Source organism: Staphylococcus sp. GDY8P196P, assembly GCF_017891705.1.
Classification (GTDB): Bacteria; Bacillota; Bacilli; order Staphylococcales; family Staphylococcaceae; genus Staphylococcus; species Staphylococcus ureilyticus.
Genome location: NZ_JAESJS010000008.1, coordinates 173,015 through 288,357, shown reverse-complemented (window position 1 = coordinate 288,357; position 115,343 = coordinate 173,015). Strand labels below are relative to the sequence as shown.

The following is a 115,343-nucleotide window of genomic DNA, read 5'->3' as shown; positions in this document are numbered from 1 at the left end:
AGTATTTGATGGTGCGAGTGATGAAGATGTATGGTCAACGATTGAAGAAGCTGGTATGGCACGTGACGGTAAGACAGTATTATACGATGGACGTACGGGTGAACCATTCGATAACAGAATCTCAGTCGGCGTTATGTATATGTTGAAACTTGCACACATGGTTGACGATAAATTACACGCACGTTCAACTGGACCATACTCACTTGTTACGCAACAACCATTAGGTGGTAAAGCACAATTCGGTGGACAACGTTTCGGTGAGATGGAAGTATGGGCACTTGAAGCTTACGGTGCTGCATACACACTTCAAGAAATCTTAACTTATAAATCTGATGATACAGTAGGTCGTGTAAAAACTTATGAATCTATTGTTAAAGGTGAAAACATTACTAAACCTGGTGTTCCTGAATCATTCAGAGTATTGATGAAAGAACTTCAAAGTTTAGGATTAGATGTTAAGATTATGGATGAGCATGACAATGAAATCGACATGCAAGATAACGAAGATGAAGATGCAGTAGAACGTAAAGTGGACCTTCAACAAAAAGAAGCGCCACAATCACAAAAAGAAATTACTGACTAATACAGATCGCATTTAAGTTTATAAAAAGATATACCATTTTGGGGTAAAGTCATCGTACTTGCCTCATTATGGCCTTATCTATTATTGATAAAGAGCAATCAATCAATTTGCACAGCTAATCTAAATTGAAGGAGGTAGGCTCCTTGATTGATGTAAATAATTTCCATTATATGAAAATAGGACTTGCTTCACCTGAAAAAATCCGTTCATGGTCTTTTGGTGAGGTTAAAAAGCCAGAAACAATTAACTATCGTACTTTAAAACCAGAAAAAGATGGTCTATTCTGTGAGAGAATTTTCGGACCTACAAAAGACTGGGAATGTAGTTGTGGTAAATACAAACGTGTACGCTATAAAGGTATGGTTTGTGATAGATGTGGAGTAGAAGTAACTAAATCTAAAGTGCGCCGTGAAAGAATGGGACACATTGAATTAGCTGCGCCAGTTTCACATATTTGGTACTTCAAAGGTATTCCAAGCCGCATGGGACTATTATTAGATATGTCACCAAGAGCATTAGAAGAAGTCATTTATTTTGCTTCTTATGTTGTTGTAAATCCTGGCCCAACTGGATTAGAGAAAAAGACATTACTATCTGAAGCAGAATTCAGAGAGTACTATGATAAATTCCCTGGTCAATTTACAGCTAAAATGGGTGCTGAAGGTATCAAAGAATTATTAGATGAAATTGATTTGGATACAGAATTAAAAGAATTGCGTGATGAGTTAGAGTCTGCAACAGGACAAAGACTTACACGTGCGATTAAACGATTAGAAGTAGTTGAATCATTCAGACATTCTGGTAATAATCCAGCTTGGATGGTATTGGATGTACTTCCAATAATTCCACCAGAAATCAGACCAATGGTTCAATTAGACGGTGGACGTTTTGCAACAAGTGATTTAAATGATTTATATCGCCGTGTCATCAACCGTAACAACCGTTTAAAACGTTTATTAGATTTAGGTGCTCCTGGCATCATCGTACAAAACGAAAAACGTATGTTACAAGAAGCAGTTGATGCACTTATCGATAATGGTCGCCGTGGTCGTCCAGTAACTGGACCAGGTAACCGTCCATTAAAATCATTGTCACATATGCTTAAAGGTAAACAAGGTCGTTTCCGTCAAAACTTATTAGGTAAACGTGTTGACTATTCAGGCCGTTCCGTTATCGCTGTTGGACCAAGCTTGAAGATGTATCAATGTGGCTTACCTAAAGAAATGGCTTTAGAGTTGTTTAAACCTTTCATCATGAAAGAATTAGTTCAACGTGAAATTGCGACAAACATTAAAAATGCGAAAAGCAAGATTGAACGTATGGATGATGAAGTATGGGATGTACTAGAAGACGTCATTAAAGAACATCCAGTTCTTTTAAACCGTGCACCAACGCTGCATAGATTAGGTATCCAAGCATTTGAACCTACACTTGTAGAAGGTCGTGCGATTCGTCTACATCCACTTGCAACTACAGCTTATAACGCTGACTTTGATGGTGACCAAATGGCTGTTCACGTACCATTATCTAAAGAAGCACAAGCAGAAGCACGTATGCTTATGCTTGCAGCACAAAACATCTTAAACCCTAAAGATGGTAAACCTGTTGTTACACCATCACAAGATATGGTATTAGGTAACTATTACCTTACTTTAGAACGTAAAGATGCAGTAAATACTGGTACAATTTATAATGATACAAACGAAGTGTTGAAAGCTTATGCGAATGGTTATGTACATTTACACACACGTATAGGTGTGCATGCAAGTTCATTTAATAACCCAACATTTACAGAAGCGCAAAATCATAAAATTTTAACAACATCTGTTGGTAAAGTAATCTTTAATGAAATCATTCCTGATTCATTTGCATATATTAACGAACCAACAAAATATAACCTTGAAAACAGTACGCCAGACAAATACTTTGTTTCTGCGACAGAATTAGGTGAGGGTGGATTAAAAGCATATTTTGATGAACAACCACTCATCGAACCATTCAACAAGAATTTCTTAGGAAATATCATTGCAGAAGTCTTTAATCGATTCAGCATCACAGATACATCTATGATGTTAGATAGAATGAAAGACTTAGGATTCAAATTCTCTTCTAAAGCTGGTATCACTGTCGGTGTATCTGACATTGTGGTTTTACCAGATAAGCAACAAATTTTAGATGAACATGAAAAACTAGTTGAAAAAGTACAAAAACAATTCAACCGTGGTTTAATTACTGAATTTGAACGTTACAATGCAGTTGTTGAAATTTGGACTGATGCCAAAGACCAAATTCAAAACGAATTAATGGGATCACTTGAAAAAACAAACCCAATCTTTATGATGAGTGACTCTGGTGCCCGTGGTAACGCATCTAACTTTACACAGTTAGCAGGTATGCGTGGACTTATGGCTGCACCATCCGGTAAGATTATTGAATTACCAATCACTTCATCATTCCGTGAAGGTTTAACAGTGTTAGAATACTTTATCTCTACACATGGTGCACGTAAAGGTCTTGCCGATACAGCACTTAAAACAGCGGACTCTGGTTATCTTACTCGTCGTCTTGTTGATGTGGCACAAGATGTTATCGTTCGTGAAGAAGACTGTGGTACGGACCGTGGTTTACTTGTATCTGATATTAAAGAAGGTACTGAAATGATTGAACCATTCAGCGAACGTATTGAAGGTCGTTATTCTAAAGAAACGATTCGCCATCCAGAAACAGATGAAGTCATCGTTCGTCCAGATGAGTTAGTAACAGCAGAAATTGCTAAGAAAATCACAGACGCTGGTATAGAAGAAATGTATATCCGTTCAGCATTCACATGTAATACACGTCATGGTGTATGTGAAAAATGTTATGGTAAAAACCTTGCTACTGGTGAAAAAGTTGAAGTTGGTGAAGCAGTTGGTACAATTGCTGCCCAATCCATCGGTGAACCAGGTACACAGCTTACAATGCGTACATTCCACACAGGTGGTGTAGCAGGTAGTGATATCACGCAAGGTCTTCCTCGTATCCAAGAGATTTTCGAGGCGCGTAACCCTAAAGGTCAAGCAGTCGTGACTGAAATTGAAGGTGTCGTAGATGACATTAGCGTTGCCAAAGATCGTCAACAAGAAATCGTCATCAAAGGCGCAAATGAAACGAAATCTTACCTAGCTTCAGGTACTTCAAGATTAAAAGTTGAAGTTGGCCAAAGTGTTGAACGTGGTGAAGCACTCACAGAAGGTTCAATTGAACCTAAGAACTTCTTATCTATATCTGGCTTGAATGCAACAGAAAGTTATTTATTAAAAGAAGTTCAAAAAGTTTACCGTATGCAAGGTGTTGAAATTGATGATAAACACGTTGAAGTTATGGTAAGACAAATGTTACGTAAAGTACGTATCATTGAAGCTGGAGATACGAAATTACTTCCAGGTGCACTTGTAGATATTCATAACTTTACAGATGCGAACCGCGAAGCATTCAAAGAACGTAAACGTCCAGCAACATCTAAACCTGTATTATTAGGTATAACAAAAGCTTCTCTTGAAACTGAAAGCTTCTTATCAGCAGCTTCATTCCAAGAAACAACACGTGTACTTACAGATGCTGCTATCAAAGGTAAACGTGATAACTTACTTGGACTTAAAGAGAACGTTATTATTGGTAAGCTCATCCCAGCTGGTACAGGTATGAGACGTTACAGTGATGTACAGTATGATAAAGCGACACCAGAAGAAGTTGTTGAAGAGATTCAACCAACTGAAATCTAGTATTGCTTTTAAAATATGAAATGGTTTAGCATTCATTTGAGCTTGTATAAACATATAGACATGTGTTGAAGTTGTAGGATTGCAACACGTGTCTATGTCTTAAGTGACTGACCATTTTACTTTGGGCGAAATAAAAGATGAGATGGTAACATTTGATCTTTATTTCGCTCTTTTATTTTTTTATATATTTTCTGCAAAAAATGCTAATTAAAGTTGACTACGCAGTAATTTTGATGTTATTATTATTAAGGTTGATGCAAGCAGAACTTTGGAGGATATTTAGATGTCTAATGAAAAAGTTGCACGCTTTAACAAACAACACTATGTTATTGGTCTTAAACAGACGCTAAAAGCTTTGAATAAAGATCAAGTGACATCATTGATTATCGCTGAAGACGTTGAAGTTCATCTAATGACTCGCGTGTTAAGTCAAATCAATCAAAAAAACATATCTATCTCATTTTTCGAGAGCAAACGAGCTTTAGGAAAGTATGTAGGTATAAACGTTAATGCGACTGTTGTTGCATTATTGAAATGAGATTAGTAAGATTTTTCTTACTAAATTTTATTTACCTTTAAAATGAACCACCTGGATGTGTGGGATTATAAAAGAAGAGAGGAGGACATATTTCATGCCAACTATTAACCAATTAGTACGTAAACCAAGACAAAGCAAATCAAAAAACTATGATTCACCAGCATTGAACAGAAACTACAACAGTAAAAAGAAAAAGTACACTAGCTTAAACTCACCGCAAAAACGTGGTGTTTGTACACGTGTAGGTACTATGACACCTAAAAAACCTAACTCTGCGTTACGTAAATATGCTCGTGTGCGTTTGTCTAACAACATCGAAATTAACGCGTATATCCCTGGTATCGGACACAACTTACAAGAACACAGTGTTGTACTTGTACGTGGTGGACGTGTAAAAGACTTACCTGGTGTACGTTACCACATCGTACGTGGTGCACTTGATACTTCAGGTGTTGACGGTCGTAGACAAGGTCGTTCATTATACGGAACTAAAAAACCTAAAAAATAAGTTTAAGATTGCGTAAATTTTCGTTATAAAGAATGAAAATATATTATAATTAGGAAGGGAGGATTTATATTATGCCTCGTAAAGGATCAGTACCAAAAAGAGACGTATTACCAGATCCAATTCATAACTCAAAATTAGTTACTAAATTAATTAACAAAATTATGTTAGATGGTAAACGTGGAACAGCTCAAAAAATTCTTTATTCTGCATTTGAATTAGTTCAAGAACGCAGTGGTCGTGAAGCTATCGAAGTTTTCGAAGAAGCTATCGACAACATTATGCCAGTATTAGAAGTTAAAGCACGTCGTGTAGGTGGCTCTAACTATCAAGTACCTGTAGAAGTTCGTCCAGAACGTCGTACTACTTTAGGCCTTCGTTGGTTAGTTAACTATTCACGTCTTCGTGGTGAAAAAACGATGGAAGAACGTTTAGCTAACGAAATTTTAGACGCTGCAAACAACACTGGTGGTGCAGTTAAGAAACGTGAAGACGTTCATAAAATGGCTGAAGCTAACAAAGCCTTCGCTCACTATCGTTGGTAGGATAGTAGGTTTTCCCTGAGCATGTTCCACATTGATAGTTTACTATCTAGGTGCATGCTTAGGGCATCGCCATATTTATAGTATTTATTCGCAGTTATACTGGAAGGAGAAAAATACATGGCTAGAGATTTTAGTTTAGAAAGAACTCGTAATATCGGTATCATGGCTCACATCGATGCTGGTAAAACAACTACGACTGAACGTATTCTTTACTATACTGGACGTATCCATAAAATTGGTGAAACTCATGAAGGAGCTTCACAAATGGACTGGATGGAACAGGAGCAAGACCGCGGTATTACAATCACATCAGCTGCAACAACAGCTTCATGGGATGATCACCGTGTAAACATCATCGATACACCTGGACACGTAGACTTCACTGTTGAAGTTGAACGTTCATTACGTGTACTTGATGGTGCGGTTACAGTACTTGATGCGCAATCAGGTGTTGAACCTCAAACTGAAACAGTTTGGCGTCAAGCAACAACTTACGGCGTTCCTCGTATTGTATTCGTAAACAAAATGGATAAACTAGGTGCGAACTTTGAATATGCTGTAAGCACAATTCATGATCGCCTACAAGCGAATGCACAACCAATCCAATTACCAATTGGTGCGGAAGATGAATTTGAAGCAATCATCGACTTAGTTGAAATGAAATGTTTCAAATACAACAATGACTTAGGAACTGAAATTGAAGAAATTGAAATTCCTGAAGATCAAAAAGAAAGAGCTGAAGAAGCTCGTGCAACACTTATTGAAGCAGTAGCTGAAACAAGTGATGAATTAATGGAAAAATATCTTGGTGACGAAGAAATTACTGTAGCTGAATTAAAAGACGCTATTCGTCAAGCAACTAATAATATTGAATTCTACCCAGTTCTTGTTGGTACTGCCTTCAAAAACAAAGGTGTTCAATTAATGCTTAACGCAGTAATTGACTATTTACCTTCACCATTAGATGTTAAACCAATTATCGGTCACCGTGCTGATGATCCAGAAGAAGAAGTTATCGCAAAAGCGGATGACAATGCTGAGTTCGCTGCACTAGCGTTCAAAGTAATGACTGACCCTTATGTTGGTAAGTTAACATTCTTCCGTGTGTACTCAGGTACATTAACTTCTGGTTCTTATGTTAAAAACTCTACGAAGAATAAACGTGAACGTGTAGGTCGTTTACTACAAATGCACGCTAACTCTCGTCAAGAGCTTAACACAGTTTACTCAGGAGATATCGCTGCTGCGGTAGGTCTAAAAGAAACTGGTACTGGTGATACTTTATGTGGTGAGAAAAATGACATTATCTTGGAATCAATGGACTTCCCAGAACCTGTTATTCACTTATCAGTTGAACCAAAATCTAAAGCTGACCAAGACAAAATGACTACAGCTTTAGTTAAATTACAAGAAGAAGACCCAACATTCCATGCACACACTGACGAAGAAACTGGACAAGTTATCATCGGTGGTATGGGTGAGCTTCACTTAGACATCTTAGTTGACCGTATGAAAAAAGAATTTAACGTTGAATGTAATGTTGGTGCGCCAATGGTTTCATACCGTGAAACATTTAAGCAATCAGCACAAGTTCAAGGTAAATTCGCGCGTCAATCTGGTGGTCGTGGACAATACGGTGACGTTAAAATTGAATTTGAACCGAACGAAACAGGCGGCGGTTTCGAATTCGAAAACGCTATCGTTGGTGGTGTAGTTCCTCGTGAATACATTCCATCAGTTGAAGCAGGACTTAAAGATGCTATGGAAAACGGTGTATTAGCTGGTTATCCATTAATTGATGTTAAAGCAAAATTATTTGATGGTTCATATCATGATGTCGATTCATCAGAAATGGCCTTCAAAATCGCTGCATCATTAGCGCTTAAAGAAGCAGCTAAAAAATGTGAACCAGTTATCTTAGAACCAATGATGAAAGTTACAATTGAAATGCCTGAAGAATACATGGGTGACATCATGGGTGATGTAACATCTCGTCGTGGACGTGTTGATGGTATGGAACCTCGTGGTAATGCACAAGTTGTAAATGCCTTTGTACCACTTTCAGAAATGTTCGGTTATGCAACTTCATTACGTTCTAATACACAAGGTCGTGGAACATACACAATGTACTTCGATCACTATGCAGAAGTTCCAAAATCAATTTCTGAAGATATAATTAAGAAAAACAGTGGTAATAAAACAGCTGAATAATTAGACTTGTATTGTGCAGTGACAGTCTGTACAATACATGTAAAGCATAATTATATGGCTTACAGTTTTATTAATTGATTTTTTAGGGAAAATGCATTATAAAGGTACTGTATGGTCCTTTTAAACTAAATTAATCATCTTCTCATGATGGTGAGAAACTGTCATGAGAGATAAATTTAACAATTATTTTTCTAACGAATAGGAGAGATTTTATAATGGCTAAAGAAAAATTCGATCGCTCAAAAGAACATGCCAATATTGGTACAATCGGACACGTTGACCATGGTAAAACTACTTTAACAGCTGCTATCGCAACTGTTTTAGCAAAAAATGGTGACACTGTTGCACAATCATACGACATGATTGACAACGCTCCAGAAGAAAAAGAACGTGGTATTACAATTAATACTGCACACATCGAGTATACTACTGACAAACGTCACTATGCTCACGTTGACTGCCCAGGACACGCTGACTATGTTAAAAACATGATCACTGGTGCTGCACAAATGGACGGAGCTATCTTAGTAGTATCTGCTGCAGATGGTCCAATGCCACAAACTCGTGAACACATCCTTTTATCACGTAACGTTGGTGTTCCAGCATTAGTTGTATTCTTAAACAAAGTTGACATGGTTGACGATGAAGAATTATTAGAATTAGTAGAAATGGAAGTTCGTGACTTATTAAGCGAATATGACTTCCCAGGTGACGATGTACCTGTAATCTCTGGTTCAGCATTAAAAGCACTTGAAGGCGACGCTGACTATGAGCAAAAAATCTTAGACTTAATGCAAGCTGTTGACGAATTCATTCCAACACCAGAACGTGATTCTGACAAACCATTCATGATGCCAGTTGAGGACGTATTCTCAATCACTGGTCGTGGTACTGTTGCTACAGGCCGTGTTGAACGTGGTCAAATCAAAGTCGGTGAAGAAGTTGAAATCATCGGTATGCAAGAAGAATCAAGCAAAACAACTGTTACTGGTGTAGAAATGTTCCGTAAATTATTAGACTATGCTGAAGCTGGTGACAACATTGGTGCGTTATTACGTGGTGTTGCACGTGAAGACATCCAACGTGGTCAAGTTTTAGCTGCTCCTGGTTCAATTACACCACATACAAAGTTTAAAGCGGAAGTTTACGTTTTATCTAAAGATGAAGGTGGACGTCATACTCCATTCTTCAGTAACTACCGCCCACAATTCTATTTCCGTACTACTGACGTAACAGGCGTTGTTACTTTACCAGAAGGTACTGAAATGGTTATGCCTGGCGACAATGTTGAAATGGAAGTTGAACTAATTTCTCCAATCGCTATCGAAGACGGTACACGTTTCTCTATCCGTGAAGGTGGACGTACTGTTGGATCAGGCGTTGTAACTGAAATCTACAAATAAGATATCTTATCTTTAATATAGATTTGAAGAGTCTCCATGTTGGAGGCTCTTTTTTTATTTTTGATGTAATATTTATTTTTCAACTGAATAATATTATGATTAAGGTTGAAATTTAAAGTGTAAGATATTTGGAAATAAAAAGACCCTAGGCTATTCAGGCCTAGGGCTTAATTACATTTTCCAACTCTAATATTTTTAAAAACTGGCTGGCACTATATTTTAATGCCTTTTCATCTAGATTGAAATATGGGCTATGGTGTGGATGTGTGGTATCTTTTTCAGGGTTACCACAACCTGTTAAAAAGAATGCACCTGGACGTACTTTTTGATAATGTGAAAAGTCCTCGCCAATCATCATTAATTCAGATTCGTTAAATCTTAAATTCATCTCATTTGAAGCTTGTTTAACGATGTCAAAGCATTTAGGATTATTGTGGACAGGCAAATAACCTTTAATATAATCAAAATCATAAGTAATATCATTCGCAACAGCCAACCCTTGCAATAGCTTATCCATCTTGTGCATCACATGTGCTTGTACTTCTGTATCAAAAGTACGCACCGTTCCTTTACAAAATGCAGTATCTGGAATGACATTATCTGCCGAACCAGATTGTACCATACCGAAGCTAATAACAGCTTGTTTTACTGGATCAATCGTTCTAGAAACAATTTTTTGCGCACTAATGATAAATTCAGCCATAATGACAACAGGATCGATGGTTTCGTGTGGCTTCGCACCGTGTCCACCTTGACCATGAATCGTTACGTTGAATTCATCTGGAGAGGCCATCATCGCACCAGGACGAGAATAAATTGTGCCGGTAGGATAGCCACTCCACAGATGGTTTCCATATATTCTATCTACGTTTTGTAAGCAGCCATCATCAATCATTTCTTGTGAGCCACCTGGCATAATTTCTTCACCATATTGGAAAATTAGCACGACATCACCATTTAATTTGCTTTTATGTGCGTCGATGATTTCAGCAACGGCTAGTAGTATTGCAGTATGACCATCGTGCCCACATGCATGCATTGCACCAGGATTTTTAGACTTGTAATCTACTTCAGTGAGTTCATTGATAGGTAAAGCATCAAAATCAGCACGTAATGCAATCGTTGGACCGTCTCCTTGTGCACTAAATGTTGCGACAATACCATTTCTTCCAACGGGCGACCGTACCTCGCATGATAGTTGGCTGAGTTGATTTAGGATGTAGTCACGTGTATGATACTCCTCAAATGATAATTCAGGATATTGATGCAAATAGCGACGTATTTGTATCATTCTGTTTTCCTTTTCTCTTGCTAGTTGAAACCAATCAAACAACTTCAACCCTTCTTCCTTAAAATGATTATTCTATTATATCATTTTAAATGACTTTACTGTAGAGACAATTATTGTGACTTTAATTAGATTGTAGAAAACGCTTTAATAAATCGTGTGATTCTACTTTCCTGATACAAGAAAATGGGTTATGATAGGATTAAATAGTAGATAACTCAAAGGGGGATTTCCAGTGGTACAGTCACTACATGGCTTTTTAGATGAAAATATTCAATATTTAAAAGATAATGGACTTTATAATGAAATTGATACAATTGAAGGTGCAAATGGACCAGAGATTAAAATAAACGGGAAAAACTATGTTAATTTGTCTTCAAATAACTATTTAGGACTTGCAACAGATGAAGATTTAAAACAAGCTGCCAAAGATGCCATAGACACTCATGGCGTAGGTGCAGGTGCAGTAAGATCTATTAACGGTACATTAGACCTTCATGACGAATTGGAAGAAACACTTGCGAAGTTTAAAGGTACAGAGGCAGCGATTGCATACCAATCAGGTTTTAATTGTAACATGGCAGCCATTTCAGCTGTGATGAATAAAAATGATGCTATCCTATCAGATGAATTAAACCACGCATCAATTATTGATGGATGTCGTTTATCTAAAGCGAAAATTATACGCGTCAACCATTCAGATATGGACGATTTACGCGCTAAAGCGAAAGAAGCTGTTGAATCTGGACAATACAATAAAGTAATGTATATTACTGACGGTGTATTTAGTATGGATGGCGATGTTGCTAAATTACCAGAAATCGTAGAAATTGCAGAAGAATTCGGTTTAATCACATATGTTGATGACGCACATGGCTCTGGTGTCATGGGCAATGGTGCAGGTACAGTGAAACATTTTGGCCTTCAAGATAAAATTGACTTCCAAATTGGTACATTATCTAAAGCGATTGGTGTTGTCGGTGGTTATGTAGCTGGTACACAATCATTGATCGATTGGTTGAAAGCACAATCAAGACCATTCTTATTCTCAACATCATTAGCGCCCGGTGATACAAAAGCCATCACTGAAGCTGTTAAGAAATTAATGGCATCAACAGAATTACACGATAAACTTTGGGAAAATGGTAATTACTTAAAAGACGGATTGAAAAAATTAGGTTTTGACATTGGTAATTCTGAATCACCAATTACACCAGTAATCATAGGTGACGAAAAAGAAACACAAGCATTTAGTAGCCGCTTAAAAGATGAAGGTATCTATGTGAAATCCATCGTCTTTCCAACAGTGCCTAAAGGTACGGGCCGTGTTCGTAATATGCCTACAGCTGCACATACAAAAGAAATGCTTGATCAAGCATTAGCGGCATATGAAAAAGTAGGTAAAGAACTAGGTACAATTTAACGCTAACTCCAATTTATAAAACGAATGAATATAAAAAATAAATGAAGCAACAAAATGCTAGACTGCTTATATCCTATTTGTATGGATATAAAGGGTCTAGCTTTTTTGATTTTAATCACTTTGATAGGGTATAAGTTTAACACTTATGAAAGTATATACATAAATCACAATTTATCTAGAGGATAGGGCGATACAATGACAAAACTAATATTATTAAGAGGTAACTCTGGTAGTGGCAAAACGACTATTGCCCGTAACTTACAAAGCATGTTGGGTAATGGTGTCATGCGCGTGGGTCAAGATGAAATAAGACGCCATATGTTAAACGTCTCAGATAGACCAGGCAATTTATCAATTGAGCTAATAAAATACATTACACTATTTGGCATAGCACATTGTAAATATGTTATTGTAGAGGGTATTTTCAATAAAGAAAAATATGGTAATATGTTACAGAGCATTATTTCAAGTACGCATATTAAAAGCTATATTTATTATTTCGACTTACCTTATGCAGAAACCGTGAGAAGACATCACTCAAAAGCATATACCGATTTTAGTGTACAAAAACTTGCAAGTTGGTTTGTTGAAAAAGATACATTAAATGTAAAAATGAGAAATTGAGTACTGAAATGATGACACAAAATGATATACTCACGATGATCATGAATGATCTTCATGACGAGTGAAATCGTCCTTAGAAGCAGTTCATATTTTTAATAAATTAAAAGGTTGATTTTATGCCAAATGATGTTATAGTTTTGGTTGCTGACGCCTTATGTTAAGGGGTTTTTCAATGAAAAATAATTTAGGGTTGCATTTCACTACACAACGGCTTATCATTAGACCGTTAGAAGAAAATGATTATGAGTCATGGTTGTCAGGATTTGTAAATCGTTATCCTGCGCAATACAAGCATGATAAAGGCCAAGTAGACATGTCAGATGCCACGGAACCATGGTTTGCGGCAATGGTTTTAAAGCATCAACAAGCGATTAAAGATGATGATTTGTATATATTTGGCATCTTTGATAAAACGGGACGTCATCTTGGTATGCTTAACATTAAAAATTTAAGCCGCGATCAATTTCAATGGGCAGAAATCGGTTATTTTATCCATAATCAATACTGGCATCAAGGGTATGCTTATGAAGCTTTATCAGAACTTGTGAAACAAACGAAAGAGACTTTAAAGTTTCATAGAATAGAAGCACACATCAATTTGGATAATCAACCTTCTATTCAGTTAATTGAAAAATTAGGCTTTGCATTTGAATGTATTCGAAAAGGATTTATTTTCGAACATGGACAATGGACTGACAACTACGTGTATTATCTCAATACACATGACGAACCAATGGGATAGCAACTAAAAGGAAGGAGTGTCAACATGGTTGAATTTAGAGAGTTAACAATGGCTGACGAAACATTATATTGTGATTATATGAAAGAATGGATAGATCACGATGAAAAGGTAGTGCCTGAGATTACGAATATTACCAAATACAATAATTTTGAAGAAATTGTACATGAATTAGCAGATAACAAATCTAATGATGAGACAGTAGATAATACGACATTGTTTTTAATTGATGATGATAAGATTATTGGCGCTGCCAATATTCGCCATCATTTGAATGAAAAATTAAAAATTATTGGCGGCCATGTTGGCTACGGTGTTCGTAAGAGCTACCGAGGCAAGGGCTTTGGGAATAAAATTTTGAAAAAGTCATTAGACTACTTATCACGTATTGGCGTACAAGAAGCGCTGATTACTTGTGAAAAAGATAATGAAGCCTCTGCAGCTGTCATCTTACACAATGGTGGGGAAGAAATAGAATCTTCAACTTTAGATGATGGCACAGTCGTTCGTCGTTTCCAGATAGAAATCGCATAAAATAGCATAATTATTAAAAGTTGCCATGTAAGAAAATGGCAACTTTTTTTATGTTTAAAATATTTAAAAATTGAAAATTTAATTCAAAAATGTAATATAACATAGATATAAATAAAATAATAATGTATAATTAGCAGAGTTTAGTTTATTTCGAAAATAACTTTTATTGAATTTAGGGAATTTTTAAAAGTAAAAAGATTAGGGAACGAAAGGTGAGAAAATGAATATTAATATATTGGGATACAATATCTTTGCCAAAGGAGGCACATCAAGAAGTAACATAAATTTAATAAAATCATTTTTGAAGAATGGTAATAATGTTAATTACTTTAATATATTAGATTTTGAAAGTGACGATATAACGCGCTTAATTATACATGAAGGTATAAATAATAATAATGTTCAGTTTTATAAATTTGATGATTTTATTAAAATCGCAGCAGGAGATTTACTAATTATCACAAGAGAAGAACTATTTATTTATGCTAAAGAGGTTAAACAAAAAAACAAAAAGATTAAAATAATTGGTGAAATTCATGGCCCATTAGAATATATAGATGACTCACTGGATTTAGGTTTAGAATACATTGATAGTATAAGAGTAAGTACAGATACTATAAAAGAAAAATTTATAGAGAAATACAAATATAACTCAGTGTTTTCCCAGTATGTAAATGCTGAACATATTGATCTCAAGAGAAAGCCTATAAATACGAAAAGAAATCTTTTAATAAAAGCAAGGTTCGAAGATAATATTAAAGATATTTCCTACGTAATAAAATTAATAAACTATATAGTAAAAAACACAGATAGAAATGATATTCAACTATATATTATAGGTTATGGTCCATCAGAATTATTGTATAAAAATTTAGTGAAATATTATAATTTACAAAATAATGTTCATATTAATGAAAAAGAACCGCTTAATTATATATATATTTCATCTTCACCATATGAAACGTTAGGTTATTCAATATTAGAAACATTAGCTAGAGGGAATAGAGCACTTATTTATCCTGGTGACGATAATGTTTTAGAAGAGGTCTATTCACAGTATAATGGTATTAAATTCCTAGAAAAAAATATTAGAAAAGATAGTGTATTAATCACTTCTATATTAGATAGTAAATATACAAAAACAGATCGTGAAGAAGATGTTAATAAATTAAATGACACATTTTTAAATTCAAATTATAGTAATGAATATGTTAATAATCTAAAAAATATAATTAACAATAGTAATATGTCAAAAGAATTTTTCTTTAAAAATAAATATGGGAAAAAATTTGTACTTAAATCAAGAGAAAAGAATGAATTAAAAAACTTGAATAAGAAAAAAGAACAATTTAAAAAAATGAAATCTTTACCGATTTTAAATAAAATTTTTTCCAATAAGTTTTTAAATAATAAGTTAAAAGAGCATTATAAACAAAAAGAAACAAACTTGTATAAGCAAAAGCTAAATGAAATCATTCCACAAGAAAATAAAGTATTCATTGAATCTTTCCATGGGAATAATTTCAGTGGTGATCCAAAGTATATAGCATTAGGCATTAAAAATTTCTTTGAAGATAAAGAAATTTTTGTAAGTTCAATTAATTCACTTGTAGATATAGAAATTAGAAACCATGGGTTTAAGCCTGTTAGATTTGGAAGTAAAGATTATATTGAAAAATTTAGAATGTCTAAATATATATTTATAAATGGTAATTCTTGGGATAAAGTATATAAACATAAAGATCAAGTGTTTATTCAAACATGGCATGGTTTTCCTCTAAAAAAAATGGTTAGTGATTTGAGCGATGAAAAAGAAAAAAATTATCAATTATCACAATTTAAACCAAGAATGTATAAATGGGATTATCTAATTACATCTTCAAATGTAAATAGTATGCTGTTAAGTTCTGCATTTCAATTACACGATAATAAAGAATTGAAAATATTGGAATATGGAGCTCCTAAAAATGAATATTTACTAAAGTTCCAAACTGATGAAGAATGGAGAAGGTTACAAAGAAAATACCTTTTCATGCAAAATACAAATAAAAAATATATATTATACTGTCCTACTTGGCGAAAACAAAAACGTAATCAAGTGACTAGTATTGATTTAAAGGAATTATTAGCCTATTTACCAAATGAATATGAGATTATAGTTAAGTTACATCCAAATGAAAGTTCATTAAGGCCTCAATATAATAACTTAGATCATAGAATTCATTGTTTTTATAATGAATTTGTAGATATACAAGAACTATACATTCTTTCAGATATTATGATTACTGATTATTCATCAACAATTTTTGATTTTGCACATTTAAATAAACCAATATTTTTAATGCAAGAAGACATGAAGGACTATAACAGTAGTGTTGGGTTTTATTTTAATATATTTGAATTAGGTAATTTCCCTATAGCATCATTAAATGAGTATAAATTAGCTTTACAAATAAAAAATATAAAACAAATAAACTATTCAGGATTAATCAGTAGATTAATGTGTCATGATAATGAAAATAGTACGAAAAAAATATTGAATGAAATATTTTAAGTGGATAATACTTAAAAAAATAAAGTTTGAAATTAAGGAGGATATATGATTAAAATTGCAACGATTGGTTCATGTGTTACAAGAGATAATTTTAACACTAAATTCAATCCAAATTATAAAGCCTATTTCCAGATTATTGGGCATCAAAACCAAACAACTATACCTAGTTTGATGTCCGAACCGAATAAATTGGAAGTAACGAAAGAATTTATAGATAAAACTTTATATGTGCAAGATATATTAAATAAAGAATTTAACAAAAATTTTTTAGAAAAGTTAAAAGTTGAAAAGCCAGATTATTTACTTATTGATCTAGATCCAGATGTGAAATTTGGAGTGTTAAAGCTAGAAGATGATCAATATATAACAAATAACCCGAATTATATAAACATTCCTCAATTAAAAAACTTAGAACCTGTTAATATAGCTGAAAATTTCAATGAATATTTTAGAATTTGGAAAAATTCTTTAGAAAAATTCTTTGATTTTATACAGACATATTTACCTGAGTGTAAAATAGTTTTAGTCAAAGCCAGGTTTACAGATTTGTTTAAAGATGGCAGTACTTTAACTGATTGGAGAATAGCTAAAAATATACCTCTACAAGAATTTAAAGAAATGAATAAAGTTTGGGATAAATTTGATAGTTATATTGTGAATAACTATTCGGTTTCTATTTTGGATATGACATCAACACAATATTATTTAGATGAAAATCATTTATGGGGAAAATATTATTTACATTTTAGAAAAGAGTTTTATAACGATTTTTTAAATAAATTATTGAACATCATTATAAAGGAGAAGGGGAGAGGTGTAGTTCTAAAAGATGAAGTCAAAACAGTACAAAGAATTTATGTAGATTATGATTTTGAAATTTTGGGTACAAAAGCTATTGAAGTTGTTCTAAATAGTGATAAAAACATTATAGAATTATCTAGGAATAACAAAAAAATATACAATTTATACAAAAGATTACTGAAAAATGATTATATATTATATTTCCACAAAGATGGTATTTCTAAATTATATAAAAGGAAATTCATTAAAGAACTATGGAAACGAAAGGATTTGTATCAAGAGAATAGTGTTTTTTACACTTTAGATGAACCTGATGAAAAAAAAATGAATGAAAAATTAGATTCTTTTACATTATTAATTATTTTTACATGTATGCCTCCTGGTGATGTTTATGATAGCTACTTAATGTCTGATAGAATGTTCCCTAAATTCTTTAATAATATTGAGAGAAGTTTAGTTAAAAATGTGTATACTATGCGGATAATGGATTTAAATTGTTCACACGGCTCACATTATATAAATACAATAAATAATCCGAATATGGAAGAAGACATTATTAAAGCGATTGAAAATGTTAAAAATAATCTTGATATTAAAAATATTGTTCTCTATGGTGCATCAAAAGGTGGAACTGGAGCTTTATATTATTCATCTATATTAGATTTGAAATGTCTGGCAGTTGATCCTATTTTAAGTCTTGGTGAATATAATATTAAAGATGAACATTTTTTAAAGGGGTTAAGAAAAGAAGATATAAGCGGAGACATTAATAATTATTTGTCTAAGAAAAGTAATAATGAAAAGTATATTATAGGATCTGAAAACGTCGCTTTTAATTATTCGATGATTTCAAAAATCAAAGGAGAAAAAGTTAAAGTAATTAATAAGATAGATAACCATATTGTTAATCATCCTGATGTTTCTAGAAATAGTGTTCCTGAACAGTTGATGTTACTAAATAAAATGTTATTAAATAAAAAATTCGATTAACTAAAAAGCAAGTTTCATATTTGAAACTTGCTTTTTTATAATTTTATTGAAACTAATTTTAAAAGTAAAATAAAAATTTATATTTATTTATGAAAACGGCAACATGAAATAAAAGACTTCGCAAAAAATTTCAAGTATAATTGTTTTTAATACTAGGTATTAATTTTAAAAAAGAAGTGAGGTTATAACATGTCTAAAGTCATTCAAGACATACATACAGCATTTGAGCATTTAGAAAATGGCATGACAGTACTTGCCGGTGGTTTTGGGCTATGCGGGATACCAGAGCATGCCATTGAAGCGATTCGTACAAAAGGTACAAAAGGATTGACCGTAGTAAGTAATAACTGTGGTGTAGATGATTTTGGATTGGGCCGTTTACTTGAGAAAAAACAAATAGATAAAATGGTTAGCTCGTATGTGGGTGAAAATAAAATATTTGAGCAACAGCTGATCAATGGTGAGTTAGATGTAACACTAACACCTCAAGGTACGTTGGCTGAAAAACTACGTGCAGGCGGTGCAGGTATTCCAGCATTTTACACAAAAACAGGTGTGGGTACTTTGATCGCTGAAGGTAAAGAATCACGAGAATTTGACGGTGAAACGTACATTATGGAACGTGCCATTACAGGCGATTTTGGTATTGTGAAGGCTCAAAAGGCGGATACATTTGGTAATTTAGTATTTGAAAAAACAGCGCGTAATTTTAATCCTTTATGTGCTATGGCCGCCAAGACTACTGTCGTTGAAGTAGAAGAAATTGTTGAATTAGGTGAAATTGACCCAGATGATGTACATCTGTCAGGTGTATATGTGGATTATATCTATCTAGGCAAACATTTTGAAAAACGCATAGAAAAACGTACAGTGAAGGAGGTATAACATGGATAAACAAACACAACGTAAGAAGATTATTCAGCGTGCAGCACAAGAAATTCATAGTGATATGGTAATAAATTTAGGTATTGGTATGCCAACACTTGTAGCAAATGAGATGAATGATCATGTGGAAAATGTCTTTTTCCAATCTGAAAATGGTTTGCTTGGTATTGGCCCATATCCTACTGAAGATGAAGTGGATCCAGATTTGATTAATGCAGGTAAAGAAACGGTTACTGCTGCTAAAGGGGCTTCCTATTTCGATAATGCAGAATCATTTGCGATGATACGCGGCGGGCATATTGATTTAGCAATTCTTGGTGGTATGGAAGTTTCGGAAACAGGTGATTTAGCAAACTACATGATTCCTGGCAAGCTCGTAAAAGGTATGGGCGGTGCGATGGATTTGGTGGTTGGAGCTCAAAAAGTGGTCGTTATCATGGACCATATGAATAAACATGGTGAATCTAAGATAAAATCAAAATGTGAGTTGCCTTTAACAGGCGCAGGTGTTGTTAATACGTTAATCACAGATTTAGCTGTTTTTAAATTTGAAGATAAAGTTATGAAATTGGTTGAACTTCAAGAAGGTGCCACACTTGAGCAAGTACAAAAGTATACAGATGCTTATTTTGTAAATTGCTTGAATCGTTAGATGTTTTTCCACATATTGTACGATGTATTCATAGGTAGATCATTATCTATTTTTAAAAAGTTAGCTCTTAGCCAAACTTAAAATTCCGCGTAATTATGTTATTGTAACAATAGAGATTGAATTAATGACAAAGGTGCGGGGATTGATATGAAGAAAAATGCAGAACTGAAAAGTTTTGTTATCGCTATTATATTTGCAGCGGCTGCAGATGTGGTTCCTAACGGAATATTTCATAAAATCTTGTTGGTAATCGGTATTTTAGCATTTATTTATATGTTGATTACACATTTAAAGTTTACGATATATCATATTAAAATAGAGGATAATCAGCAACAAACATGGTTTAGTGTGAAAACGGATTATTGGTTGCTGTTTATTAAAAATATGTTGGCCATAACGCTATTATTAGCGATATATTGTGTGTCTGTGTATGTCGATAATCATATGGCTTGGATTATCATTCCTTTACTTGTCGTTGGATTTATAGGAATAATCTTATTTGAAAATAAATTTGAAAAGAAGAGCAACATTTTAGAGTCAGAAAATGTAAAAGAATAGAGGTGGCTTATGAAATTTATTGATGCACATGAACAAGCTGAATTATTAAACATGGAAGAAGTCGTTGAAGCGGTAGCCGAATCTTTACAGGCCTATTCTGAAGGGAAGACGGATACCCCTTTACGTTATGTACTTCCTTTTAATGAAGACAATCGTTATCTAGTTATGCCGGCTTTATCTGATGAATTGAAAGTTGTGGGGCTTAAAACAGTAACAATGGCCCCTAATAATACAAAGATAGGTAAAAATACCATTGTTGGTTCTGTCATATTATCAGATTATGAAACTGGTGAAACATTAGCTGTATTAGAAGGATCTTACTTAACCAAAATTCGTACAGGCGCAATTTCTGGCGTAGCTACAAAATACCTTGCTCGTGAAAATGCAGAAACATTATGTGTCATAGGGACAGGCGATCAAGCACAAGGATTAATTGAAGCTGTACTAGCTGTTAGAGATATCAAGCGTATTCAACTATATAACAGAACATATCGTAAAGCTGTGACATTTGCAGAAACAGTACAACAGCAATATCAATACGTAGATGTGACAGTGATGGAAAATGTTGATGATGCTATAGCTAATGCTGATGTTATTGTCACTGCAACCAACGCCACGCAACCTGTTTTTAATAAATCATTAGAAGCTGGAGTGCATGTGAATGCTGTAGGTTCTTTTAAATCAGATATGCAAGAGTTGCCTTCACACGCTATAGCCAATGCAGATAAAGTAATTGTAGAAGCATCGGAAGCGGCATTAGAAGAAACAGGAGATTTAATTACCCCAATAAAAGAAGGTCTGTTTGGAGAAAAAGATTTATATGGCGAACTAGGTGAAATTGTCAGTTCTCATTTAGCTGGACGCGAAAGTGATGATGAAATTACCGTATTTAAATCTGTAGGTGTAGCCATTGTAGATATTATTGTGGCTAACTATTTTTATCAAAAAGCACAGAAAAATAATGACGTGCAGTAATTTATATATAAGGTTGATAAAGTAAAATTTTGATAGGCTATAGTAAAATTATTAAGCGTTTCGCTGTATTGCTTTATAGTATAATGTAGGTATTATTTTATACTTTAAAGGATACTTATGGCGGAACGCTTTTTATAATGATTTTTAAAATCAAAATTTTCAAACTATACTTAGACCAAAAATAAAACATATTATAAATAACTTTATTTAAATAAGGATCAAAAGATTTTTTGTAAAGTTCTTGGTAGCATTATTCAATTATTATTACAATTTCACCTCGATTTCTTTTGATTTGTTCGTCAAAATTGTTAAACTCATACTAATATATAGAAGACGTAAATTAACTAAATTTATAATTTTATTTGTAATACTATTTTATTTTTATAATAAAAATAAGGTGTTCAACGTATTATATTAATAAAATTGACGATAAGTATATTATGACTTGAGTATATAGGAGGATGAAAAATGAAACTACTAATTACAGGCGGTGCTGGATTTATTGGATCGCACTTAGCAGAACACTTTAACAAAGCTAATGAGGTGTTTATATTAGATAATTTAAGCACAGGACATCGTTCGAATGTCGAATTTATAGATGATGCGCATTTCATTGAAAATGATGTGCTTAATACATCATTTGTGACATCCTTAGTAGAGAAAGAACAATTTGATATCGTCATTCATTTAGCAGCCGTAGTTAGTGTTGTAGAAACAATAAATGACCCTATAAAGTCTCAGTCTGTCAATATAAATGGCACATTAAATCTCTTAGAAGCCAATCGTCAATATAATCATAATTTGAAGAAATTTATTTTTGCATCATCAGCGGCCGTTTATGGTAATACCGAAGGATTGCCAAAACAAGTCGAAACGTTCATTGATCCTGAATCACCTTACGCTGTGGAAAAATATGCTGGGGAACAATATACAAAAATTTACAATACACTATATCAACTGCCAACAACTGCTTTAAGATTCTTTAATATATATGGACCGAGACAAGATCCTCATTCACCATACTCTGGTGTATTATCTATTATAGATAATAAATTTAAAAATAACGAAACATTCACATTTTTTGGGGATGGAGAGCAAACGAGAGATTTTGTATACGTAAAAGATTTGGTGCGAGCAGTTTCAATAGTGTTAGATAATGAAGTAACGAATGGCAAAATTTACAACTTAGCTACTGGTAAACAAATATCATTATTAGAAATTTTCGATAAGTTCAAAATGGTTTATAATAAAACTATAAATTATCAGTTTGCTGAATCAAGAAGCGGGGACATTAAACATTCTTGTGCTGATATCAAAGGTTTGGAAGCGCTAGGATTTAATCCACAATATGATATTATGTCAGGTTTAACTGAATATATTAATTACTCGAATACAGATAAGATAAATTAAGAGGTGGAAGAATGATTGGTAAAACGAAAAAGTTTGTATTAAATCAAACAAAAAGAAAATTAAAATTCATTTCGGAACCATTGAAATTACAACTTAGAAGTAAATACACAAGAAATATTATGCATTATGCAAATCTATATAAAACGATTGAAGTAGATGACAAGCATATTTTGTATCAAGTTAGAGATGGACAAAGTATGACAGATAGTCCTTATGCAATATTTAAATATTTAATGAACAATCCTGATTATCAAAAATATATACATATTTGGGTCGTAGCATCTCAAAAAATGCAAAAAGCATTTTCTAAAAAATATAGTAAATATAAAAATGTAAAATTTATAGTTAAAGAAAGTGAAGACTATTTACATTATTTAACAAAGTGTAAATATCTCATCAATAATGCGACGTTTCCAACGTATTTTACGAAAAAGCCAAATCAAATATATGTTAATACTTGGCATGGTACACCTTTAAAAGCAATGGGGTTAGATATCAAACATAATTTATTAGAATCACAAAATACAATTCGTAACTTTTTAAGTTCTGACTATATTATTTCACCTAACCAACATACGACAGATATTTTTAAAAAAGCATTTAAATTAGACGGTTTAAATGATGAAGCAATTTTAGAAATTGGTTATCCTAGAATAGATGCAACGCTAAATGCACGGTCAAAAGAAGTTATGCAGAAATTAAAGCAACAAGGCATTAAATTAACAGATGCGCCGATTTTACTCTTTTCACCGACATGGCGTGGCCAAACGGTCAGTACACCAGAAGATAATATTGAAGAAATTGAAGCGCTGATTGAGTCATTAAATAAACAAACACATTATCAAGTGTTATTAAAAGTTCATCCGTTTATTTATAAAAAAGCAGTAGGTAATAAAAAATTAAAAAAATACTTAGTGGAAGATACATTTGATACGAATGAATTACTCAGTATTGTTGATTTGCTTGTAACTGATTACTCAAGTATCTTTTTTGATTATTTAGTTACAGATAAACCTATTATTTTTTATACACCCGATTATAAAGCCTATGAAGAAGACAGAGGATTTTATCTTCCTGTGGATAGTCTTCCAGGTCCAAGTGTGCACTCAATTGAAGCATTGGTAGCTACTGTCCAAGAATCACAGCGCATGCTAGCACAATATAAGGGGAACTATCAAAAATATAAACAAAAATTTGTGAATTACGATGATGGACAAGTAACGGAAAGAGTTGTCAATCAAGTGTTTCATCATGATGCACCCAAAAATGGCGTTCAAAACAACAGAAAAGAGCGTATTTTAATATATCCAGGTGGTATGAAACCTAATGGCATAACAACATCGATCCTGAATTTATTAGAAAATGTTGATTATGATAGATATGATATTACGGTTTATCTTGGATTCAATAGAAATAAAGATGTGATAGATAATCTATATAGCTTAAATGACAATGTGAGGGTTATTTTAAGAAAAGGACCATTGTTGGCAAACACTTCAGAATACTATCGTAACCTATTGGTACGCAATAGAGGCATCAAGTCGAAAATTGAAGAAAAAATTTATCCGGATGCTTTGTATCAACGCGAATTTAGAAAAGTGTTTGGTAACTCAGCGTTTGATGTCGTTATGGATTTCAGTGGCTATGCGATGTTTTGGTCTGAAATCTTGTTAGCGAGCAAAGCTAAAAGAAAATTAATCTACTTGCACAGTGATATGAAAATGGATATGGAGCGTAAAGTGAACGGTGTGAGACCGCATTACGCTAATCTAAAAGGTGTGATGTCCTTATATCCTTATTATGATAAGCTCGTAAGTGTGTCTGAAGTGACTAAGCAGGAAAATGTTAAAAAAATAGCGAATAGAAAAACAAAAGATAAATTTAAATCATCGATGAATACCATTAACTTAGATAGAATTTATAATTTGGTGGATGAAGATAATGATATCTTTATGAAAAATGGGGAACGTGTCATTGTAAGAGAACAGGATAAGCAAATTACAAGCGTACCGTTCCATCAATCCGATTATAAAGTGATGACAATGGGAAGATTATCTCCTGAAAAAGGATTTGATAATTTGATTCAAGCGTTTAGCGGCGTGGTGGAAGCAAATCCTAACGCGAAATTATACATTTTAGGTGATGGCCCACTCAAAAATCAACTAAATAAACTAATTACGTCATTAGATTTATCAGAGCATGTATTTTTAATGGGACAAAAAAGAAATCCATTTAATATTATGAGAGATTGTGATCTGTTTGTTTTACCGTCTTATTACGAAGGGCAATCAATGGTCTTATTAGAGGCGTTGACTGTTGGTATAGATATTCTGGCATCAGATATACCAGCCAATCAATATGTACTTGATTATGGCAAGTATGGAATGTTGAGTTTTAATGATGCTGAATCATTACAAACAAGCATACAACAGTTTATTAATAAGGAAACACCTGTTTATGCCAAATTTGATCCAGAATTATATAATAAAGAAGCGATTGAACAATTTTATCATTTATTAGATGACTAAAGTATCATATAACTGAGGGATGAGAAATAATGCTCAAGCCCAAAATAAAGGACGCATCCATATGAAATGGATGCGTCCTTTTTATATTTAAAAGCCTTCAATTTATAATGTGCTTGTTTATTTGAAATGCCATGTTTATATAGTAACTTTTACACTTTAACTATGATGTTTATAATTATTGATAACCATAGGCTGTAGTGTATTTCTTCCTACAACAATTCTTATATATGGAATAAAAGATAGTATTATCGCTAATCCAATACAAAATCCAAGTGTGAAAATAGAACTTAAGATTAAAAATAGTGGTGGGAATGTAACAAATGATGCTAGCGATCTAGAAATAAAATCTACAATGATTTGGTGTGCTAAGTATATGAAAAATGATATTTCGCTTATTAAAAACACAAATACTAAATTAAACCGAGTTAAAAATTTAGATAAATAGACGATAAATACAAAACTGATTGCAGAAAATAAGACTAAATCAAATCGATTAGACTCATTTAGATGTACGTCTAAATAAGAAAAATTAAATGCCATATAGGATAAAGCCAATAGCCAAATCAATAGAAGCCAAACTAAATGACGCTTTAAAAAATGAATAACAGTATCATAATATTTACCGAAGTAGAAACCAACAACAAAGTAAAATAGCCAATATAAAATAATGGTTCTACTGAACAAAGGATAAAAATCCCAGAATTCAAGATAAGCAGTACTGTAATACATTAAATAAGAATGTCCAAAACTAATGATAAAGGTAACAACAAGTACAAAAATAGGATTGACTTTACTCAATAATTTATAAAATAAGCGATGTAATATATAAAACTGAAAAATAACAAGTACAAACCATCCGAAAAATTTACCTTCCACTACGATATTTAAAAAGATTTCCCAAAATGATTTATCTGAATTATCACCAAGAAATAGTCTAAAAGTGATAAATAAACCAAATATAGCATAAGGAATTAAAATAAATTTCAAACGCTTAAGTAAAAAGTTTTGCGGAATTTTAGTTGAATATCGCATACCTAATAATGTTTCGGACAAAATAATAAAGCAAGGTGTTGCAAATAATAAAATAACTTGTAAAAAACTATAAAATGATTTTTCAAATTGTGAAATGTGATAATCGTTTACTAAACCGGTTAAACAATGGACGATGACTATTGCGATACAAAATATCGCTCTAGCATAGGTGAGTTCCATTTTCCTCTCCAAAATAAAAACTCCTCTCAAAATCCATTCCATAATATGATAATTAGTATTAAAAGTAAAGTTTATATGAATTTATTTTTATAATAATTATATATAAAGCCTAGCACTTTCTAATATGAAATTTGGGTAAGTTTAAGAAAAAAATGATATGCTTACATATATTTAAAATAGTCACTGAAAAATAGCTACTAGCAGTTAATTAAAAAACTAAAAAATTGAAAGGAACAACGTTATGAAATCAATCTTACTAATTGGTCAATCAAATATGGCAGGAAGAGGATTTTTAGATAGTGTAAATCCCATCATTGATGAACGTATTTTTATGCTTAGAAATGGTAGATGGCAAATGATGGAAGAACCGATACATAGCGATCGTTCTGTCGCTGGAATTGGACCAGCTGCATCGTTTGCAAAGCAATGGCTCGATGATCATCCAAATGAAACAATAGGGTTCATTCCATGTGCTGATGGAGGTACTTCTATTGAAGAATGGTCAGATGAAAGTATGCTGACGCGGCATGCTGTAAGTGAAGCGAGATTTGCTATGGAAACGTCTGAATTGATTGGTGTTTTATGGCATCAAGGTGAAAGTGATAGTCAAAATAATAAATTTCAAACATATGAAACAAAATTATCACACCTCATTGATTATTTTAGAGAAGCACTTGAATTGCCTAAACTTACTTTTGTCATTGGATTGTTAGGAACGTTTTTAGGAAAAGAAGGGTTTGGCGCTAGTGCTACAGAGTATCAAGAAATTAATAACAGTATCAAGAACGTCGCGCAGAAACAACATGATTGTTACTTTGTTACAGCAGAAGGCTTAACGGCAAATCCAGATGGTATTCATATAGATGGATTCTCACAACGCTTGTTTGGGATTAGGTATTATGATGCATTTTCAAAATCAAAGGACGTCGTCAATCCTTTAGATAATGAGAGCGAAAGAGAACAAGATTTATATAAAACTGAATTTACTAAAAATGAACAAATGTATATGCTTGTGGCTAGGTTATCTAAAAATGAAATCACGTATCAAGATTTTATCAATGAAATGTCACAAATGAATAAATAATAATCTGGAAAATTATCATTTTTAAAAATATTTATTTTTTTCGTTCAATCTATGTCTAAAAAGCCTTTCAAAACACACGAGATGTGTGTACATTTGAAAGGCTTGTTGTATTTTATCATCCCAATACGGTTATGTTAATCGTCCATGTGTGATTTTAGTAAGTGCGTCATTTGTAGCAAATATTTTAGCATTTACAGTTGGGACACCCATGGATTGTAGGCGCTCACTATGCATGTTTAAATAGTTTTTAGCATTTTTGTAACTATCAAATGCATAAATGCCACCCGCTTCTTTTTCATCAGCATTTTCTGTCCAAATTTTCCATAAAAAACCTGGTTCTCCATTTATAGATTTCGCTAAATCAGCGAATTGTCTGGACATCTCTTGTCCAAAAGGACCATCGATTGGAAAATCAACTTGTAAAATATAGATCATGATAAACCATCCTTTTTAAATTATTTATTATGTTTACTATACCAATTAAAAATACATTGCAGTATGGTTTTAGCTCAAGCACTTTTCTAATATAAACAATAAAATGTTTAACATAACATCAAAGCTACATCAATAAAGTATTTTCATATTTAATTTGTACTAATATTCATAAAAAGTGTAATTTTACTTGAAAATAAAATGGAGAGGTGTATGATGAAAGTGAACAATTACACTTTGCATATGTAAGACTACAAATAAGGAGTGATTTATTATGCGGAAAGTTGGAAAGTTAATTTCAGCAACTGTCGTTGTATCTACACTGGTTGTCGGTTCTTCAGCAGCATATATCTCAACGAGTAGTCCAACAGCGCAAGCAGCAGAGCAAGTCCAAAAGTGGGGACACGGTGAAGGTGGCGCAAGCGGTGCAAATAGTGAAAATGGTGTTCGTTCACAAGCACAAACAACACCTTGGTATAATTACGAAGGTTATACAACATATGATCCATCTTTTACTCAAGATTATAACTTCGTACGTGCTTTAAAATATGACAATGTTACGATTGATGGTTATAAAGTTGACACTAATGCCAAGAAAGAATTTGATCATTCTAAGAAAATTTATGATACAAGCGTAGAATTTAATAGTGACAATGAAGTGGTGCAACTTACTTTCTTCACAAAACCTGATTCAGTATCTAAGTCAACATTTAAGAAGGCTCATACTTCAAATGAAATCATAGGAGAAGGTAAATTAGGCAATAAAGATGGCACTTATGTGAAATATGAAACAAATAATGGCTTTTATACTGCTTTCTTTGATCAAAATGATAATTTGGTGGAAATAACAATTGGTCAGTAGTTTAAATAGTATTAATAAAGTTAAGATTCAACTCAGAGATGATTTGAAATCGCACGTTTTTGAGATTATAGCAACAGTTACTTTAATTGAAATTGTATGCTTTGGCTGGGGCAAATTAAATGTCTCAGCCTATTCTGTTGTATAGTCAATAAAATAAAGTATTTATTAAGAGTGAATGTAGCAGATTTTGTTGATGAAAAGCTTAATTGCAGTATTTTTAAATTTTAAAGTTACTGAAGTATATATTTAGTCCCAATTATTTCTACTCGTTAATGGTTAGGCGTAATAAAGATAATTGTGTTTTGTTATATTTATGATTATAGTTAAACGTAAGTATAGCGTATTGCTTTCAAATGTGAATAGGGGGATTGAAAACTTGAAAAAATTCTATTTAAGTGTTTTGTTTGGGCTTTTTTTACTCACAGTGACAGGAAAGGTCGCTGATGCAAAAAGTTTTGATCAAATAGAACAAGATAATGATACAATTGTAGGGGTTTATGGTGTCAATACAGCTAATGGCAAAGTGGTACAGCACAAATCAGGTGAACGGTTTGCATTTGCATCTACATATAAAGCAATTTCAAGTGGTATATTATTACAAAACAGGCCAACGTCAGAACTAAATAAAAAAATAGCGATATCCAAAGATGACATTGTCGCTTATTCACCCGTCACTGAAAAATATATCGGCAAGCAAATGACGTTAAAAGCATTAATAAAAGCTTCTATGTTGCAGAGTGATAATACAGCTAATAATAAAGTCATCGAAGAAATAGGTGGAATTAAAGAATTTCAACAAGCACTCATACATCGTGGAGACCATATATCTAATCCACAAAGACCCGAACCAGATTTAAATTTATATGATCCACAAAGTACAGATGATACAACCACACCTAAAAGAGCTGCAACAACGTTCAATCATCTTCTACATAGTGAAAATATGAGCAAAGCCAACCTTGAATTACTAAAGCATACAATGATTCATAATGAAACTGGAGATACGTTAATAAAAGCAGCTGTATCTAAGGATGATGTTGTAGGAGATAAAAGTGGTCAAGGTTTAACCTATGGTAGTCGAAACGATTTAGCTTTTATATATCCAAAAAAGCAAAATAAGCCAATTATTCTTGCTATTTACACGAAAAAATCAGATAAAGATGCGAAACCTGATGATAAAGTTATTCAAACAGCGGCAGAAACAGCTATTAAGTCATTAAAATAAATTCAAGTAAGCGAAACTTAGATTGGTGCAGAGGGGTTAAACATGGAAATAAAGCAAATGAAATATTTTGTAGAAGTTGTGAAAAATGGGGGGATGACACAAGCATCCGAGCATTTATATATTGCGCAATCTACAATAAGTAAAAATATTAAAAGTATTGAAGACGAATTTAATATCACTTTATTTGATAGAAGAAAAAAGCATATTATTTTAACGGATATCGGCCAGATTTTTTATGATAAATGCGTGGAAGCTTTAGCGGTGCTAGATGATTTATCATTAGAAATGGGAGATGTAACAAATTTAGAAAAAGGCCATATTAGAGTTGGTATATCAGCAATTATGAACGTGAGACTTTTTACAGAAAGTTTAAATCATTTTCATAGTAAATATCCAAAAGTGACATACGAAGTTATTGAAGGTGGAGGCAAAGCTGTAGAGTCTTATTTAAATAATGATGAAATTGATGTAGGCATTACTACGTTACCTGTAGATAATGATATCTACCATGCTATCCCACTATATAATGAAAAGTTATTGCTAGTCGTAAACAAAGATGCGATGCTTGCGAAACAAGGACCAGTCTATCTAGGTGATTTGAAAAATGAACGTTTTATTATGTTTCATGATGATTACTATTTAAAAGATCAAATTATTGAAAGTTGTAGAAAAGTTGGTTTTCATCCAAAAACGGTTGCTAAAATGTCTCAAATTACTTTTATTGAAAATATGATTCGAGATGGCATCGGTGTGAGTATATTACCAGAAAGTATCGTAAATATTTTAAATGAAGACCTTGTGGGTATAGAAATTTCAGGTGCAGATGTGTCATGGAATTTGGGAGTTATTTGGAAAAAAGATAGCTATATGAATTATGTAACTCACGAATGGATTAAATTTTTAAAAGATACTAGATAATGATGCTTAACAAAGCGACTATAGTTTATGAAACATGTATTCCATAACAGAATGTTATATATTCCAACTATGTATTTTAATCATATTTCAGTGCGTAATATAATAGACATATAGAGGTAGTAAGTACTGATGCTTAATAGAAGAATAAAAGTTAAAACATTTATGATAATCCCTAGCGCCAAAATATTAACTATATAAGCGTTTCATAATTTAAAGCTCATAACAAATTTATATAGAATTTAACTAATATAATAACTCTCCCCATTCATTCACTAAAATAAGGACACCCTATTCTTATTCATTATTATATTATTGAGCAATGATATTTAAAAACTAAGCTTATCTTCTAAATCAGTACAGTTTAATAAACGACCCTCTTGTCAAACATCAAACAAACATATAAACATGCCCAAACCTTAGCAATAGGTTTGGGCATGTTTATTTTAAATGTTTTTTTGTATTTTAGGGTGAAGATGATAGGCCGACTCAGTTGCTTCATCTTTAATAACTTTATCTAAAGTTGCTACAATCGTTTGAGCAATTTCAGCGGTTGGAACGCCAATCGCGTTGACTGGGTAATCTAATTTTTTAATTTGAGGGATATTGTCATATGAATACAAGATGGGGTGATCTTGTGGTCCTAGTGCATTTATTGTACCGACTGTTATATCATAGCTGCCACAAATCACGCCTGGTGCAAGTGCGTGTGTTTGTAAAAATTGTTTAACGGCAGATTCCGTTTCAATTGCATTCAAACTTGTAGAATCAATGATACGATAATTTATCTTGTGTTTGTCACAATATTGAGCAATCGCTTCTTTTTTTGCGATTTGACGTGTATCATTTGTATGTACATCACCAATATAATCAATGTGATCAATGTCCTGATCAATCAATGCTTCAATTGCCATGATCATCGCTTCTGAATGGTTTACGTTTATAATCGGATAAGGGATGTCACGATCGACACCATAGGCAACGACTGGGACATTGTTATAAATTTCTGGAGATAAGTTTGTTGCGTCACCTTCATCAAAAATAACGATACCATCACAACCGAATTCAACAAATTTTTTCGAAGCGGCAGCGACATCGTCTATCGACACAAACATGACATAACCTAAATCTTTGATAGCGTGATTGATTTCTGAAATAAGGTGTGTAACCGCTACACGATCTACAGAAGGCCAGATTAATCCAATTGTGCCACTTTTCTTTGAAACAAGTGCTCTAGCAGAATGATTAGGTATATAATTCATTTCTAAAGCTTTTTGTTGAATTAAATTTTTGGTTTTTGGTTTTACGAGATGAGAATTTTTAAGTGCTTTACTAACTGTGGAATAGCTGACACCACAGGCTTCAGCAACATCTTTTAAAGTTACAGCCATAAAATTTCTCCTTGAAATTGATTGATTTAAATGCAAATTAATTATACCATAGAGATAAGCATTACAATATTTTTTTGTACAAAAATAACAACGTTGTTATTTTGAAGGGTATTGTAATTGATATCATTTTTGAGGGGTTGAAGACATGGATTCAATGAATACAATGAAAGAGATTCAACAAGGCAAACACATTGCTGTCATGCGAACTGAAGATGCAAAATCTTTTTTAGATATTGCACATACCATTATTGATAAAGGCCTACACACAATTGAGGTTACTTTAACAACGCCGAACGCTATAGAAATTATAGCTGAATTATCAAAAAGAGACGACGCATTGATTGGTGCAGGAACAGTGTTAGACAGTATTTCTGCACGTACTGCCATTTTAAATGGTGCGAAATTTATCGTTAGCCCATCTTTTGATAAAGAAACAGCGAAAATCGCTAACTTATATGATGTGCCATATATTCCGGGCTGTATGACTGTTAAAGAAATGGTTGAATCATTACGTTATGGTTGCAAAGTCCTTAAATTATTCCCAGCGACGCAATTCACACCTAAGTCAATTAAAGATTTCAAAGGGCCATTACCACAAATTGAAATTGTGCCTACAGGTGGCGTTGGTAAAGAAAACCATAAAGCATGGTTAGATGCTGGAAGTTTTGCAGTTGGCATTGGAAGCGAAATAACAAAAATTTATCAACAAGAAGGAAAAGATGCTTTAGAAAGATATATTTCAGAAATAAAAAGTGAGGTATAACAATGACGGTCTATGGTTTTGGTGAAGTATTATTACGTTACACGCCACCAAATTATGAACAGTTGAAAGATGCCAATACGTTTAAAGTAAATGTTGGTGGTGCAGAATTGAACGCACTTGTGACACTAGCACAATTTGGACATACGACTGAAATGTTAACGGTATTACCCAATCACGCGCTAGGACATTTAGCATTACAAAAAATGTTTCAAACACGTGTAGGTACTGCTTCAGTGAAATATAATAATGGCCGAATTGGTACATATTATATGGAAGAGAGTTTCGGCTTTCGTAGTGGCAAAGTGATTTATGATCGCGAACATTCAACATTTGCGAATCATGGTGAAGATGTAATGGAAGAAATCAATGCTCAAAGTGGAGATTTCTTTGTATTTACAGGTATTACGTTAGCTGTAAATAAAATGATTCGTCATCAAATTGTCGATGTATTAAAGCAACTAAAGCAACAAGGCGTTAACATAGTGTTCGATATTAATTTTAGAAGTAACTTATGGTCAAAAGAAACAGCAGTACCAATAATAAAGTCAATTTTACCATTTGTCGATGTTCTATTTTTTGGAAAAAAAGATGCTACACATTTGCTTGAAACTAATGATTTAGATGATGATATACAGACATGTGCAAAAACAATTCAATCCGAATACGACATTGATTTGATGGCTTCAAGTAATAGAAATATAGAACAAAGTACATTACAAGGTATTATGCTGACAAAAGAAAAATATATTGAAGGCCAAGCATATACTTACACTGTTTTAAACAGAATCGGTGCTGGTGATGCATTTATGGCAGGTGTATTACATGGATTGAATAAAGCATGGCAACCAGAAGATACAGTAGATTTTGCAACGAAATGTTCTGTTCTACAACATACGACAAATGAAGATGCACTAAGTGTACAAGAAAGTGATGTATTTAATTTATCAACGCATTTTGGAGAACTGAAACGATAAAAATTGCAATATAAGGGGTATAATCTTTATGAAGAAATTTACACTCCTTCTTGTAAGCGCATTCTTTACGATGGGGATGGTATCGATGTTGCTTACAAATAAGGAGACGATTGCTAAAACAAAGACAAAAGAGATCATGTTAGCGCATAATCAGCCAACGGAACATCCTGTCCATAAATCATTAAAAATTTTTAAAGATAGATTAGAAAAAGAATCACATGGTCAAATAAAAGTGAATATTTATCCGAATGGTCAGCTCGGTAGTGAGCGTGAAGCAATAGAAATGACACAGACGAATGCAATTCAAATGACTAAAGTTTCGGCTGGGGCATTGGAAAGTTTTTCGCCAACGTATTCATTATTTAATATGCCGTATTTATTTGAGTCAGAAGAAAATTATCGACACGTAATGAAACGTAAAAACGTACAAGACGCTTTCTTTAAATCGACAGGGGACCAAGGATTTTTAGGTATTACTTATTATGATGCAGGTATGCGTAATATCTATACGAAAGACAAAGAAATCAAAGACAACAAAGATTTGAAAGGCTTGAAGATTCGTGTTCAGCCAGGCAAAACAAGTGTAGATTTAATTAAATCGTTAGGTGGCACGCCAACACCGATGGATTATGGTGAAGTGTATACTGCAATGCAATCAGGTGTTATTGATGCAGCAGAAAATAATGAAACATCTTTAACAACGAATAACCATGGTGAAGTTGCAAAAAATTATTACTACACAGAACATGCAACCGTACCTGATATTTTAATCATGAACAAAGAGACCTATGACAGCTTGACGAAACAACAACAAAAATGGTTAGAAGATGCAGCAGATTATTCCACAAAAAAACATGAAGTAATTTGGGATAAAGCAGTGAGCGATGCTAAAAAAACAGCGACAGAAAAAATGGACGTGAAGTTTCACGATGTAGACAAATCTACATTTAAAGCGACTTCAAAACCTCTTCAAGATGAATTTAAAAATAATCCGGATACGAAAGCGGATTATAAACTAATCGAGAAGGAGGAACAGCGCTATGAAAAAAGCAAAGCAAATCATTGATAAATTGTTGTTAACGCTAGCTGGTATAACGCTTTTTGTTATGGTTATTTTATCGGTTTATCAAGTTGCAACACGCTTTATTTTTAACACACCGAGTACGACGAGTGAAGAAATTGTTAGATTCTTGTTGATATGGTTTGGGTTATTGAGTGCAAGCTATGTCTTTGGAATCAAACAGCATATTGCCATTGTATTTATCAGAGAAAAATTGCCTGAGAAAGTACAGTTATACTTGGAAAAGATTTCGGACATTATATTAATTATCGTGGCACTCGTGCTCATGATTTGGGGCGGTTTTGAAGTTGTGAAGTTAACTTGGTCTCAAATCGCGCCGTCAACAGGTTTATCAATGGCTGCAATGTATAGTGCATTGCCAGTTTCAGGAATATTTATTATTTTCTATGCATTTTATAATTTATTTAGTAAAGAGACAATGACTACAATTCAAGCGCGTGATGAGCTTGAAGGCGGTGATGGCTTATGACAATGATTGCGGGATTAGTATTATTCATCACATTCTTCATCTTTCTTATCATTGGCTTACCGATTGCATTAGCGATTATTTTAAGTTCTATTATTACGCTATTATTGATCTTACCATTCGATGTCACTATCGTAACTGCAGCACAGCGTATGGTTACGGGCATTGATGATTTTACGATGTTAGCGATTCCGTTATTTGTGCTAGCAGGTATCATCATGAATAACGGCGGCATTGCATTTAGATTAGTTAACTTTGCGAAGGTACTCGTTGGCAGATTGCCAGGATCATTAGCGCATACCAACATTGTTGGGAATATGCTTTTTGGTTCCATTTCTGGTTCTAGTGTTGCAGCAGCTGCTGCCATGGGTCGTATCATGGGACCAATGGAAAAAGCGCAAGGTTATAAAAAAGAATATTCAGCAGCAGCAAATATCGCTTCAGCACCTTCAGGTTTACTTATCCCACCAAGTTCACTATTGATTGTTTATTCATTAGTCAGCGGCGGGACATCCATTGCAGCGTTATTTATCGCGGGTTATATTCCAGGAATTCTATGGGGTATTGCTTGTATGATTGTTGCTTATGTCATGGCGAAAAAACAAGGTTATAAAGTATCAGAGAAAATTAGTTGGAAAGATAGATTATTCTTAACATTAGATGCATTACCGAGTTTATTTTTAATAGTAGTAGTGATTGGTGGTATTGTCGGAGGAATCTTTACAGCAACAGAAGGTGCAGCGGTCGCAGTTTTATATTCTGTAGTACTTTCGCTAATTTATAAAAGCTTAAAAATCAAACAATTATCCAACGTTATCAAAGAAACAGCTGAAATTAGCGGTATGATTTTATTTCTAATCACCGCTTCGGCGTTATTTTCACTTGTGATGAGTTATACCGGCTTACCGGAAGCAATATCCAATGGCATTATCTCAATGACTGACAATCCAATTGCACTGTTATTATTAATCAACGTTATTTTATTAGTCATTGGTACTTTTATGGATATTACACCAGCAGTACTTATATTTACACCAATCTTTTTACCGATTTCAGAAGTATTAGGTCTTGATCCCATTCATTTTGGTATCATTATCGCTTTTAACTTATGTATTGGTAATATCACACCACCAGTTGGTAGTGCGTTGTTTGTAGGAGCAAGTGTAGGCGGTGTACGTGTTGAATCAGTATTTAAATATTTAATTCCATATTTTGTAGCTTTAATTATTTTAATGCTAATCATTACTTTTATACCACAATTATCATTATTCCTTCCAAAATTATTAGGATTATAGAAAAGGAGCAATTATATGACTTTAATTAATGACAATTTTTTATTAAATAGTAAAACAGCAGTAAAACTATACCAGAAAGTTAAAGATTTACCGATTTATGATTTTCATTGTCACTTAGATCCAAAAGAAATTTACGAAAATAAAAATTATGACAATATTACACAGTTATGGCTAGGTGGAGATCATTATAAATGGCGTTTAATGAGAGCTTATGGCATTGAGGAAGCATTTATTACAGGCAGTGTTGATGATTTTGATAAATTCCAAGCATTTATGCATATGTTACCGTATGCGATTGTAAATCCGATGTATCATTGGTGTGCATTAGAATTAAAACGCTATTTTAATGAGGATACAGATTTAGATAAAGTGAATATCAGTAAATTATATAAATCATTAAATAAAAAGTTAGCAAAACCTTCACATACACCACAAAATCTAATTAAGCAAAGTAATGTTAAGGTGGTATGTACGACAGATGATCCATGTGATGACTTAAAGTATCATAAGTTATTAAACGAAGATAGCAACGTTACATTTAAAGTTATACCTACATTTAGACCGGATAGTTACGTTTTCTTAAATCATGAATCTATCAATACAAAAATTGACCAATTGAATCAAGCGACTGATTGCGACATCCAAGATTTAAATACTTATATTGATGCATTAAAAGCACGTGTACATTATTTTGATAGACAAGGTGCGCGCAGTTCAGACCAAAGTTTTGAAAAGACACCTTTAGTAACAGCAACGGTTGACACAGCAACTGAAATTTATAATGCGCTCAAACGTGGCGAACAAGTAACAGAAACTGAACAATATGAATTAGCAGGTTATATATTAACTGAAATTAGTAAAGTTTATGAAGAATTAGGTTGGGTTGTACAATTCCACCTTGGACCAACAAGAAATAATAACTCAAACATGTTTAAAATTACAGGAGCAGACAGTGGTTTTGATAGTGTAGGTGAACAGTTGAGTGCTAAAAAATTAAATGCATTACTAGATCATCTTGAGCAAAATCATGCGTTATCAGATACCATCATTTACCCCAATAATGGCAATGATCATTTAATGGTACAAGCAACTGCAGGGAACTTTACAAATAGTCATCACAAAGTCCAACTCGGTGCTGCATGGTGGTTTAACGATACAAAAGAAGGTATGGAACAACATTTAGTAGAGTATGCTAATGTCGGTTTATTATCTAAATTTGTAGGCATGCTCACAGATTCACGTAGTATGATTTCGTATACACGTCATGAGTACTTTAGAAGAATATTATGTAATTTCTTAGGAGATAGAATTGAAAAAGGTGAGATTCAATTATCAGAAGAAACTATCACTCAAATAGTGAAAGATATTTGTTATAACAATGCAGTAAAATTATTCAAAATAGAAGGCGTTGAGGAGGTATAAGCATGGAATTATCATTTCGTTGGTATGGGGAAGATGACCCAGTAACATTAAATAATATTAGACAAATTCCAGATATGAAACAAATTGTTACAGCAATTTATGACATTCCAGTTGGAGAAGTTTGGACTAAAGAAAGAATTGCAGCATTAAAACAGTCAATTGAAGATGCGGGTTTGAAATTTGAAGTTGTAGAAAGTTTACCTGTCAGTGAGGAAATAAAGCTTGGTACAGAGAAACGCGATCAACTCATTGAAAACTATAAAACTTCATTGATTAATCTCGCAGAAAATGGTGTTAAAACAGTAACTTATAACTTTATGCCGGTATTTGATTGGACACGTTCACAATTAGACTATGACTTGTCAGATGGTTCCAATACACTGATTTATAACCATGATCAAATTAAAGATATTGATCCACTAACGACGAATTTAAATCTACCAGGTTGGGATGAAAGTTACTCGCGTGAAGAGATGAATCAACTGATTACATCCTATCGTGAAACCTCAGATGAACAATTATGGGACAATCTGAAGTACTTCTTAGATGCTGTGTTACCCACTGCTATCGAACATGATGTGGATCTGGCGATACATCCGGACGATCCACCTTGGCCGATATTTGGCATACCACGTATCATTAAAAACAAAGAAAGCTACGAACGCTTATTAGCTATTAGTAATGATACACATAATGGTATTTGTTTCTGTACTGGTTCATTAGGTTCATTAGCAGAAAACGATTTACCGAATATGATTCGTACATTTGGTGATCACATTCATTTTGTACACATGCGCAATGTTAAACGTATTGGTGATAATTCATTTATAGAAACAGGCCACTTATCTAAAGATGGCTCAGTAGATATGAAAGCTGTTACTGAAGCACTGAGAGATATTGATTACAAAGGGACTATCAGACCTGACCATGGACGTATGATCTGGGGAGAAACAGGTAAAGCTGGTTATGGCTTGTTTGATAGAGCTTTAGGTGCAACTTATATTAATGGCTTAATAGAAGGAGTGAGTAAATAATGGCAACACAATTCAAAGATGTTAATGTCGTTATTACAGGTGCGACAGGTGTGATTGGTTCTACTTTTGTCAAAGCGCTTGTAGAAAAAGGTGCTAATGTGGGTATATTAGGTCGTTCAGAAGACAAAATTATAGAATTACAAGATGAAATTGATAAAAATAGACAACAAACTGTAGCGCTCGTTGCAGATGTGCTAGATAAATCAGCTTTAGAGCAAGCGAAACAAACATTCAATGATAAATTTGGTGCAATTACAATACTTATCAATGGCGCCGGTGGTAATCATCCTGATGCGACAACGAATGATGAAATGTACGATAAAGCAGGCGACAAAACGTTCTTTGATCTCACAGAAGAAGGTGTAGATAATGTATTTAAATTAAACTATACTGGAACATTTTTACCATCACAAGTATTCGGCAAAGATGTTGTGGCATCTGAAACAGGAACAATTATCAATATTTCATCTATGAACGCCTTTACGCCGTTGACAAAAATTCCAGCCTACAGCGGTGCAAAAGCTTCAGTAAGTAACTTTACTCAATGGTTGAGCACTTATTTTGCAGGGCAAATTCGTGTTAATGCAATTGCACCAGGATTTTTCGAAACAAATCAAAATAAGGCATTGCTAAGAAATGAAGACGGTTCTTATTCAGAACGTGCTCAAAAAATTCTTTCACAAACGCCAATGGATCGTTTTGGTGTACCTGAAGATATTTTAGGTACATTGTATTGGTTAATGGACCATGATATGAGCGGTTTTGTAACAGGTATTGTGGTTCCAGTAGATGGTGGCTTCTCATCATATTCTGGCGTATAAATTAAATAAAGTAAATCAAATAAAAATCAACACTTTCATTGTTATAAGGATGAAAGTGTTGATTTTTTTGTTTGATTGTCTGGTTAACATTGTTGTTATTTTATGTGTCATGGTAAGTAATATTATTGCGATATAATACATCTTCTAATTTTTCTAAATTGGATAATGCATTAGCTGAAGTACGTCTGCCGAGTTCTAATACTAATGCATCAATCAGCGCAATAATTGGAATGATTGAAAAATGATCCTTTCTAACGGAAAGCTTTAAAGTAATAGTTGCATGTTCTAAAACTGGTGAAGAGTCATAATCTGTGATTAAAATAATATAGTTGCCTTGACGTTTTGTTTCTTTGACAGCTTGAATCACTGAATTTGTGTAGGGTTCAAAAGCAAAAACAATTAATATATCATTTTTAGTCATTTTAGTAATTTTATCAAAAATAGCATCAGTATCATTACTAAGCTGATGAATATTTAAATAAAATTCGTTTAGTAAATGCTCAAAATATAAAGCGGTCGCCCTATAAGGACGGGTGCCAAGGATACATACACTCGTTGCATTTTCTATATATTCAACAGCAGTAACAAAATTTTCAATCAAATCAGGTTTTAATGACTGATTTAATAAATCAACGCTTTTATCCCAAACATCAGTCAACGCATAACCTTGTTCACGATTGATGTCTCCAAAAGCATTTTTAAGAGAAAACTTAGTTTCATTTGGTAAGGCTTCACTGTAAATATCTTTACGAAAATCATTGAAATTTTCATAGTCTAAAGCGTGCATGGTACGCATAACTGTAGAAACGCCTACTTCAGCCTGTTGAGACAATTCTTTAATTGTTATTAAGCCTAAGTCTTCAAAATGTTTAAGTATAAAGTCGCAGAGTTTTTGCTGTTTTTTAGGTAAACTTTTTTTAACTTTTACAATTTTTGATTTTAAATCTGGATTTTGATTCATAAAAACTAAGCGCCTCGTTTCTGTTGATTCAAATAACTTTATCTATATCATAACAAAGGTTTATTGCAAATAAAAATTCTGAAAAAGAACAGAAACGCTCCCTTTATTAATGTAAGGGTTTACATTTATTCATATAAATGATAATATTCTATTTAATAAAAACAAGGGGGTATAATATTGTTAAATTATAAATTTGAAAATTTAAAACCAAAAGTGCAATCTTTTTTGAAAGAAGATATTCAACTTTATATTAATGGCGCTTATTGTAATGCAAAAAAAGGCAAGCTGTTTGAAGTTTTGGATCCTTCTACTGAAAAAGTAATAACTAAAGTTCATGAAGCAGATGAAGTAGATATTGATTATGCAGTTGATTCAGCTAGAGCAACTTTTGATACTGGTGAATGGACAAAAATGGAAGCGCATACAAGGAGTAATATTATTTATGCTTTTGCACAGTTGTTAAAAGCGCATCGAGAAGAACTGGCTCAACTTGAGTCTATTGATAGTGGTAAGCCATATGATGTTGCATTAGCTGATGATATTGATGGAACAATTCAACAATTTGAATATTATGCTGGATTTGCAACAAAAATTAGTGGTAAAACCACTCAAATTTCAAATGATTTAGTCAGTTATACGGTTCATGAACCTATTGGGGTTGTGGGACAAATTATTCCTTGGAATTTCCCGTTATTAATGGCTTCCTGGAAATTAGGTGCCGCGTTAGCTGTGGGTTGTACGATTGTTATTAAACCAGCGACTGAAACACCATTATCGTTATTGTATGCAGCTCAGTTATTTAAACAGGCAGGATTTCCTGATGGGGTTGTTAATATTGTGCCTGGACCTGGTAACACAGCAGGTGAGGCTATCGTTAATCATTCTAAAATAGATAAAATTGCTTTTACTGGTTCTACAAATGTAGGCAAGAATGTCATGAAGGGTGCAGCAGATGAAATAAAAAATGTCACATTAGAATTAGGTGGTAAATCGCCAGCTATTTTATTGAAAGATGCTGACTTAGATGAAGCGATCGAAGGTGCATTTGCTGGCACAATGTATAACCAAGGACAGAATTGTAGTGCTTGTACACGTGTTTATGTTCATAGAGATATATATGAAACTGTTTTAGAGGGATTAAAGAAAAAAGCAGCGTCAATAAAACTAGGTCCAAGCATGGATGATAATTATAATATGGGACCATTGATTTCTAAAAGACAACAAGACAAGGTAATAGATTATATAGAAAAAGGAAAAAAAGAAGGTGCCAGATTAATATTTGGTGGTCAGCAAACATATGAACATGGCTATTATGTTGAACCTACTATTTTTGCAGATGTAGAAGATGATATGACCATTGCGAGAGAAGAAATATTTGGTCCAGTAATGTCTGTCTTTGTGTTTGATGATATTGATGAAGTCATTAATAGAGCTAATGATAGTCAGTATGGTTTAGCCTCTAGTGTTTGGACACAAAATATTAAAAACGGTCATTATATATCTAAAAAGCTAGAAGCGGGAACAGTGTGGATTAACACGGTCGGTCTTGAAATAGAAACGATGCCATTCGGCGGTTATAAACAATCTGGTATTGGTAGAGAGATGGGCGGAGAGTATGGTTTACAAAGCTATACATCAGTTAAAAGTGTCATGATTAATATAGATTAAAATATAAAGAGATTAGGAGAATATATTATGTATAAACCTTATGGAATGATTGCAGCATTACCTACTCCAATGTTAGAAAACGGAGACATTGATTTTGAATCATTTGAAAAATTAATAGAACATGTGATTGCAGGTGGAATTCATGGTGTACTTGTCGGCGGTAGTACTGGAGAATATTCATTGATGACTTTCGAGGAACGGAAAAAAATCATAGCATTTGTAACATCCCAAGTGAATCAAAGAGTTCAAGTTATGGCTGGAACGGGGTGTCATAGGACACTTGATACAATCGAATTGACGAAATTTGCAGAACATGTTGGTGCAGACTCGGCATTAGTTATCAATCCGTATTATATGGTTACAAGTGACGATGGAATATTAGATCATTATAAAGCTGTAGCAAAAAACACTGACATTGGTATCGTTATTTATCATTATCCAGACGCAACAGGCGTAGAACTTTCACCTGAATTAATACATGAAATTAGTAAAATTGAAGGTGTGATTGGTATTAAAAATACAGCAGATGGTATTCATACATCTAAATTACTTAACCTAGTGAAAGATAATACAGATTTTGCGTTGTTAAATGGTTTTGAAGATTTATTTTTACCTTCATTATCAATAGGAGCAAATGGTGCAATAGGGCTAGTACATAATTTAGTTCCGGATAAAATTGCAAAATTGTATGAGCTAATCCAAGAAAATAATGTAAAAGAAGCTGCTGAATTAAATAAAAAATTACTGCCTTTATTTAATTTATTAGAAGAAGAAACTGTACCTGGAACAGTTAAAGCTGGTTTGAAAGCGTTAGGAATTTCAGACACTACATGTCGATTACCATTACAACCAGCATCTAAATCATTTGAGAAAAAAATGACACAATTATTGAATGAAATAAATAACTAAGTGCAAGAAAATTAGAATAAGAAGGTGCTAATATGAAAGATGTCATTATTATCGGTGGTGGATTGGCAGGATTATCAGCAGCATGGAGATTAAGTAACCACGATATACTATTATTAGAATCAGAAAATCGTGTTGGTGGACGTGTAATGTCTGAAAGACGTGGTAATTATTGGATGAATTGGGGTGGACACGTTTATGCTGGTGAAGGATCAGCAACTGACGATTTATTAAAATCGGTAGGTGTTAAATCATTACCAGTGCCTGGAAAACTTTCTGCTATGCATTTAAATGGAAAACTTTTATTAGATGGTCGAGTAGAATTATATCCATTTAGAGTACCTATGTCATGGAAATCGAGATTAGCAATGTTAACTGCAGGTGCAAAAGTAAGAGCTGCAGTGATGAAATATGCAAAAGTTGCTCAAAAGAAAGAAGTTGAAGATTATTGTGTCCAACAACAACGTATTTTAGATTTTATGAATAATAAAACATTTTCAGAATTCACAGGAAAATTACCGATTGATGCAGATGCTATTTTTAGACCAACCGTAAGTAGATCAACAGGTGAACCTGAACAAATTTCGGCTGGAGCAGGCATCGGTTACTTTCATATGATTTGGAATAAAAAAGGCGGGCTATCTCAAAATATAATGGGTGGGCCATCTACATTAACAAACACAATAGCCAACCATTTAAAAAATAAAGTTGAAATCAATGCACACGTACAAGAAATCATTCATAACCAAGACTTTGTAACAGTAAAGTATCAACAAAATGGAACTGAGTTTGTGGAAACTGCAAAGTACGCCATCATAACTACGCCGGCACCCATCACACGTAAAATCACAAAAAATTTAAGTGCAAAGCTAGATTATGCACTTAGCCAAATTAAATATGGACCGCATGTAAGTGCGTCATTTTTAACGAATGAACAAGGTAAACAAATTTGGGATGATGTATACGCATTTGCTACGCCGAAGCGGTCATTTGATATATTAATACACAATTCTAATGTCATTCATGCCCAACAGAAAAATCGTGAACAGGGTAGTAGTTTTATGACATTTTCACCTGCGAATAGAGGTAAAGCATTGATTGACAAATCTGAAGATGAAATATTAGAAATATACCTGAATGATTTAGAAGAGATTCTTCCTGGTTTTAGAGATTATGTTATAGAAGCTAAGGTGAATAAATTTCCTTATGGATCGGTGTATGTGTATCCTGGACGCGCTGATATACAATCAACATTAATAGAACCAGAAGGACGTTTATTTTTAGCAGGTGATTATTTAGGTACGTTTTATACTGAAACAGCCATTCAAACTGGGTATACCGCTGCGCAAAATATTAATAGTCTATTAGGTTTTACCAAAAATGAAGATTTACGAGAAGTTTTGTAAGCGTTTACAAAAATGATGTGGAGGCTTTTTTATGACAAATAAATCTATGGAGGATATGCCCTTTTGCAAATTTCACATGAAAATCTTTTCTTATGCGAGTGGCAGTTCTTTTGTTGATGGCTATAGTTTAGGAATTATAGCCATCGCACTTTCAGTAATGCAAAATGATTTTGAAATGTCTGTGACGATGGTTGGCTTACTAGGTATGGGGACATTAGCTGGGATGATCATTGGAGGTTTAGTTGGTGGTTATTTTACAGACATATTAGGACGTAAGAAAATGTTTATTATTGATATGTTGTTATTAGGTGTTTTTACCACTGCGCAATTTTTTGTTACAGATCCAATGCAGTTAGTAGTGTTGAGACTGTTGATTGGTATTGCTCTAGGTACAGATTATCCTATAGCTGGTTCATTAATGAGCGAATTTGCGCCTAAAAAGCATAGAGGAGCATTGTTAGGCGGCATTAATGCGTTTTGGTTTATTGGCTATGCCATTTCATATCTTGTTGGTTATTTTATGCTTCCATTAGGTGCAGATAGTTGGAGATGGATGTTATTAAGCGGGGCTTTACCGATTATCTTTTTATTATTAGCTCGACTTAATATGCCAGAATCTCCACATTGGTTAACAAAACAAGGTAAAAGTGTAGAAGCAGCCCAGATTGTTAAAAAAATATTTGGTGACGACGTGATTGTTTCAAATACAAACCATGAACATAAAAAAACAAGTTTGGCAGATATTTTTAAAAATGGTTATGGCAGACGTACATTTTTTGTTTCCATGTTTTGGTCATTACAAGTGATGACTACATTTGCTATTGGAACGTATATCCCTGAGATTCTTTCACAATTTGGATTCCATGAAGGTTCACAAAAATATTTAGGATCTGCTGTTATTAATATGTTTTATTTAATAGGTATTTTTCCAGCATTATACTTAGTTGAAAAATATGGAAGAAGACCTACTTTGATATGGCCCTTCTTGATTACTGCGCTAGCTTTGTTATCATTAGGTATAGTATCTGGTGGCAACGCTCCATTTTTAATGATACTTGTACTATTTATTATTTACGGTATTTTCAATACAGCTATGGGCAGTCATCAATGGATTTATCCATATGAACTATTCCCTACATATGTACGTGGTACAGGTGGAGGTTTTACTACTACTGTGAGTCGATCAGCATCTGCTTTAAGTACATTTTTCTTTCCGATGATTTTAGAAAATTATGGATTAAGTGTAACAATGTATATTTCATCGGCACTATTATTTATTGGTTTTATACTGTCGATTTATATGGCACCGGAAACAAAAGGGAAAAATTTAGAAGAGGCAGGAGCTATTTAGGTTGAAATTTAAAGTGTTGTTGTGTTTTTTAAGCATCGCTAAATGGCCTTGATTTGATTGAATATGATTGTTATATGTTGAATGAAGTGAAAAGTTGACTAGATGAACTGTACTTTCATCCTAGTTACTTTTGTTGGGCGGGACAAAGGAATCTACTAGAAAAGTATGATGTTTGTCTCGCTCTTATTTGCTTCGACATATGTATTTTTAATCTTTTAGCACAATGATTGTTTGTTTTGAAAACCTGATAAATAGTACATAGTAACTAACTTCGAAGGGGATGTATGATCAATGAGTAAAGATAATAAGGCAGCAGTTAAGACTGCGCTCGCTTATCTTAGTTTTATAGTTGGCGCAGGATTTACAACTGGCCAAGAACTTTTACAATTCTTTGTTAACCATGGAAATTATGCATATATTGCAGTGATTCTTACAGGTATTATTGTAACGTTTGCGACTAGGCAAATTTCAAAAATTGGTTATCGCTTGGATGCGAATACATATGAAATTTCATTGAACCATATTTTCGGAAAGTATGTAGGTAAGATTATTGATTATTTAACTATTTTCTTTTTATTTGGCTTAACTGTTGTTATGATTGCAGGCGGCGGCTCTGCACTTTATCAAGGATTTGGGCTTCCAATGTGGACAGGTTCATTAGCAATTGTAATTTTGCTTTTTATTGTGCTACAACTTAGATTTAATAAAATCATGACAATACTAAGTGTAGTGACACCATTTTTAGTCATCGCAGTTTTAGTGATTGCGGGCTATAATATTATCAATCCTACAATTCCATTTTCAGAGGTAGAACATTACACAAAACCATCTAAAACATCTAGTTCCATATGGTGGTGGGATGCGATTGTTTATGGAGGATTAATCATTGGCAATAGCTTTAGTTTCTTAACCATCGTTGGTAGTGATGCTATGAGTCATAAAACAGCACGCAGGGGAGCATTTTATGGTGGCCTATCTTTTAGTATATTGTTATTAATTATGACGTGTGGATTAATGGCTAATATCCAAAACGCTAATAGTGTAGACATTCCTACATTATTATTGGCAAATGATATACACCCTTATATAGGTATATTTATGTCAGCGGTGATGATAGGTGTTATTTTCAATAGCTGTATCGGTATGTTGTATCCATTTTTAAGTAGATTTACACGACCAAGTAGTAAAGGTTATGTTGCACTATTAACAATTTCTTTAATTGTGGCGTTTATCTTAAGTTTTATTGGCTTTGTCGATCTAGTGAATTTCGTGTTTAAAACATTCGGTTATATCGGCCTGTTTATCAGTGCTGCGCTATTAGTTAGATGGGTTTATAATAAATTTAGTGAAAAACGTTTAATGTAATCACTAAAAACATAAATAAAAGACGTATAGTAACCAATTTTGTATATAATTGGACTATACGTCTTTTTTATTTAAGATAGAAAGCTAGTAATTGCGTCGACTAGACTATAAAGACCTAAGAAAGTAACGATTAAAACGACAACAAAACCGATAATATTAAGCCAAATGTTATTGACAAAACGGCCCATTAGATTTTTCTTGTTGATGATAATAAAAATTAATATAGCAACGATGGGTAAAATAATACCATTTAAGGCTTGTGCCACTAATAATACTTCTAATGGTTCAAATCCGAGTGAGGATGTTGTAATACCAATAAGGATAATGACTGCAAAGACAATCTTGTATTTTTTGCTTTCCATGCCACCTTTCCACCCTAATAAGCTGCTTATTGTAGCTGCCGCTCCAGTAGGGGAAGCAATAGCAGATGAAAGCCCTGCTGCAAACAAACCGATGCTAATTGCAAAGGGAGCGGCATCGCCTAAAACAGGTTTGAGTGGACCAGAAAGTTGAATAATACTTTTGACTTCATCACCACGAATTAATGTGGCAGCAGCAATAAGAATAGCTGCTGAAATGATACCACCAACAGTAATCGAAATAATAGTATCCCAACGCGCAAACTTGAGTTCTTTTATACCATTAAAACGTTCGTGTACCGCTGTGGAATGGATGAAGAAATTATAAGGAACTACAGTCGTTCCGATTAATGCTATGACAGTTATTATAGAACCGTTCGGAATTGTAGGTACAAATACACCTTTTAAAATACCAAAAATATCAGGCTTAATGACGATCATAGTTGTAATAAAGATAATGCCCATGATGACCATCAAGAAAATCATTATTTTTTCTAAAAATTTATAATTACCAAATAACCCGATGAGTAAAATAATAAAACCGATAATAGGTGCTACTAGGTTTTCTGGTAAATTTAATAGATATGCTGCACCAAGTGAAGTTCCAATTAAATCGCCACTGATGTAAGCAGCACAACCAATGGTTACAGCTATTAATGTAAACCATACAATAATTAGTTTTCCTACTTTATGGGCAAATAATTCTTGTATCGCTTCGCCTAAACCTTCTCTTGTTACGAGTGATAGTCGAATAATCATTTCTTGGAGCACGATGGTTGCAACAATTGAGAAAACAACAGCCCATAACAGGCTATAACCAAACCCCGCACCACCTTGTGTCATCGTTGTAACGGTTCCGGGACCTATAAATGAAGCGGTGATAATCATACCAGGACCGAGAGATTTAATAATCTTCCTTACATTTTTGACCAATGTCATCACCCCTCATTTATTTTGTGTTATTTAAATAATTCACATGGCCCGCAAGTACATATAATACAGCTGTTGAAACGAAATGGGCAGAGTTTTGGTTAGCGTCTTGCATTGGGTAAACTTCAACATAATCCATACCGCATAAGCCTAATGCACCAAATTCATATATCATTGTTAATAGCTCATAAGAACTTAGTCCATTGCCATCTACTGGCCCGCCTGGATTAAAGGCAAAGTCTAGTACATCACTACATATTGTTAAATACACGACATCTACATCTTTACTCGCCTGTGCATAAATATCTCTAGCATATTGTTTTAAATCCTTAGCAGCTCTAATATCATTGATCGTAAGTGTTACTGCACCAGCTTCTTGAGCGTAACGGCCTGTTTCTGGTTTGTTTCTAGGACCATGAATACCTGTATGAATGATACTTTCATTACGTATACCATCTGTTTCATATAGTCTCATGAATGGAGTGTTACGTGCGTAGGGTTCTCCTTCATAATCGGGCATGTTATCATAATGCGCATCCAAATGTATAATGCCCACTTTTTTACCCGTTTCCGCCAGTGACTTCAGAATAGGGTAAGTGACACCATGTTCACCACCAAAACCAACTAAAAATTTCTCGCTTTCCCATAGCTTTTTAGTGAATTTTTCAATATTTTCGTAGCTTTGTTGATTATTGTGCGCAACAAAAGGCACATCACCTACATCGCCCATTGTTAAATGTTCACTAATATCAATATGGTTTAATTCTGGTAAATATTGACTGTAACGTGCTGAGCAAACTCTAATTTGCTTTGGACCTAATTCAACGCCAGTATAGTCACCCCAAGTGCTTTCACCTTCAAAAGGCGCACCATAAATTATGACATCTGTATCTAAATTATCTGTAGATGTGAGATTTTTACTATTTAAAAAGCATGGTACATTACCATAAATATTGTTTTTCATATTGTATAACCTCCCCTTTGTTGTAAATAAGTATATATTGGATAATTTTTTATTTCAAATAAATTCAGAAAATTCTATTTTTAAACCTTTTGAAAATGTAAATATTTTAATAGGAAAGTATTTTTATATAGAAATTTAGTCTGAGTGTGAAAATTAATGTATAAAAAAATAAGCTGATTCAAATTTGAATCAGCTTTTTGCAACGTGGAATAGGGAATAAAGTATTATGCCCAACCACGGAAACGCGTTGCTTCAGCCGTACGTTTTAGACCTACAACATAAGCTGCTAAACGCATATCCATTTTTCTATTTTCTGCTAAATCATAAATTTTATTAAATGCTTCAACCATTTTTTCTTCAAGTTTCGTGATAATTTCTTCTTCAGACCAATAATAGCCTTGATTATTTTGCACCCATTCGAAGTAAGATACTGTAACACCACCTGCACTAGCAAGTACATCTGGTATGATTAAAACGTCGCGTTGGGTTAATATTTTAGTCGCTTCTTGTGTCGTAGGACCATTAGCTGCTTCTGCTACAATTTTAGCTTGAATTAAATGGGCGTTTGTTTCTGTAATTTGATTAGATAATGCAGCAGGAATCAAAATGTCGCAGTCGAGTTCAAATAATTTTTCATTAGGAATGACGTCTTCAAATAATGGTGTTACACGACCATGTTGTTCTTTTAACGCTAGAAGATGTTCAATATCGAGACCATCAGGATTATATAAAGCGCCTCGACTTTCTGATATCGCGACAATTTTAGCCCCTTTATCATGCAAAATTTTAGCAATAAAACTTCCGGCATTGCCAAAACCTTGAATCGCTACACGAGAACCTTCGATATTAATATTTCGATGTTTCGCAGCTTCTTCAATTGTGATTACAGCACCTAGCGCTGTGGCTCGATTACGTCCTTGTGAACCACCTAATGAAAGCGGTTTGCCTGTAATAAATGCAAATGCATTTGAGCGGTTGATTTTACTGTATTCGTCCATCATCCAAGACATGATTTGTGGGTTTGTATAAACATCTGGTGCTGGAATATCACTGGCAGGTCCTACAAATTGTGAAATAGCTTTAACATAACCACGTGATAAACGTTCTAGTTCTAAATTACTCATTTCTCTTGGATCACATATGACGCCACCTTTACCACCACCAAAAGGTAAGTTTGTGATGCCGCACTTCATTGTCATCCACATGGATAATGCTTTCACTTCCTCAACATTCACATCAGGATGGAAGCGGATACCACCTTTGGTAGGTCCTACGGCTTGATTGTGTTGTGCACGATAGCCTTTAAAAGTTTTAACAGTGCCATCATCCATACGCACAGGAATTCGTATTTCTAAAAATCTTAAAGGTTCTTTGACAAGTTCATACATACCATCGTCAAACCCTAATTTATGTAAGGCTTCTTTCATAATTTCTTGAGTCGAAGTTACTAAGTTATTGTTTTCTGTCATGTTTATCTCCTCTATCATTACTTCAATACTTATAAGTTACTTATATATAAATGTTATCGATAATAAGATATAAAATCAATACATAATGACTGAATTTTTATAAAAGTTTGAAAATTCAATTAATAAAAAATATATGATTTTTTGGAGAGAAATTGTCTAGTTTTATGCTTGGATAGGGGGTGATTATAGCCGAGAACTTTAAGTGATTGCTTATAGTGTTGAAAAACAGCGTCGTATAATTGATTAATTATACTGAAAAATTAATAGATATAGAAAAGTATATGATGCTGTAGATAGTAAAATTTAATGTTACTTAAATATGAGTAATCGTTTATAGTTACAATCGACTTATAGGGGATGAGAAAATGGATAGTAATGATTAAATGCATGTATATTTATTAGAAAGGCTATATTTTTTGTTCCACATTGTACTGTGACTTGTCTATCTGAGTTAAGAACTATGCCATAATGTAACTACTTTATTATAGCTGTGAAGCATTAAGAGACATACTTTTTTAACATGAATTATTTACAATTACCATAGACTTTAACACACAACGAAGATATAGCACGCAAATATCATGATGTACAATGAAAGTAAAAATAAATAAAATAGTAATTCACTAATAAACTTTATAGTATAAATGAAACAATAGTGTAATAACACATTTTTATTTAAAATAATTTTGAAGAATAGTTGTAATTTTCAGAAAAAAATAATATTATACAATCAAACATTTTTGATTTATAGTATTTTGCAATTTGAAATTAAGGGGTATGATTTTAAGTTCTATATGTTGATTATGTTTTAAAACAAAGGAATTGGAGCAAATTTATGACAAATAAATTAAACAGAGAGTTAAGCAATAGACACATTCAACTTATTGCTATTGGTGGCGCCATTGGTACTGGCCTATTTTTAGGGGCGGGTCAGTCTATCAGTTTGACTGGACCATCGATATTACTCACTTACATAATTGTAGGTTTTGTTTTATTTTTATTTATGCGCGCAATGGGGGAAATGTTACTTGCTAATACGAAATACAAAACATTTGCAGATATAGCTCATGATCAAATTGGAGCTTTTGCTGGTTTTGTAACAGGATGGACGTACTGGTTAACATGGATAACTTCAGGTATGGCAGAAATTACAGCTGTTGCTAAATATGTAGAATATTGGGTTCCAGATTTACCAAATTGGATTACATCATTAGCTTGTATCTTGATACTCATGACTTTCAACTTAACGAGTACGAAAATGTTTGGTGAGTTAGAATTTTGGTTTGCCATTATTAAAGTTGTGACTATACTAGCACTCATAGTTGTAGGTGTAGTGATGATTATATTTGCGATTCAAACGCCATTTGGAAAAACGAGTATATCTAATATTTATAGTAATGGTGGATTATTTACACATGGTGCTTCAGGTTTCTTTATGTCATTTCAAATGGTTGTTTTTTCATTTACAGGTATAGAAATTCTAGGTATTACAGCAGGTGAAACGAGAAATCCACATAAGACGATACCTAAAGCAATCAATAGTGTGCCTATACGTATCTTATTGTTTTATGTAGGGGCCTTAGCAGTTATGATGTCAATTATTCCTTGGCAAGATATAGATCCGAACAACAGTCCATTTGTCAGCTTATTCGCATTAATAGGCGTACCATTTGCAGCTGGTTTAATCAATTTTGTAGTACTTACTGCAGCATCATCAGCTTGTAATAGTGGTATTTTTGCGAATAGTAGAATACTATTTGGACTATCAGAAAAAGGTCAAACACACCATTTGCTAATGAAGACGAATCATAGAGGTGTCCCTTTTGTTGCAATACTTGTCACTTGTGCATTACTGTCTATAACTGTACTGTTAAATTATTTTATTCCAAATGCGACTCAAGTATTTTTCTATGTAACGGCAATTTCAACTATTTTGTTAGTTGTTGTATGGATGTTCATCATGCATGCGTATGCAAAATATGCGAAATCAAATCCTAACCATCACAAAGAAAGTCAGTTTAAGTTACCAGGTGGTATTCACACTGCAAGATTTGTACAATTATTCTTTGTCTTTGTGTTGTTGATATTATTTATTGTACCTGACACAAGAATGGGTGTTGTATTATCACCAATATGGTTTATCTTACTGGGGCTTATCTATTTTAATTACACGAAAAAAGAAAGAGCGATTCAATCACAAGTTAAAGAAAAAGTATAATAAAAATAATTTTAGGGAATATAACCAAAGTAATGATTACTGATAGGTTATATTCCTATTTTTAGGAGGGAAAAAATGGCAATACAGTATGCTAAAGATAAATCAGGCGTTTATCAAACAATAAATTTGAAAATTAAGAGTGACGTGCATCGTATTTTTGATTATTTAAGTACTACAGAAGGGATACAGCAATGGTTTCCGCAGTTGTCATTTCAAGAACGAATAGAAGGCGGGAAAATGTTGTTTCACTTAGACGATAGTGAAGATTTAGAAATGCGTATTACACATTTCGAACCAAATAAAACGATTGGTTTTACATGGGATATTGGAAAAGTGAAATTTGAATTATTTGAACATCAATCATATGTAGAACTCATTTTTTATGAATATTTACCTTTTGAATTTCCACATATTACATTAGATTTTGCTGGTTGGCAATTTCAAACCGAAAGTATCAAAAGTATTGCCGAAACAGGCAAGCCATTATCACAACAGGATTGTGATTTTGATGCGAAAAAAACTGAAATTGAAGCCAGCTTAGCTGTGATTTAAAGTGAAAGGCATTAAAAATGCTTCCAAAACATAAGGCAAGCAAACGACAGTTCGTTTTCGTTTGCTTGCCTTATTAATGTGATATAAGTATATGGTAGATGACAAATTTTGTTACATCCACATTTAGATGATTAGATTAGATTATAAATGATTATATTAATAATTGTTGTTTTTAGCTGCTTTTTTTCCATGTAATAGGAAATAAAGTACAATTGATAAAATAACGAGCGCAGCCATGGTGATATATAGGTTACGATAACCCATAATTGGAATAATCACACCTAAAATAAATGGTCCTATACCAGCGCCGAAATCTGCAAACATATAGAATGTAGAAGTCGCGAGTCCAATTTTTTTAACTGGAGACTGTTGTATAGCAATAGCTTGTGCGCTTGGAATGATAGTACCATATCCAACGCCAATGAAAATTGCTGAAATAAGCAATAATAAACTTGTGTGTGTTGCGCTTAAAAGTATAAGTCCAAGCATGAAACTAATTAATACTGGATACATCACTTTATTTTCACCGTAATGATCATAAATTTTTCCAGTAAACGGACGTGTAACAAATGTACTCACTGCATATACAATAAAGAAGAAACTAGATGCCGTAGCAAGATTGATTTGTTCTGTATAAACAGTTAAAAATGATAGTACACTAGAATAAGCGATACCAACGAATATGATTACAACAGATATTGGTAATGCTTCTTTTTGGATATAAGCACTAAGTCCTTTTTCCTTGGAATTATTGTCTGTTGTTGACGGTTCTGCTTTTGGTAACCCTTTGATAAACAATGAGATAACAAAAGCGAAAATAATGACTGCCAAGCTAACGATAAAAATAGATTCAAAACCAAATCTTTGATTTAATATGATACCAGTGAATGGTCCGATTGCTGAAGCGGTCGTTACGCTTAATGCATAATAACCGATACCTTCACCTTTTCGTTTATCTGGAATAATTCTAGATGAAATGGTTCCAGTTGCAGTTGACGATAAACCAAAAGCAATACCATGCAGTAATCTTACGATCATTAATATAAGAAGACTGTTGATTGCAAAATATAAGCCAACTGTAATAATTGAGAAAATAATACCATATATTAATACTTTTTTAGGCTGCAGATTATCGATAATTCTGCCAGAAACTAAGCGTCCAAATAACATACCGATGATAAATATACCAGCTGCTAAACCACCCATACTTTCTGAAGCGTGGTATTTATCAATTGTAAATATAGTGACAGTGACGATTAATGTATAATGGATTAAATACATTAAAAAGTTTGTCATTGTAATGAAGATAAAATCTTTTGACCAGAGTTTATCGTACATATTTAATACCGTCCTTTAATATAAATTTTTTCAACCATCATTTATTATAATAGATAATGTATACTAATGTATAATTAGAATTTTTTAAGTTTACATAAGCTTTACTGATATAAGGAGGATACAATGAATTTTGAACAATTATCGTATGTTAAAAAGATTTATGAGTTAGAATCTATTGTTCACGCTTCGGAAGCAATGCATATTAGCCAATCAGCGATGAGTCAGTCTATTGCTAATTTAGAGTCAGAGTTAGGGTATAAAATTTTTAATCGTTCACGTAAAGGGACATTGCCAACGGAAGTTGGAAAGCGACTTATACCTTTAATTATAGATATTTTAGAAGCTCAGACGAGTTTATTATCGGAAGTAGAGGCATTGCATAGTAATATCAAAGGTTCATTAAAAATAGCGACGATACCAACCTTATTTAATAAAATTGTACCAAAAGCTTTATCAAATTTTAAAAAAGACTATGCGCATATTGACGTAGAAGTATTTGAAAGTGATAGACAAGAAATTATAAAAATGATTGAAAATAATGAGATTGATATCGGACTTATAGGAAAAACTGAAAATGAAACTTTTAGTCATCACATCGTCCCACACTCATTGAATTTATCTACTGACTTTAAATTAATTGTACCTAAAAAATCTAAACTATCATTAAAAAGCATGGTTGAAATGGAATCAATTAAACAATTTCCTTTTGTCTTGTATGATCGCAATTTTTATCATAATAATTTTAAAGCATTTGAAGATGAAAATGGTCCATTAAAAATTGTGTTTAGAACGAATAATCCAAGTGTATTGATTAAAACAGTTTCCGAGGGGTTGGGTGTAAGTATTGTATCGAGTTTGATGCTAGAAGATGATCCGTTCATACTTAATGGTTTGATTGAGATGCTCCCCATTGGCTCACCATTTGATTATTATATTTATTTTACAGCTTTAACAAATGTTGATCGCGTGAACGAACAAACCATTCGTACTTTTATTGAGTATTTGAAAAATTAAAGTCCCACTTCCCAACTTGTTGGGTTAGTGGGACTTATGCATGAGCGGAAGCTCAAGTAAACCTTTAAAGCACTTCCCAACTTGTTGGGTTAGTGGGAGTTATGCATGAGCGGAAGCTCAGGTAAACCTTTGAAACACTTCCCAACTAGTTGGGTTAGTGGGAGTTATGCATGAGCGAAAGCTCAAGTAATTCTTTGTATTTTGAAGTTAAAGTACTAACATAATGATCATACTAGCGGAACTATAAAACTTATGAGTGGATTTTATCGACGAATTGATAAAATTGTGTAATATCCGACAATTGTTGATTACATTTGATACTGTCAAAACAAATATAGTCACCTTTTTTGGTATATTGTCCATCACCAGAAGTACGTGTTTTACGCATAAATAGAGCGACATTAGATTCTTTATTACAAATTGCGCAATAGCCCTTAACGGTTTGGTTAGCAATGTCGCCATAAAAACCTGTTAAAGTTCCTTGCTCGTTATAATAGATGATAAATTTTCTGTTTGAAGCGATATCGTTCCATCCGATATAAGTACTTTCCAAAAGAATTTCATCACTAATAAGCGGTGATTTAAGCTTTTTAATTTTACGAAAAGTTTTTTCGACTTGTTTTTTTGAAGGGTGTTCAAAGGGTATAACGTATGTCTGTAAAGTTTCTAATATTTTATCTACTTGTACTTTAGTAATACGTATGTTCATTAATTTTTCAATCGCTTCAGTCAACGTATCATCTGTTTGATGAAACTGCTGATAAATGTCTATTTTAGTTGTTTCTTTTATAGAAGCAATTGTATTTAAGTCATTTACTGATTTATAAGCATTAAGTAAATGTGCGATTCGTTCTTTAATATAGTTAAATTGATATGGATAAATTTGTTTTTCCAATTTTTTTAAATTCCTTTCACATTATAATTCTTAAAAGCAAAAGATGCTTTGTGAAAAGAAATTTTAAACAAAGCATCATACTATAGACAGTAATTGCTTTGTATTAATAATGAAGCATTGTTATGCAACATATCATCATCTCCACATATTGTATTTGTTTGTTTTATATCAAATTACCAAGGAAATGTCAAAATCTATATATTATAAAATTTTCCTATATAGCGAGAAGTCAAAAGCTTAACAATCATCAGCTTACAACGACTATATCGTAAAATATAATTAGTTGATTCATGTACACGCGTAGTATACAAAAAAGCGCTTTTATAGTACAATGTTTGTAAATGATAGATGTTTGTCCACTACGAAAATACATTACGATTTCTGTAATAAACAAGGGAGTTTTTGATTATGAAAAAGATAATGATTACAGGTGCTTTAGGTCAAATTGGTACTGAGCTCGTAGTAAAATGTAGAGCGTTATATGGCAATGATAATGTACTTGCCACAGATATTAGAGAACCAGAAACAGGTTCGGCGATTGCTAATGGACCATTTGAAATTTTAGATGTTACAGATAAAAACAGAATGACGGAAATTGTTGAGTCTTTTAAACCAGATACATTTATGCATATGGCGGCATTATTATCTGCAACAGCTGAAAAAAATCCACAATTTGCATGGGATTTAAATATGGGTGGTCTTTTAAATGCTTTAGAAGTAGCTCGAGAATATGACTTACAGTTCTTTACACCAAGTTCAATTGGAGCTTTTGGACCTTCAACACCGAAAGTGAACACACCACAGGTTACGATTCAACGACCAACTTCTATGTATGGCGTTAACAAAGTTGCTGGTGAGCTATTATGCCAATATTACTTTGATAAATTTGGTGTAGATACAAGAAGTGTTAGATTCCCTGGATTAATATCACATATTAAAGAGCCTGGTGGCGGTACAACAGATTATGCAGTAGATATTTATTTTAAAGCAATTCGTGAAGGTCAGTATACAAGCTATATTGCTAAAGATACATTTATGGATATGATGTATATGGAAGATGCAATTGACGCTATTATCAAGTTAATGGAAGCAGACGGCGTAAAATTAATTAATCGTAACGCCTATAATTTGAGTGCGATGAGCATTGAACCAGAAATGGTCAAAGCGGCAATTCAAGAGCATTACCCAGATTTTAAATTAAATTACGAAGTTGACCCAGACAGACAAGGTATTGCTGACAGTTGGCCAAATAGTATTGATACAAGTTGTGCTAGAGCAGAGTGGGGCTTTAATCCTAAATATGATTTGACTAAAATGACAGAAGTTATGCTTAAAGAAATCTCAAATAAAGATAAAGTAAGATAATTACTTTTGAAATAATCGATGACAAAGCGATTAAGGTATAAACTTTTAAAAAGTAAGAGCGCTAATTCACTTTGGATTAGTGCTTTTTATATTTGAAGTTATATCATCATGTACGTGAATGCTTCTTGTCTGATATATGGTTTAGCCATATAATCTTGCAGTTATGACGTTCCTTGAGTGTTAGTGTTGTACAATACCTATGTACAGCTTTTAATACTCAAAAAAGCCTTTTTCCTATCGTTCACTACACAATATCAATGAAAATTTTGAACTTAGTTACTAATATTAATAGATTGTGATATATCAATATCGATTTCCGTAGTATCTCAAAAGATGTGAACGTTCATGCTTTAATCAGTGACATCTATGTATTATCTTCTATATGATGTTACACTTGAATCAATTAATTTCATTAGTTTAACCAAAGATGTTGTTATTTTTTAAATTTTTTGAAAATTATTGAATGAAACTATTCTGATTGGTATAATTTAATGTATTAGTTATTAATAGAACATTGGAGGAAACAGTCATGTCAGAAAAAATAAAATTGATACAGCGTGAAAGCCTTAAAGAAAAACCAGATCCAAGTAATTTAGGATTTGGGGAATATTTCACAGATTATATGCTAAGTTTCGATTACGATACTGATCAAGGATGGCATGATTTGAAAATTGTGCCTTATGGACCGATTGAACTTTCTCCAGCGGCCCAAGTATTACATTATGGACAAGCAGTATTCGAAGGATTGAAAGCTTATAAACATGACGGCGAAGTAGATTTATTCCGTCCATCTGAAAATTTTAAACGTATTAACAATTCTTTAGCACGTCTAGATATGCCTCAAGTTGATGAAGATACGTTATTAGAAGGTTTAAAACAATTAGTAGATATCGAACGTGATTGGGTACCAGAAGGAGAAGGCCAATCATTATACATACGACCATATGTATTTGCTACAGAGGGTATTTTAGGTGTACGACCTTCATATTCATATAAATTATTAATTATTTTATCACCTTCAGGTTCTTATTACGGTGGTGACTCTTTAAATCCGACAAAAATTTATGTAGAAGATGAATATGTACGTGCAGTCCGTGGTGGTGTTGGTCATGCAAAAGTAGCTGGTAACTATGCGGCTAGCCTTTTAGCACAAACAAATGCATCAGCACAAGGCTATGACCAAGTACTATGGTTAGATGGTGTAGAGCAGAAATATGTGGAAGAAGTCGGCAGTATGAATATCTTCTTTGTAGAAAATGGAAAAGTGGTAACACCTGCATTAAATGGTAGTATTTTACCAGGTATCACACGAAAAACAGTTATTGAATTAGCGCAAAACTTAGGTTATGAGGTAGAAGAACGTCGTGTATCTATCGATGAATTGATTGAAGCGCATCATAATGGTGAATTGACTGAGGTGTTCGGTACTGGAACAGCAGCGGTGATTTCACCAGTTGGTCAATTAAAATACGGCGATACTGAAATCGTTATTAATAATAATGAAACAGGAGAAGTAACTCAAAATTTATATGATCATTATGTTGGTATTCAAAGTGGTAAGCTTGAGGATCCGAATGGTTGGAGAGTAGTCGTACCAAGATATTAAATTTCTCCCCAAAAGATAACAATAAACAGCACAATAAAAGGAGCAAGTCAGAAATCTCACGTTTCTAAAGATTTCAGCGTCTTGCTCCTTCTTTTTTGTTGAAAACTATTAACAGACAGTCTGCGATGGTTTAACTTAATGCCAATATTTAAATAGCGGGCCATCCTTGCCATATATTGGATCTGTGTCAGGTAAACTTGCATTTTTGATGTTCTCTATATTTTGTGGCCATTCGTCAGGGTTTCCAGTACAAAAATCATAATCTTGACCATTTGGATAGGCACCTATTACTGCAAAATTATGGTAACTGTGAACTCGTTTATGACCATAACCAGCTGGTATGATAATGACATCGCCTTGCTGAATATCTACATGAGGACCAAATTCACCACCTAGTTGTACGATGGCATTTCCTGAAACGACAATTAGGACTTCATGTGTATTGCTATGATAATGATGTACTGGAAATATGCCGCTACGCCAAGCGTTTGACCAATTGTTTTTATTTAAAATATCTAGAGGACTTTCTTCTTGTTTGATTACATTTTTATATAGCAGTACGGCATATTTAGGGTTGTTTGGAATTGAATCATCACTGTCGCAAGAAATGGTTTCGATTTGAACATTAGGGTTAGGTACCAAACTATTCACCTCTTTTATGGTATTACTATAACTCATAACCTAAATATTAGGATTTTAAACGGTGTTCACAGTCAGTATGTTAGTTGAGTTATTTGTTTTAGGAACGATTTTTATATTAAAATTAAGTAGTAAGTTGAGGGATACATATTGTTAAACATAGGAGCTGTTTAAAACATGGAATGGATATTATTTGATAAAGATGGCACAATCATATATTTTGATCGCAGTTGGATGAAAATTGGATTGCAACTCGTTGATGATTTTATGGCAACATATAAGGATGCAATTGACGATATAGATGAAGGTTACGCGTATTTAGGTGTTATAGATGGTGAAATTCAACCAGGTACGATTATGGCTTCAGGCGCATTAGATGAAATGATTGAGGCATTTTGTAAAATTGCAAATCAAGATGTAACAAGTTGGGCTCAACAAAGAAGTCAAGTGCTCGTCGATAATAGGGTGCCAGAAAATGTTTTAGTTGAAGGCATCAGTGAAACATTAGATACGTTAAAGCAAAGAGGTTACAAACTAGGTATTGTGACAAGTGATTCTAAAAGAGGGGTAGAACAATTCTTGGAATACACGCAATTCGACCATTACTTCGATATTGTGATTTCTACTGAAGCGGATGCCGTTGAAAAACCAAATCCTGAAGTGCTAAATCCACTTTTTTATAGATATGATGTAGAACCTGAAAATGTAGCCATTATCGGTGATACTGCGAATGATATCCAAACTGGCATCAATGCTAAATTAGGGTTGAAAGTTGCAGTTTTAACAGGTGTTGGTTTAAAAGAATCATTTACTAAAGCGGATTATATTTTTGAAACTGCAAATAGTGTAGTGGACATATTATAATAATAGGACTAATCCACAAAATATAGGAGCGGGACAGAAATCTAATTTTATTAAATAGATTTCGTCGTTCCACCTTGGCAAGTATGGCTAGAATTGAAAAAACTTGATTTAAAGCGCATTTTCAGTTCAATCACCTACTGTCAATATGGGATTGGGCTGGCACGAATCCATTATGTCTTAGTCTCTATTTGTAAAAAAACGTAAACGAGGTGGTTGAATGATTGATGGAAGATATGCAAATTATCGCGGTGAAACATATAAAGTTGTAGAAATTGTAAGTAATGAAGTATTGTTAGTCACTGAGGATGAACGAGCTACGGAACATGGTTTTGAAGCACAAACGCATCGTCACGCTGCACATACATTATATTATAAACATGTAGCGAGAGATGATGTTGATGAACTTTATGAACTATATCAAGAAGCGAGATATAGTGGTGCTATCTTTGATTTATATCAAGACTTAGAGGGGCAATTATATATAGGTACTGAAGACGAAGATAAAGCAAGTACATTTGGTCTCGACCAAACTGATGAATATTATTATAGTAAGTATGTAGATGAAGACGAGATAGAAAAGATTATTTATCGTAAACATATTGAATAAAGTCCCACTTCCCAACTTGTTGGGTTAGTGGGACTTATGCATGAGCGAAAGCTCAAGTAACCCTTTAAAGCACTTCCCAACTTGTTGGGTTAGTGGGACTTATGCATGAGCAGAAGCTCAGGTAACCCTTTAAACCACTTCCCAACTTGTTGGGTTAGTGGGACTTATGCATGAGCAGAAGCTCAGGTAAACCTTTAAACCACTTCCCAACTTGCTGGGTTAGTGGGACTTATGCATGAGCAGAAGCTCAGGTAAACCTTTAAAGCACTTCCCAACTTGTTGGGTTAGTGGGACTTATGCATGAGCAATGGCTCAGGTAAACCTTTAAAACACTTCCCAACTTGTTGGGTTAGTGGGACTTATGCATGAGCAGAAGCTCAGGTAACCCTTTAAAGCACTTCCCAACTTGTTGGGTTAGTGGGACTTATGCATGAGCAATGGCTCAGGTAATGGGTTAACTTGATGGTGCGTGCAGGAAAGAATTGATTTCTTTCAAAAGATATTGTTGTCCTGCGTTTTGTTCTACATTACAAAATCTGTTTTATATGGTACTATTCTTGATTTTGCAAATGTTTTAAGCAACAAACGTATTATCGTTGATCTACATTTCTATAAGTTTCAATAATGTGACGGATTTTATCAATAACAGGATTTAGTGATTCTGGATCTGCATGTAAATCATATTCATTGATGTTCACTCTTACAACTGGACACGCATTGAATTCACTAATCCAATCTTCATATCGTTTGAATAATTTTTTCCAATATTCTGGATCTGTTTCAATTTCCATTTGTCGACCACGTTGTTTGATGCGATCAATCACTTCATCATAATCACATTCTAAATAGATAAGTACATCTGGTTTTGGGAAGTATGGTGTCATGACCATAGCATTAAATAGTTCGGAATATGTGTTGAAGTCTTCTGAACTCATTGTCCCTTGTTCTTCATGCATCTTAGCAAAAATATCAACATCTTCGTATATAGAGCGATCTTGGATAAAGCCGCCGCCATATTCAAACATACGTTTTTGTTCTTTGAAGCGCTCTGCTAAAAAATAAATTTGTAGATGAAAGCTCCAACGTTCAAAATCATGATAAAACTTATCTAGATAAGGGTTATGATCTACATTTTCAAACGATGTTTTAAAATTTAATCTTTGTGCCAATGCTTTCGTTAATGTTGATTTTCCAACGCCGACTGTACCAGCGATTGTTATCACAGCATCTTGAGGGATACCGTATTTATTCATCATCTTTTCCTCCAATCAATGGTTGCACTAAATCTAAAATATAATTATAATCATTTTCTTGCTTCATAAAATCTAAATCAGTCGTATCTATTCGAATGACACTTTCACCATCTGCTTTTAACGAACGATAATAGGCATTGTAATCACGTTTTAAATTAAGTAAGTAGTCGTCTTCAATCTGATGTTCGAAGCTACGATTACGTAACGCGATACGCTTTTTCAATATTTCTAAATCTGCATCTAGAAAGATAATCACATTTGGCATTTCTAAATCTTCAGTTAAAATATCATAAATTCTAGAAAATTTATTGAATTCAGAAGGTGTTAAAGTATTATTTGCAAATATTTTATTTTTATAAATATGGTAATCACTTACAATACCTGTAGAAATTGCTTCAAGATCTTGAAATTGTTTGTAACGATTACATAAAAAGAACATTTCTGTTTGAAAACTCCATTTGGAAATATCTTCATAAAAATCGGATAGAAAGGGATTTTCATTTACGATTTCTTTTTCTTCATAATAATTAAAAGTCTGGCTAAGTTTATGTGCTAATGAAGATTTACCGACGCCAATCGGCCCTTCAACAGCAATAAATTGTTTTTTCATGTTTTTACCGCTCCAATGTTAAAATAGACAATAAATATTGTACCATATGTGAGGTGATAGACACATGTATACTGACCAATTTTATATGAAAATTGCGCTAGAAGAAGCGCGGAAAGCTGGTGCTATTGGAGAAGTACCAATTGGAGCTATTGTCGTGAAAGATAATGAAGTTATTTCACGAGCGCACAATTTACGAGAATCCACTCAAGATCCTACTGCACATGCTGAACATATTGCGATTCAAAAAGCTGCAAAACAGCTTAATAGTTGGAGGTTAGCGTCCTGTAAACTTTATGTTACTTTGGAACCTTGTGTAATGTGTTCAGGTGCAATCGTCATGAGTCGTATTCCCGAAGTAATCTATGGTGCACAAGACTTAAAAGGTGGTTGTGCAGGTAGTTTGATGGATCTGTTGCAAGAATCGCGATTTAACCATCGGGCCAAAGTTACTACAGGTGTATTAGCAGAGGAATGTAGCCATTTATTGAAGACATTTTTTAAAGATATTAGACAAAAAAAGAAAATCATACGAACAGAGGATAATACAAATAGTGAAACATTTGGTAAAATATGAAATGTGTTACAAAATTATGGCAATTTGTAAATGAGTATTCAATCGGTGTTTTGAGATAAAGTAGAAACGAGGTAAATCAATGATAAATTTAATTGCAACAGATATGGATGGTACGTTATTGAACGCTGCACATGAAATATCAGAAGAAAATATCCAAGCTATCAAATATGCACAATCACAAGGCATAACTGTAGTCATTGCTACTGGTCGGGCATTTTATGAAGCAAATGCACCAATCAATCAAACAGACTTAAAAGTGCCATATATTTGTTTGAACGGTGCAGAAGTCAGAGATGAATCATTTAATATTATGAGCACTTCAAATTTAAATAGAGAACTCATAAATCGCATTACGGTAGAATTAAATAAAGAAAACATTTTCTATCAAGTGTATACCAACTTAGGCATCTATACTGAGAATCCATTACGAGACTTAGAGATTTATATTGATATTGCACAACGTGCTGGTCAAGAAGCAGATGTAGAAAAAATTAAAAGTGGCATTCAAAAACGTATAGATAACGGTACATTAAAAGTAGTTGAGAATTATGACAAAATTCAAGATACACCTGGTGAAATTGTGATGAAAATATTAGCTTTTGATAGTGATTTAGAAAAAATTGATCGAGTAAGTGAAACATTAGCAAAATCAGAAAGTTTGGCAATTTCTTCTTCATCACGCGGAAATATAGAAATTACGCATTCAGATGCACAAAAAGGTATTGCTTTAAACACGATTGCAGAGCGTCTAAATATTGATATGGAAAATGTTATGGCAATCGGTGATAATATGAATGATGTTTCAATGTTGGAACGCGTCGGTTATTCAGTTGCAATGGAGAATGCAGCTCCAGAAGTTAAAGCAATCGCAAAATATGAAACTGACTCTAATGAACAAAGTGGTGTTGGTAAAGCGATAATGAAACTACTTAGAGAAAATAACAAATCATAGCATGAGGTGAAAGGATAAATGAAAGGATTAATCATAATAGGGAGTGCTAAAATGGGCTCGCATACAAATGCTTTAGCTCATTATTTAAAAGGTCATTTTGAAGACCAATATTTTGAGGTTGAGATCTTTGATCTAGCGGAACACCCAATTCATCAACTGGATGTCTCTGGCGTTTCTTCACCAAGTGAAGTGTATAAAAATAATTTAACATTATTACAAACGAAAGCGCGAAATGCAGATTTCTTTATATTAGGAACACCAAACTACCATGGGTCATATTCTGGTATTTTAAAAAATGCATTGGATCATTTAACGATGGATGATTTTAAAATGAAACCAGTTGGATTAATCGGTAACAGTGGTGGAATTGTAAGCTCTGAACCATTGTCTCATTTACGTTTGATAGTACGTTCATTACTCGGAATCGCAGTACCAACGCAGATTGCGACGCATGATACAGACTATAATAAATTAGATGATGGTACGTATTACTTGGATAACGAGGAGTTTCAATTACGTTCAAGACTATTTGTGGATCAAATTATTTCATTTGTGAAAAATAGTCCGTATGAACACTTGAAATAGTGTGAAGTCATTTTTGAATAGGGGTTACGATGCAAGTTGTATCTCACTATGTACATAATCTAAAGGGTTTTGGAGCGCATATGAAATCAAACATTACTTTGATTTCATATGCGCTCTTATGTTGCTGAGGTTTAATTAGGCAGTACTGTGAAGTATTGAATTAACTATTAAATGATACTGTTCAATCAGCTGTTTAATTTCTTCTAACTTGATATCATGCAAATAAATACATCTTTCATCAGATTGATCTCGAGATTTTTTTAAAAGGTTAAGTTCGATAAAATGGTTGATTTGTGAAGATACAGGTGAATTTTGGACTTGTAATAACTTTTTTAATTCAATGGCATTTATTTTATTCTTATTAAGATAGAGCAATTTATCCAAAATGATTACCTCAGAAATCGTAAGATTCAAATTTTGTTTCACTACTTTATTAATCAATCCTCTTTTTTCTTCATAAATAATTGTATTCATATTGTCACCACACTTTTAATATTTTGCTTTTATGCGTTAAATTGAAATTGTTGATAGAAATAGAATTTTAAATGTTGAATTACTGACTAGTTTCTTATGGTATTTAAAATCAGAAGGTTGGCAACCAATAATATTATTGAACAGATAACAATATTCATTTTGACTACGAAAATCATAGCGTTGTTGAACAATGTTTAAATGATCACCATTAAGCAAATCACATATGGAAGCATGAATTTTAGATGACGTAATATATTGAGATAACTTACAGTTCATCAATGTTGAAAATTCTCTTGATAAAAAGCTATTATTTACAAAAAAATAATTAGCAATTTCTTTGCAGGTAATTTTAGTCGTTAAATGCGTATTAACATATTGTACGACATCTTTAATTAAAGATGTTTTATAACTGCATTGTAATTCAGAACTTTGAAAATTTTGATGCTCAGAATATTTTATACTTTTAATTAAATCTTTAATGGCATTGTTCGGATTGGTTATAGATTGATGTTGAATCGCATCAATTATATCTAATAATTTGAGGCGTATCTCTTTTTTTAACGATATATGTTTAAACGTGTTAAAATTTAGTTGCTGGAAGTATTGATAATAGTAAAAATTATTTAGTGAAAGACAGATTAAACTACCGTTAAAAGAGATTTGTATAATGGATTCATAGTCGTGGATATGAAATATGTCACCTACTTTAAAATGATGGAAAGTAGTGTTTTTCAAAGCCACAAATTCTCCTTCTGTTACTAAAAAAATATGTAGAAAATGAGGTCTGCTTAATTGGCTTATAGAGCCATACTGCGCATGTTTTATTTTAAAAGTATCATCCATTTTATTGGTTTCACCACTTACATCAAAATAAAAATTAATTATAAACTACTACTGTAATTATTTTAATATGAAAATTGTATATAGAACATTAATAAAATTTAACAGTTAATATACATTATTTTATAATTAGTTGTAGATGGATATACTTAGTGGTGGTATTTTTAAATGAACCATTAAAATTTTACTATTACAAATTTAACTAATGAATTTGGAGAAAAATAACATTATTTAGTAAGGATGGAAAGTTTAATTGTTGAGAGAATGTTTTGAAATTAAAATAAAAATTGAATAAAAAATAATAGGCTACTAAACTTCTATATCATTTAGAAATTAAGTAGCCTATTTTTGATGATTTGCTGTGTTAATTTATAGTTATAATTACTATTTTCTATATTTTATTTTTGCAAAAGCGTCATGTTGGTGAATAGATTCTTCGTTTCTACACTCAATATCAAAGCCCTCAATCCAATCAAAATCGACTAAATCTGCTGCGATAAGGCGAATTAAATCTTCAACAAATCTCGGATTTTCATAAGCGCGTTCTGTGACACTTTTTTCATCTGGTCGTTTTAATATAGGGTAAAGTATAGAACTTGCGTTGGCTTCCATTGCATCTAAAATTTTTTCTTTGTAGTCATCTGTTAAAATAGTTTCGTTATTCAAAATTGCTTTAACGGTAATGATACCGCGTTGGTTATGCGCCGAGTACTCACTGATTTCTTTTGAACAAGGGCACAATGTTGTAACTGCAGCTTGTAGTGTAATTTCTTTTCTTGTAATATTTTCCTTGTTTATCGCCATACCGTATGTCACATCTGCATGGCCTACAGCTTTGATATTCGTGATTGGACTGTAGCGATCAAAGAACCATTTAGCTGAAACATCAACGCCAGCAGCATTTTGTTCCATGCGTTCTTGTAAGCTACGCAAAAGACGATACAAAGAATCGAAATCTAATTCAATGCCATTGTCATAGTGTTTTTCAACACTTTCTAGAATACGGCTCATATTTATACCTTTTTCATCTTGATTAAGGCTTGTTGAGAAACTGAAGTTTCCAGCTGTTTGAAAACGGTCAACTAATACAGGATATACAAGATTTTTAATACCTACTTCTTCAATTTCAAATAAGTAGTTTTTGTTCGTACTTTGCAAATCTTTCATTTCTTCTTTAACGGTTGGTTTTGTACCTTCGATTGGATCAACTGAACCAAAATGTTTCCATCGACCTTCTCGAGTTGATAAATCAAATTCTGTCATGATATTGCCTCCACTTAAGATTCAAAGTTATAAGTCCAATAAGGTTCAACTTCTAAAAAGCTTTGCGCTTCTCCAGAAACATCAGGTGTAGCAAGTTGTTTTAAGAATGGTCCTGTTTGAGATGCGTGTGCTTCAAACGCGCGAAGTTTTACCTCTTTATAATCACTGATCTCATTTAGAATGTCAGGTTCACCCAATTTTTCAGGTGCATCATTACTAAATGCAACAAGTTGTAGACGGGGTCTTTCTGATGGCTTCATGCGTCCCACAGTTCTCACGACTGCTTCTGCTGTAGCTTCATGGTCTGGGTGCACTGCAAATTTAGGGTAGAACGATATGATGACGGATGGATTTAATTCATCAATTAATGACTGTACCATCTCATCCATTTCGTCGTGAGGTTCAAATTCTACAGTTTTATCACGTAAGCCCATTTTGCGTAAATCAGTTATACCAATGGCAGCCATCGCAGCTTCTAATTCTTTTTCACGAATGTCAGGTAAAGATTCACGAGTGGCAAATGGTGGGTTACCTAAATTACGTCCCATTTGACCTAATGTTAAACAAGCGTATGTGACTGGTACACCATTATCTATATAACGTGCCAATGTCCCTGCAGATGAGAATGATTCATCATCTGGATGTGGAAAAATAACTAATACATGGCTTTCCTCTGTCATGATTCATCCTCCTTATGCTTTAAATGGTTGAGTGCTTATTTCTAAAGCAGCAGCTAGTTGACCTTCATAGTTAAAGCCAGCTAATAGAAATTCACCTTGCTCATTTATTTCGTAATGTGTTAAACCTTGAACGTAGACCCAACCGCCATCTTTTAGTTTTAAACCTACACGATATGGGTCTTTATTACCACCTTTAAGCTGTGCATGCTCAAAAGTGACTTGAATATTTCTTAAAAAAGTGCCCGCGTTAAATACACGTTGATCAAAATGTGCAGCATATGCACCATTCGTCGTCTCTACATGTAAATACACGGGTTTATCTTCATATGAAGAAAGTAATGTTTGTACTTTTTCATCTATTATTGATTCCAAACTTTTTGCCTCCTTGATTCCAAACCCCTATATTTTTATGCAATAAATTGTACGATACAAGTGTTAATAAAAATAATCAGTCTAATCTTTAGTGTAAACTGACTTTGAAACATTTTCTACCTGAAAAATGAATTTCAACTTAGATTTATACATAAAATTTTGATTATCTATTTATTTTACTAAAAACAGCGATGAAAATGTATTAGTCTGCTCATTATACTTTTAGTCATTTTAAACAATCATTACAATTTATCAAATATCGATTTTCTGTAAAAACGATTAAAAGCACGTATAATAGAAGTGTATTCACATTTTGTTTATAGCTAATGACAAATTCAATATATTTGGGAGGGCAATAACATGAAAATCACAAATTTAGGGTCTAGTGCATATGCTTCATTTTATGTTGCATGTGAATTGTTTAAACAAATGAGTCAACAACCACATAGTAAATTAGGATTAGCTACAGGTGGGACAATGGTAGAAGTTTACGAATTTCTAGTTAGTTTACTGCAAAAGAATCAATTAGATGTATCTGGAATAGAAACATTTAATCTAGATGAATATGTCGGTTTATCGGCGACGCATGAACAAAGTTATCATCGTTATATGAATGATATTTTATTTAATCGTTATCCACATTTTACGAAATCTTTGATACACATTCCTGATGGAGCTGCAGAAAACTTAATGGAAGAAACGAAGCGATATGAAGATTTAATCAATCAAAAAGGACCAATGGATATACAAATATTAGGTATTGGTGAAAATGGTCATATCGGTTTTAATGAACCAGGGACTGATATGAATAGTACCACTCAAGTTGTGGATTTAACTGATAGTACAATCAATGCAAATAGTCGTTATTTTGATAATGAAAGTGAAGTACCTAAACAAGCTGTGTCCATGGGTTTAGCTTCAATTTTAAAAGCGAAAAGAATCATTTTGTTAGCATTTGGAGAGAAAAAAAGAGAAGCAATTGAACAATTAGCTAAGCATGAAGTTAATAAACAGGTTCCAGCTACGATTCTGCTTGCACATCCTGATGTTGAAATTTACGTTGATGACGCTGCAGCACCTCGCTTATAATCTCTCAGTTTAAATTATTACTTTAAGGGTAAAGCATTTATGCGTAAGTTTTTAAATAAAGTAAGTTAGGTCATGATTTCCATGCCTATCATTAAATCAAGAAGGGATGATCATTTTGGAATTACAACTAGCAATTGATTTATTAAATAAAGAGGAAGCGGCAGAACTTGCAAATAAAGTTAAAGATTATGTTGATATTGTAGAAATTGGTACACCTATTGTGATTAATGAAGGTTTACCGGCTGTTCAACATTTAGATAATAATATCGATGGTGTGAAAGTACTTGCAGATTTAAAAATTATGGATGCGGCAGATTATGAGGTAAGCCAAGCTGTTAAGTATGGCGCAGATGTAGTTACAATCCTAGGTGTTGCAGAAGATGCATCTATTAAAGCTGCGGTAGACGAAGCACATAAAAATAATAAAGAATTACTTGTAGATATGATTGCAGTACAAGATTTACAAAAACGTGCGAAAGAATTAGACGAATTAGGTGCGGATTATATCGCTGTTCATACTGGTTATGATTTACAAGCAGAAGGTGAATCTCCATTAGAAAGCTTAAGACAAGTTAAATCAGTGATTAATCAATCTAAAGTTGCTGTAATTGGTGGTATTAAACCAGATACAATTAAAGAAGTGGTAGCTGAGGACCCAGATTTAGTTGTAGTTGGTGGCGGCATTGCTAACGCAGATGACCCAGTTGAAGCAGCAAAACAATGTAGAGATGCGATTGAAGGTAGATAAGATGAGTGAAATTACAAATTATCGTTTGATTTTAGACGAGTTAGATCATACGTTATCTCATGTTAGAGATAGTGAAACACAAGCTTTTTTATCGCAAGTGACTAAAGCAAAACATGTATTTGTAGCAGGTAAAGGACGTTCTGGATTTGTAGCAAATAGTTTTGCTATGCGTTTAAATCAACTTGGAAAATTTGCTTATGTTATTGGAGAATCAACTACACCTTCAATTACTGAAAATGATTTATTTATTGTCATTTCAGGTTCAGGTTCAACGGAACACTTGAGATTATTAGTTGAAAAAGCAAAATCTGTTGATGCAGAAGTTGTGTTATTATCTACGAATCCAAATTCGGCAATTGGCGCATCGGCAAACACTGTTATAGAACTTCCTGCAGGTACAAAATATGATGCAGAAGGATCTGCACAACCCTTAGGTAGTTTGTTTGAACAAGCAGCGCAAGTCTTTTTAGATAGTTTAGTACTAGATTTAATGAACGAACTTAATGTCGATGAAGAAACGATGCAAAGTAATCATGCTAATTTAGAGTAGTGTATTAGAATAAAACGTTTTTTAGTTGAGGACGTGAACGATGAATCTCATCCTCATAGAAAAGAGCTAACCTCAAATAGTTAGCTCTTTTTTTATGAGAAATTTTACAAATTAATTTTGGCCTGCGATGTTTTCTTGATAATATGATTCACATAATCCAAGGGCAAAACTATTAAAAATTTTCAATCATTTCCAGGGGAACAACAGTCAACATGGTACAAGATGCTTTGGTTAATCAATATTAATTCCAACGATAGTGTTAATGGAAATAGAAATATTTTTTAATCATTTACTTAATAAAAGATTTAGAAATATAGCTTTATATGCTTAAAATTGGGATAATTCACCACGAATTGTGCCATTTTTTGTATTTTAAGGAAACAAGATTCAAAATGACTCAATTTGAATTAAAAATTTGGGAATTTTATGGCATTGGACACCAAATGTTTTCATTATATTATTCTATGCCCTAAATGTTAATATATTTTGTATAAAAGTTAACAAAGGGGTGTTGCATTTGGAAATTTTAGAAAAAATAGAAAATCACGCTAAGAAACAACCGCATCAAGTTGCTTTGCGCTTTGATGAACAAGCATTAACATATGATGAATTAATTAAAGAATTAAATAACAAAAGTGACTTATTTTCTAATATACCTAAACATAGCATTGTAGGATTGGTCACACGACATCCGCAGAAGGCAATGATTATTTATTTAGCATTGTTAAAAAGTGAGTGTGTACCATGTATTTTTGATGATAGATGGTCGAGCGTGCAAACCTTCAATTTAGTCGAAAAATACGGTGTTCAATATCTTATGGAAGAAGAGGATTTAAGTATACATAATGTGACCCAAAAAGATAATTTCAAGGACGATGACGATTTGTTACATATCGCTTTTACATCTGGAACGACAGGCTTACCTAAAGCATATTATAGGGGAGCGTTATCTTGGATTAAGTCTTTTTCCAAAAATGATCAATTATTTGACAGAATGATAAATACAGTTGTTGCTCCGGGTCCGTTGTCGCATTCTTTATCGTTATATGCATGTATTTATGCATTATATACAGGTAGAACATTTATTGGACAGCGATATTTTGAAGCCAAGCGTTTAATGCAGACAATCCAACACCAAAAAGTCAACACAGCGTGTTTTATGGTGCCAACAATGATACAAGCTTGCGTTGCAACTCAAATTTTAATAGAAGGAAAACATTATATTTTAAGTACTGGGGATAAACTTGGCTTACATATTCGTCAACGTATTCAACAATGTTTCCCTAAAAGTGATCTAATTGAGTTCTTTGGGACATCAGAAGCTAGCTTTATTAGTTATAACTTCAATAATAGTGCACCACCAGAATCTGTTGGCAAATTGTTTCACAACGTGCACGTGAATATTGAACAGCCTGACGTATCAGGTATAGGCCTACTAAAGATAAGAAGTGATATGTCATTTGGTGGTTATGTTGATGAAGATGTCAGCGATGATAGTTGGATTGAAACAGGAGATTTTGCATCATGTGACGCGCATGCACATTTATTTTTACATGGTAGAAAGCATGATCGTATGATTATTGGTGGACGTAATGTTTATCCGTTTGAAATTGAACAGCATGCAAAATCCATTAATTTATTCAAAGAAGTAGTTGTTATCAGTGAAAAACATTCTAAATTTGGAGAAATTGCCGTATTACTATATACCGGTGATCATACAGTTCGTTATAACGATTTTAGAAAAATTATGAAACATCATGTAGCGCGTTACCAAATACCATCGAAACTAGTTAAAGTAAAGCAAATGGTCTATACCTCAAGTGGAAAGATTGCGCGCGAACGTATGAAACAATGCTATTTAAAAGGAGAATTATAAATGAATGAAGCGGTAATTATAGCAGCGAAACGTACAGCATTTGGGAAGTATGGTGGGAAATTGAGACATTTAGAACCTGAATTATTATTACAGCCACTATTCAATTATTTGAAAAATAACTTCCCTGCAATTGTTAATAATATAGATGACGTGATTTTAGGTAATGTTATCGGAAATGGAGGTAATATTGCGCGAAAGGCACTTTTAGAAGCTGGATTAAATCAACAAGTGCCAGGTGTGACGGTTGATCGCCAATGTGGTTCGGGATTAGAGGCTGTAAATCAAGCCTGTCGCATGATACAAGCAGGTGCAGGGTCAATATACATTGCAGGTGGCGTGGAAAGTACAAGCAGAGCACCCTGGAAGATTAAGCGGCCACAATCTGTATATGACACACATTTACCAGAATTTTATGAAAGAGCATCATTTGCACCTCAAGGCCAAGATCCATCTATGATACAAGCAGCTGAAAATGTTGCAGAAAGATATGGTATATCAAGATTTGAACAAGATGAATTCGCATGGCACAGTCATCAAAAAACGCTTGATGCATATAACCATCGTAAGATTACTCAAGAGATAACACCACTGATGATTAAAGGAGAAACATTTCAACAAGATGAAAGTATTAAACCTAAATTAACGCAACAAACGTTAAATCGATTAAAGCCATTATTACCAAACGGGAGCATTACTGCTGGCAACTGTTGTATGAAAAATGACGGTGCCGTACTACTACTTGTCATGGAAAAAACACTTGCTAAAGCATATGGCATACACAGTGGATTATCATTCATTGACCAAGTAACTATAGGTGTAGACCCAAATATACTTGGTATTGGTCCTGTGCCTGCTATAGAAAAACTATTAGCAAAACAGCAATTGTCTTTAAATGATATCGATGCTATAGAATTAAATGAAGCTTTTGCATCACAAGTGTTAGCAAGCCAACAAGCTTTAAACGTACCAGCTGAAAAATTAAATATTTATGGTGGCGCGATAGCTACTGGACATCCTTATGGCGCAAGTGGTGCTGCACTTGTTACACGGCTATTCTATATGGAACATAAACATAGGACAATTGCAACTATGGGTATTGGAGGAGGTATGGGCAATGCCACATTATTTGAAAGATGGTCATGAACAACGAGAAATGATATTCCCAAAAAAAGATGTAGAAGCTTATAATCAATTGTTTGCACAAACGAATAGCGTTGATGTTTCGCCACTTTATTGTGCAAGCCTGTGGCCCGAATTTGAATTGTTCAAACCGTTTATTTCTAGTAAGTTACTATTAAAATCAACAGAAATTGAACAATATCATCCCTTAGCAATTGATGTCATATATCAAGTGCAATTAACATTAATCGAACAAAAAAAGATTCGTCAATTTATCAAATATAGCTTTGAAATGAAAATAAATAAAAATCTGACTAAATGTATATATATTAAGCAAACGTTTTTAGAGAAGGTGAAAAATGATACAGATATTACCTAACGATGTAGAACGATATTTGAGACTTGTCAAAGATGAGAATCCTTTGCATCAACATATTGTACCAGGACAAATGATTGTGCAAATTGCATTGATATACAATGAATTGAATTGGAAAAATTATAAAATTAATTATGTTGAACCAGTTGATACATATGAATTTCTTCATTTTGATTTTGAAAGCAATAATAAATTAATCGTGAAAAATAATTATGATAAAGTTAAAGTTACTATTTTGAAAAAAATAAATAAGTAATCATTGAAAATTGTCCTTAACTAGATAACAAACTTAAAAATAAAATAAATTTTTCCATATTTAAAAACAACTACAATTTTTGTATAAAAATTAAAAAACGGAATTTAAAAAATTTGAAACAGTTTGACATACACTCCGAACTCAGTATAATAAGTAAACATGTTAAGGGAGTGACTTAAATCGTGGATTATGAACAAGATTTTGATAAAAGTAATATTAATAAGGTGAATCCTAGAACTGCGAAAAAAACTGTATTTGCAACCGGTATTGGTAATGCGATGGAATGGTTCGATTTCGGGTTATATTCTTACCTAGCAGTTATATTGGGGCAAAACTTTTTTAGTTCGGTAGAAAATGACCAGTTAAAAACGATATTTACATTTGCCACATTTGCAATTGCATTTTTATTAAGACCAGTAGGTGGCATTATTTTTGGTATTATTGGTGATAAATTTGGTAGGAAAGTCGTTTTAACGACAACCATTATCATGATGGCATTTTCAACTTTGTTAATTGGTTTATTACCTACATATGATCAAATAGGTGTATGGGCGCCAATTTTACTATTATTAGGTAGAGTGCTTCAAGGGTTTTCAACTGGTGGAGAGTATGCAGGTGCGATGGTTTATGTTGCTGAATCCTCACCAGATAAATCTAGAAATGGTCTAGGTTCAGGTTTGGAAATTGGTACATTATCAGGTTATATCGCCGCATCAGTAATCAGTGGCTTACTATTTTTCTTTTTAAATGAGGAACAAATGGCTACATGGGGATGGAGAATACCATTTATTTTGGGTCTATTTTTAGGTATATTTGGTTTTTATTTAAGAAGAAAATTAGAGGAATCTCCAGTATTTGAAAATGAAATAGCTACACAACCTAAACGAGATAACATCGGATTTTTCACAATTGTTCGATATTACTACAAAGATATTATTGTATGTTTTGTAGCTGTAGCATTCTTTAATTGTACTAATTATATGGTAACTTCATATATGCCATCTTATTTACAACAAATAATTAAATTAGATAGCACAACGGTTTCTGTACTTATCACGGTTGTCATGGCAGTAATGATTCCATTGGCATTAATGTTTGGTAGAGTTGCAGATCGCATCGGAGAGAAAAAAGTCTTTTTAATCGGGCTATGTGGCACAGCTATCTTTAGTACTGTGGCATTTGCGTTATTCCAATCAGGTTCGTTGGTTTTAATAATTGTAGGTATATTTACGTTAGGATTTTTCTTGTCTACTTATGAAGCAACGATGCCAGGTTCATTACCAACGATGTTTTATACGCATATCCGTTATCGAACATTGGCGGTAACATTTAATGTGTCAGTCTCATTATTTGGTGGAACAACCCCGTTAATTGCTTCTTCATTGGTTGCGAAAACAGGCGATCCACTTTCACCAGCTTATTACTTAGCGGCAATGAGTGTTATAGGGATTATCGTTATTTCATTGTTACATGTCAGCACAGCAGGTAAATCGCTTAAAGGTTCATATCCAAATGTTCAAAGTGATGAAGAATATGAATATTATACGAAAAATCCTGAGAAAGCTTTATGGTGGGCAGACGATAAACGCGTATAAGTCGAATGACATTACAAACGACTATTAAGAAAATAGTATGCTAGCTATCGATACTAAAACGGAATAGTAGAAATTTAAAAATAGGTTATTCATTTCCTTTTAGAGTTAGGAAGTGAGTACCTATTTTTTTAGTGAATTTCACTATTATTGCAAGAAAGAATAGATTTCTTGCAATAGTCTAGATATTTATAGTTTAGTGTATTGCCTCATTTTGGTAGTAGAATAACATAGGATAGCAATGGTTATATCATTTATTTATGTTATGTTTAAGAAGAAAAAGGACATACATAGTTTGGAGGAAAAATGATGACAGTAGAACAATATTGGGAGAAATTTGTACAATTATTTCCATCTTATAAGGGCAAAACATATGAAGCGTGGTCATTTGGTGTAGATGAGGATACATTAGCAGAATTAGTAAAACAAGGTGAAAAAACGGCTACGACAAGTGGTTACGAAACTTATCAAGTTGATTGTGAACCACTACCTCAAGTGGGAGATGTGAGCGTGATTTTAAATAAAAAAGGGGAACCACAATGTGTGATTGAAACAACACATGTATATCAAACAACTTTTAATGCTGTCTCTGAACATCACGCTTATTTAGAAGGTGAAGGCGATAAGTCACTAGTTTACTGGCGTAAAGCACATATTGATTTCTTTAAACCTTACTATGCATCTCTAGGATTGGCATTTAACGAATCTACTATTGTAGTGTGTGAGGAATTTAAAGTTTTATATAAATAAGTAAAGTGGTACATAAGTTAGGATCGCTTCGAGTGTGCTCTCCAAGCAAACAAAGGGGACAATCTTTGCCTAACTATGTACCACTTAGGGTGAGTGTTTATAAGGGATGTGTTATACCATGTATATATAATGGGACAGTTACATATACATGGCGCATATTTCTAAAGGGGAATTCTTTGTTCTGTTTCTTCTAATTTTAGTCTTGGAACTTACGCTTCTGTTTTTTCATCGATGTATTGAAGTGTAGCTAATAACTTACATTTAAGTTATCAACATCACTTTCAAGTAGAGAGAGTAACGTATATAATTCATTCTTGCTGAAATTTTCATCGCATTTAACAGAAATCGTTTTGAACGTCTTGGTGATAATTTCATAGATAGGGTTACCATTCTCAAAAGATTGTTCGTAGATAATCATGATGTCATACCTCCTTGTCTCTCTACACTTATTATAATAATAGATATGTATGCGAAATACATGAGTCTACAGTATCAACTTTTTATCAGTCGAACGTCGTATAATCATAAAATACTTTATTTTAATTTTTGTTGTATTAATACTATCACTTAAATGTTTATGCTATTAAAAAACAAAAATAATATATTGTGTATTTGGTTTATATTTGCACTTTTTGAAACATTTATGTAATATTGTAATCGAATCGTAATGCGATTCCAAAATTTTAAATGGAGTGATACAGAATGAATAAGATTGCAAAGACTTTTGTAGCTGGAAGCATTGTATTTGGAACTACATTAGGCATAAGCGTTTCTGATGAAGGCGTATCACATAGCGAAGCACAAGCAGCAACAACACCTTATTATCAATATGAAGGAAATGCTGGTAACGACCCTAGCTTTTTATTAAATGAACAATTTAAAAATGGAATCAAATATGGCAAGGTTACTTTTAATGGCGTGAATGTAAGTGCAAGAACAGTAGAGGGTGGCAAGACAACTCAGAAATATGACCAAACTTTCTCAGACTATTCAAAAGATGATAATATAGCAAGTAACGTTAATTTTTCTATAAAAGGGAACTTAACTTATGAGCAAGTCAAAGATGCTTATGGAAAAGATTTAAGTAAGATTAAAACACCAGATAAACAGCCTAAAGGTACAGGTGTATACGCATATCAATCTCAAAATAATGGCCCAACCGTTTTCTTTGAAATGAAAGATGGTCAAGTCAATGAAGTGAATATTGGGTATGGCGGATACGGTGGTTAAATAAAAACATAAATGAGTAAATTAACTTAAAAAGGCGCACGTTCATCATCAGAAATGGACGTGCGCTTAGTTTATATTTGATTAAACTTCTGTAACTACGACATCGATGTGTTCTATACGATTATAGGCACCGTGGTCAACAGGACCGACGAAGTCGTTCATTTTCCAACCGTTTTTAATTGCAGATGCAACAAATGCTTTAGCAGCGATGACGGCTTCTTTTGGAGATTTGCCATTTGCTAAATATGCAGTAGTTGCTGCGGCAAATGTACAACCAGCGCCGTGATTATAACTTTGTTGGAACATATCAGTAGTTAGTTGATAGTAGTTTTCCCCATCATAGTATAAGTCATAAGATTTATCTTGATCTAACGCTTTACCACCTTTAATTATAACGTGTTGTGCACCTTGTTGATGAATGATATCAGCAGCTTTTTTCATATCGTCTATTGATTTTAAAGTGCCGAGGTTTGCAAGTTGACCAGCTTCGAATAAATTCGGTGTTACGACTGTAGCTTTTGGTAACAAATATTCAATCATTGCATCAGTATTGCCAGGATTTAAAACTTCATTTTCTCCTTTGCATACCATAACTGGATCTACTACAAAGTAGTTCGCACCAGATTCAACATATGCTTCGCCGGCACGTTTGATAATTTCTTGTGTCCCTAGCATGCCCGTCTTCACTGCATCCGGACCGATTGATATAGCTGTTTCTAATTGTTTTTCAAAAACATCGAATGGAATTGGCGTAACATCATGAGACCAAGATTCTTTATCCATTGTTACAATTGATGTTAATGCAACAATACCGTATGTTCCTAACTCTTGGAATGTTTTTAAATCTGCTTGCATGCCTGCGCCAGCACTTGTATCTGAACCAGCAATGGTTAAAGTTTTTTTCAATGCCATTAATTTTCACTCCTAAATATGCTTTTATATATATCATACCACGTTTGTCGACTATTCTAAATCATGACGTTTACAATGTAATAAGGTTACAATGATGAATAAATTAGTATATCCTTTTGATTCTATTACTGATACATATTAAAATGAAATAAAATATATTCATTTTAATTGTGTTTATGATAAAGTGAGTACTACTAATCTCACGAGCGAATAAGTAGTGCTTTATGTTACTATATTAATCGAGGTGAGCGATATGGAGTGGTCGGATGTTTTTCATAAAATTACTACAGAACATGATTTTACTGAAATGCATAATTTTTTAGAAAATGAATATACGACAAAGATAGTATATCCAGATAGGGAAAATATTTATCAGGCTTTTGATTTAACGCCTTTTGAAAAAGTGAAAGTTGTTATCTTAGGTCAAGATCCTTATCACGGACCAAATCAAGCACATGGTTTAGCATTTTCTGTGCAACCGAATGCTAAATTTCCGCCTTCATTAAGAAACATGTATAAAGAACTTGAAGACGATATCGGTTGTGTAAGAAAATCACCACATTTACAAGATTGGGCAAGAGAAGGCGTTTTATTATTAAATACTGTTTTGACAGTCCGACAAGGAGAAGCGCATTCTCACAGAGATATAGGGTGGGAAACTTTTACGGATGAAGTCATTAAAACAGTTTCAGAAAATTTGAGTAATGTTGTGTTTATATTGTGGGGTAAGCCTGCACAACAAAAAATAAAACTGATTGACACAGCGAAACATCATATTATTAAATCACCACATCCAAGCCCATTATCTGCATATCGCGGATTTTTCGGTTCAAAACCGTATTCATTAACAAATGCATATTTACAAAAAAATGGTATTGAACCTATAAACTGGTGTGAAAGTGGGTTGTAAAATAAATGGAAAAAGAGAAAATTATTCAACTTATTGAGCAAGAATTAGTTCAAGCAGATGAAGCTAAAAATGATGCAGAATTTGAAAAGCATATCTATGCCATTCATACACTAACATCACTCGTAAATAGTTCAAATAACAAACATCATTTTAAAGATAATACGTATTCAGTGTCTGATTCATTCAAATCATCTCGAAATGTAGAACAAACTGCTGCAAGTAAGAAGCAAGGCATCTCAGCAGAAGAAATTCAAGCAATGGGCGGAAAAGTACCTGCCTCATCGACAAAATTTGCAAATGCTAATACTTCACTAAATGCTAATAAATTGGTAACAGATGATGAAATTGGTAATGGAGATTCAATATTTGATTTTTAATTCAAGAAAGAGAGGTTAATTTTTATGAAATTATTTATTATTCTCGGTGCTTTAAATGCTTTAATGGCTGTTGGTACTGGTGCATTTGGCGCGCATGGTTTGGAAGGTAAGTTATCGGATAAATATTTATCCGTATGGGAAAAAGCAACTACTTATCAAATGTATCACGGCCTTGGTTTACTATTAATTGGAATTATAAGTGGTACAACGTCAATTAATGTGAATTGGGCAGGATGGCTATTATTCTTAGGTATTGTATTTTTCAGTGGTTCGCTATATATTTTAGCATTAACTCAAATTCGTATACTTGGAGCAATTACACCAATTGGAGGTATTTTATTTATTATAGGTTGGTTAATGTTAGTGATTGGTACGATTAAATTATAAATTTATAATTGTTATAGAATTCATCTTAGGGGTATAATACATCCCATGAGGTGAATTTTATTTATGGGAAAAAATGATAGGAAAGTAGATAGAGGAGATTTAAAACAAAACTTATCTGAGAAATTTGTTTGGGCAATTGCCTATGGTTCATGTATCGGCTGGGGTGCATTTATTTTACCTGGTGATTGGATTGGTCAATCTGGACCTATTCCAGCAGCTATAGGTATTGTCATTGGCGCATTATTAATGATTTTAATTGCGGTAAGCTACGGCGCACTTGTTGAACGCTTCCCAGTTTCTGGTGGGGCTTTTGCGTTTAGCTTTTTAGGTTTTGGTAGATACGTAAGTTTTTTCTCATCTTGGTTTTTAACTTTTGGTTATATTTGTGTAGTAGCCTTAAACGCAACTGCATTCAGTTTATTAATTAAATTTTTATTACCTGATGTTTTAGAAACAGGTAAATTATATACCATCGCAGGATGGGATGTTTATATTACCGAAATATTAATTGCATCATTGTTATTGATTGTATTTATGTTTATTGCGATTAAGGGCACGAGTGTTTCAGGCTCACTACAATTTTATTTCTGTGTGGCAATGGTCATTACAATCTTACTGCTATTTTTCGGCTCGTTCTTTGGTAATAATTTTTCATTGGAAAATTTACAACCATTAGCGAACAAAGAAAAAGGCTGGCTTACATCAATTGTAATGATAGTTGCAGTAGCACCGTGGGCTTATGTAGGTTTTGATAATATCCCACAAACTGCCGAAGAATTTGATTTTTCTCCAAATAAAACGTTTAAACTGATTGTGTATAGTTTGTTAGCAGCAGCATTCACATATGTGTTAATGATTTTATATACAGGCTGGCTAAGTAGCTCAGAAACGAGTTTGAACGGGCAATTATGGTTAACAGGTGCCGTCACGAGTGGTGCATTCGGCTATATAGGTTTAGCAATTTTAGCGATTGCTATTATCATGGGTATTTTTACTGGTTTAAATGGATTTTTAATGAGTTCAAGTCGTCTATTATTCTCAATGGGACGTTCAGGTATTATGCCTTCAGTATTTAGTAAACTGCATAATAAATATAAAACACCATATGTCGCAATCATATTCCTTGTAGCTATCACATTGATTGCACCTTGGTTAGGTCGTACAGCATTGACATGGATCGTTGATATGTCATCTACAGGTGTTTCAATCGCTTACTTTATTACATGTTTATCAGCAGCGCGTTTATTTAGCTATGACAAAACAAGTAACACTTATGGTCCTGTATATAAGACATTTGCGATTATAGGTACAGTAGTATCATTTGTTTTCTTATTACTATTATTAATTCCTGTTTCACCAGCTGGACTATCAATGCCATCTTATATTGCATTATTTGGTTGGTTAATTATAGGATTAATCTTTTTCGTAATTCGTTATCCTAAATTAAAACAAATGGATAATGATAAACTAAGTAAATTGATATTAAATCGTTCTGAAGATGAAGTAGTGAATCTGATTAATGAGAATAAAGTGACGAACCAAACACATAAATAGAAGTTAATCATTGATTATTTATGAAATAAACATATAAATCATTGGAAACGGATTTTCTGAAAAATTTTGAATATGAAACGACTCCTATCAATAGCAGTGGACTTTAAGTTCATATTGATAGGAGTTTTTAAAATCAAATAATGATGTCTAATATAAAAAATCTGAGGACTTTAAAGATCCTCAGATTTTTTATGTTCAATGCTCATATGTGTTTTTTGCTAAATTTTGTGCCAGAAACGATGAGTTTAGATATTTGATCAGCAAATAATAAGCCTAAAGCGATTGCGCCGGCAATTAGCGTTACTTCTAGCATCGTGTTAATAGCTTTACTAAAGTCTAACAAAATAAGATTTTTAGTAGCGTCAAAGGCTAATCCTCCAGGCACCAATGGTATAATACCTGGTACCATAAATAGAATCACTGGTTCTTTTTTATAGCGAGCCATTACATGACTAAGTAAACCCAATGCTAGACTTCCAAAGAAGCTTGAATAAATTGTATGAAGTTCGAGACCATCATAAAACAATGTATAAACCATCCAACCACATGCACCAACAATTCCAACAGCATTATATAAATATTTTGGAACATCAAATATAATACCGAAGAAGAGTGAAGCGGTATAACTAAATATTAAATTTAAAATCCAAAACATAAGCATTGCTCCTAAGAAATAATAAGTATTGTACCGACACCTGCACCAATACCAAAGGCAGTTACTAGGGCTTCTAATGATTTAGTAGTAAACATTAACATATGCCCGCTAAATAAATCTTGAATTGCATTTGTAATTAAAACACCAGGTACGATTGGCATCACAGCTGATATAATAATTGTTGAAATAGAGCCACCTTGTATGATGGCATTTCCAAACACTGCCACTGCTCCAATAACGAGAGCCCCCATAAATTCTGGAATGAATTTAGTGTGTAAATTTCTATTCAAAAGTTCTACAACTAGATACCCTAAAGCACCTGCAACGAGTGCAGTGAATACATCCACTAAATAACCACCTTGTAAATATAGAAAACTGATTGAGATAATCGCAGCGGCAATAAATTTAAAAAACAAATCATGATTAATGCTCTGTTCATGATATATTTTTTGTAATTCTTGATATGCATCTTCAACTGATAGTGTCCCCTCGGAAAGTTGTCTAGAAACGCGATTGGTTCTTGATATACGATGTAGATTGGTGTCTCTAGTTCGTATTCTATAAATTCTTGGATAAGATTCATTATGTAACATAAAATTAATGACTGTATTTGTAACAAAACTATTACTTTCTGTATAACCTAACGTGAAAGCAATACGCGTCATTGTATCTTCTACACGCGAACCTTCTGCCCCAGACTCAAGTAAGATTCTGCCAGCGAGGATTATGACATCTTTTGCTATTTTTTCTTCATAATTTTCTGAGTATTGAACATGTCTTGTCATTTAATCACCAATTATATTTTATTTAACTAAACTATTCGTAACTGTATTTTCATGGGATATATAAGTAAGTTAATATTTTTTATTGTAACACTTTATTCAAATGATATGTTGGCTAAAAAGACACATATTGTGTTTTAAAAAAATGAGTTTTATACAACTTTAGTAATGCAAATATGTTTCAAATATTTCAAATAGGTTAAAATAGTATTAGTTGACTGTTACAAAATATTGAGTAGCGACAATATTTAACAGTTGACCCTTAAATTAAGTAGTGATTAAAGTTCTCCCAAACACACTACATTCAGACAGGCACACTTGTTTTATTTCAAGTGTGCCTTTTTTTAGTCGCTCTACTTTCTACGAAGTAGAAAGTTAGAGCGACTTATGCATGCGAGGAGCATGCGAACCGAATCAAACGAAGTAGAAAGCAAGAGCAACTTATGCATGCGAACCGAATCAAACGAAGTAGAAAGCAAGAGCGACTAATACATGTAACTTATGACAATAGCTATCTTTTGAGATTTAGTAGTCAAATTCAAACATAGGTATTGAATGATTTATTGTAATTGTACCTAAAAGGGCAAAATATAATGGCAGTGCGCCTAAAATATGTACGTTTGAGACGTAATTGTAGTTATATATGAATGCAAAAAAATGATATATAAAAGCCCCTCCATTATTAAATGAAGGGGTTGATCATAGTTTATAAAAAATAAAGTTATACTCTAAAACAAGAAAGATTGTAATTTGTATTAAAAATAACATTAGTTAAAATATAGTGATAAATTATATTTCAAAAAGCGTTGGTAAACTATCTTTGGTGATAATGTTACCCACATAGAAACTGCCGAAATCACCGTAACGTGCCGTCGTTTCGTCAAATCTCATTTCAGAAACAATTTTTTTAAATTGAAGTGGGTCATCTGCAAATAGCGTGACACCCCATTCGAAATCATCAAAGCCCATAGAGCCTGTGATAAATTGTTTGATTTTACCAGCATATTGACGACCGATTTTACCGTGATTGTACATTAGTTCTTGTCTTTCTTCTAATGGCAACATATACCAGTTATAAGTTTCATTACGACGTTTGTCCATAGGATAGAAACAAATATATTCGGATTGAGGTAATTCTGGATATAATCTTGGTTTGATATGTGGATTTTCGTATGGATCTTCGTCAGATTTTCCTGCTAAATAATTGCCGAGTTCAATAATCGAAACATATGAGTATGTCGGAATTAAAAAGTCAGTGATTTTCAATTTGTTAAATTCATTTTCAAAAGCATTTAAATCTTTTAATTCAGGACGTAATGCCCATAAAAGAATATCTGCTTTTTGACCAGTAATATTATAAAATGCGTGATCGCCGACATGGTTCGTACGTGCTTCTTTGTGTTTATCTAAAAATGATTGCAACTCTTCAACTAACGTTTGACGTTCATTTTCTGGAACTAGACGTAAACTAGCCCAATCTATAGCATATAATAAATGTAAACTATACCAACCATCTAAAGTTTCTGGCGCTTGTGGCATATTGAATCGCTCCTTTATAAATAATTCTATATCTACACTGAAAATTCTATCATAAAGGTAACTGTAAAACATAAGTAAATGATTACAAATTGGTGACATGGAATTCTATAAAAAAATGACGTATAATAGTAATGGAAAAAATAATAGTATTAAAAATTTGAGGAGGCCCATATGTCTTTATTAGATGTATTACAAGAGAAATTGTCAGGAAAAAATGTGAAAATTGTTTTACCTGAAGGAGAAGATGAACGCGTATTAACTGCGGCAACACAATTACAAAGTACAGATTATGTAACACCAGTTTTATTAGGTAATGAAGCAAATGTTAATGCGTTAGCTAAAGACAAAGGTTTAGATATTTCAAACTTAGAAATTATCGATCCTGAAACGAGTGATTTGAAACAAGAGTTAGTGACAGCTTTTGTTGAACGTCGTAAAGGGAAAGCAACTGAAGCCCAAGCTCAAGAAATGTTAAAAGACGTAAATTACTTTGGTACGATGCTAGTATATACTGGTAAAGCTGAAGGTTTAGTAAGTGGTGCTGCGCACTCTACAGGTGATACCGTTCGTCCAGCCCTACAAATTATAAAAACAAAACCAGGTGTAACTAAAACATCAGGTATATTCTTTATGATCAAAGGTGAAGAACAATATATCTTTGGTGATTGTGCGATTAATCCTACATTAGAAGCACAAGATTTAGCGGAAATTGCGGTAGAAAGTGCAAAATCTGCTCAAAGTTTTGGCATGTCTCCACGTGTAGCAATGTTAAGTTTTTCAACAAAAGGTTCTGCAAAATCGGATGATGTTGAAAAAGTTTCCAATGCGGTAGCGTTAGCACAAGAAAAGGTTGAAACTGATCAACTTAAAGATGTGGTTATTGATGGAGAATTCCAATTTGATGCAGCAATTGTACCTGAAGTTGCTAAGAAAAAGGCACCGGATGCACAAATTCAAGGCGATGCAAATGTATTTATTTTCCCAAGTTTAGAAGCGGGTAATATTGGATATAAAATCGCACAACGCCTTGGTGGTTATGATGCGGTAGGCCCGGTATTACAAGGTCTTAATTCACCAGTAAATGATTTATCTCGTGGTTGTTCAATAGAAGACGTGTATAATTTATCAATCATCACTGCTGCACAAACATTACAATAATGGATTTAGCAAGTAAGTACTTTAATAGTGCCACTTGGCGTTATGTAGATCATTCTTCTGGTTTAGCACCGATGCAGTCATTTGCATTTGACGATACTTTGTCAGAAAGTGTAGGCAAAGATTTATCAAGCAGTGTGGTACGTACTTGGATACATCAACATACAATTATTTTAGGTATCCATGATTCAAGATTACCGCACTTGCAAGATGGTATTCGCTATTTAACTGAAGAACGAGGGTATAATGCGATTGTGAGAAACTCAGGTGGTCTAGGTGTTGTATTAGACCAAGGTGTACTCAATATTTCACTTATTTTTAAAGGCAAGCATGATATTACGATTGATGAAGCATTTTCAGTCATGTACTTATTAGTGTCGAAAATGTTTGAAGATGATGATGTTGAAATTGAGACCTATGAGATTGAACAATCATATTGTCCAGGTAAATTTGATTTAAGTATAAATGGAAAGAAATTTGCCGGTATTTCGCAAAGACGTGTTCGAGGTGGCATAGCTGTCCAAGTATATCTATGCGTAGAAGGCGATGGCAGTGAACGCGCTGCATTGATGAAAGCATTTTATGAACGCGCATTACAAGGCGAGCGTACTAAATTTGAATACCCAGATATTGACCCTCAATGCATGGCATCTTTATCGCAATTATTAGGCAGAACATTAACAGTTCAAGATGTGATGTTCCAGTTACTATATGCGTTAAAAGATTTAGGCGCCAATTTGACGATGGAAGACATTACGGATGATGAGTGGCAACGATATGAAGGTTATTTTGACAAGATGATTGAACGAAATGCTAAAGTTAATCAAAAAATGGACGAATGAGACAAAGACTAGAAACGATACAATATAATGTATTCGTTTTTAGTCTTTTTATTTATAATTGCATAATGGAAAGATGACTATAATTTGTTGAATTATAGTAATTAAATAAGTAATATAGTGAAAGTATACGTTAAAAATCAAAAATAAATTAATAAAATAAAGTGAAGTTTTTGAATAATAGGTCATCGCGTTTTATAATAAATAAGTATTGTTTATAATTAGTAGCAGGTATTAACTTTTTGCTCATTTCGTTCAATTTTGATACAAATTAAAAAACTATGTCTCGAGACGTATGCCAATATATGAAATTTGTGAGATAATATACTTTGATTTGTGTGAAAATCGATTGAGTTGTGTAAAAATGCACGTAATGGTTGCTTGATTAAAAATGAAAAGCATGAATACTATAGCGAAATGCTATTAAACACAAAATTTCCCGGGAAATGTTAAGATAACTAGGAATGAAATTGAGATTAATAAAAATCGCGGTGCAAAGCATATATTATTTAAATTTAAAGAAAATACTAAAGGTGATTGAAAATATGGCACAACAAGGTTATGGGGAAGCGAATGGCAAGGTGATTTTAATAGGTGAGCACGCGGTGACATTTGGAGAGCCTGCAATTGCGATTCCATTTACGACAGGGAGAGTGAGTGCATTAATTGAGTCTTTAAATGCATCAGAGTCTTCCTATATTAAAAGTGAAGTGTATGATGGTGAATTGGTTTACGCACCTGAACACTTAAAATCAGTAATAACGAGGTTTATTGATAAATATGATATTGCAACACCCATCAAAGTTTCTATAGATACGAACTTACCACCATCAAGAGGCCTAGGATCAAGTGCTGCAATGGCAGTCGCATTTGTACGTGCGAGTTTCGATTATATAAATAAACCCTTAACAGATGCGATTTTGATAGAAGAAGCGAATTGGGCAGAACGTATTGCGCATGGCAAACCCAGTGGGATAGATACACAAACCATAGTATCTAACAAGCCAGTTTGGTTTCAAAAAGGAAAGGTTACTACATTAAAGCCTTTAGATTTAAATGGGTATATGGTTGTGATAGACACTGGTATTCGTGGTTCAACAAAACAAGCAGTAGAAGACGTACATAATTTATGTAAAGCGGATAGTGGATACCTTAGCTTTGTCGAACATATCGGCAAATTGGTACATGAAGCGCGAGATTCTATCGAACACCATAACTTTGAACAACTTGCTACGGTCTTTAATTTGTGTCAAGAGAATTTAAGAACACTCACTGTTAGTCATGAAAAAATTGAGCAATTGTTAGAGGTTAGTAAAGAGCAAGGTGCGATAGCTGGTAAATTAACTGGAGGAGGTAGAGGCGGTAGTATGATTGTTCTAGCTTCTACTTTAGAAACGGCTGAAAAAATTGTGGAAAGTGCACAATCGTTAGGTGCACATCATACATGGATTGAATATTTAGGAGGTTAGTAAGGTGGTTAGTAGTGGCAAAGCACGTGCACATACAAATATTGCACTGATTAAATATTGGGGGAAAGCTGATGAAGCCTATATTATTCCAATGAATAATAGCTTGTCGGTAACATTAGATCGATTTTATACAGAGACTAAAGTAACTTTTTCTGAACAATATACTAAAGATTTATTGATTTTAAATGGACAAACAGTAGATGATGCTGAAGCAACTAAAATTCGTCGTTTTATGGATATTGTTAGAGAACTGGGTAAAACATCTATGTATGCGCATATCGAAAGTGATAATTTCGTACCAACAGCTGCAGGTTTAGCCTCATCAGCAAGTGCTTATGCCGCATTAGCAGCAGCATGTAATGAAGCTTTAAAACTTGGATTAACGGGTAAAGCATTATCTAGACTTGCTCGAAGAGGATCAGGATCAGCTTCTAGAAGTATCTATGGCGGTTTTGTAGAGTGGGAAAAAGGTCATGATGATGCATCATCATATAGTTTCCCGATTGATGCAGATCACTGGGAAGATGATTTGTCAATGATATTTGTCGTGATCAATAATCAAACAAAAAAAGTTTCTAGTCGTGCCGGTATGTCACATACGCGTGATACATCTCGTTTTTACCAATACTGGTTAGATCATGTAGATGAAGACATAGCGTCAGTTAAGCGTGCGATTAAAGACAAAGATTTTAAGTATTTAGGAGAAGTTATTGAAGAGAATGGCTTGAGGATGCATGCAACAAATTTAGGTTCACAACCTCCTTTTACATATATGGTAGAAGATAGTTATTTAGCTATGGATATTGTACATCAATGTCGCGAAGCTGGTTACCCTTGTTATTTTACAATGGATGCAGGACCCAACGTTAAAATTTTAGTAGAAAAGAAAAATCAACAGGCAGTCATTGATGCACTAAAAAAATCATTTAATGATGATCAAATTATTGCAAGTGACATTACACGTACAGGTGTTGAAATTATTGAGTAAGGAAGAGATAACATGATTCAAGTAAAAGCGCCAGGTAAGCTTTATATTGCAGGTGAATATGCTGTTACTGAACCTGGGTATAAATCTGTGTTAATAGCTGTTAATAGATTTGTAACGGCTTCGATTGAAGACTCTAATGCTTCAGAAGGTACAATCCACTCAAAAACGTTACATCATGAGCCAGTTACATTTCAAAGAGAAGAAGATAAGATAGTCGTATCTGATTTATATGCAGCAAAGCAATTAAAATACGTCATCACAGCTATAGAAGTTTTTGAGCAATTTGTGAGTAGTAATCACATTGACCTAAAGCATTTTAATTTAACGATAGATAGTAATTTAGATGATGCAAATGGTCATAAATACGGTTTAGGCTCAAGTGCAGCGGTACTTGTATCTGTAGTAAAAGCTTTAAATGAATTTTATGAGATGCATTTATCAAATCTTTATATTTATAAACTTGCAGTGATTGCAAATATGAAATTGCAAAGTTTGAGTTCTTGTGGAGATATCGCAGTTAGTGTATACACAGGGTGGCTTGCTTATAGTACATTTGATCATGAGTGGGTTTCACAACAAATTGAAGATACCTCTGTCAACGAAGTACTAAATAAAAACTGGCCAGGTTTACATATTGAGCCACTACAACCACCAGAAAATATGGAAGTCTTAATTGGTTGGACAGGATCGCCTGCGTCTTCACATCACTTAGTGAGTGAAGTGAAACGTTTGAAATCTGACCCTACATTTTACGGGAAATTTTTAGAACGTTCACATGCTTGCGTAGAAAAATTAATTCATGCCTTTAAAACGAATCATATCAAAGGTGTACAGCAAATGATCCGGATGAATCGTGAAATTATTCAATCCATGGATAATGAGGCTACGATTGATATTGAAACTGCACATTTGAAAGTGTTATGCTCTGTAGCTGAAAAATATGGTGGTGCTGCTAAAACATCAGGCGCTGGTGGCGGTGACTGTGGTATCACAATCATTAATAATGAAGTTGATAAACAATCAATTTATAAAGAATGGCTAGAAAATGAAGTGAAACCGTTAGAGTTTAGTATCTATCATGGACAATAAGCTTAGGAAAAATAATTTTTAAATGTTGTGTTGTCTAATCCTAGCAAGGATGAGCAGGGATAATGCTTTAGTTGAGTTGAAACTCATATATAAGTTATACTATCGTAATAATAAATTGAGAAGCGACACGGCTGTGACAATTGATTTGTCCAGCCGATTTTTGATTGAATTATAAAAATCAGACAGAAAAGTATATAGAAAAAAGTAGTATCATGAACGTTAAATGCTATGTTTTCATACACAACTTTTAGATCTAATGGGCATAACTTGAAAAAAATTTAAAATAGAGTAAAATAATTAGAGTTGTAATTTATCGTTATAAATATATTGATGTGGCTTTGATAGGAAATTGAGCGCATATTTCACATAATTTATCAGTAAAATGAGTGAATCATTCACGTTTGGAAAGATGAGGGGATTGATTTTGCAAAATAAATTTTTAATCTGCGATGATTGTCAGGGCGTTAATTGTAAATCTTTACAGAAAAAACTGACAAAATTAGATCCTCATGCAGAAATAGAAATAGGTTGTCAATCGTATTGTGGTCCTGGTCGACGTAAAACTTTTGCATTTGTTAATAATCGCCCATTAGCAGCCTTAACTGAAGATGAGCTTATGGAAAAAATTGAAAAACAGTTGCAAAAACCTAGAGATCCTGAAGAGGAAGAGCGCCTTAGAAAACGCAATGAGGAACGTAAACGACGTAAAGAAGAACAAGATCGCAAACTGAAAGAAAAATTAGCTAAGAAGAAAAGTAAGTGAAAGACACTCAAGGTGACACATATGAAATGATTGAATTGCACAATGCAGTTTAATCATTTTTGTACTAATGAATATAAAAAAACACTTTTGTTCATGTCGACATATTGTATGTGCATTGAGCAAAAGTGTTTTTTAATTTAATATATTATTGAAACTAGACCATTATATGTTATTAATGTTTATAGTGCTGTGTAACCACCATCAATTGTGAAGACACTACCTTGTGCAAATGAAGATGCATCAGATGCAAGATATACAACGATACCACCGAGTTCATTTGGTGTGCCTGGTCTGCCCATAGGTGTGAATCCCATCCAGTCTTCAATCATTGCTCCACCTTGATCAAAGAAGGGTTTCGTAAGTTCTGTTTTCATATAACCCGGGGCAATTGTGTTTACTTTAATATTGTATTTTGACCATTCCATAGCTAAACTTTTCGTCAACATGATGACACCAGCTTTGGAAGCATTGTACGAACATTGTTCTTGAGGTTTATTAGCAATTAGTCCTGACATAGAGGATGTATTAATGATAGAACCATAGCCTTGTTTAATCATTACACGTCCAACGGATTGTGCAACTAAGAAAATGCCGTTCAGATTTAAATTTATAACTTTATTCCAATCTTCAAATGACATTTCTTCAGCTTTTGCATTAATCGTCATGCCAGCATTATTAACTAAAATATCAATTTTATTAAATTGTTTTGTAACTTCTTCGACCATTTGATTTACAGCATCTGGATTTGTAACATCTACTTTTAGAGCGATCGCTTCTACGCTTTCAGTTTCACGAATTTCTTGTGCAGTATCATTAGCTACCGCTTCATTAATGTCAGCGATAACGATGTTAGCACCAGCTTGTGCTAATGCAGTAGCCATGGCTTTGCCTAAGCCCATCGCACCCCCTGTTACAATTGCTACTTTTCCATCTAATTTAAATTGTTCTAATATATTTGTCATGTTAAAACTCCTGTCCTTTTTAATGATTTGGTTGGTTAACTTTCATAAAGAAAGTTAGTATAAATCCTATGAAATAAATAATTGCATATGTCCAAATAGTTAATACAGGACCTCCTATCGGTACGGTTAACGTTGCGATAGCTGGTCCGACAAAGTTGCTTAAGCCAGCAGATAAATTATGAATAGAAACCGCTGCCCCTTTATGATTTGGTTCTAAAATGGGGAAAATGGCTGACATCGGTACAAATGCCGCGACAGCAAAACCAAATACAATCGCTACTGCACCAGCAACCCAAATGTTGGGTCCAGTCGAGATTGGTAAATAGTAAAATGCTAATGTAGAAATCACCATTCCCATACAGCCAAACCACCGCACTTGTCGTACCCATCCGATTTTATCGCCAACTACACCCCAAAATAGGTTAGTAAAAATAGTTACGATATACATTAATCCCCAAATTCTCAACCATTCTGATGTAGTAAATCCTACGGTATCAGTGAATACGATTGGCATGATAACGACAAGACCAAACAAGGCTAATTGGTTAATGATTCTAACTACGCAAGCAATAGCAACTTGAGGATTTTTTAAAATGGTTATACCTTTAGCGAATTCAAGTAATATCTCTTTGGGCGTTAATCTATCGGATTCTTTCTCAGAGCCTTTTCTATCTTTAACTAAAAACATGGCCATTAAACCACCGATTAAAATGAATATTATGGAAGACCATAATGTTCCCATAAATCCAATCCAAGGTATTGTAAAACTAGGTAGATAGGTTCCTAAAAACCCGATACCCACGGAATACATTGCCCAGAACCAGCCCATAGCTGAAGCTAGACGATGTTTTGGAGCTGAATATGTAATCCAGACGACGAAGCTATAGATAAACATCGGATAGGCAAAGCCTCTAATACCATACATAATTAACATCATTGGATAGCTATGTTGCTCTAACCCTAAAGTTAAAAAACCGATATGAAAAATAATCCAAATGATAAACGCAAATGCCATTATTTTTCTCGGGCTAAAAATTTCAGCCAAAATACCGGAAAGCCAAGATGCAACTGCTACAATAAGACCATAAAGTGTTAAGACTGCGGATGCTTGATGTGCTTCAAACCCAAGACTAACAATATATTTTGATAAAAAAGCTTGTTCAATACCATCACCAGTCATGAAAATAGCTACTGCGATATAACCCCAAATTAAAGTTAACGGTAAGCCTAAAAATTGCTTAGAGCTATCTGTACTTAGTGTATTCACAAAAATCTCTCCTAATCTTTAAATATGATTTCTAAAATGTTAATCGACTTTAAATATACTCATCTATCTGTCGTTGGAGAGGTAATAATGTTTTAAATTTTTGAATATAATTTCTAAAACTTTCAACATTTTGAGATTTAGGGTTTAAAGTGATTTGGTCAGTATTATCAAAAGCTTTAACGTTTAAGTAATTGGCCAAATTTGTATACTGATTTTCTAGTAAATAACGGGATAATATTGCGATACCCCATGCGCCACCTTCACTAGCAGTTTTCATAACACTGACTGGTGTTTCTAATGCTGCAGCTAAATAGGATTGTGCAACTTTGTCTGTTTTAAAAATACCACCGTGGCCTAGCATGCTATCAATTTGAATATCTTCATTTTCTTTTAATAAATCAATACCAATTTTCAAAGTACTAAAGGCACTAAAAATATGTGTTTTCATAAAGTTTTCAATATTGAATTCACTATCAACGTGACGTAGGAACATCGGATAACCTTGATTGACATCCGTTATGAATTCTCCGGAGATATAGCCATAAGATAATAATTTTCCTAAGTCTTCATCTCCATAAAAAGCGCTTTCAAATAACTTGGTAAAAAGTTCATTTTTATCATATTTTACATTCATGAGTTGGAAGACTTCTTCAAACAAATGAACCCAAGCATTGATATCAGATGTACAATTATTAGCATGTATCATCGCAACATCATAACCATCAGGTGTAGTTACAATGTCTACTTCAGGATAAACATAAGTAATCGGTTTCTCTAGTACAATCATTGAAAATATACTAGTTCCTGCAGAAACATTTCCGGTTTTTGGTGCTACGCTATTCGTTGCCACCATGCCTGTTGCAGCATCTGATTCTGGTGCACACATTGGACACCCTGGTTCCAGTTCACCATTTGGGTCGATGAGTTTAGCGCCTGTTTTTGTTAAGTAACCAGCAATTTCTCCAGCTACAATGACATTTGGTAACATATCGTTAATGTCTTGCGAGTAACCTAAATTTTGAAATAATGTATTAAAACGTTTTAATAGATCTTGACGGAATTGCTTACGTTCGCTGTCAACTGGGAACATACCAGATGCGTCTCCAATACCTAATACTTTTTTATCTGTTAAATACCAATGAACATAACCAGCTAGGGTAGTTAGATAACTAACTTGTTTGACGTGTGCTTCGTCATCTATTGCTGATTGGAACAGCTGAGCGATGCTCCAGCGTTCTGGTATATTTACTTTAAAATCTTCGCGTAACAATTTTGCTGCTTTATTCGCATTGTTATTGCGCCAAGTTCTGAAAGGTACTAATAAATCATCATTGTCATCAAATGCTAAGTAACCATGCATCATACCACTAATTCCTAGAGAAGCTAAGGATTTAATTTGAACATGATAGTTATCCTTAATTGATTGTGACATTTCAGCATAACTTTTTTGAATGCCTACCCATACATCATTAATGGAATAAGTCCAATAACCATTTTCATATTTGTTCTCCCATTCAAAAGAACCTGTTGCAATTGTTTCGCAATTAGGTGCGATAGCAATGGTCTTTATACGCGTAGAGCCTAATTCAATGCCTACAGATAGTTGACCTGATTCAACCAAGTGCTTGATATCATCACTTTCCATTTTGTTGCTCCTTTACTTAAAAAATAATGTAAACGTTATCAAAAATGAATATTAATTTAAAAATTATGAAAAGTCAATTAAAGATTATTATACATTTAGTTCATGTGATAAATTATAACTATAAATTAATAATATTATTTATATTTATTTATAGTTAGAAATTATTATTTATGTTATAGGTGTTGCATTGATTGTGTTATCATTCATTAGTATGAAGCGTATGATAAATAATAAGAATTTGAAATTTTAAAGTTATAGATTGATAAAAGGAGTTATGATATGAATTCGTTTGCTAAAATTACTGCGCAAGGTGCTTATGTACCGGAAAAAAGAATGGATAACCATGATTTCGAGAAGATTGTTGATACTTCTGATGAATGGATCCAACAAAGAACTGGGATTGTTGAAAGAAGAATTGTAGCTGAAGATGAATATACGAGTGATATCAGTTATAAAGCAGTGCTGGATTTGCAAGAGAAATATCAAGTGGAATTAAATGATGTTGATATGATTATCAATGCTACATTGACTCCAGATTATAAAACCCCAAGTGTCGCATCTTATGTGCAAGCGAAACTTGGATTGAAAAATGCAGGGGCCATTGATATTAATGCAGCTTGTGCAGGTTTTGCCTATGGTTTGAATATAGCTAATGGTCTGATTACATCTGGTCAAAATAAAAAAGTGCTAGTTATTGGCGCGGAAACACTATCACGAATTACAGATTACACAGACCGCAATACATGTATTTTGTTTGGTGATGGAGCAGGCGTATTTTTAGTAGAATACAGTGAAGATGAAACGAGCTTTATATCTAGTAGTTCTGGCTCGGACGGTGACAAAGGACATCATTTATATTGTTCAGAACTTTCTCATACTATGTTTGGCGAAGATTTACAAAATCCTGGTTATATTGTTCAAAATGGTCGTGGCGTATATAAATGGGCTGTCGGCAATGTTCCGAATATTATTGACAATACGTTACGTAACACGAATTATAAAAAAGAGGACATAGATTGGTTTGCACCACATAGTGCTAATGCCAGAATGATAGAATCAATATGTGAAAAGGCTAACCTCTCTAAAGATAAAGCGCTAATGAGTCTTCAATATTATGGTAATACGTCATCGGCTACGATTCCATTATCGATTGACTTAGCTGTCCAAGCGCATCAACTTAAAAAAGGTGACCTCATGCTATTAGTTGGGTTTGGTGGCGGCTTGTCATATGCGTCTACATTAATTAAATGGACACTTTAAAAATATATTACAATAATTAAATAAAAATGATTTGTAAGTAGGGTGTATCACGTATTGCATCCTGCTTTTTTATGTGTATATCTCTGTAATTGATTTGTCCCAGTGCATTTATATTGTAGGTAGATGATATTGAACCCAAGTAAATCGTTTTATGTTTTTCAAATCAAGTCATCTTTGCAAAGGTGGATGACGAAATAATTTTAATAAAATTAGAATTCTGTCCTACGTCCCATTATGTCTAAATTTTTGAAACGTAATTTTTAAGCATTTTACTTCAAGGTCTCATCAAAAACATGCTAAATTTTGAGTAGTGGTAGAAAAGTTATTCAGCAACTTAATATTGTTATGTCTCAACATTACGTGTTAAATCATATGTGTTCCGAACAAATTGTGCTAGCAATAGTTGAAACAATTGAATTACATGGCAATACTTTTTTAGAGAGACAAGATATTTAAAATAGCGATGATTACTAATGAAGTTAAGTAATTTTTGTTATGTGCATAAATACGATATGTATAACATATTATTAAACTGAGTGAAAAAGGGTAGAGATATATTATATAGTATTCAGCAGTTCATGCGTTTGTTGATGGTATTGTCAAAGTAACTTTCGTAATGAAGGGATACAAAAACAATTTGAGCCAGAGATTCTATAAATATATCAAAATTAATATATAAGGAGTTGGATTGTTTTGACGGAAAAAGTTCAATTAGGAAAATCAAATGTAACGGTATCACCGATTGCTTTAGGTACAAATGCTGTTGGTGGACATAATTTTTATAATGATTTAGACGAAGAAAAAGGTAAAGAAACGGTTCGCACTGCTGTTAGAAATGGTATTACATTGTTAGATACAGCCTATATTTATGGTCCAGAACGTTCGGAAGAATTAGTAGGAGAAGCGGTTAAAGAATTTGCTAGAGACGAGTTTGCAATTGCCACAAAGGGTGCGCATTATTTTGATGAAGATGGTAATGTGAAAATGTCTAATGATCCAGCATTTCTTAAAGATCAAGTAGAAAAAAGCTTAAAACGTCTTCAAGTAGATTATATTGATTTGTATTATATTCATTTTCCAGATGATACTACGCCTAAAGATCAAGCAGTTGCTGCATTAAAAGATTTAAAAGATGAAGGTAAGATTAAAGCGATAGGAGTTTCTAATTTTACATTAGATCAACTAAAAGAAGCGAATAAAGACGGCTATGTTGATGTTGTGCAAATGGAATACAATTTACTAAATCGCGAAAATGAAGATGTGTTTGAATATACAAAAGAAAATCAAATTACATTTATTCCATATTTTCCTTTAGTATCAGGTCTTTTAGCTGGCAAATACACTGAAAATACAAAATTTGATGATATTCGTGCTAAGAATCCAGAATTCCAAGGTGAAAAATTCAAAGAAAATTTAGAGAAAATTGATGAGTTGAGAGGTATTGCAGATAATCATAATGTAGATGTTGCACATATTGTGCTTGCATTCTATTTAACTCAGCCTTCATTGGATGTCGTGATTCCAGGCGCAAAGCAACCACATCAAGTCGTGGACAATTTAACAACTTTAGAAGTTAATTTAACTCAAGAAGAGATTGAAAAAATAAATCAACTATTTCCTAGAAAATAATAAATAAGTGAGTGGACTTATGTATAAGTTTTAGCTCAGGCATCACTGTGTACTTTTATTCATTCTAGTTATTATTTCCAGGTTGAGATGACGAAATTTTTAAAAGAAAATTAAGTTTCTATCCTATGCCCATTTTATAAAGTTTTTAAATTTTAGTTGAAATATATAAATTTTCCTACAAATCATTTAATGCTATAATATACTATTGTAAACACATGTTATATTTATGAACTTTTGTGTAAAATTATTAAGATATCTCTAATGGAATATTTTAATATATAAAAAGGAGATTATTATGATTACAGTTTTGTTCGGGGGCAGTCGTCCGGAGGGAAACACTGCTCGATTGACTAAAATGGCCTTATCAGGACATGACTACAAATGGTTTGATTTAACTCAGTACCAATTGAATCCAGTGAGAGATGTGAGACATGATGGGACAACGATTGATACTTATGAAGATGATTATAAAAAAATGATAGATCAAGTGTTAGCCAGTGATACAATTGTTTTTGCCTCACCCGTGTATTGGTATAGTATATCAGCCTCTTTGAAAGCATTCATTGATCATTGGTCTGAAACTTTAATGGATCCTAATTATAAGGATTTTAAGACAAAAATGGCTGAAAAAGATTTTAGACTCATTATTGTCGGCGGAGATTTTCCAAAAGTAAAAGCGAAGCCATGTATCACTCAAATCAAGTATAGCTTAGAGTTTTTAGGTGCTACGCTATCTGGTTATATTATTGGAACTGCTGAAAAACCAGGAGATATTGATAAAGATTCGTATGCATTAAACCGCGCACGAGAATGGCAAGATACATTAAATAAGTAATATTTAGAGATAGTTTGGGCAATGTTATCTATTGTCCAAGCTATTTTCATATGAATAGATTAAGTATTTTGAACACTAAAATTATGTTATAATATGAGTATTATTACCTACTATAAATAGGGGGAACCAACATGCACAAAGTTAGGAAAGCAGCGCCAGAAGATGTTGTAGGCATCAGAGATGTAGCAACAAAAGCTTGGTATAATACTTATTTAAATATCTATGCAGCTAAAACTGTAAATGAATTATTGGCTGCTTCATATAATGAACAACATTTACTTAAAAGGTTAGAAGAACAATTATTTTTAGTCATCGAAGAGGATGATCAGATCATTGGTTTTGCTAACTTTATATATGGCACTGAATTATTCTTATCAGCCCATTACGTGAGACCTTCGTGGCAACATCATGGATATGGTTCTGATTTACTGAAAGAAGGCTTGGCATATTTCCAAAACGAATATGATGAAGTATTTTTAGAAGTGGATAATAAGAATGATGAAGCGGTAGCTTTTTATGAACAAAAAGGGTTTGAGCGTGTGCGCTCGTATATGCACGTGATGTATGGGGAAGAAATGGATTTAGCATTGATGCGTAAAACTTTATCATAGATGTACATTAACAAGGTATGAATAGGAGGACGACATTGACTTTTACAACTTATGCTACACAAAAGTTACCTGAAGAAAAAGTATTTAAAGACCCCATTCATAGATATATTCATGTAAGAGACCAAGTGATTTGGGATTTGATTAAAACGAAAGAATTTCAACGTTTACGACGTATAAAGCAATTGGGTACATTATACTTATCATTTCATACCGCTGAACACAGTAGATTTGGACATTCATTAGGTGTATATGAGATTGTTCGAAGATTAATTGATGATTCGTTTGACGGTCGTGAAGCATGGAATAATGATGATCGTCCACTTGCACTATGTGCCGCATTATTACACGACTTAGGTCATGGACCATTTTCACATAGCTTCGAGAAGATTTTTAATACAGATCATGAACAATTTACGCAAAAAATTATTACTGGCCCGACAGAAGTAAATCGTGTATTACGACGTGTTTCTGAAGATTTTCCACAGCAAGTAGCTGATGTTATTAATAAAACACATGAAAATAAATTGGTCATCTCTATGATTTCTTCACAAATAGATGCTGATAGAATGGATTACTTGCAACGTGATGCATATTTTACGGGTGTTACGTATGGGCAATTTGATATGGAACGTATTTTGAGATTGATGCGACCTTCAAAAGATGAAGTACTTATTAAAGAAAGTGGTATGCATGCAGTAGAGAACTTCATTATGAGCCGTTACCAAATGTATTGGCAAGTTTACTTCCATCCAGTTAGTCGAGGTGGAGAAGTGTTGCTTAATAATTGTTTGAAACGAGCAAAGCAACTTTATAATGAAGGGTACACTTTTAAAAAATATCCTGCCGATTTTATACCGTTCTTTGAAGAATCTATGACGATTGAACAGTATGTAGATTTAGATGAAGCGGTTGTAGTTTATTACTTAAAAGCATGGATTAATGAAGATGACGCTATATTAAGTGATTTATCTCGTAGATTTATTAATCGGGATTTGTTTAAATATATGCCATTTGATGGTTCTATTATTACAATTACAGAATTAACAGATTTGTTTATACAGGCAGGTATAGATCCGAATTATTACTTTGTAAGTGAATCCTTTTCTGATTTACCTTATGATTATGACCGTCCAGGATCAGACAGACAGCCGATTCATTTGTTGAGACGTAATGGTAAAATAAGAGAAATTAGTAGTCAATCCTTAGTTATTCATAGTATAACTGGCATTAACAGACAAGATTATAAATTATATTATCCAAAAGAATTTATTTCTGATATAGAAGATGACCAAGTTAGAAATGCTATTAATAGTATATTAGATGAATTAAATTAAGCACTTAAAAATTGATGACTTTTATCACTTTGTTAAATATGGCAAAATTTTAATATAGACAACTTATGTAGGATTGTAATTTAACAATTGCAGCGCTACTTGTTTTAATAATGGAGGTGGAAGCTGATGGCTGAAAATAAGGGATTTAAATTCAATATTATTAAAAATGATCCGTTGGATGGTCACAAAGGTACCAATATTGGTTCTATAAGTTTAGATAACGTAGCACCAGTGTTTATCGATGTTGCAAACGAAGAGGCATTTATTGATATTGCAGGCATGCATGCGCGTTCTAGTGTTGAAAAAGGTGTCAAATGGATTAAAGATAAGGCGGCCGTTGAAGGTGAAGAGGCGAAAGAATATTGGTTGTGTTGGGTTACAACAGAACGTGGTGAAAATGGTCCCTACTATGCCGGACTAACAGCATGCTATTTATTAGTAAATAGAAGTATTCGTAGAGGTTACAAAAGTATGCCTGAACATGTAAATATGATGGATAAATCAATGAAACATAATATTGAAATCGATCAAATAGGTGACCAAAATAAAAAAATATTAGCAGCGTTTCTTAAATCGCATGATATAGATATGTGGAATAACTCTGATGCTTCATTGCATGAAGCTTTAGAGACAGTTTAATATCATTAGTTTTTAAGAGTTCAACGATTAAACGAAGAACATCGGTATTTAAATGCATGTAACGTATGCATTGAGATATTTGCGTCATTTGAAAAGAGTAGAAATACGAAATCAGATTTTGATTTTGTTTTTTCTACTTTTTTTATGTGTGATTTTTGAATATTGTGAAGGTGTTGTAAACGAACTTTGAAAATGGAGATTATTGAATTTAAATTAATTTAGCAACTGTTTTGCATATTTCAAGTATGCTATAATGGTTTGTATTATTTTAAAGATTAGGGTGAAACTTACATTGGAGAACAATGTTGCAATCCAAACGAAACAAGTGGTTAAACAATTCGATAATAAGGAAAAATTCTCATTGTCTACTACAGGATCTTGGCAAAAACGTAAAGCCGATTTTATTCGTTATCAAGAAGAGATAGACGGAGCAATCGTTAATGTGACAGTTAAAATTGAAACTTCAGGAGTAAAGATTATCCGCAATGGTGATATTAAGTTAAACCTTCATTTTGTAGAAGGTGAGGAAACGATTACTTTGTATGAAATTAGTGGCGGTCGCATACCATTGACCGTTTATACACATTCTATTTTACATTTTGTAAATGATAATGGTGGAAAATTGAAAGTGCATTATGATTTAATTCAAGATGAAGAGAAGATGGGATCTTATCAATATGAAATTACTTACAAGGAGATGCCGTAAATGAACATAATCGAACAAGTCAAACAAAAGTTGGTTGAAGAAATTAAGAAAAGTATTCAACAAGCACAACTTGCCGACGTGAATGAAATACCTGAAATTAAAATCGAAATACCAAAAGATAATAAAAATGGTGACTATTCAACAAATATAGCAATGGTCTTAACAAAAATAGCGAAACGTAATCCACGCGAAATCGCAACAGCAATTGTTGAAAATTTGGATACAACGGCTGCACAAGTTGAAAAAGTTGATATCGCAGGACCTGGTTTTATCAATTTTTATTTAGATAGTGCTTATTTGACTGCGATTATTACTGAAGCAATCAATAATGGTGATCAATTTGGTCATAAAAAAGTTAAAAATGGTGAAAATATTTTATTAGAATATGTATCGGCTAATCCTACAGGTGATTTACATATAGGTCATGCCCGTAATGCTGCAGTTGGCGATACGTTGGCCAATATATTAGAAGCGGCTGGTTATAATATCACAAGAGAATATTATATTAATGATGCTGGTAATCAAATTACCAATTTAGCTCGTTCAATAGAAGCACGTTATTTTGAAGCGCTTGGTGATGATTCTTTTGAAATGCCAGAAGGTGGCTATCATGGAAAAGATATCATCAATATTGGTAAAGATTTGGCAGAGAAACAACCGGAAATAAAGGATTTAGACGAAGAAGCACGTATTAAAACATTCAGACAACTTGGCGTCGATTACGAAATGCAAAAACTAAGAAAAGACTTAGCTGATTTTAATACACATTATGATAATTGGTTTAGCGAAACAACGCTTTATGAATCTGGTGAAATCAAACAAGTACTTAATAAAATGACTGAACTTGGTTACACTTACGAAGAAGATGGTGCAACATGGTTACGTACAACCGATTTCTCGGATGACAAAGATCGTGTATTGATTAAAAAAGATGGTAATTATACTTACTTTTTACCAGATATTGCATACCATTTTGATAAAATTGAACGTGGTAACGATATATTAATAAATTTATTTGGTGCAGATCACCATGGCTATATACAGCGTTTGAAAGCATCAATGGAAACATTTGGTGTTGATAGCGAGCGTCTTGAAATTCAAATTATGCAAATGGTCCGCTTAATGCAGGACGGTCAAGAAGTGAAAATGAGTAAACGTACTGGAAATGCAATTACTTTACGTGAAATTATGGATGAAGTAGGCGTGGATGCCGCGAGATATTTCTTAACGATGCGCAGTCCTGATACGCATTTTGATTTTGATATGGAATTAGCAAAGCAAGAATCACAAGATAATCCGGTATATTATGCACAATATGCACATGCACGTATTTGTTCAATTTTAAAACAAGCTAAAGAAAAAGGTATTGAACCTTCAACTGACGCAGACTATTCGTTTATCACAAACGATAAAGCGACTGAGCTTATGAAAAAAATTGCTGAATTTGAACCAACGATTGAAAGTGCCGCAACGCACAGAGCACCACATAGAATTACAAACTATATTCAAGATTTGGCAGCACATTTCCATAAGTTTTACAATGATGAAAAAGTTTTAACAGATGATTTAGAAAAAACAAAAGCGTTGATTGCATTAATTGATGCAGTGAGAATTACATTACATAATGCATTAAACCTTGTTGGCGTAACAGCGCCAGAGTCAATGTAATTATTATGTAATTAAAGTAGTCCTTTATTTAAGAGCAAGTTTAGGTTTGTTAATCATAGTTTGATGCATTTCCGTCAGTACTATCACCAAACCTTACTTGCTCTTTTTTGATATTGGTTACTTCATCGTGATCACTGGGAGGGTAATGCTAACATGTTAGATATTCAGTCGCTATATAAATTATTATCTTCACATATGGGGTCACAACATTGGTGGCCTGCTGAGTCTAAAATCGAAGTGATATTAGGAGCGATTTTAGTACAAAATACCAATTGGAGAAATGCTGCTTATGCGCTTGAACAATTAAAGGTGAAGACTGAATTTGATCCAGAGCAGATGCTAAATTTGAATTTGGAATCTTTGCAAATGCTTATAAAATCAAGCGGATTTTATAAAAATAAAGCTAAAACGATTTTGAATATACTTGCCTGGTTGAAACGTTTTGATTTTGATTATCAAGCTGTAAGATCATATTATCAACTTCAATTGCGTAATGCTTTATTAGAAATCAAAGGTATTGGTAGTGAAACGGCAGATGTGTGTTTAGTTTATATTTTTGAAGAAGTTGTCTTTATTCCAGATAGTTATACTAGAAGAATTTTTAAAAAACTAGGCTATACCAACACAGAAAGTTATGAGAAATTGAAGCGACATATTGAACTTCCTGAAACATTTACTAATGCAGATGCTAATGAATTTCATGCGTTGTTAGATAATTTTGGGAAAAATTACTTTAATGGAAAAAATGAAAACAAGTATACATTTTTAGATCCTTATTTTGAAAATTAAATTTCATAAAATAGACTTAACGATTGAGATGAGAGTTTGGTAATATAGAATAAAATAACTATTAGGAGATTAAGGTATGAAGAAATGGAATAAATTATTATGTTTGTTACTTGTTTTTGTAGTAGTCTTAACTGCTTGTGGTACGAAGTCAGACCAAAAGCATGATGAAGGGCAATCTGAGGGTCACACTTATAAACGTATTATTTCTCTAATGCCTAGTAATACGGAAATTTTATATGAACTCGGTTTGGGTGACGATGTGATAGGCGTATCAACTGTAGATGATTATCCTAAAGAAGTAAAAGATAAGAAACAATTTGATGCGATGAAACTTAATAAAGAATCATTGATGAAAGCCAAGCCAGATTTAATATTGGCACATGAATCTCAAAAAGCGACGAATGATAAAGTACTTAAAGGATTAAAAGATAGTGGTGTGAAAGTCGTTTATGTGAAAGATGCACAATCTATTGATGAAATGTATGAATCATTTATGCAAATTGGTAAGGTAACGCATAAAGAAAAAGCAGCCAAAAAACTCGTTAAAGAAACAAAACAAAATATCGAAAACGTAAAAAAATCAGTGCCTAATGATGTAAAAGGGCAAAAAGTTTTCATGGAAATTTCATCTGAACCAGAAATATACACTGCAGGTAAAGAAACATTTTTTGATGATATGCTGACACAATTAAAAGCAGAAAACAGTTTTTCTAATTTAAAAGGTTGGCAGAAGGTGAGTAAAGAAGATATTATTAAGCAAAATCCAGATTTGATGATATCAACAATGGGTATTTCATCATCTGAATATCAAAAAATGATTAACAAACGTGGTGGTTTTAATCAAATTAATGCGGTACAGCACAATAAAGTTAAAGCTGTTAATGGTGATGAAATATCAAGACCAGGTCCACGTATAGATGATGGATTGAAAAAATTGAAAGAAGCTATTTATGAATAGTAATTTACTAAAACACAAAGATAGATTAGCCTAGGAACTAAATAGCTTTCGCTAACAAATAAACGTCAATTGCTATAGAAATGATATAGAATTGACGTTTTCTTTCTGAATTTCTTATCATGTGATATTTACTTTTAGCATAAAAATATATACCATTTTAATAACGAACAATAAATATTTTTATCATTCAATATGACTGAACGATTTTATTGAAAGCGTGGCAAAGACATGAAATATAATAAAGCACTTATTATTTGTATCTTCCTACTCATTATCAGTATGCTACTAAGCATGCTTTGGAATATCGGTAATATTAATGAAGCATTGTCACAATCTATATTATTTCAAGTTAGAGTGCCTAGAACACTTCAAGCATTATTAGCAGGTATTGGTTTAACATTAGCAGGTCATATGTTTCAAACGCTATTAAATAACCCATTAGCCGACAGCTTTACATTAGGTTTAGCAAGTGGGGCAACTTTTGGTTCTGGTATAGCTGTAGTATTAGGGTTATCGTTTTTATGGTTACCAGTTTTTTCTGTAATTTTTAGTGTTATAACATTAATTACAGTGATCTCACTTACTACTGCTATGTCTAAAGGCTATCCGATAAGGACACTCATCTTATCCGGTATTATGATAGGTGCATTGTTTAATGCATTTCTTTATGTATTGATTATTTTTAATCAACAGAAGATGAATAATATTGTGAATTATATGTTTGGCGGTTTCTCATCTGCAGAGTATAACGAGGTAATATATATAGGTATTACGTTATTCATCGGTATTATTGTATTATGTAGTTTAATACCAAAAATTAAGATATTACAGCTAGGCCATTTGAAAGGAACATCTTTAGGTTTAAATGTACAATCATTAACATATTGCGTGTTATTAATTGCTTCATTGATTACTGCAGTAATTGTCGCATATGTAGGCATCATTGGTTTTATAGGCATGATTATTCCACAGCTTGTACGACGTCAGGGTCAGCAGTTCAATCTTGGACAACAAATGGTACTAAATATGTTTATAGGTGGTATAGTGATGGTAATGTCGGATTGGTTAGGAAGTATATTGTTAAGCCCATTTGAAATTCCTGCTAGTATTATTTTAGCATTATTAGGCATACCAGTACTATTTTACATCATGATCACTCAACCACGGAGCATAGAATAAACTTAAGGATTACTATCGTCTCGAGATGGTTTATACGATATAATGATATTTATTAATTAAGGTTAAGTAAAAGGTAAACCTAAGATTGAAGAGGTTATGATTATGGATTTAACTCAGGTAAAAGCGATTGTATTTGATTTAGAAGGGACATTATTAGACAGAAAGAAATCTCGAGAAAAATTTATAGAAGAGCAGTTTGAAAGGTTTCATGACTATTTTGTACGCATACAATTGGAAGACTTCAAACGTAAATTTATAGCACTAGATGATGATGAAGATCACGATAAACCTGAATTATATAAGGCGCTCATTAAAGATTTTCATGTAGATCGACTAACTTGGAAAGATTTGTTTAGTGATTTTGAAATGCATTTTTACAGATATGTATTTCCATATTATGATACACAGTATACTTTAGAAAAATTAACAGAGAATGGTTATTTGACTGGTGTGATTGCAAATGGTAAGTCAAAAATCAAACAATTTCGTCTGCACGCTTTAGGTATCGAAGATAGTATCAATTATTTATCTACATCTGAAACTGTAGGTTACCGCAAGCCCCATCCTAAAATTTTTGAAGATATGTTGTCGCAATTAGGTACCAAACCTGAAGAAACAATATATGTTGGTGATGATCCACTCAATGATGTAGCACCTGCAAGGGCCATGGGTATGATTAGTGTTTGGTTTAATGAAGATAATGAAAATGATCTAACACCTTTACCAGAAGAAGTAGATTTTACGATTAAAACTACGGAAGAATTACTTTCCATTTTATCAATTAATAAGAAAGGGAGATAAATGATGAACCTATTTACAACAAGTGATGGTGTTGCTTTAAATTACAAGACGAGTGGTGAAGGTAAAGCAATAGTCATGATTCATACTGCTTTTGATAACTTTTCAGTATTTAATGATTTAGAAACTAAATTTAATAAAGCATATCAGGTAGTGCTCATTGATCTAAGAGGGCATGGCTATTCTGACAAACCGAATGACATCAATTTTAGAACATATGCGAAAGATATTAAGGAATTATTAGATTATTTATATATTAATGAATGCTCTATCATAGCTCACGAATTAGGTGGTTCTATTGCCGCATTATTTGCTACACAATACCCAGAATTAGTGTCATCATTAACGATGGTGAATCCTACACTATTGAATGACATCACGCCTGAAGAGCGATTATATAGAAAGTATTCAGATAAAATTAGAAATTGGGATGATGAGACACAACAAAAATTCCTTGATAAACAATTATATTATTCCAAAAGAAAAGCTAAAAAATTCTTAAAGCAAATTGAAAATACGAACAACATGTCTACGAAAGCAGAAATAGAAGCGGTAAAACAATCATTTATTGACAATAATGTCATGCATTATTTAAAAGCTTTAGATTTACCTACATTAATTATTGTTGGACAGCATGGAGAAAGAACTACAGTATTCGAAGCAAAAGAAGTTGCGGATTATATCGGAAATACCCAATTTGAAATTTTTGAAGAATCAGGATTATATCCATTCGTAGAAGAAAAAGATAAATTTATCAATGAAGTAAGAAAGTTTATAGAACAACATCTTCAATTAGCATCTTAAATTATTCAGCTTTGATAGATGCCTAGAAAAGATTACAGCAATACACTGTTTTGTAATCTTTTTGTAACATTACTGTTATTTTAGTAATATTTATAGTACAATGTGAATAAGCACAATGAAGGTAAGTTAAATATAAAGGAGAGAGTGCTTATGAAAAAATTATGTGCAGCAGTTTTAGTTACAGGTTTGGCATTTTCTGGTATTTCGGCAGGAAATGTTGAAGCAGCATCAGGGAACTCTATCCAAAGTGTTAATGAATTGCAACATGGAGATCGATCATTAGAAGGTGCGAAATTAGGAAGTTCTATTCAATCAGTATTAAAAAATAATAAAAAACCAATTTATTCATATAAACCTGATGGCACAGAACATTATTATGAATTTAAAAAAGATAATGGTGTGCTAGTGGTAACTGCAGATGGTAAGAAAAATAATGGTAAAATCACACGTGTATCAATGAGTTACAACGATACAAATGGACCATCATATAAAGAAGTGAAAAATGCTGTAAGCAACCAAGCAGTTGCACGTGAACATTATAATAAAGTAACAGGCAACTTTGGATATGTTCAAGATAATCAAGTATCTTATCAATTTAGTTCGCCATCACCTAATGATAAAAATATTAAACTTTATCGCATTGATATTAGTAAATAATCTTCACTTGTAATTATTAAAATGAATCAAAACCGACAAGTTTAAAGCTATATACTTGTCGGTTATTTTATTGTTACAATAAGCGAAAGTCTAATTTTATTAATGAATAAAGCACTTATTTAACAAAAAGGAGCCTATCATGAGAGTTAATGACAAAGTATTAATAGAAAATATCAATGATTATTTCACTCATAAAGGTCTTTCTCCCAATCTTATCGATGATATTAAAGGAAAATTAAAAAAAGAGTTAAAGAAATCAGAAGCACAAGATTTGGATTATATCGAATACAGAAAGAAATCACCAGCTGAAATAATTTTAACGATTCAACGCAATTTATTTACTTTACAATTAAACCCAATTGTATTTTTTATTATCAATTTTATTTTATTATCCTATCTATATGATAAACAGTATGTACCGTTCCAAGCAGCGACTGGATTATCAATTTTTTATTGTTTAATTATTTTACCGATTTCAATCTTCATTTATTTGAGAATTGATTGGAAAAATTATCTCTATAGTAATAAATTTGAAAGAGTGATAGGGCTGAGTGTTGCAGCAGCAGCGCTTATCTTAGTATTTGCACACGCTTTTGGGTTTAATTTAGGCATTGTCGCTGTATCATTATATGCACATCAATTTATCTTTTTTGTAGGTATCATATTTAGTATTTCTGGCATCTATTTTAAAAGATTAGAGTTTACTGGTATTGGGTTGTTGTTTTGTCAAAAAACAATAGATGCGATGATTAGTAATCCTGTGATTACACAAATTGCGTCTATTGTCATTTGGGTATTGTTATTAATTGTTATCATTTATTACACAATTAGAATATCTTCCAGAAATTAAAGTTACTTTATGGGTTTCTGATATTATTGTGTAATCAGTTGTATATACTCAACTTGCATTTAATGTGTCAAAAACATTAATTGTGAGTTGAGTATTTTTTAGTTTTAAAAGGCGAGATTATAAGGTCAGAGTGAAGCTAAAGATTGCCGTTAAATATTTGAAATTGAGCATATGCGTTATAAAACGAGGGTATATAAATCATATAAGGAGGTGGCCCACAATGGAAAAAGTACAGATTAGTTGTAACACTGAATTGGCATACATCCGTGAGGGTCTAGGCTTTCCTGTAATTTTAATTCATGGTTTAGATGGTAATCTAGCTTCCCTATGTACTTTGAAAGATGAATTAAAAGAAAATTATGATGTTATTACTTATGATGTTAGAGGACATGGTAAATCATCAAAATCGAATGCATATCATTTAAAAGACCACGTAGAAGATTTGAAATTATTAATGAAACAGCTAAATATTGAAAAAGCCCATTTAGTAGGTCATGATATGGGTGGACTGATTGCTAAACATTTTGTCGATAAATATGAATCCAAGGTTGAATCATTAACGTTAATTGCATGTAATCTTATTGATAGTGTATTAGAGTTAAATAAATTAATGATTGAACATGAAGATGAAATAGAAGGCTTTGATAAATCTGAATCTTTAATCTTATTATTACCTTATATGTATAAAGATCAAGAAAAAGCTAAAAAATGGTTTCAGTCCCAGTTAATATATAATAGACAGTCAGCTGAAGAAAGTGCAGTAGCAACAAGAGCATTAATGGAATTCCCTGTATTCAATCAAAATATTGTACTTGAACAAACCAATATTCCCACATTAATTGTAAATGGAATTTATGATCCATTGATCACTCAAGAAATGAAACGCAAATACGATCAAGTGTTTCACAATTTAGAAATGGTTGAATTTAACCAGTCAGGACATGCACCTCATATAGAAGAACCCATTCACTTTCTAGAGGTATTTTTAGCGTTTGTAAAAACAAATGAATATTCAGAACGCTGATATTGATGAAGCAATGCGATGTTTATTTTTTGATTTCAAACGATAAATATTTAGCGTTAAAAAGTCTAATACATTCAATAACATAAAAGTGCACAAATCAGGTAGGGTGAAACATTAAAAATTTTTCAAAACATATATAAAACCACTTCACTGAATTCGTTCAGTGAAGTGGTTTTTGGTGTTGATAGGTATGATATGTGGGAAGCTAAAGTTAGTTATACTTCTTTTTCGTCATTTGCTTCTTGAATACGCTTATTAACACGTGATAATAATTCATTGATTTTTTTGCGTTGTTTAGAATCAACTAATATTAAAACTGTTCTTTCATCATGTTCATTACGTTTCTTATCAAAATAATCTTCTTGAGATAAATTTTTAACTGCTTTAACAACTTGAGGTTGTTTATAATTTAAGTGGTTAATAATATCTTTTAGATAATATTCTTCACTTTCGTGTTCACTAATATATGTTAATACAGCGAATTCTTCGAAACTTACTGAAAACTCTTTTTTGATAATACTTTTTAATTTATCAGCGTACGTTACCATTGCTAATAGTTCAAAACAATCGTTAATTTTGGTGATAGCCATTCTTAATTCCTCCCTAATTTATATGCCCAATCTAATATACATATTAAAAATGTTTTTGTATAATAATTTGTCTTAATTCAAAGTTGAATACAAAGTTTTTGTCATAATTTACAGCTCTAATATATTTGGGTAAAATATATTAAAACTAGCATTATTTAGTTTATTATAACTAAATTAAAATAGCAAGTAAACAAAAAACTGATTAAACGGTACGGTAATGTTTAAATTTATTAATTCAATTATTTAAATACCAATCATTTAATTATAATAATTGCTATACATTTACAATTTACCACTATTTGATAAAAACTGTAAAAAACAAATTATATTTTAAAGATTTAATGTGTTTATACTGTGTACATCTAATTTTTGGGCCGCACAGTATCAACATTTTTAGCTATGATATCTCCAGGTTTTAAACCTTCAATAATAAGCATAGTTTTTTTATTACCCGATTTTTCTGATTTAATAACTCTTTTAATAAATTTTTTATTACTTAGTAAATAAACAAATTGTCCATTACCTATTGCAGTACTTGGTATTTCTATCTGTGTAGTTGGTTTTTCGATTTTTACATGTTTACCAAAAAAGTAATCAGAATTTGGTGAAATTTCAAGCAAATATTTAGATGGTTTAGATAAATTTGTTTGATTGATTGGAAGTTTAGCAATATGTGTAATCGTACCAAAACTATTATTTGTAAGATCATTCGTTATCTTCACTTTGTCTTTGATATGTAAGACATTTTTTTCTGTCTCAGAAATTTCTGCTCTTATGACAGGCTTAGGATCATAGATTTGAATAAAGGAAAGATTTTGTGAAAACATACGCGATGGATTTATAATAATAGTGCCAGAAATCGGTGAAAAAATTGTAGTGCGCAATTTAGATTGTAAGTGGGAAATTTCAGTTTTTAAGTTAATAAGTTCTGTTGAAGTAGGTTTACTCGTCTTAGTGAGTTGAGCTAATAGTTTTTGTTTTTGTGTAATGAGTTGTTCAATGTGAGGGTTATAATACTCAAAAAGTGGTTGGTTTTGTGCTACTTTTGATTCGGTTTTTACGAACCAGTCGTGGATAGCGCCTTGAGAAGGATTATAATTGATTGATACTAACTGATAAGGTTCTTGTCTTCCGATAAGAAGTGGTGATTTTTTATAAGTCACTTTTATTGTTTCAATTTGTTTTTCAAAGTTATTACTTTGTGATTTTAAATAAAACCACAGGGACAGGGCGATTGTGCTAAAAAGGGTTAATAATGTGGCTAATATGATAAAGATACGTTTCAAAGATTGGTCACCTCTAGATGTATTATTGTACTGATTATACTGCGTTTATAATGATTGCGCCACAGAAAAAAGAGGCTACAACAAATTAATTGTTTTAGCCTCTCATTATTAAGTTCACCGAACCATTGCTATTATTGCAGGTGGCACGACATAATCATTTTAAACTAAATTAACTACTATCCTTCATCTTAAGCTGTTATGACTTAAAATAATCTTAAAAGTACTATGCCAATCATCATGGCGATGATTCCAACGACTTTTCGTTTCGTAATTTTATTCA

The 115,343-nt window shown here is 33.0% G+C and carries 111 protein-coding genes (2 of these 111 running past the window's edge); 82 read left to right on the top strand and 29 right to left on the bottom strand.

Going from position 1 to position 115,343, the window contains the following annotated elements; all coding sequences use genetic code 11:
- The 7 genes from rpoB to tuf form a co-directional block, all read left to right on the top strand.
- Positions 1-583 carry the end of a DNA-directed RNA polymerase subunit beta gene (rpoB, locus tag KA814_RS04310; protein ID WP_064209891.1) on the top strand. Its footprint begins 2,969 nt before the window's first position, so the window shows 583 of its 3,552 coding nt (coding positions 2,970-3,552); its start codon lies beyond the left edge, outside the window; the stop codon is at positions 581-583.
- A gap of 170 nt (positions 584-753) precedes the next feature.
- The gene (rpoC, locus tag KA814_RS04305; RefSeq protein WP_169926877.1) at positions 754-4,347 is read left to right on the top strand and encodes a DNA-directed RNA polymerase subunit beta'; all 3,594 of its coding nucleotides are present in this window, start codon (positions 754-756) and stop codon (positions 4,345-4,347) included.
- Between the two features lie 283 nt (positions 4,348-4,630).
- Positions 4,631-4,885, top strand: coding sequence for a ribosomal L7Ae/L30e/S12e/Gadd45 family protein (locus tag KA814_RS04300; RefSeq protein WP_046207679.1), 255 nt, complete (start codon positions 4,631-4,633; stop codon positions 4,883-4,885).
- A gap of 94 nt (positions 4,886-4,979) precedes the next feature.
- Complete coding sequence (gene rpsL, locus KA814_RS04295; protein WP_019468565.1) at positions 4,980-5,393, top strand: 30S ribosomal protein S12; 414 nt, start codon at positions 4,980-4,982, stop codon at positions 5,391-5,393.
- 71 nt (positions 5,394-5,464) lie between these two features.
- The gene (rpsG, locus tag KA814_RS04290; RefSeq protein ID WP_019468564.1) at positions 5,465-5,935 is read left to right on the top strand and encodes a 30S ribosomal protein S7; all 471 of its coding nucleotides are present in this window, start codon (positions 5,465-5,467) and stop codon (positions 5,933-5,935) included.
- A 117-nt stretch (positions 5,936-6,052) separates the two neighbouring features.
- Positions 6,053-8,146 (top strand): elongation factor G, encoded by a 2,094-nt coding sequence (gene fusA, locus KA814_RS04285; protein WP_046207678.1) that lies wholly within the window; start codon positions 6,053-6,055, stop codon positions 8,144-8,146.
- 215 nt (positions 8,147-8,361) lie between these two features.
- Positions 8,362-9,549 carry an elongation factor Tu gene (tuf, locus tag KA814_RS04280; RefSeq protein WP_046207677.1) on the top strand — a complete coding sequence of 396 codons (1,188 nt, stop codon included), beginning with the start codon at positions 8,362-8,364 and terminating at the stop codon, positions 9,547-9,549.
- 160 nt (positions 9,550-9,709) lie between these two features.
- Here the strand turns inward: tuf and KA814_RS04275 are convergent, their stop codons facing one another.
- Positions 9,710-10,882 (bottom strand): M20 family metallopeptidase, encoded by a 1,173-nt coding sequence (locus KA814_RS04275; protein ID WP_046207676.1) that lies wholly within the window; start codon positions 10,880-10,882, stop codon positions 9,710-9,712.
- A 190-nt stretch (positions 10,883-11,072) separates the two neighbouring features.
- Between KA814_RS04275 and KA814_RS04270 the strand changes: the two genes are divergently transcribed.
- The 12 genes from KA814_RS04270 (at position 11,073) to KA814_RS04215 (ending at position 25,510) form a co-directional block, all read left to right on the top strand.
- The gene (locus KA814_RS04270) at positions 11,073-12,260 is read left to right on the top strand and encodes a glycine C-acetyltransferase (protein ID WP_046207675.1); all 1,188 of its coding nucleotides are present in this window, start codon (positions 11,073-11,075) and stop codon (positions 12,258-12,260) included.
- Positions 12,261-12,455: 195 nt separating this feature from the next.
- Positions 12,456-12,884, top strand: coding sequence for an AAA family ATPase (locus KA814_RS04265; protein ID WP_238394770.1), 429 nt, complete (start codon positions 12,456-12,458; stop codon positions 12,882-12,884).
- Between the two features lie 172 nt (positions 12,885-13,056).
- Positions 13,057-13,626, top strand: a complete 570-nt coding sequence (locus tag KA814_RS04260; protein ID WP_070039463.1) for a GNAT family N-acetyltransferase — start codon at positions 13,057-13,059, stop codon at positions 13,624-13,626.
- A 24-nt stretch (positions 13,627-13,650) separates the two neighbouring features.
- A complete protein-coding gene (locus KA814_RS04255; protein ID WP_070039462.1) occupies positions 13,651-14,157 on the top strand; it encodes a GNAT family N-acetyltransferase in 507 nt (168 codons plus the stop codon).
- Positions 14,158-14,377: 220 nt separating this feature from the next.
- On the top strand, positions 14,378-16,711 hold the full coding sequence (locus tag KA814_RS04250) for a CDP-glycerol glycerophosphotransferase family protein (protein WP_198645508.1): 2,334 nt from the start codon (positions 14,378-14,380) through the stop codon (positions 16,709-16,711).
- 45 nt (positions 16,712-16,756) lie between these two features.
- Positions 16,757-18,502: an XcbB/CpsF family capsular polysaccharide biosynthesis protein gene (locus KA814_RS13615; RefSeq protein ID WP_107360028.1), complete on the top strand. Its 1,746-nt coding sequence runs from the start codon at positions 16,757-16,759 to the stop codon at positions 18,500-18,502.
- 189 nt (positions 18,503-18,691) lie between these two features.
- Complete coding sequence (locus KA814_RS04240) at positions 18,692-19,387, top strand: CoA transferase subunit A (RefSeq protein ID WP_064209884.1); 696 nt, start codon at positions 18,692-18,694, stop codon at positions 19,385-19,387.
- A 1-nt stretch (position 19,388) separates the two neighbouring features.
- Complete coding sequence (locus tag KA814_RS04235; protein ID WP_107360027.1) at positions 19,389-20,039, top strand: 3-oxoacid CoA-transferase subunit B; 651 nt, start codon at positions 19,389-19,391, stop codon at positions 20,037-20,039.
- A 147-nt stretch (positions 20,040-20,186) separates the two neighbouring features.
- Complete coding sequence (locus tag KA814_RS04230; protein WP_040029899.1) at positions 20,187-20,597, top strand: hypothetical protein; 411 nt, start codon at positions 20,187-20,189, stop codon at positions 20,595-20,597.
- Positions 20,598-20,606: 9 nt separating this feature from the next.
- A complete protein-coding gene (locus KA814_RS04225) occupies positions 20,607-21,572 on the top strand; it encodes an ornithine cyclodeaminase family protein (protein ID WP_107360026.1) in 966 nt (321 codons plus the stop codon).
- 468 nt (positions 21,573-22,040) lie between these two features.
- Positions 22,041-22,982 carry an NAD-dependent epimerase/dehydratase family protein gene (locus KA814_RS04220; protein ID WP_107360025.1) on the top strand — a complete coding sequence of 314 codons (942 nt, stop codon included), beginning with the start codon at positions 22,041-22,043 and terminating at the stop codon, positions 22,980-22,982.
- Between the two features lie 11 nt (positions 22,983-22,993).
- On the top strand, positions 22,994-25,510 hold the full coding sequence (locus tag KA814_RS04215; protein ID WP_107360024.1) for a glycosyltransferase: 2,517 nt from the start codon (positions 22,994-22,996) through the stop codon (positions 25,508-25,510).
- A gap of 156 nt (positions 25,511-25,666) precedes the next feature.
- Here KA814_RS04215 and KA814_RS04210 read toward each other — a convergent pair whose 3' ends face one another.
- Complete coding sequence (locus KA814_RS04210; protein WP_107360023.1) at positions 25,667-26,734, bottom strand: acyltransferase family protein; 1,068 nt, start codon at positions 26,732-26,734, stop codon at positions 25,667-25,669.
- A 229-nt stretch (positions 26,735-26,963) separates the two neighbouring features.
- On the opposite strand from KA814_RS04210, the gene KA814_RS04205 reads away from it, so the two are divergent.
- Entirely contained in the window at positions 26,964-27,806 is an 843-nt protein-coding gene (locus tag KA814_RS04205; RefSeq protein ID WP_040029904.1) for a sialate O-acetylesterase, read from the top strand.
- A gap of 129 nt (positions 27,807-27,935) precedes the next feature.
- Here KA814_RS04205 and KA814_RS04200 read toward each other — a convergent pair whose 3' ends face one another.
- The gene (locus KA814_RS04200; RefSeq protein ID WP_040029905.1) at positions 27,936-28,241 is read right to left on the bottom strand and encodes a monooxygenase; all 306 of its coding nucleotides are present in this window, start codon (positions 28,239-28,241) and stop codon (positions 27,936-27,938) included.
- A 271-nt stretch (positions 28,242-28,512) separates the two neighbouring features.
- Between KA814_RS04200 and isaB (KA814_RS04195) the strand changes: the two genes are divergently transcribed.
- The 3 genes from isaB (KA814_RS04195) to cidR all read left to right on the top strand — a co-directional run bounded on the left by isaB (KA814_RS04195) (position 28,513) and on the right by cidR (position 31,243).
- On the top strand, positions 28,513-29,100 hold the full coding sequence (gene isaB, locus KA814_RS04195; RefSeq protein ID WP_107360022.1) for an immunodominant staphylococcal antigen IsaB family protein: 588 nt from the start codon (positions 28,513-28,515) through the stop codon (positions 29,098-29,100).
- A 376-nt stretch (positions 29,101-29,476) separates the two neighbouring features.
- A complete protein-coding gene (bla, locus tag KA814_RS04190; protein ID WP_107360021.1) occupies positions 29,477-30,325 on the top strand; it encodes a class A beta-lactamase in 849 nt (282 codons plus the stop codon).
- Positions 30,326-30,367: 42 nt separating this feature from the next.
- The gene (gene cidR, locus KA814_RS04185; RefSeq protein ID WP_040029908.1) at positions 30,368-31,243 is read left to right on the top strand and encodes a cidABC operon transcriptional activator CidR; all 876 of its coding nucleotides are present in this window, start codon (positions 30,368-30,370) and stop codon (positions 31,241-31,243) included.
- Positions 31,244-31,686: 443 nt separating this feature from the next.
- Here the strand turns inward: cidR and KA814_RS04180 are convergent, their stop codons facing one another.
- Complete coding sequence (locus tag KA814_RS04180) at positions 31,687-32,631, bottom strand: LacI family DNA-binding transcriptional regulator (RefSeq protein ID WP_107360020.1); 945 nt, start codon at positions 32,629-32,631, stop codon at positions 31,687-31,689.
- Positions 32,632-32,776: 145 nt separating this feature from the next.
- Here KA814_RS04180 and eda point away from each other — a divergent pair, with 145 nt between their 5' ends.
- Genes eda through KA814_RS04140 form a run of 8 tightly spaced genes read left to right on the top strand, consistent with a single transcriptional unit; the run spans position 32,777 to position 40,487 of the window.
- Positions 32,777-33,394 carry a bifunctional 4-hydroxy-2-oxoglutarate aldolase/2-dehydro-3-deoxy-phosphogluconate aldolase gene (gene eda / locus KA814_RS04175; RefSeq protein ID WP_046207228.1) on the top strand — a complete coding sequence of 206 codons (618 nt, stop codon included), beginning with the start codon at positions 32,777-32,779 and terminating at the stop codon, positions 33,392-33,394.
- A 2-nt stretch (positions 33,395-33,396) separates the two neighbouring features.
- Positions 33,397-34,368, top strand: a complete 972-nt coding sequence (locus tag KA814_RS04170) for a sugar kinase (protein WP_064209877.1) — start codon at positions 33,397-33,399, stop codon at positions 34,366-34,368.
- A gap of 28 nt (positions 34,369-34,396) precedes the next feature.
- Entirely contained in the window at positions 34,397-35,434 is a 1,038-nt protein-coding gene (locus KA814_RS04165; RefSeq protein ID WP_070657509.1) for a TRAP transporter substrate-binding protein, read from the top strand.
- Positions 35,409-35,918 (top strand): TRAP transporter small permease, encoded by a 510-nt coding sequence (locus KA814_RS04160; RefSeq protein WP_107360019.1) that lies wholly within the window; start codon positions 35,409-35,411, stop codon positions 35,916-35,918. Before KA814_RS04165 ends, KA814_RS04160 begins: the two co-directional genes overlap by 26 nt.
- On the top strand, positions 35,915-37,210 hold the full coding sequence (locus KA814_RS04155) for a TRAP transporter large permease (protein WP_046207232.1): 1,296 nt from the start codon (positions 35,915-35,917) through the stop codon (positions 37,208-37,210). The genes KA814_RS04160 and KA814_RS04155 overlap by 4 nt, the downstream gene beginning before the upstream one ends.
- A gap of 15 nt (positions 37,211-37,225) precedes the next feature.
- On the top strand, positions 37,226-38,632 hold the full coding sequence (uxaC, locus tag KA814_RS04150; RefSeq protein WP_064209873.1) for a glucuronate isomerase: 1,407 nt from the start codon (positions 37,226-37,228) through the stop codon (positions 38,630-38,632).
- A gap of 2 nt (positions 38,633-38,634) precedes the next feature.
- A complete protein-coding gene (gene uxuA, locus KA814_RS04145; RefSeq protein ID WP_046207233.1) occupies positions 38,635-39,666 on the top strand; it encodes a mannonate dehydratase in 1,032 nt (343 codons plus the stop codon).
- Positions 39,666-40,487: an SDR family oxidoreductase gene (locus KA814_RS04140; protein ID WP_046207234.1), complete on the top strand. Its 822-nt coding sequence runs from the start codon at positions 39,666-39,668 to the stop codon at positions 40,485-40,487. The genes uxuA and KA814_RS04140 overlap by 1 nt, the downstream gene beginning before the upstream one ends.
- 100 nt (positions 40,488-40,587) lie before the next feature.
- Here KA814_RS04140 and KA814_RS04135 read toward each other — a convergent pair whose 3' ends face one another.
- Positions 40,588-41,448, bottom strand: coding sequence for a MurR/RpiR family transcriptional regulator (locus tag KA814_RS04135; RefSeq protein ID WP_064209872.1), 861 nt, complete (start codon positions 41,446-41,448; stop codon positions 40,588-40,590).
- 177 nt (positions 41,449-41,625) lie between these two features.
- Between KA814_RS04135 and KA814_RS04130 the strand changes: the two genes are divergently transcribed.
- The 5 genes from KA814_RS04130 to KA814_RS04110 all read left to right on the top strand — a co-directional run bounded on the left by KA814_RS04130 (position 41,626) and on the right by KA814_RS04110 (position 48,144).
- Positions 41,626-43,116: an aldehyde dehydrogenase family protein gene (locus KA814_RS04130; protein WP_064209871.1), complete on the top strand. Its 1,491-nt coding sequence runs from the start codon at positions 41,626-41,628 to the stop codon at positions 43,114-43,116.
- Between the two features lie 27 nt (positions 43,117-43,143).
- Entirely contained in the window at positions 43,144-44,025 is an 882-nt protein-coding gene (gene dapA / locus KA814_RS04125) for a 4-hydroxy-tetrahydrodipicolinate synthase (RefSeq protein WP_064209870.1), read from the top strand.
- Between the two features lie 32 nt (positions 44,026-44,057).
- Positions 44,058-45,428, top strand: coding sequence for a flavin monoamine oxidase family protein (locus KA814_RS04120; protein ID WP_107521919.1), 1,371 nt, complete (start codon positions 44,058-44,060; stop codon positions 45,426-45,428).
- 31 nt (positions 45,429-45,459) lie between these two features.
- The gene (locus KA814_RS04115; RefSeq protein WP_064209868.1) at positions 45,460-46,779 is read left to right on the top strand and encodes an MFS transporter; all 1,320 of its coding nucleotides are present in this window, start codon (positions 45,460-45,462) and stop codon (positions 46,777-46,779) included.
- 291 nt (positions 46,780-47,070) lie between these two features.
- Positions 47,071-48,144, top strand: coding sequence for a YkvI family membrane protein (locus KA814_RS04110; protein WP_064209867.1), 1,074 nt, complete (start codon positions 47,071-47,073; stop codon positions 48,142-48,144).
- Positions 48,145-48,215: 71 nt separating this feature from the next.
- Here the strand turns inward: KA814_RS04110 and KA814_RS04105 are convergent, their stop codons facing one another.
- The 3 genes from KA814_RS04105 to KA814_RS04095 form a co-directional block, all read right to left on the bottom strand.
- Positions 48,216-49,391 carry an Nramp family divalent metal transporter gene (locus tag KA814_RS04105; RefSeq protein ID WP_371090922.1) on the bottom strand — a complete coding sequence of 392 codons (1,176 nt, stop codon included), beginning with the start codon at positions 49,389-49,391 and terminating at the stop codon, positions 48,216-48,218.
- Positions 49,392-49,452: 61 nt separating this feature from the next.
- A complete protein-coding gene (locus KA814_RS04100) occupies positions 49,453-50,397 on the bottom strand; it encodes an agmatinase family protein (RefSeq protein WP_040029920.1) in 945 nt (314 codons plus the stop codon).
- A gap of 224 nt (positions 50,398-50,621) precedes the next feature.
- Positions 50,622-51,866: a Glu/Leu/Phe/Val family dehydrogenase gene (locus KA814_RS04095; RefSeq protein ID WP_064209865.1), complete on the bottom strand. Its 1,245-nt coding sequence runs from the start codon at positions 51,864-51,866 to the stop codon at positions 50,622-50,624.
- 835 nt (positions 51,867-52,701) lie between these two features.
- On the opposite strand from KA814_RS04095, the gene KA814_RS04090 reads away from it, so the two are divergent.
- Together KA814_RS04090 and KA814_RS04085 are read left to right on the top strand one after the other, a co-directional pair.
- Complete coding sequence (locus KA814_RS04090) at positions 52,702-54,084, top strand: amino acid permease (protein ID WP_064209864.1); 1,383 nt, start codon at positions 52,702-52,704, stop codon at positions 54,082-54,084.
- A gap of 75 nt (positions 54,085-54,159) precedes the next feature.
- Positions 54,160-54,636 (top strand): SRPBCC domain-containing protein, encoded by a 477-nt coding sequence (locus KA814_RS04085; protein WP_040029923.1) that lies wholly within the window; start codon positions 54,160-54,162, stop codon positions 54,634-54,636.
- Positions 54,637-54,792: 156 nt separating this feature from the next.
- Here the strand turns inward: KA814_RS04085 and KA814_RS04080 are convergent, their stop codons facing one another.
- On the bottom strand, positions 54,793-55,974 hold the full coding sequence (locus KA814_RS04080; protein WP_070039435.1) for an MFS transporter: 1,182 nt from the start codon (positions 55,972-55,974) through the stop codon (positions 54,793-54,795).
- Positions 55,975-56,097: 123 nt separating this feature from the next.
- Between KA814_RS04080 and KA814_RS04075 the strand changes: the two genes are divergently transcribed.
- On the top strand, positions 56,098-56,988 hold the full coding sequence (locus tag KA814_RS04075) for a LysR family transcriptional regulator (protein WP_040029925.1): 891 nt from the start codon (positions 56,098-56,100) through the stop codon (positions 56,986-56,988).
- A gap of 250 nt (positions 56,989-57,238) precedes the next feature.
- On the opposite strand, the gene fusF is transcribed toward KA814_RS04075, so the two are convergent.
- Positions 57,239-57,883, bottom strand: a complete 645-nt coding sequence (gene fusF, locus KA814_RS04070; protein WP_040029926.1) for a fusidic acid resistance EF-G-binding protein FusF — start codon at positions 57,881-57,883, stop codon at positions 57,239-57,241.
- A 408-nt stretch (positions 57,884-58,291) separates the two neighbouring features.
- On the opposite strand from fusF, the gene KA814_RS04065 reads away from it, so the two are divergent.
- On the top strand, positions 58,292-59,248 hold the full coding sequence (locus tag KA814_RS04065; RefSeq protein WP_064209862.1) for an NAD-dependent epimerase/dehydratase family protein: 957 nt from the start codon (positions 58,292-58,294) through the stop codon (positions 59,246-59,248).
- 529 nt (positions 59,249-59,777) lie between these two features.
- Positions 59,778-60,854: a branched-chain amino acid aminotransferase gene (locus tag KA814_RS04060; RefSeq protein WP_040029928.1), complete on the top strand. Its 1,077-nt coding sequence runs from the start codon at positions 59,778-59,780 to the stop codon at positions 60,852-60,854.
- Between the two features lie 135 nt (positions 60,855-60,989).
- Here the strand turns inward: KA814_RS04060 and KA814_RS04055 are convergent, their stop codons facing one another.
- The gene (locus KA814_RS04055) at positions 60,990-61,505 is read right to left on the bottom strand and encodes a cupin domain-containing protein (protein ID WP_371913910.1); all 516 of its coding nucleotides are present in this window, start codon (positions 61,503-61,505) and stop codon (positions 60,990-60,992) included.
- Positions 61,506-61,670: 165 nt separating this feature from the next.
- On the opposite strand from KA814_RS04055, the gene KA814_RS04050 reads away from it, so the two are divergent.
- Together KA814_RS04050 and KA814_RS04045 are read left to right on the top strand one after the other, a co-directional pair.
- Entirely contained in the window at positions 61,671-62,357 is a 687-nt protein-coding gene (locus KA814_RS04050) for an HAD family hydrolase (RefSeq protein ID WP_046207247.1), read from the top strand.
- 217 nt (positions 62,358-62,574) lie between these two features.
- Positions 62,575-62,964, top strand: coding sequence for a hypothetical protein (locus tag KA814_RS04045; protein WP_046207248.1), 390 nt, complete (start codon positions 62,575-62,577; stop codon positions 62,962-62,964).
- Between the two features lie 590 nt (positions 62,965-63,554).
- Here the strand turns inward: KA814_RS04045 and KA814_RS04040 are convergent.
- Both KA814_RS04040 and KA814_RS04035 read right to left on the bottom strand, forming a co-directional pair.
- Positions 63,555-64,217: a deoxynucleoside kinase gene (locus KA814_RS04040; protein WP_064209603.1), complete on the bottom strand. Its 663-nt coding sequence runs from the start codon at positions 64,215-64,217 to the stop codon at positions 63,555-63,557.
- On the bottom strand, positions 64,210-64,827 hold the full coding sequence (locus KA814_RS04035) for a deoxynucleoside kinase (RefSeq protein WP_046207250.1): 618 nt from the start codon (positions 64,825-64,827) through the stop codon (positions 64,210-64,212). Before KA814_RS04035 ends, KA814_RS04040 begins: the two co-directional genes overlap by 8 nt.
- Before the next feature lie 64 nt (positions 64,828-64,891).
- Between KA814_RS04035 and tadA the strand changes: the two genes are divergently transcribed.
- From tadA to KA814_RS04020, 3 genes are all read left to right on the top strand, one after another.
- Positions 64,892-65,401, top strand: coding sequence for a tRNA adenosine(34) deaminase TadA (tadA, locus tag KA814_RS04030; RefSeq protein WP_046207251.1), 510 nt, complete (start codon positions 64,892-64,894; stop codon positions 65,399-65,401).
- Positions 65,402-65,480: 79 nt separating this feature from the next.
- On the top strand, positions 65,481-66,353 hold the full coding sequence (locus tag KA814_RS04025) for a Cof-type HAD-IIB family hydrolase (RefSeq protein ID WP_046207252.1): 873 nt from the start codon (positions 65,481-65,483) through the stop codon (positions 66,351-66,353).
- 18 nt (positions 66,354-66,371) lie between these two features.
- Positions 66,372-66,938 (top strand): NADPH-dependent FMN reductase, encoded by a 567-nt coding sequence (locus KA814_RS04020; protein ID WP_046207253.1) that lies wholly within the window; start codon positions 66,372-66,374, stop codon positions 66,936-66,938.
- A gap of 135 nt (positions 66,939-67,073) precedes the next feature.
- Here KA814_RS04020 and KA814_RS04015 read toward each other — a convergent pair whose 3' ends face one another.
- The 5 genes from KA814_RS04015 to KA814_RS03995 form a co-directional block, all read right to left on the bottom strand.
- A complete protein-coding gene (locus KA814_RS04015) occupies positions 67,074-67,412 on the bottom strand; it encodes a transcriptional regulator, SarA/Rot family (RefSeq protein ID WP_046207254.1) in 339 nt (112 codons plus the stop codon).
- A gap of 36 nt (positions 67,413-67,448) precedes the next feature.
- On the bottom strand, positions 67,449-68,255 hold the full coding sequence (locus KA814_RS04010; protein ID WP_064209602.1) for a helix-turn-helix transcriptional regulator: 807 nt from the start codon (positions 68,253-68,255) through the stop codon (positions 67,449-67,451).
- Between the two features lie 381 nt (positions 68,256-68,636).
- Positions 68,637-69,515, bottom strand: a complete 879-nt coding sequence (folE2, locus tag KA814_RS04005; protein ID WP_046207256.1) for a GTP cyclohydrolase FolE2 — start codon at positions 69,513-69,515, stop codon at positions 68,637-68,639.
- A gap of 14 nt (positions 69,516-69,529) precedes the next feature.
- Positions 69,530-70,195, bottom strand: a complete 666-nt coding sequence (gene bshB2, locus KA814_RS04000; RefSeq protein WP_064209601.1) for a bacillithiol biosynthesis deacetylase BshB2 — start codon at positions 70,193-70,195, stop codon at positions 69,530-69,532.
- Between the two features lie 12 nt (positions 70,196-70,207).
- Positions 70,208-70,567, bottom strand: a complete 360-nt coding sequence (locus KA814_RS03995) for a YojF family protein (protein WP_040029939.1) — start codon at positions 70,565-70,567, stop codon at positions 70,208-70,210.
- A 360-nt stretch (positions 70,568-70,927) separates the two neighbouring features.
- Here KA814_RS03995 and KA814_RS03990 point away from each other — a divergent pair, with 360 nt between their 5' ends.
- The 9 genes from KA814_RS03990 to KA814_RS03950 all read left to right on the top strand — a co-directional run bounded on the left by KA814_RS03990 (position 70,928) and on the right by KA814_RS03950 (position 78,923).
- The gene (locus KA814_RS03990; protein ID WP_046207259.1) at positions 70,928-71,656 is read left to right on the top strand and encodes a glucosamine-6-phosphate deaminase; all 729 of its coding nucleotides are present in this window, start codon (positions 70,928-70,930) and stop codon (positions 71,654-71,656) included.
- 115 nt (positions 71,657-71,771) lie between these two features.
- A complete protein-coding gene (gene hxlA, locus KA814_RS03985) occupies positions 71,772-72,404 on the top strand; it encodes a 3-hexulose-6-phosphate synthase (protein WP_046207260.1) in 633 nt (210 codons plus the stop codon).
- Between the two features lies 1 nt (position 72,405).
- On the top strand, positions 72,406-72,954 hold the full coding sequence (gene hxlB / locus KA814_RS03980; protein ID WP_064209600.1) for a 6-phospho-3-hexuloisomerase: 549 nt from the start codon (positions 72,406-72,408) through the stop codon (positions 72,952-72,954).
- Between the two features lie 508 nt (positions 72,955-73,462).
- Entirely contained in the window at positions 73,463-74,830 is a 1,368-nt protein-coding gene (locus KA814_RS03975) for an AMP-binding protein (protein ID WP_241497258.1), read from the top strand.
- Positions 74,831-75,973: a thiolase family protein gene (locus KA814_RS03970; protein ID WP_046207263.1), complete on the top strand. Its 1,143-nt coding sequence runs from the start codon at positions 74,831-74,833 to the stop codon at positions 75,971-75,973. It begins immediately after the preceding gene.
- Positions 75,945-76,328, top strand: coding sequence for a hypothetical protein (locus tag KA814_RS03965; RefSeq protein WP_064209598.1), 384 nt, complete (start codon positions 75,945-75,947; stop codon positions 76,326-76,328). Before KA814_RS03970 ends, KA814_RS03965 begins: the two co-directional genes overlap by 29 nt.
- Complete coding sequence (locus KA814_RS03960) at positions 76,309-76,581, top strand: hypothetical protein (RefSeq protein WP_064209597.1); 273 nt, start codon at positions 76,309-76,311, stop codon at positions 76,579-76,581. The genes KA814_RS03965 and KA814_RS03960 overlap by 20 nt, the downstream gene beginning before the upstream one ends.
- Before the next feature lie 182 nt (positions 76,582-76,763).
- Positions 76,764-78,176 (top strand): MFS transporter, encoded by a 1,413-nt coding sequence (locus KA814_RS03955; RefSeq protein WP_064209596.1) that lies wholly within the window; start codon positions 76,764-76,766, stop codon positions 78,174-78,176.
- Positions 78,177-78,482: 306 nt separating this feature from the next.
- A complete protein-coding gene (locus KA814_RS03950) occupies positions 78,483-78,923 on the top strand; it encodes an ASCH domain-containing protein (RefSeq protein ID WP_064209595.1) in 441 nt (146 codons plus the stop codon).
- A 247-nt stretch (positions 78,924-79,170) separates the two neighbouring features.
- On the opposite strand, the gene vraX is transcribed toward KA814_RS03950, so the two are convergent.
- Positions 79,171-79,341 carry a C1q-binding complement inhibitor VraX gene (gene vraX / locus KA814_RS03945; protein ID WP_019468209.1) on the bottom strand — a complete coding sequence of 57 codons (171 nt, stop codon included), beginning with the start codon at positions 79,339-79,341 and terminating at the stop codon, positions 79,171-79,173.
- A gap of 284 nt (positions 79,342-79,625) precedes the next feature.
- Here vraX and isaB (KA814_RS03940) point away from each other — a divergent pair, with 284 nt between their 5' ends.
- Positions 79,626-80,153 (top strand): immunodominant staphylococcal antigen IsaB family protein, encoded by a 528-nt coding sequence (gene isaB / locus KA814_RS03940; protein ID WP_019468208.1) that lies wholly within the window; start codon positions 79,626-79,628, stop codon positions 80,151-80,153.
- A gap of 81 nt (positions 80,154-80,234) precedes the next feature.
- Here the strand turns inward: isaB (KA814_RS03940) and thiD are convergent, their stop codons facing one another.
- Positions 80,235-81,065 (bottom strand): bifunctional hydroxymethylpyrimidine kinase/phosphomethylpyrimidine kinase, encoded by an 831-nt coding sequence (gene thiD / locus KA814_RS03935; protein ID WP_064209594.1) that lies wholly within the window; start codon positions 81,063-81,065, stop codon positions 80,235-80,237.
- A 244-nt stretch (positions 81,066-81,309) separates the two neighbouring features.
- Here thiD and KA814_RS03930 point away from each other — a divergent pair, with 244 nt between their 5' ends.
- The 4 genes from KA814_RS03930 (at position 81,310) to KA814_RS03915 (ending at position 84,293) form a co-directional block, all read left to right on the top strand.
- Positions 81,310-81,975 (top strand): uracil-DNA glycosylase, encoded by a 666-nt coding sequence (locus KA814_RS03930; protein ID WP_256277550.1) that lies wholly within the window; start codon positions 81,310-81,312, stop codon positions 81,973-81,975.
- A 5-nt stretch (positions 81,976-81,980) separates the two neighbouring features.
- Positions 81,981-82,352: a DUF5327 family protein gene (locus KA814_RS03925; protein WP_064209593.1), complete on the top strand. Its 372-nt coding sequence runs from the start codon at positions 81,981-81,983 to the stop codon at positions 82,350-82,352.
- A 24-nt stretch (positions 82,353-82,376) separates the two neighbouring features.
- On the top strand, positions 82,377-82,739 hold the full coding sequence (locus KA814_RS03920) for a DUF423 domain-containing protein (RefSeq protein ID WP_046207271.1): 363 nt from the start codon (positions 82,377-82,379) through the stop codon (positions 82,737-82,739).
- Between the two features lie 63 nt (positions 82,740-82,802).
- Complete coding sequence (locus KA814_RS03915) at positions 82,803-84,293, top strand: APC family permease (RefSeq protein WP_064209592.1); 1,491 nt, start codon at positions 82,803-82,805, stop codon at positions 84,291-84,293.
- A gap of 202 nt (positions 84,294-84,495) precedes the next feature.
- Here the strand turns inward: KA814_RS03915 and KA814_RS03910 are convergent, their stop codons facing one another.
- The 3 genes from KA814_RS03910 to hemQ form a co-directional block, all read right to left on the bottom strand.
- Positions 84,496-84,948, bottom strand: coding sequence for a threonine/serine exporter family protein (locus KA814_RS03910; RefSeq protein ID WP_046207273.1), 453 nt, complete (start codon positions 84,946-84,948; stop codon positions 84,496-84,498).
- An 11-nt stretch (positions 84,949-84,959) separates the two neighbouring features.
- Entirely contained in the window at positions 84,960-85,733 is a 774-nt protein-coding gene (locus KA814_RS03905; protein WP_107528193.1) for a threonine/serine exporter family protein, read from the bottom strand.
- 786 nt (positions 85,734-86,519) lie between these two features.
- Positions 86,520-87,269: a hydrogen peroxide-dependent heme synthase gene (hemQ, locus tag KA814_RS03900; RefSeq protein ID WP_046207275.1), complete on the bottom strand. Its 750-nt coding sequence runs from the start codon at positions 87,267-87,269 to the stop codon at positions 86,520-86,522.
- Positions 87,270-87,440: 171 nt separating this feature from the next.
- Between hemQ and pta the strand changes: the two genes are divergently transcribed.
- The 6 genes from pta to KA814_RS03870 all read left to right on the top strand — a co-directional run bounded on the left by pta (position 87,441) and on the right by KA814_RS03870 (position 93,572).
- Positions 87,441-88,427, top strand: a complete 987-nt coding sequence (gene pta, locus KA814_RS03895; protein ID WP_046207276.1) for a phosphate acetyltransferase — start codon at positions 87,441-87,443, stop codon at positions 88,425-88,427.
- Positions 88,427-89,266 (top strand): lipoate--protein ligase family protein, encoded by an 840-nt coding sequence (locus KA814_RS03890; RefSeq protein WP_046207277.1) that lies wholly within the window; start codon positions 88,427-88,429, stop codon positions 89,264-89,266. Before pta ends, KA814_RS03890 begins: the two co-directional genes overlap by 1 nt.
- A 542-nt stretch (positions 89,267-89,808) precedes the next feature.
- A complete protein-coding gene (gene mvk, locus KA814_RS03885) occupies positions 89,809-90,732 on the top strand; it encodes a mevalonate kinase (protein WP_064209590.1) in 924 nt (307 codons plus the stop codon).
- A 4-nt stretch (positions 90,733-90,736) separates the two neighbouring features.
- Positions 90,737-91,720: a diphosphomevalonate decarboxylase gene (gene mvaD, locus KA814_RS03880; protein WP_064209589.1), complete on the top strand. Its 984-nt coding sequence runs from the start codon at positions 90,737-90,739 to the stop codon at positions 91,718-91,720.
- 12 nt (positions 91,721-91,732) lie between these two features.
- A complete protein-coding gene (locus KA814_RS03875; RefSeq protein ID WP_064209588.1) occupies positions 91,733-92,809 on the top strand; it encodes a phosphomevalonate kinase in 1,077 nt (358 codons plus the stop codon).
- Between the two features lie 424 nt (positions 92,810-93,233).
- Positions 93,234-93,572, top strand: a complete 339-nt coding sequence (locus KA814_RS03870) for a YuzB family protein (RefSeq protein WP_064209587.1) — start codon at positions 93,234-93,236, stop codon at positions 93,570-93,572.
- A gap of 179 nt (positions 93,573-93,751) precedes the next feature.
- Here KA814_RS03870 and KA814_RS03865 read toward each other — a convergent pair whose 3' ends face one another.
- The 3 genes from KA814_RS03865 to KA814_RS03855 are packed head-to-tail and all read right to left on the bottom strand — an operon-like array spanning position 93,752 to position 97,446.
- The gene (locus tag KA814_RS03865; protein WP_046207282.1) at positions 93,752-94,534 is read right to left on the bottom strand and encodes an SDR family NAD(P)-dependent oxidoreductase; all 783 of its coding nucleotides are present in this window, start codon (positions 94,532-94,534) and stop codon (positions 93,752-93,754) included.
- 19 nt (positions 94,535-94,553) lie between these two features.
- Complete coding sequence (locus tag KA814_RS03860) at positions 94,554-95,801, bottom strand: MFS transporter (protein WP_046207283.1); 1,248 nt, start codon at positions 95,799-95,801, stop codon at positions 94,554-94,556.
- A 49-nt stretch (positions 95,802-95,850) separates the two neighbouring features.
- Positions 95,851-97,446 carry a xylulokinase gene (locus tag KA814_RS03855; RefSeq protein ID WP_064209586.1) on the bottom strand — a complete coding sequence of 532 codons (1,596 nt, stop codon included), beginning with the start codon at positions 97,444-97,446 and terminating at the stop codon, positions 95,851-95,853.
- A 279-nt stretch (positions 97,447-97,725) separates the two neighbouring features.
- On the opposite strand from KA814_RS03855, the gene KA814_RS03850 reads away from it, so the two are divergent.
- From KA814_RS03850 to KA814_RS03775, 16 genes are all read left to right on the top strand, one after another.
- Positions 97,726-98,706, top strand: coding sequence for a ketoacyl-ACP synthase III (locus KA814_RS03850; protein WP_064209585.1), 981 nt, complete (start codon positions 97,726-97,728; stop codon positions 98,704-98,706).
- A gap of 693 nt (positions 98,707-99,399) precedes the next feature.
- Entirely contained in the window at positions 99,400-100,335 is a 936-nt protein-coding gene (locus tag KA814_RS03845; RefSeq protein ID WP_046207286.1) for an aldo/keto reductase, read from the top strand.
- A 295-nt stretch (positions 100,336-100,630) separates the two neighbouring features.
- On the top strand, positions 100,631-101,170 hold the full coding sequence (locus KA814_RS03840) for a flavodoxin family protein (protein WP_064209584.1): 540 nt from the start codon (positions 100,631-100,633) through the stop codon (positions 101,168-101,170).
- A gap of 131 nt (positions 101,171-101,301) precedes the next feature.
- Positions 101,302-101,781 carry a GNAT family N-acetyltransferase gene (locus KA814_RS03835; RefSeq protein ID WP_064209583.1) on the top strand — a complete coding sequence of 160 codons (480 nt, stop codon included), beginning with the start codon at positions 101,302-101,304 and terminating at the stop codon, positions 101,779-101,781.
- A gap of 17 nt (positions 101,782-101,798) precedes the next feature.
- On the top strand, positions 101,799-103,115 hold the full coding sequence (locus tag KA814_RS03830) for an HD domain-containing protein (protein WP_174894800.1): 1,317 nt from the start codon (positions 101,799-101,801) through the stop codon (positions 103,113-103,115).
- A 126-nt stretch (positions 103,116-103,241) separates the two neighbouring features.
- Positions 103,242-103,754: a YwhD family protein gene (locus tag KA814_RS03825; protein WP_064209582.1), complete on the top strand. Its 513-nt coding sequence runs from the start codon at positions 103,242-103,244 to the stop codon at positions 103,752-103,754.
- 292 nt (positions 103,755-104,046) lie between these two features.
- Positions 104,047-104,460 carry a YwiB family protein gene (locus KA814_RS03820; RefSeq protein ID WP_064209581.1) on the top strand — a complete coding sequence of 138 codons (414 nt, stop codon included), beginning with the start codon at positions 104,047-104,049 and terminating at the stop codon, positions 104,458-104,460.
- Positions 104,461-106,128, top strand: a complete 1,668-nt coding sequence (gene argS, locus KA814_RS03815; protein ID WP_064209580.1) for an arginine--tRNA ligase — start codon at positions 104,461-104,463, stop codon at positions 106,126-106,128.
- Between the two features lie 153 nt (positions 106,129-106,281).
- Complete coding sequence (locus tag KA814_RS03810; protein ID WP_046207293.1) at positions 106,282-106,917, top strand: endonuclease III domain-containing protein; 636 nt, start codon at positions 106,282-106,284, stop codon at positions 106,915-106,917.
- A gap of 76 nt (positions 106,918-106,993) precedes the next feature.
- Positions 106,994-107,875 (top strand): ABC transporter substrate-binding protein, encoded by an 882-nt coding sequence (locus KA814_RS03805; protein WP_064209579.1) that lies wholly within the window; start codon positions 106,994-106,996, stop codon positions 107,873-107,875.
- Between the two features lie 228 nt (positions 107,876-108,103).
- Positions 108,104-109,054, top strand: a complete 951-nt coding sequence (locus KA814_RS03800) for a FecCD family ABC transporter permease (protein ID WP_064209578.1) — start codon at positions 108,104-108,106, stop codon at positions 109,052-109,054.
- Between the two features lie 102 nt (positions 109,055-109,156).
- Positions 109,157-109,855: an HAD family hydrolase gene (locus tag KA814_RS03795; protein ID WP_046207296.1), complete on the top strand. Its 699-nt coding sequence runs from the start codon at positions 109,157-109,159 to the stop codon at positions 109,853-109,855.
- Positions 109,856-109,858: 3 nt separating this feature from the next.
- The gene (locus tag KA814_RS03790; protein ID WP_064209577.1) at positions 109,859-110,656 is read left to right on the top strand and encodes an alpha/beta fold hydrolase; all 798 of its coding nucleotides are present in this window, start codon (positions 109,859-109,861) and stop codon (positions 110,654-110,656) included.
- 150 nt (positions 110,657-110,806) lie between these two features.
- Complete coding sequence (locus KA814_RS03785; protein WP_046207298.1) at positions 110,807-111,313, top strand: SA0570 family protein; 507 nt, start codon at positions 110,807-110,809, stop codon at positions 111,311-111,313.
- Between the two features lie 139 nt (positions 111,314-111,452).
- On the top strand, positions 111,453-112,163 hold the full coding sequence (locus tag KA814_RS03780) for a hypothetical protein (protein WP_046207299.1): 711 nt from the start codon (positions 111,453-111,455) through the stop codon (positions 112,161-112,163).
- Positions 112,164-112,383: 220 nt separating this feature from the next.
- Positions 112,384-113,187 carry an alpha/beta fold hydrolase gene (locus tag KA814_RS03775; RefSeq protein ID WP_046207300.1) on the top strand — a complete coding sequence of 268 codons (804 nt, stop codon included), beginning with the start codon at positions 112,384-112,386 and terminating at the stop codon, positions 113,185-113,187.
- A gap of 215 nt (positions 113,188-113,402) precedes the next feature.
- Here KA814_RS03775 and sarA read toward each other — a convergent pair whose 3' ends face one another.
- The 3 genes from sarA to KA814_RS03760 form a co-directional block, all read right to left on the bottom strand.
- A complete protein-coding gene (sarA, locus tag KA814_RS03770; RefSeq protein ID WP_019468421.1) occupies positions 113,403-113,777 on the bottom strand; it encodes a global transcriptional regulator SarA in 375 nt (124 codons plus the stop codon).
- Between the two features lie 362 nt (positions 113,778-114,139).
- Positions 114,140-115,063 carry an efflux RND transporter periplasmic adaptor subunit gene (locus KA814_RS03765; protein WP_064209576.1) on the bottom strand — a complete coding sequence of 308 codons (924 nt, stop codon included), beginning with the start codon at positions 115,061-115,063 and terminating at the stop codon, positions 114,140-114,142.
- Between the two features lie 203 nt (positions 115,064-115,266).
- Positions 115,267-115,343 carry the 3' portion of a DMT family transporter gene (locus KA814_RS03760; protein ID WP_064209575.1) on the bottom strand. It continues 853 nt past the right edge of the window, so 77 of the gene's 930 nt are visible here — the last part of the coding sequence; its start codon lies beyond the right edge, outside the window; it ends in the stop codon at positions 115,267-115,269.

What these genes read in the sequence shown, in the direction of transcription:
- rpoC (WP_169926877.1), top strand. Translation starts at nt 754, where the DNA reads ATGAAAATAGGACTTGCTTCACCTGAAAAAATCCGTTCATGGTCTTTT.
- KA814_RS04300 (WP_046207679.1), top strand. Translation starts at nt 4,631, where the DNA reads ATGTCTAATGAAAAAGTTGCACGCTTTAACAAACAACACTATGTTATT.
- rpsL (WP_019468565.1), top strand. Translation starts at nt 4,980, where the DNA reads ATGCCAACTATTAACCAATTAGTACGTAAACCAAGACAAAGCAAATCA.
- rpsG (WP_019468564.1), top strand. Translation starts at nt 5,465, where the DNA reads ATGCCTCGTAAAGGATCAGTACCAAAAAGAGACGTATTACCAGATCCA.
- fusA (WP_046207678.1), top strand. Translation starts at nt 6,053, where the DNA reads ATGGCTAGAGATTTTAGTTTAGAAAGAACTCGTAATATCGGTATCATG.
- tuf (WP_046207677.1), top strand. Translation starts at nt 8,362, where the DNA reads ATGGCTAAAGAAAAATTCGATCGCTCAAAAGAACATGCCAATATTGGT.
- KA814_RS04265 (WP_238394770.1), top strand. Translation starts at nt 12,456, where the DNA reads ATGACAAAACTAATATTATTAAGAGGTAACTCTGGTAGTGGCAAAACG.
- KA814_RS04260 (WP_070039463.1), top strand. Translation starts at nt 13,057, where the DNA reads ATGAAAAATAATTTAGGGTTGCATTTCACTACACAACGGCTTATCATT.
- KA814_RS04255 (WP_070039462.1), top strand. Translation starts at nt 13,651, where the DNA reads ATGGTTGAATTTAGAGAGTTAACAATGGCTGACGAAACATTATATTGT.
- KA814_RS04250 (WP_198645508.1), top strand. Translation starts at nt 14,378, where the DNA reads ATGAATATTAATATATTGGGATACAATATCTTTGCCAAAGGAGGCACA.
- KA814_RS13615 (WP_107360028.1), top strand. Translation starts at nt 16,757, where the DNA reads ATGATTAAAATTGCAACGATTGGTTCATGTGTTACAAGAGATAATTTT.
- KA814_RS04240 (WP_064209884.1), top strand. Translation starts at nt 18,692, where the DNA reads ATGTCTAAAGTCATTCAAGACATACATACAGCATTTGAGCATTTAGAA.
- KA814_RS04235 (WP_107360027.1), top strand. Translation starts at nt 19,389, where the DNA reads ATGGATAAACAAACACAACGTAAGAAGATTATTCAGCGTGCAGCACAA.
- KA814_RS04230 (WP_040029899.1), top strand. Translation starts at nt 20,187, where the DNA reads ATGAAGAAAAATGCAGAACTGAAAAGTTTTGTTATCGCTATTATATTT.
- KA814_RS04225 (WP_107360026.1), top strand. Translation starts at nt 20,607, where the DNA reads ATGAAATTTATTGATGCACATGAACAAGCTGAATTATTAAACATGGAA.
- KA814_RS04220 (WP_107360025.1), top strand. Translation starts at nt 22,041, where the DNA reads ATGAAACTACTAATTACAGGCGGTGCTGGATTTATTGGATCGCACTTA.
- KA814_RS04215 (WP_107360024.1), top strand. Translation starts at nt 22,994, where the DNA reads ATGATTGGTAAAACGAAAAAGTTTGTATTAAATCAAACAAAAAGAAAA.
- KA814_RS04205 (WP_040029904.1), top strand. Translation starts at nt 26,964, where the DNA reads ATGAAATCAATCTTACTAATTGGTCAATCAAATATGGCAGGAAGAGGA.
- KA814_RS04200 (WP_040029905.1), bottom strand. Translation starts at nt 28,241, where the DNA reads ATGATCTATATTTTACAAGTTGATTTTCCAATCGATGGTCCTTTTGGA.
- isaB (WP_107360022.1), top strand. Translation starts at nt 28,513, where the DNA reads ATGCGGAAAGTTGGAAAGTTAATTTCAGCAACTGTCGTTGTATCTACA.
- cidR (WP_040029908.1), top strand. Translation starts at nt 30,368, where the DNA reads ATGGAAATAAAGCAAATGAAATATTTTGTAGAAGTTGTGAAAAATGGG.
- KA814_RS04180 (WP_107360020.1), bottom strand. Translation starts at nt 32,631, where the DNA reads ATGGCTGTAACTTTAAAAGATGTTGCTGAAGCCTGTGGTGTCAGCTAT.
- eda (WP_046207228.1), top strand. Translation starts at nt 32,777, where the DNA reads ATGGATTCAATGAATACAATGAAAGAGATTCAACAAGGCAAACACATT.
- KA814_RS04170 (WP_064209877.1), top strand. Translation starts at nt 33,397, where the DNA reads ATGACGGTCTATGGTTTTGGTGAAGTATTATTACGTTACACGCCACCA.
- KA814_RS04165 (WP_070657509.1), top strand. Translation starts at nt 34,397, where the DNA reads ATGAAGAAATTTACACTCCTTCTTGTAAGCGCATTCTTTACGATGGGG.
- KA814_RS04160 (WP_107360019.1), top strand. Translation starts at nt 35,409, where the DNA reads ATGAAAAAAGCAAAGCAAATCATTGATAAATTGTTGTTAACGCTAGCT.
- KA814_RS04155 (WP_046207232.1), top strand. Translation starts at nt 35,915, where the DNA reads ATGACAATGATTGCGGGATTAGTATTATTCATCACATTCTTCATCTTT.
- uxaC (WP_064209873.1), top strand. Translation starts at nt 37,226, where the DNA reads ATGACTTTAATTAATGACAATTTTTTATTAAATAGTAAAACAGCAGTA.
- uxuA (WP_046207233.1), top strand. Translation starts at nt 38,635, where the DNA reads ATGGAATTATCATTTCGTTGGTATGGGGAAGATGACCCAGTAACATTA.
- KA814_RS04140 (WP_046207234.1), top strand. Translation starts at nt 39,666, where the DNA reads ATGGCAACACAATTCAAAGATGTTAATGTCGTTATTACAGGTGCGACA.
- KA814_RS04135 (WP_064209872.1), bottom strand. Translation starts at nt 41,448, where the DNA reads ATGAATCAAAATCCAGATTTAAAATCAAAAATTGTAAAAGTTAAAAAA.
- dapA (WP_064209870.1), top strand. Translation starts at nt 43,144, where the DNA reads ATGTATAAACCTTATGGAATGATTGCAGCATTACCTACTCCAATGTTA.
- KA814_RS04120 (WP_107521919.1), top strand. Translation starts at nt 44,058, where the DNA reads ATGAAAGATGTCATTATTATCGGTGGTGGATTGGCAGGATTATCAGCA.
- KA814_RS04115 (WP_064209868.1), top strand. Translation starts at nt 45,460, where the DNA reads ATGACAAATAAATCTATGGAGGATATGCCCTTTTGCAAATTTCACATG.
- KA814_RS04110 (WP_064209867.1), top strand. Translation starts at nt 47,071, where the DNA reads ATGAGTAAAGATAATAAGGCAGCAGTTAAGACTGCGCTCGCTTATCTT.
- KA814_RS04105 (WP_371090922.1), bottom strand. Translation starts at nt 49,391, where the DNA reads ATGATTATCACCGCTTCATTTATAGGTCCCGGAACCGTTACAACGATG.
- KA814_RS04100 (WP_040029920.1), bottom strand. Translation starts at nt 50,397, where the DNA reads ATGAAAAACAATATTTATGGTAATGTACCATGCTTTTTAAATAGTAAA.
- KA814_RS04095 (WP_064209865.1), bottom strand. Translation starts at nt 51,866, where the DNA reads ATGACAGAAAACAATAACTTAGTAACTTCGACTCAAGAAATTATGAAA.
- KA814_RS04090 (WP_064209864.1), top strand. Translation starts at nt 52,702, where the DNA reads ATGACAAATAAATTAAACAGAGAGTTAAGCAATAGACACATTCAACTT.
- KA814_RS04085 (WP_040029923.1), top strand. Translation starts at nt 54,160, where the DNA reads ATGGCAATACAGTATGCTAAAGATAAATCAGGCGTTTATCAAACAATA.
- KA814_RS04080 (WP_070039435.1), bottom strand. Translation starts at nt 55,974, where the DNA reads ATGTACGATAAACTCTGGTCAAAAGATTTTATCTTCATTACAATGACA.
- KA814_RS04075 (WP_040029925.1), top strand. Translation starts at nt 56,098, where the DNA reads ATGAATTTTGAACAATTATCGTATGTTAAAAAGATTTATGAGTTAGAA.
- KA814_RS04065 (WP_064209862.1), top strand. Translation starts at nt 58,292, where the DNA reads ATGAAAAAGATAATGATTACAGGTGCTTTAGGTCAAATTGGTACTGAG.
- KA814_RS04060 (WP_040029928.1), top strand. Translation starts at nt 59,778, where the DNA reads ATGTCAGAAAAAATAAAATTGATACAGCGTGAAAGCCTTAAAGAAAAA.
- KA814_RS04050 (WP_046207247.1), top strand. Translation starts at nt 61,671, where the DNA reads ATGGAATGGATATTATTTGATAAAGATGGCACAATCATATATTTTGAT.
- KA814_RS04045 (WP_046207248.1), top strand. Translation starts at nt 62,575, where the DNA reads ATGATTGATGGAAGATATGCAAATTATCGCGGTGAAACATATAAAGTT.
- KA814_RS04040 (WP_064209603.1), bottom strand. Translation starts at nt 64,217, where the DNA reads ATGAATAAATACGGTATCCCTCAAGATGCTGTGATAACAATCGCTGGT.
- KA814_RS04035 (WP_046207250.1), bottom strand. Translation starts at nt 64,827, where the DNA reads ATGAAAAAACAATTTATTGCTGTTGAAGGGCCGATTGGCGTCGGTAAA.
- tadA (WP_046207251.1), top strand. Translation starts at nt 64,892, where the DNA reads ATGTATACTGACCAATTTTATATGAAAATTGCGCTAGAAGAAGCGCGG.
- KA814_RS04025 (WP_046207252.1), top strand. Translation starts at nt 65,481, where the DNA reads ATGATAAATTTAATTGCAACAGATATGGATGGTACGTTATTGAACGCT.
- KA814_RS04020 (WP_046207253.1), top strand. Translation starts at nt 66,372, where the DNA reads ATGAAAGGATTAATCATAATAGGGAGTGCTAAAATGGGCTCGCATACA.
- KA814_RS04015 (WP_046207254.1), bottom strand. Translation starts at nt 67,412, where the DNA reads ATGAATACAATTATTTATGAAGAAAAAAGAGGATTGATTAATAAAGTA.
- KA814_RS04010 (WP_064209602.1), bottom strand. Translation starts at nt 68,255, where the DNA reads ATGGATGATACTTTTAAAATAAAACATGCGCAGTATGGCTCTATAAGC.
- folE2 (WP_046207256.1), bottom strand. Translation starts at nt 69,515, where the DNA reads ATGACAGAATTTGATTTATCAACTCGAGAAGGTCGATGGAAACATTTT.
- bshB2 (WP_064209601.1), bottom strand. Translation starts at nt 70,195, where the DNA reads ATGACAGAGGAAAGCCATGTATTAGTTATTTTTCCACATCCAGATGAT.
- KA814_RS03990 (WP_046207259.1), top strand. Translation starts at nt 70,928, where the DNA reads ATGAAAATCACAAATTTAGGGTCTAGTGCATATGCTTCATTTTATGTT.
- hxlB (WP_064209600.1), top strand. Translation starts at nt 72,406, where the DNA reads ATGAGTGAAATTACAAATTATCGTTTGATTTTAGACGAGTTAGATCAT.
- KA814_RS03970 (WP_046207263.1), top strand. Translation starts at nt 74,831, where the DNA reads ATGAATGAAGCGGTAATTATAGCAGCGAAACGTACAGCATTTGGGAAG.
- KA814_RS03965 (WP_064209598.1), top strand. Translation starts at nt 75,945, where the DNA reads ATGCCACATTATTTGAAAGATGGTCATGAACAACGAGAAATGATATTC.
- KA814_RS03960 (WP_064209597.1), top strand. Translation starts at nt 76,309, where the DNA reads ATGATACAGATATTACCTAACGATGTAGAACGATATTTGAGACTTGTC.
- KA814_RS03950 (WP_064209595.1), top strand. Translation starts at nt 78,483, where the DNA reads ATGACAGTAGAACAATATTGGGAGAAATTTGTACAATTATTTCCATCT.
- vraX (WP_019468209.1), bottom strand. Translation starts at nt 79,341, where the DNA reads ATGATTATCTACGAACAATCTTTTGAGAATGGTAACCCTATCTATGAA.
- isaB (WP_019468208.1), top strand. Translation starts at nt 79,626, where the DNA reads ATGAATAAGATTGCAAAGACTTTTGTAGCTGGAAGCATTGTATTTGGA.
- thiD (WP_064209594.1), bottom strand. Translation starts at nt 81,065, where the DNA reads ATGGCATTGAAAAAAACTTTAACCATTGCTGGTTCAGATACAAGTGCT.
- KA814_RS03925 (WP_064209593.1), top strand. Translation starts at nt 81,981, where the DNA reads ATGGAAAAAGAGAAAATTATTCAACTTATTGAGCAAGAATTAGTTCAA.
- KA814_RS03920 (WP_046207271.1), top strand. Translation starts at nt 82,377, where the DNA reads ATGAAATTATTTATTATTCTCGGTGCTTTAAATGCTTTAATGGCTGTT.
- KA814_RS03915 (WP_064209592.1), top strand. Translation starts at nt 82,803, where the DNA reads ATGGGAAAAAATGATAGGAAAGTAGATAGAGGAGATTTAAAACAAAAC.
- KA814_RS03910 (WP_046207273.1), bottom strand. Translation starts at nt 84,948, where the DNA reads ATGTTTTGGATTTTAAATTTAATATTTAGTTATACCGCTTCACTCTTC.
- KA814_RS03905 (WP_107528193.1), bottom strand. Translation starts at nt 85,733, where the DNA reads ATGACAAGACATGTTCAATACTCAGAAAATTATGAAGAAAAAATAGCA.
- hemQ (WP_046207275.1), bottom strand. Translation starts at nt 87,269, where the DNA reads ATGCCACAAGCGCCAGAAACTTTAGATGGTTGGTATAGTTTACATTTA.
- pta (WP_046207276.1), top strand. Translation starts at nt 87,441, where the DNA reads ATGTCTTTATTAGATGTATTACAAGAGAAATTGTCAGGAAAAAATGTG.
- KA814_RS03890 (WP_046207277.1), top strand. Translation starts at nt 88,427, where the DNA reads ATGGATTTAGCAAGTAAGTACTTTAATAGTGCCACTTGGCGTTATGTA.
- mvk (WP_064209590.1), top strand. Translation starts at nt 89,809, where the DNA reads ATGGCACAACAAGGTTATGGGGAAGCGAATGGCAAGGTGATTTTAATA.
- KA814_RS03875 (WP_064209588.1), top strand. Translation starts at nt 91,733, where the DNA reads ATGATTCAAGTAAAAGCGCCAGGTAAGCTTTATATTGCAGGTGAATAT.
- KA814_RS03865 (WP_046207282.1), bottom strand. Translation starts at nt 94,534, where the DNA reads ATGACAAATATATTAGAACAATTTAAATTAGATGGAAAAGTAGCAATT.
- KA814_RS03855 (WP_064209586.1), bottom strand. Translation starts at nt 97,446, where the DNA reads ATGGAAAGTGATGATATCAAGCACTTGGTTGAATCAGGTCAACTATCT.
- KA814_RS03850 (WP_064209585.1), top strand. Translation starts at nt 97,726, where the DNA reads ATGAATTCGTTTGCTAAAATTACTGCGCAAGGTGCTTATGTACCGGAA.
- KA814_RS03840 (WP_064209584.1), top strand. Translation starts at nt 100,631, where the DNA reads ATGATTACAGTTTTGTTCGGGGGCAGTCGTCCGGAGGGAAACACTGCT.
- KA814_RS03835 (WP_064209583.1), top strand. Translation starts at nt 101,302, where the DNA reads ATGCACAAAGTTAGGAAAGCAGCGCCAGAAGATGTTGTAGGCATCAGA.
- KA814_RS03830 (WP_174894800.1), top strand. Translation starts at nt 101,799, where the DNA reads ATGAATAGGAGGACGACATTGACTTTTACAACTTATGCTACACAAAAG.
- KA814_RS03825 (WP_064209582.1), top strand. Translation starts at nt 103,242, where the DNA reads ATGGCTGAAAATAAGGGATTTAAATTCAATATTATTAAAAATGATCCG.
- argS (WP_064209580.1), top strand. Translation starts at nt 104,461, where the DNA reads ATGAACATAATCGAACAAGTCAAACAAAAGTTGGTTGAAGAAATTAAG.
- KA814_RS03810 (WP_046207293.1), top strand. Translation starts at nt 106,282, where the DNA reads ATGTTAGATATTCAGTCGCTATATAAATTATTATCTTCACATATGGGG.
- KA814_RS03805 (WP_064209579.1), top strand. Translation starts at nt 106,994, where the DNA reads ATGAAGAAATGGAATAAATTATTATGTTTGTTACTTGTTTTTGTAGTA.
- KA814_RS03800 (WP_064209578.1), top strand. Translation starts at nt 108,104, where the DNA reads ATGAAATATAATAAAGCACTTATTATTTGTATCTTCCTACTCATTATC.
- KA814_RS03795 (WP_046207296.1), top strand. Translation starts at nt 109,157, where the DNA reads ATGGATTTAACTCAGGTAAAAGCGATTGTATTTGATTTAGAAGGGACA.
- KA814_RS03790 (WP_064209577.1), top strand. Translation starts at nt 109,859, where the DNA reads ATGAACCTATTTACAACAAGTGATGGTGTTGCTTTAAATTACAAGACG.
- KA814_RS03785 (WP_046207298.1), top strand. Translation starts at nt 110,807, where the DNA reads ATGAAAAAATTATGTGCAGCAGTTTTAGTTACAGGTTTGGCATTTTCT.
- KA814_RS03780 (WP_046207299.1), top strand. Translation starts at nt 111,453, where the DNA reads ATGAGAGTTAATGACAAAGTATTAATAGAAAATATCAATGATTATTTC.
- KA814_RS03775 (WP_046207300.1), top strand. Translation starts at nt 112,384, where the DNA reads ATGGAAAAAGTACAGATTAGTTGTAACACTGAATTGGCATACATCCGT.
- sarA (WP_019468421.1), bottom strand. Translation starts at nt 113,777, where the DNA reads ATGGCTATCACCAAAATTAACGATTGTTTTGAACTATTAGCAATGGTA.